The 115,343-nt window shown below is 43.7% G+C and carries 90 protein-coding genes and 7 pseudogenes (1 of these 97 running past the window's edge); 58 read left to right on the forward strand and 39 right to left on the reverse strand.

Annotated features, from left to right (window positions below; all coding sequences use genetic code 11):
- Positions 1-123: 123 nt before the first annotated feature.
- The 5 genes from F6K53_RS17710 to lepA form a co-directional block, all read right to left on the reverse strand.
- Complete coding sequence (locus F6K53_RS17710; protein ID WP_293027126.1) at positions 124-3,852, reverse strand: hypothetical protein; 3,729 nt, start codon at positions 3,850-3,852, stop codon at positions 124-126.
- A gap of 53 nt (positions 3,853-3,905) precedes the next feature.
- Positions 3,906-5,030: an RNA-guided endonuclease TnpB family protein gene (locus F6K53_RS17715; protein WP_293027131.1), complete on the reverse strand. Its 1,125-nt coding sequence runs from the start codon at positions 5,028-5,030 to the stop codon at positions 3,906-3,908.
- A gap of 1,094 nt (positions 5,031-6,124) precedes the next feature.
- The gene (locus F6K53_RS17720; protein ID WP_293027134.1) at positions 6,125-7,516 is read right to left on the reverse strand and encodes a UDP-glucose/GDP-mannose dehydrogenase family protein; all 1,392 of its coding nucleotides are present in this window, start codon (positions 7,514-7,516) and stop codon (positions 6,125-6,127) included.
- A 126-nt stretch (positions 7,517-7,642) separates the two neighbouring features.
- Positions 7,643-8,578, reverse strand: a complete 936-nt coding sequence (locus F6K53_RS17725) for a UDP-glucuronic acid decarboxylase family protein (RefSeq protein ID WP_293027137.1) — start codon at positions 8,576-8,578, stop codon at positions 7,643-7,645.
- Between the two features lie 276 nt (positions 8,579-8,854).
- Positions 8,855-10,666: a translation elongation factor 4 gene (gene lepA, locus F6K53_RS17730; protein ID WP_293027142.1), complete on the reverse strand. Its 1,812-nt coding sequence runs from the start codon at positions 10,664-10,666 to the stop codon at positions 8,855-8,857.
- Positions 10,667-10,841: 175 nt separating this feature from the next.
- Between lepA and F6K53_RS17735 the strand changes: the two genes are divergently transcribed.
- From F6K53_RS17735 to F6K53_RS17745, 3 genes are all read left to right on the forward strand, one after another.
- Positions 10,842-11,126 (forward strand): hypothetical protein, encoded by a 285-nt coding sequence (locus tag F6K53_RS17735; protein WP_293027147.1) that lies wholly within the window; start codon positions 10,842-10,844, stop codon positions 11,124-11,126.
- A 132-nt stretch (positions 11,127-11,258) separates the two neighbouring features.
- Complete coding sequence (locus F6K53_RS17740) at positions 11,259-12,980, forward strand: ATP-binding protein (protein ID WP_293027151.1); 1,722 nt, start codon at positions 11,259-11,261, stop codon at positions 12,978-12,980.
- Between the two features lie 508 nt (positions 12,981-13,488).
- Positions 13,489-14,139, forward strand: a complete 651-nt coding sequence (locus F6K53_RS17745; RefSeq protein WP_293027154.1) for a DUF3386 domain-containing protein — start codon at positions 13,489-13,491, stop codon at positions 14,137-14,139.
- A 110-nt stretch (positions 14,140-14,249) separates the two neighbouring features.
- Here F6K53_RS17745 and F6K53_RS17750 read toward each other — a convergent pair whose 3' ends face one another.
- Positions 14,250-15,041, reverse strand: a complete 792-nt coding sequence (locus tag F6K53_RS17750) for a cobalt-precorrin-6A reductase (protein ID WP_293081512.1) — start codon at positions 15,039-15,041, stop codon at positions 14,250-14,252.
- A 2-nt stretch (positions 15,042-15,043) separates the two neighbouring features.
- Positions 15,044-15,238: a hypothetical protein gene (locus tag F6K53_RS17755; RefSeq protein WP_293039745.1), complete on the reverse strand. Its 195-nt coding sequence runs from the start codon at positions 15,236-15,238 to the stop codon at positions 15,044-15,046.
- 937 nt (positions 15,239-16,175) lie between these two features.
- Between F6K53_RS17755 and F6K53_RS17760 the strand changes: the two genes are divergently transcribed.
- From F6K53_RS17760 to F6K53_RS17820, 13 genes and pseudogenes are all read left to right on the forward strand, one after another.
- Positions 16,176-18,713: a mannose-1-phosphate guanyltransferase gene (locus F6K53_RS17760; protein ID WP_293064896.1), complete on the forward strand. Its 2,538-nt coding sequence runs from the start codon at positions 16,176-16,178 to the stop codon at positions 18,711-18,713.
- Positions 18,714-19,068: 355 nt separating this feature from the next.
- Positions 19,069-19,656 carry a single-stranded DNA-binding protein gene (locus F6K53_RS17765; protein WP_293029693.1) on the forward strand — a complete coding sequence of 196 codons (588 nt, stop codon included), beginning with the start codon at positions 19,069-19,071 and terminating at the stop codon, positions 19,654-19,656.
- Positions 19,657-19,692: 36 nt separating this feature from the next.
- Positions 19,693-19,839 carry a hypothetical protein gene (locus tag F6K53_RS17770; RefSeq protein ID WP_293029688.1) on the forward strand — a complete coding sequence of 49 codons (147 nt, stop codon included), beginning with the start codon at positions 19,693-19,695 and terminating at the stop codon, positions 19,837-19,839.
- Between the two features lie 84 nt (positions 19,840-19,923).
- Positions 19,924-20,133, forward strand: a complete 210-nt coding sequence (locus F6K53_RS17775) for a hypothetical protein (RefSeq protein WP_365940530.1) — start codon at positions 19,924-19,926, stop codon at positions 20,131-20,133.
- Positions 20,134-20,362: 229 nt separating this feature from the next.
- Positions 20,363-21,307: a lipase family protein gene (locus F6K53_RS17780; protein ID WP_293081516.1), complete on the forward strand. Its 945-nt coding sequence runs from the start codon at positions 20,363-20,365 to the stop codon at positions 21,305-21,307.
- Positions 21,308-22,019: 712 nt separating this feature from the next.
- Positions 22,020-22,220 (forward strand): hypothetical protein, encoded by a 201-nt coding sequence (locus tag F6K53_RS17785; RefSeq protein ID WP_293081578.1) that lies wholly within the window; start codon positions 22,020-22,022, stop codon positions 22,218-22,220.
- Positions 22,221-22,619: 399 nt separating this feature from the next.
- Entirely contained in the window at positions 22,620-22,751 is a 132-nt protein-coding gene (locus F6K53_RS17790; RefSeq protein WP_293081519.1) for a BrnT family toxin, read from the forward strand.
- 2 nt (positions 22,752-22,753) lie between these two features.
- The gene (locus tag F6K53_RS17795) at positions 22,754-23,008 is read left to right on the forward strand and encodes a BrnA antitoxin family protein (RefSeq protein ID WP_293081522.1); all 255 of its coding nucleotides are present in this window, start codon (positions 22,754-22,756) and stop codon (positions 23,006-23,008) included.
- 525 nt (positions 23,009-23,533) lie between these two features.
- Positions 23,534-26,674, forward strand: a complete 3,141-nt coding sequence (locus tag F6K53_RS17800) for a tetratricopeptide repeat protein (protein ID WP_293081525.1) — start codon at positions 23,534-23,536, stop codon at positions 26,672-26,674.
- An 83-nt stretch (positions 26,675-26,757) separates the two neighbouring features.
- Positions 26,758-28,116: a tetratricopeptide repeat protein gene (locus F6K53_RS17805; RefSeq protein WP_293081528.1), complete on the forward strand. Its 1,359-nt coding sequence runs from the start codon at positions 26,758-26,760 to the stop codon at positions 28,114-28,116.
- Positions 28,113-29,252: a tetratricopeptide repeat protein gene (locus tag F6K53_RS17810; RefSeq protein WP_293081531.1), complete on the forward strand. Its 1,140-nt coding sequence runs from the start codon at positions 28,113-28,115 to the stop codon at positions 29,250-29,252. The genes F6K53_RS17805 and F6K53_RS17810 overlap by 4 nt, the downstream gene beginning before the upstream one ends.
- A 415-nt stretch (positions 29,253-29,667) precedes the next feature.
- A pseudogene (locus tag F6K53_RS17815) lies at positions 29,668-30,907 on the forward strand (transposase).
- A 54-nt stretch (positions 30,908-30,961) separates the two neighbouring features.
- A complete protein-coding gene (locus F6K53_RS17820) occupies positions 30,962-31,981 on the forward strand; it encodes a PDDEXK nuclease domain-containing protein (RefSeq protein WP_293028781.1) in 1,020 nt (339 codons plus the stop codon).
- Between the two features lie 2 nt (positions 31,982-31,983).
- Here F6K53_RS17820 and F6K53_RS17825 read toward each other — a convergent pair whose 3' ends face one another.
- From F6K53_RS17825 to F6K53_RS17840, 4 genes are all read right to left on the reverse strand, one after another.
- Positions 31,984-32,250 (reverse strand): hypothetical protein, encoded by a 267-nt coding sequence (locus tag F6K53_RS17825; protein ID WP_293028778.1) that lies wholly within the window; start codon positions 32,248-32,250, stop codon positions 31,984-31,986.
- A complete protein-coding gene (locus tag F6K53_RS17830; RefSeq protein WP_293081533.1) occupies positions 32,247-38,525 on the reverse strand; it encodes a non-ribosomal peptide synthetase in 6,279 nt (2,092 codons plus the stop codon). The genes F6K53_RS17825 and F6K53_RS17830 overlap by 4 nt, the downstream gene beginning before the upstream one ends.
- Positions 38,526-38,709: 184 nt before the next feature.
- Complete coding sequence (locus tag F6K53_RS17835) at positions 38,710-39,723, reverse strand: aspartate/glutamate racemase family protein (RefSeq protein ID WP_293064925.1); 1,014 nt, start codon at positions 39,721-39,723, stop codon at positions 38,710-38,712.
- Positions 39,692-40,147, reverse strand: a complete 456-nt coding sequence (locus F6K53_RS17840; protein WP_293064928.1) for a hypothetical protein — start codon at positions 40,145-40,147, stop codon at positions 39,692-39,694. The genes F6K53_RS17835 and F6K53_RS17840 overlap by 32 nt, the downstream gene beginning before the upstream one ends.
- Positions 40,148-40,243: 96 nt before the next feature.
- Between F6K53_RS17840 and F6K53_RS17845 the strand changes: the two are divergent.
- The 8 genes and pseudogenes from F6K53_RS17845 to F6K53_RS17880 all read left to right on the forward strand — a co-directional run.
- A pseudogene (locus tag F6K53_RS17845) lies at positions 40,244-41,057 on the forward strand (transposase); the annotation flags it as partial.
- 109 nt (positions 41,058-41,166) lie between these two features.
- A pseudogene (locus tag F6K53_RS17850) lies at positions 41,167-41,412 on the forward strand (IS4 family transposase); the annotation flags it as partial.
- A 158-nt stretch (positions 41,413-41,570) separates the two neighbouring features.
- On the forward strand, positions 41,571-41,642 hold the full coding sequence (locus F6K53_RS17855; protein ID WP_293065044.1) for a hypothetical protein: 72 nt from the start codon (positions 41,571-41,573) through the stop codon (positions 41,640-41,642).
- A gap of 43 nt (positions 41,643-41,685) precedes the next feature.
- Positions 41,686-41,967 (forward strand): nucleoside deaminase, encoded by a 282-nt coding sequence (locus F6K53_RS17860; protein WP_293064930.1) that lies wholly within the window; start codon positions 41,686-41,688, stop codon positions 41,965-41,967.
- Positions 41,968-42,099: 132 nt separating this feature from the next.
- Positions 42,100-42,294 (forward strand): hypothetical protein, encoded by a 195-nt coding sequence (locus F6K53_RS17865; RefSeq protein WP_293064932.1) that lies wholly within the window; start codon positions 42,100-42,102, stop codon positions 42,292-42,294.
- A gap of 378 nt (positions 42,295-42,672) precedes the next feature.
- A complete protein-coding gene (locus F6K53_RS17870; protein ID WP_293064935.1) occupies positions 42,673-43,935 on the forward strand; it encodes a ferritin-like protein in 1,263 nt (420 codons plus the stop codon).
- 61 nt (positions 43,936-43,996) lie between these two features.
- Complete coding sequence (locus tag F6K53_RS17875; RefSeq protein ID WP_293064938.1) at positions 43,997-45,937, forward strand: LodA/GoxA family CTQ-dependent oxidase; 1,941 nt, start codon at positions 43,997-43,999, stop codon at positions 45,935-45,937.
- The gene (locus F6K53_RS17880; protein ID WP_293064941.1) at positions 45,930-47,300 is read left to right on the forward strand and encodes a tryptophan 7-halogenase; all 1,371 of its coding nucleotides are present in this window, start codon (positions 45,930-45,932) and stop codon (positions 47,298-47,300) included. Before F6K53_RS17875 ends, F6K53_RS17880 begins: the two co-directional genes overlap by 8 nt.
- A 115-nt stretch (positions 47,301-47,415) precedes the next feature.
- Here the strand turns inward: F6K53_RS17880 and F6K53_RS17885 are convergent, their stop codons facing one another.
- The 6 genes and pseudogenes from F6K53_RS17885 to F6K53_RS17910 form a co-directional block, all read right to left on the reverse strand.
- Positions 47,416-47,628, reverse strand: a complete 213-nt coding sequence (locus F6K53_RS17885) for a hypothetical protein (RefSeq protein WP_293081536.1) — start codon at positions 47,626-47,628, stop codon at positions 47,416-47,418.
- Between the two features lie 65 nt (positions 47,629-47,693).
- The gene (locus tag F6K53_RS17890) at positions 47,694-48,254 is read right to left on the reverse strand and encodes a glycosyltransferase family 4 protein (protein ID WP_293081581.1); all 561 of its coding nucleotides are present in this window, start codon (positions 48,252-48,254) and stop codon (positions 47,694-47,696) included.
- 9 nt (positions 48,255-48,263) lie between these two features.
- Positions 48,264-48,962, reverse strand: a complete 699-nt coding sequence (locus F6K53_RS17895; RefSeq protein WP_293081539.1) for a hypothetical protein — start codon at positions 48,960-48,962, stop codon at positions 48,264-48,266.
- A gap of 617 nt (positions 48,963-49,579) precedes the next feature.
- Entirely contained in the window at positions 49,580-49,774 is a 195-nt protein-coding gene (locus F6K53_RS17900) for a hypothetical protein (protein WP_293081542.1), read from the reverse strand.
- A gap of 41 nt (positions 49,775-49,815) precedes the next feature.
- Positions 49,816-50,187: pseudogene (locus F6K53_RS17905) on the reverse strand (NAD(P)-binding protein); the annotation flags it as partial.
- 200 nt (positions 50,188-50,387) lie between these two features.
- Positions 50,388-51,458, reverse strand: coding sequence for a glycosyltransferase (locus F6K53_RS17910; RefSeq protein ID WP_293022201.1), 1,071 nt, complete (start codon positions 51,456-51,458; stop codon positions 50,388-50,390).
- A gap of 379 nt (positions 51,459-51,837) precedes the next feature.
- On the opposite strand from F6K53_RS17910, the pseudogene F6K53_RS17915 reads away from it, so the two are divergent.
- The 3 genes and pseudogenes from F6K53_RS17915 to F6K53_RS17925 form a co-directional block, all read left to right on the forward strand.
- Positions 51,838-52,005: pseudogene (locus F6K53_RS17915) on the forward strand (glycosyltransferase); the annotation flags it as partial.
- 211 nt (positions 52,006-52,216) lie between these two features.
- Complete coding sequence (locus tag F6K53_RS17920) at positions 52,217-53,056, forward strand: glycosyltransferase (protein ID WP_293081545.1); 840 nt, start codon at positions 52,217-52,219, stop codon at positions 53,054-53,056.
- A gap of 13 nt (positions 53,057-53,069) precedes the next feature.
- Positions 53,070-55,730 carry a glycosyltransferase gene (locus F6K53_RS17925; protein ID WP_293081548.1) on the forward strand — a complete coding sequence of 887 codons (2,661 nt, stop codon included), beginning with the start codon at positions 53,070-53,072 and terminating at the stop codon, positions 55,728-55,730.
- Here F6K53_RS17925 and F6K53_RS17930 read toward each other — a convergent pair.
- Positions 55,684-55,830: a hypothetical protein gene (locus F6K53_RS17930; protein WP_293022197.1), complete on the reverse strand. Its 147-nt coding sequence runs from the start codon at positions 55,828-55,830 to the stop codon at positions 55,684-55,686. The two genes, F6K53_RS17925 and F6K53_RS17930, sit on opposite strands and share 47 nt — an antisense overlap.
- A 306-nt stretch (positions 55,831-56,136) precedes the next feature.
- Between F6K53_RS17930 and F6K53_RS17935 the strand changes: the two genes are divergently transcribed.
- From F6K53_RS17935 to F6K53_RS17955, 5 genes are all read left to right on the forward strand, one after another.
- On the forward strand, positions 56,137-56,946 hold the full coding sequence (locus F6K53_RS17935; protein ID WP_293022195.1) for an ABC transporter permease: 810 nt from the start codon (positions 56,137-56,139) through the stop codon (positions 56,944-56,946).
- Positions 56,947-58,173 carry an ABC transporter ATP-binding protein gene (locus F6K53_RS17940; RefSeq protein WP_293022193.1) on the forward strand — a complete coding sequence of 409 codons (1,227 nt, stop codon included), beginning with the start codon at positions 56,947-56,949 and terminating at the stop codon, positions 58,171-58,173. It abuts the gene before it with no gap.
- A gap of 128 nt (positions 58,174-58,301) precedes the next feature.
- Positions 58,302-58,604: a hypothetical protein gene (locus F6K53_RS17945; protein WP_293022191.1), complete on the forward strand. Its 303-nt coding sequence runs from the start codon at positions 58,302-58,304 to the stop codon at positions 58,602-58,604.
- Positions 58,585-59,805: a serine hydrolase domain-containing protein gene (locus F6K53_RS17950; protein WP_293071912.1), complete on the forward strand. Its 1,221-nt coding sequence runs from the start codon at positions 58,585-58,587 to the stop codon at positions 59,803-59,805. The genes F6K53_RS17945 and F6K53_RS17950 overlap by 20 nt, the downstream gene beginning before the upstream one ends.
- Positions 59,806-59,964: 159 nt before the next feature.
- Positions 59,965-60,627 carry a hypothetical protein gene (locus tag F6K53_RS17955; RefSeq protein WP_293071911.1) on the forward strand — a complete coding sequence of 221 codons (663 nt, stop codon included), beginning with the start codon at positions 59,965-59,967 and terminating at the stop codon, positions 60,625-60,627.
- Positions 60,628-60,679: 52 nt separating this feature from the next.
- On the opposite strand, the gene F6K53_RS17960 is transcribed toward F6K53_RS17955, so the two are convergent.
- The 3 genes from F6K53_RS17960 to F6K53_RS17970 are packed head-to-tail and all read right to left on the reverse strand — an operon-like array spanning position 60,680 to position 67,665.
- The gene (locus F6K53_RS17960; RefSeq protein ID WP_293071910.1) at positions 60,680-64,840 is read right to left on the reverse strand and encodes a non-ribosomal peptide synthetase; all 4,161 of its coding nucleotides are present in this window, start codon (positions 64,838-64,840) and stop codon (positions 60,680-60,682) included.
- A 57-nt stretch (positions 64,841-64,897) separates the two neighbouring features.
- Positions 64,898-65,734: an isocitrate lyase/PEP mutase family protein gene (locus F6K53_RS17965; RefSeq protein WP_293071909.1), complete on the reverse strand. Its 837-nt coding sequence runs from the start codon at positions 65,732-65,734 to the stop codon at positions 64,898-64,900.
- 35 nt (positions 65,735-65,769) lie between these two features.
- Positions 65,770-67,665 (reverse strand): AMP-binding protein, encoded by a 1,896-nt coding sequence (locus F6K53_RS17970; protein ID WP_293071908.1) that lies wholly within the window; start codon positions 67,663-67,665, stop codon positions 65,770-65,772.
- A gap of 752 nt (positions 67,666-68,417) precedes the next feature.
- Between F6K53_RS17970 and F6K53_RS17975 the strand changes: the two genes are divergently transcribed.
- Together F6K53_RS17975 and F6K53_RS17980 are read left to right on the forward strand one after the other, a co-directional pair.
- Positions 68,418-68,597, forward strand: a complete 180-nt coding sequence (locus tag F6K53_RS17975; protein ID WP_293071907.1) for a hypothetical protein — start codon at positions 68,418-68,420, stop codon at positions 68,595-68,597.
- A gap of 295 nt (positions 68,598-68,892) precedes the next feature.
- A complete protein-coding gene (locus tag F6K53_RS17980; RefSeq protein WP_293071906.1) occupies positions 68,893-69,711 on the forward strand; it encodes an FkbM family methyltransferase in 819 nt (272 codons plus the stop codon).
- 277 nt (positions 69,712-69,988) lie between these two features.
- Here F6K53_RS17980 and hpnH read toward each other — a convergent pair whose 3' ends face one another.
- From hpnH to F6K53_RS17995, 3 genes are all read right to left on the reverse strand, one after another.
- Complete coding sequence (gene hpnH / locus F6K53_RS17985; RefSeq protein WP_293081553.1) at positions 69,989-71,008, reverse strand: adenosyl-hopene transferase HpnH; 1,020 nt, start codon at positions 71,006-71,008, stop codon at positions 69,989-69,991.
- Positions 71,009-71,342: 334 nt separating this feature from the next.
- Complete coding sequence (hpnA, locus tag F6K53_RS17990) at positions 71,343-72,314, reverse strand: hopanoid-associated sugar epimerase (RefSeq protein ID WP_293081556.1); 972 nt, start codon at positions 72,312-72,314, stop codon at positions 71,343-71,345.
- 94 nt (positions 72,315-72,408) lie between these two features.
- A complete protein-coding gene (locus F6K53_RS17995) occupies positions 72,409-75,381 on the reverse strand; it encodes an efflux RND transporter permease subunit (RefSeq protein WP_293081559.1) in 2,973 nt (990 codons plus the stop codon).
- Between the two features lie 157 nt (positions 75,382-75,538).
- Here F6K53_RS17995 and F6K53_RS18000 point away from each other — a divergent pair, with 157 nt between their 5' ends.
- Positions 75,539-76,114, forward strand: a complete 576-nt coding sequence (locus tag F6K53_RS18000) for a hypothetical protein (RefSeq protein WP_293081562.1) — start codon at positions 75,539-75,541, stop codon at positions 76,112-76,114.
- A gap of 537 nt (positions 76,115-76,651) precedes the next feature.
- On the opposite strand, the gene aat is transcribed toward F6K53_RS18000, so the two are convergent.
- Positions 76,652-77,236, reverse strand: a complete 585-nt coding sequence (gene aat, locus F6K53_RS18005) for a leucyl/phenylalanyl-tRNA--protein transferase (protein WP_293081565.1) — start codon at positions 77,234-77,236, stop codon at positions 76,652-76,654.
- 325 nt (positions 77,237-77,561) lie between these two features.
- Between aat and F6K53_RS18010 the strand changes: the two genes are divergently transcribed.
- Together F6K53_RS18010 and F6K53_RS18015 are read left to right on the forward strand one after the other, a co-directional pair.
- Complete coding sequence (locus tag F6K53_RS18010; RefSeq protein ID WP_293022163.1) at positions 77,562-77,990, forward strand: TerB family tellurite resistance protein; 429 nt, start codon at positions 77,562-77,564, stop codon at positions 77,988-77,990.
- Between the two features lie 371 nt (positions 77,991-78,361).
- On the forward strand, positions 78,362-79,612 hold the full coding sequence (locus F6K53_RS18015) for an S-layer homology domain-containing protein (protein ID WP_293022161.1): 1,251 nt from the start codon (positions 78,362-78,364) through the stop codon (positions 79,610-79,612).
- A 92-nt stretch (positions 79,613-79,704) separates the two neighbouring features.
- On the opposite strand, the gene F6K53_RS18020 is transcribed toward F6K53_RS18015, so the two are convergent.
- The gene (locus F6K53_RS18020) at positions 79,705-81,126 is read right to left on the reverse strand and encodes a GAF domain-containing sensor histidine kinase (RefSeq protein ID WP_293081568.1); all 1,422 of its coding nucleotides are present in this window, start codon (positions 81,124-81,126) and stop codon (positions 79,705-79,707) included.
- Between the two features lie 199 nt (positions 81,127-81,325).
- On the opposite strand from F6K53_RS18020, the gene F6K53_RS18025 reads away from it, so the two are divergent.
- The 3 genes from F6K53_RS18025 (at position 81,326) to F6K53_RS18035 (ending at position 83,406) form a co-directional block, all read left to right on the forward strand.
- Positions 81,326-81,817, forward strand: coding sequence for a transposase (locus F6K53_RS18025; protein ID WP_293069108.1), 492 nt, complete (start codon positions 81,326-81,328; stop codon positions 81,815-81,817).
- Between the two features lie 23 nt (positions 81,818-81,840).
- A complete protein-coding gene (locus F6K53_RS18030; RefSeq protein ID WP_293056381.1) occupies positions 81,841-82,599 on the forward strand; it encodes a transposase in 759 nt (252 codons plus the stop codon).
- Positions 82,600-83,088: 489 nt separating this feature from the next.
- The gene (locus tag F6K53_RS18035) at positions 83,089-83,406 is read left to right on the forward strand and encodes a DUF3155 domain-containing protein (protein WP_008178570.1); all 318 of its coding nucleotides are present in this window, start codon (positions 83,089-83,091) and stop codon (positions 83,404-83,406) included.
- Positions 83,407-83,541: 135 nt separating this feature from the next.
- On the opposite strand, the gene F6K53_RS18040 is transcribed toward F6K53_RS18035, so the two are convergent.
- Together F6K53_RS18040 and F6K53_RS18045 are read right to left on the reverse strand one after the other, a co-directional pair.
- A complete protein-coding gene (locus F6K53_RS18040) occupies positions 83,542-84,090 on the reverse strand; it encodes a cofactor assembly of complex C subunit B (RefSeq protein WP_293022150.1) in 549 nt (182 codons plus the stop codon).
- A 238-nt stretch (positions 84,091-84,328) separates the two neighbouring features.
- Complete coding sequence (locus F6K53_RS18045) at positions 84,329-84,730, reverse strand: helix-turn-helix transcriptional regulator (protein ID WP_293022147.1); 402 nt, start codon at positions 84,728-84,730, stop codon at positions 84,329-84,331.
- A gap of 878 nt (positions 84,731-85,608) precedes the next feature.
- Here F6K53_RS18045 and F6K53_RS18050 point away from each other — a divergent pair.
- The 6 genes and pseudogenes from F6K53_RS18050 to rpsN all read left to right on the forward strand — a co-directional run bounded on the left by F6K53_RS18050 (position 85,609) and on the right by rpsN (position 90,421).
- A complete protein-coding gene (locus tag F6K53_RS18050; RefSeq protein ID WP_070392824.1) occupies positions 85,609-86,178 on the forward strand; it encodes a DUF3611 family protein in 570 nt (189 codons plus the stop codon).
- 244 nt (positions 86,179-86,422) lie between these two features.
- Positions 86,423-87,706 carry a serine--tRNA ligase gene (gene serS / locus F6K53_RS18055; RefSeq protein WP_293069116.1) on the forward strand — a complete coding sequence of 428 codons (1,284 nt, stop codon included), beginning with the start codon at positions 86,423-86,425 and terminating at the stop codon, positions 87,704-87,706.
- Between the two features lie 86 nt (positions 87,707-87,792).
- On the forward strand, positions 87,793-88,884 hold the full coding sequence (rseP, locus tag F6K53_RS18060) for an RIP metalloprotease RseP (protein ID WP_293056038.1): 1,092 nt from the start codon (positions 87,793-87,795) through the stop codon (positions 88,882-88,884).
- 416 nt (positions 88,885-89,300) lie between these two features.
- Positions 89,301-89,360: pseudogene (locus tag F6K53_RS45895) on the forward strand (hypothetical protein); the annotation flags it as partial.
- Positions 89,344-90,060, forward strand: a complete 717-nt coding sequence (nth, locus tag F6K53_RS18065) for an endonuclease III (RefSeq protein WP_293081584.1) — start codon at positions 89,344-89,346, stop codon at positions 90,058-90,060. The pseudogene F6K53_RS45895 and the gene nth, both read left to right, overlap by 17 nt.
- Before the next feature lie 58 nt (positions 90,061-90,118).
- Entirely contained in the window at positions 90,119-90,421 is a 303-nt protein-coding gene (rpsN, locus tag F6K53_RS18070) for a 30S ribosomal protein S14 (protein WP_008178551.1), read from the forward strand.
- 227 nt (positions 90,422-90,648) lie between these two features.
- Here rpsN and F6K53_RS18075 read toward each other — a convergent pair whose 3' ends face one another.
- The 3 genes from F6K53_RS18075 to F6K53_RS18085 form a co-directional block, all read right to left on the reverse strand.
- The gene (locus F6K53_RS18075) at positions 90,649-90,984 is read right to left on the reverse strand and encodes a hypothetical protein (protein WP_071104310.1); all 336 of its coding nucleotides are present in this window, start codon (positions 90,982-90,984) and stop codon (positions 90,649-90,651) included.
- A gap of 235 nt (positions 90,985-91,219) precedes the next feature.
- On the reverse strand, positions 91,220-92,914 hold the full coding sequence (locus tag F6K53_RS18080) for a cyclic nucleotide-binding domain-containing protein (RefSeq protein WP_293069119.1): 1,695 nt from the start codon (positions 92,912-92,914) through the stop codon (positions 91,220-91,222).
- 284 nt (positions 92,915-93,198) lie between these two features.
- Entirely contained in the window at positions 93,199-93,651 is a 453-nt protein-coding gene (locus F6K53_RS18085; RefSeq protein ID WP_293069121.1) for a Crp/Fnr family transcriptional regulator, read from the reverse strand.
- A gap of 328 nt (positions 93,652-93,979) precedes the next feature.
- On the opposite strand from F6K53_RS18085, the pseudogene F6K53_RS18090 reads away from it, so the two are divergent.
- Positions 93,980-94,072 (forward strand): annotated as a pseudogene (locus F6K53_RS18090) (RNA-guided endonuclease TnpB family protein); the annotation flags it as partial.
- 55 nt (positions 94,073-94,127) lie between these two features.
- On the opposite strand, the gene F6K53_RS18095 reads toward F6K53_RS18090, so the two are convergent.
- The 5 genes from F6K53_RS18095 to pgl form a co-directional block, all read right to left on the reverse strand.
- Positions 94,128-94,322, reverse strand: a complete 195-nt coding sequence (locus F6K53_RS18095; protein WP_293069123.1) for a hypothetical protein — start codon at positions 94,320-94,322, stop codon at positions 94,128-94,130.
- 145 nt (positions 94,323-94,467) lie between these two features.
- Complete coding sequence (locus F6K53_RS18100; RefSeq protein WP_293081572.1) at positions 94,468-95,019, reverse strand: sterol desaturase; 552 nt, start codon at positions 95,017-95,019, stop codon at positions 94,468-94,470.
- 1,101 nt (positions 95,020-96,120) lie between these two features.
- Positions 96,121-96,582, reverse strand: coding sequence for an FHA domain-containing protein (locus F6K53_RS18105; RefSeq protein ID WP_293048291.1), 462 nt, complete (start codon positions 96,580-96,582; stop codon positions 96,121-96,123).
- 821 nt (positions 96,583-97,403) lie between these two features.
- Entirely contained in the window at positions 97,404-98,291 is an 888-nt protein-coding gene (locus F6K53_RS18110) for an FHA domain-containing protein (RefSeq protein ID WP_293028663.1), read from the reverse strand.
- A 1,085-nt stretch (positions 98,292-99,376) separates the two neighbouring features.
- Positions 99,377-100,099 carry a 6-phosphogluconolactonase gene (gene pgl, locus F6K53_RS18115; protein WP_293069128.1) on the reverse strand — a complete coding sequence of 241 codons (723 nt, stop codon included), beginning with the start codon at positions 100,097-100,099 and terminating at the stop codon, positions 99,377-99,379.
- Positions 100,100-100,511: 412 nt separating this feature from the next.
- On the opposite strand from pgl, the gene F6K53_RS18120 reads away from it, so the two are divergent.
- The 5 genes from F6K53_RS18120 (at position 100,512) to ftsY (ending at position 107,183) form a co-directional block, all read left to right on the forward strand.
- The gene (locus tag F6K53_RS18120; RefSeq protein ID WP_293069130.1) at positions 100,512-101,330 is read left to right on the forward strand and encodes an HpsJ family protein; all 819 of its coding nucleotides are present in this window, start codon (positions 100,512-100,514) and stop codon (positions 101,328-101,330) included.
- A gap of 52 nt (positions 101,331-101,382) precedes the next feature.
- The gene (locus F6K53_RS18125; protein WP_293028671.1) at positions 101,383-102,282 is read left to right on the forward strand and encodes a glycosyltransferase family 2 protein; all 900 of its coding nucleotides are present in this window, start codon (positions 101,383-101,385) and stop codon (positions 102,280-102,282) included.
- Positions 102,283-103,543: 1,261 nt separating this feature from the next.
- Positions 103,544-104,272 carry a DUF502 domain-containing protein gene (locus tag F6K53_RS18130; RefSeq protein WP_293046021.1) on the forward strand — a complete coding sequence of 243 codons (729 nt, stop codon included), beginning with the start codon at positions 103,544-103,546 and terminating at the stop codon, positions 104,270-104,272.
- A 40-nt stretch (positions 104,273-104,312) separates the two neighbouring features.
- On the forward strand, positions 104,313-104,942 hold the full coding sequence (gene nusB, locus F6K53_RS18135; protein ID WP_293028650.1) for a transcription antitermination factor NusB: 630 nt from the start codon (positions 104,313-104,315) through the stop codon (positions 104,940-104,942).
- Positions 104,943-105,290: 348 nt separating this feature from the next.
- Positions 105,291-107,183 (forward strand): signal recognition particle-docking protein FtsY, encoded by a 1,893-nt coding sequence (gene ftsY, locus F6K53_RS18140; protein ID WP_293069132.1) that lies wholly within the window; start codon positions 105,291-105,293, stop codon positions 107,181-107,183.
- A 532-nt stretch (positions 107,184-107,715) separates the two neighbouring features.
- On the opposite strand, the gene F6K53_RS18145 is transcribed toward ftsY, so the two are convergent.
- A complete protein-coding gene (locus F6K53_RS18145; protein WP_293030190.1) occupies positions 107,716-108,138 on the reverse strand; it encodes a helix-turn-helix domain-containing protein in 423 nt (140 codons plus the stop codon).
- Between F6K53_RS18145 and F6K53_RS18150 the strand changes: the two genes are divergently transcribed.
- The 4 genes from F6K53_RS18150 (at position 108,137) to F6K53_RS18165 (ending at position 112,737) form a co-directional block, all read left to right on the forward strand.
- Positions 108,137-108,343 carry a hypothetical protein gene (locus F6K53_RS18150; RefSeq protein ID WP_293069134.1) on the forward strand — a complete coding sequence of 69 codons (207 nt, stop codon included), beginning with the start codon at positions 108,137-108,139 and terminating at the stop codon, positions 108,341-108,343. The genes F6K53_RS18145 and F6K53_RS18150 overlap by 2 nt on opposite strands.
- Before the next feature lie 240 nt (positions 108,344-108,583).
- On the forward strand, positions 108,584-108,736 hold the full coding sequence (locus F6K53_RS18155) for a hypothetical protein (RefSeq protein WP_293069136.1): 153 nt from the start codon (positions 108,584-108,586) through the stop codon (positions 108,734-108,736).
- Between the two features lie 584 nt (positions 108,737-109,320).
- A complete protein-coding gene (locus F6K53_RS18160; RefSeq protein WP_293069138.1) occupies positions 109,321-110,253 on the forward strand; it encodes a hypothetical protein in 933 nt (310 codons plus the stop codon).
- Positions 110,254-110,514: 261 nt separating this feature from the next.
- Entirely contained in the window at positions 110,515-112,737 is a 2,223-nt protein-coding gene (locus F6K53_RS18165; protein WP_293069140.1) for a CHAT domain-containing protein, read from the forward strand.
- Between the two features lie 24 nt (positions 112,738-112,761).
- Here F6K53_RS18165 and F6K53_RS18170 read toward each other — a convergent pair whose 3' ends face one another.
- Positions 112,762-113,124: a hypothetical protein gene (locus F6K53_RS18170; protein ID WP_293069142.1), complete on the reverse strand. Its 363-nt coding sequence runs from the start codon at positions 113,122-113,124 to the stop codon at positions 112,762-112,764.
- A 361-nt stretch (positions 113,125-113,485) separates the two neighbouring features.
- The gene (locus F6K53_RS18175; RefSeq protein ID WP_044492023.1) at positions 113,486-113,908 is read right to left on the reverse strand and encodes a helix-turn-helix domain-containing protein; all 423 of its coding nucleotides are present in this window, start codon (positions 113,906-113,908) and stop codon (positions 113,486-113,488) included.
- 256 nt (positions 113,909-114,164) lie between these two features.
- Between F6K53_RS18175 and F6K53_RS18180 the strand changes: the two genes are divergently transcribed.
- Together F6K53_RS18180 and F6K53_RS18185 are read left to right on the forward strand one after the other, a co-directional pair.
- Positions 114,165-114,311: a hypothetical protein gene (locus tag F6K53_RS18180; protein WP_293044911.1), complete on the forward strand. Its 147-nt coding sequence runs from the start codon at positions 114,165-114,167 to the stop codon at positions 114,309-114,311.
- Positions 114,312-114,766: 455 nt separating this feature from the next.
- A protein-coding gene (locus F6K53_RS18185) for a glycerophosphodiester phosphodiesterase family protein (RefSeq protein WP_293044909.1) crosses the window boundary here: on the forward strand, positions 114,767-115,343 show its 5' portion. The gene runs 488 nt beyond the window's last position; the window shows 577 of its 1,065 coding nt (coding positions 1-577); it begins with the start codon at positions 114,767-114,769; the stop codon falls past the right edge of the window.

Genomic DNA, 115,343 nt, shown 5'->3' on the forward strand with positions numbered 1-115,343 from the left:
CCACACGGCGGCACGGATGGCAAGGTGAATCCAGTCCCTTTGCCTTTTGCCTCTGACCCGAGGATTCTCCGCTCTTTATCGGGGGTAAGCCTTTTCCCTTGTTCCTTTTGCCTTCCTCTAGAATCATGGAGTAAACCTACCTCTAGGAGTTACATCAAAATCGGTTTTCAATCGAAATCCGGCAAACGTTTCCTTGAAACTATTGCGTTGCTGAAGGCTAAAACCAAGCCGCACATTCGGTAAAAATTGGAAATCGTAGTATAGCTCTAACACATCTGGTACATCATCCCCATTTTCCTGGCGCAATTCCTCATTGGAGAGGTCCCGACCATAGGCTAATCCTACCCGGTCATTCTTAGAAAACAAATCCAAGAAGGTGATTCCGAAACTGAAGGTGTTTCCATCTTCATCCAAATCCCGGTTGCGGTAAATCCCATAGCGACCAAATATGCCCATATTCAGTTCAGGAATAAACACTTCGCCATTGACACCAAATGCTTCTTCATCATCATTCTTGTTGATGCCAAAGTCATCCCTTCCCCGTTCGATGGAGAAAATTTCCCGGAAGCCACTATTGGCACCACCATCCCTGCCTGAGGCATAGGTTCCTCGCACGATCACATTATCGTAACGCAGACCAATTTCTCCAGCCAAGCCATTGAGGTCAAATCGCTCCAGACTCTCAGCTGATGAAAACAGAGCGACTTTGCCTTCTATATTGTCTGTAACTGCCCAGTTAACCAATAAACCTGGACGAGATGCGATCGCAGTAGCACTCAAGGCTGGATTAGTTTGAAAAACTGGATTAAAGAAATGGCTTACCCCATCCTTGGCAAAACTATTCCGATCAAAGTAGGAGGTTAAATCCAACTGACCGACAGAAAAGCGCAGAGTGGGTAAGGTGCTAGCAGGAGCAGCCGTAAAGAACAACTGATTGATAGTTGCCCCTTCGTTAGGTGAGTCTACCAATTGGTCATTTTCGCTAGTCAGATCTAGGGTAGCTCCAAACAGGAATTGGGGCGTTAGCACATAGTTTCCGTCCAAGCGAGCTCTGGCTACTGAATTTTCCCCTTGAGTCACGAAACTACCCTGGAAACGCAATGATGCTGGGGTGAGAGCGGTAGTAGGCAGCAAGGGGCGACCGGTGGATTGGGCTGTTGGGGGAGAGGTTGGTCGATTCAGGTTTGAGTTAGGAGCCGGTGGCCAGGGTTGTAGTGCTGGTTGGAAGAAGGGTACTTGACCAAAGCCAGGGGTGTTGGGATTTGGCACCACTGGGATGGGAGTGACTTGCCCTGGTAGGGGTGGTTGGGGGGTGGCTGGGAAAGGAGATTGACCAAAGCCAGGGGTGTTGGGATTCGGCACCACTGGGATGGGAATGAATTGTCCTGGTACCTGACCTGGAGGGGTGGCTGGAAAAGGAGACTGGCTCAAGCCAGGGATGTTGGGATTGGGCATCATTGGTATCGCAATGACTTGCCCTGGTACCTGCCCTGGAATATTGTTCAAATACGGTAGCTGACCTAAGCCCAAGCCATAACTACTGCCCCCCATGGGAATGGGATTGATCGGGACTACTGGCCGGGGGGCTGGGGAACTTCTCAGATAGGGCAGCTGACCTAAACCCGAATTGTAAGGACTACCCCTCATGGGCATGGGATTGACTGGGGCTGGCAGAGGAGCGGGCATAGGTCTCGGGTAGGGCAACTGACCGAAGCCAGGGTTATAGGTAGTACCCCCCATCGGAATGGTATTGACTGGGGCTGGCAGGGGAGCCGGTGTAGTTCTCAAATAAGGTAGCTGACCCAAGCCAGGGTTATAGCTAGGGTTATAGCTATTTATCCCCTGGGGGGTAGACATGCCGAACCCTGCCGTTGGTATCAATATTACAGTTTGTGGTACGTAGGGCAATTGAGCAGGTAACCCATTATTCGTACCCATACTCGTTCCCAACGGCATCGTCCCAGTTACTCCTGGCATCATCGGCATCAATACTACCGTTTGTGGCACGTAAGGAAAATAGCCCCAATTCTGGTTAGGAGTATTGCTTACCAACGGCATCGAGTTAGGAAGTGCTGGCAATGGCGCTGGTGTTTTGGTTTGTGGGAAGACAGGCAGTTGTCCTACCGATTGGTTTTGGTAGTTATTCAGAAATAGGGGTGTGGCTGTTCCTTGCCCTAGCTGCTCGGGCAGGGTTGGTGGGGAAGGAGGTAGTTGCTTGAACTTGTTGGGCAGTTTACCAGCATTGGACGGAATTGGCCCTGTTGGTACTGGCAAAGGTTCGGTTTTTGCTTGGGAGGTTGTCTGCTGGTTCGAGCTAGAGTTGGGACTATTGGGAACTAACTTCGGAATTAGGGATGGCAGCAGCTGATTACAGGCTGTGTTGTTTTGACAGTTGCTCCAGTTAGCTGGAACTACTCCTTGCAAATCTAAACTCGAACTGCTGCCATAGGGCAACAGTTGGCTTAGCTTGAATTCCGTGAAAGTTAAGTCGATTTTCTCTAGGTTTAGCGTCGATGATGACACTAAAGGCTTTTGAGGTGATGGCGTTAACGCTAACTGGTCTACTTTAGTGTCAGCTTTAGTGTCAGCAGATTTCTTCTGGGTGACTAGCTTAGAGTTAGCTGCTTTGCTGTGTTTTAGTTCCGACGACTCTGGGACTGGTGAGCCTAGTTTCGAGGTAGCCTCAGGGTTAGGTCGATGAGAGACTTTAGTAGTTTTATTGAGCCGGGATGACTTTGGTAACCCATCCCTGTGTCCTGGTTTTAGCTCCAGTTTCCCTGGTTTTTGAGGCTGTTGAGATAACTCAGGGATTTCCGAACCCACCTTTTTGCTAGTGGTGAGGTTAGGTTGGCTAGTGGTGATGTTTAGGGAAGCCGACGTTTTGGCTTTTCCAAAGGGTGGCATTGCCCTAGCTCTAGACCTGGCATAGGGTGATCTGAACTTGGGTTTAGTTGATTGTCTTTGCTGGTGGTTACCTGTCGGCTGGGCTAGGGTAGTTCTGTTTTCTCTACCGTTTTCTCTACCGTTACTGCTTAGTAAAGCCGACTTTTTACCTTTGGGCCGTGCTGGAATAACTTTGGCTATCTCCTCTGGCTGGGGCTTAGCCGTCGGCTGGATTGGAGCAGCTACGGTTTTTTGGACGGTTTTTTGGGAGGCAGTCCTTGAGGTAGCTGAGCTTTGGGTTTTCAGCGGTGCAGAAACAGCTTTAGCTGTAGACTCCCGTTTGGCTAATTTTTGCTGCTGCAACCGAGATAATGGTAACTTCCTCCTGGTAGCATAAGAACTGGGCTGAGCAGATTCCTTGGTTTTCAGCAAGGTCGGGAGAGCCTCAGGGGTAGCCCTTGACTGGCGTGACCCTAACTTACGCTTAGCTACTGGTTTAGCTGATTCTTCAGTCTGGGGTAAGAAGTGTGGCGGCACAGCTGAATCCAGTTTCCTGGTGGAGTTGCTCCTTGGGGCAGAAGACCTTTGGGTCTTAATTGGCTCAGGGATTGTCTCCTGTTGACTTTCAAGCTTTCCTAGTGCTACAATACTTATTGGGGCTACTTCTTCACTTTCTTCACTAATGGATTGCTCTGAATCATTGCTCTGATTTGTCCGGAGCTGCTCTAAGAACTTAGTATGTTTAGATATAGCAGTTGCCTGGGCTGGTTCAATGGCACTGAAGGACAGCATCCAGACTACAACGAATGACCCAGTACTAAGCAGTTGCATCCATAGAAGGACATTCTTGACTATCCATCTCAGACATTGACTAGTTGTTTGATGGATTGTCTGGGTTTTTTGCCTAATCAATCCTTTCTGTAAACCCTGTCGCCGCTCTAGCAAAGGGCTTGGTTTTGGGCGACTCATACTACCTGCTCCATAAAACTTATACAAAACTTGCCTTAGCTAGTTAAAGCTGTTTACTTCCTGCTTCTTCCGGAACTGTCGGCAGCACTCCGTCCACAGGCAGACACCGTAGAGCCTACGGCGTTTCTCAAATTAATTGCTGCGTTTAAATCTCTGTCGAGACTTAACCCGCACTCAGGACAGTTATAAGTCCTGATGTTCAGTGGCATCTTTTGACGATGCCCACAGCTTGAACACAGTTGAGATGATGGGTAAAATCTGTCAACCATGACTAACTGTGAGCCATACCATTCACATTTGTATTCCAGCTGTCTCTTGAACTCGTAAAACCCTTGGTCAGCAATAGAGGCAGCTAGCCTATGATTAGCCATCATTCCAGATACATTTAAGTCTTCAATCACTACCGTGCCGTGGTTCTTAGCTAAATAAGTAGTGAGTTGGTTTAATGTATTTTTGCGGATATTAGCTACTTTTTGATGTTTCTTAGCTAGTCGATTTACTGCCTTGTACCAATTGTTTGAACCTTTAATTTTTCTAGATAGGTCACGCTGGCATCTGACTAGTTGCTTAAAAGCTTGACCATAGGGCAATGAACCTGGGAACACAATGCCAGTGCTGAGTACAGCTAATTCCTTGATTCCTAAATCCACCCCTACCACATCTTTTAATTTGGGGGTCGGTAATGCTTCGTGTTCATAATGAAAACTCACATACCAACCGTCAGCTTGCCTAGAAATAGTTATTTTCTTGGTGGTTATCTGTGGTAATGGCTCATAAGTTTTCACCCAACCTAACTTGGGTAACTTATGTCTTATGCCTGATAATTTAATCGACTTACCAGAGTTGTCAATCGTCAAACTGTCATTTCTCCCTTTCTTTTTGAATTTTGGATATCCTCCTAGCCCCTTGAAGAAACGTTTATAGGCAACGCCTAGGGAAATAAAAGCATATTGATAGACTTTAGAGGATAGTTGATTCATCCAAGGGTACTGGGGTTTGACATGGTTGGTAAAAAGCTTCCTCAGCTTACTTGCTGATGGTTTTAGACCTTCTGAGTAAGCTTGCTGCCATAAAGCCAGTCCCCAGTTATAAACCCACCTATAATAGCCAGCATGTTTAGCCATCAAAGTTTTTTGGTGATTATTCAGTTTTAGTTTGGTCTTGATAGCTTTGTGCATGTTTAATAACCCTTAGTGATGTTTTTCGTGTTTTTGTTGCCACTCCACTCTCATTGATATTTCCTGACGACCAGTTATGGTCACAATTTTATGGCACACCCATTTATAGATTATTTTGGCTCATATTTGTTTTAAAATGAACCAAAATTAGCTCATATCCCTTGGATTAACTGGACTATTAGTGATCTAAGCCAAAACTATCACCAAAATTACCATTACTAGAGTTTAGTGCTTAGCTCGATTTGTCGCCAACTACATCACTAAGGGTTACTGATTAGGTTTGCTGATAGTCAATGGTTGCTGGCATCCATAAAGCCATTAAACCATCAACACAGATATATAATCTCCCCCATAATAGTTGACAACCAAATCAGTTGCCTGACCTCCCCTTTTGGGGTAGTGCCGATTTTTTGGTAGGACTTTAACACTTGCCGATCACCTAGCCAATATTAATGGGGATTACTGGTCAGTTAACTCAATTTAGATGCTTGATGCCCCGTCACCAAGGGTGGGGGGTGCTGACTGGGGTTTTGTTCTTGTTCAACACCAACACTAGTCTTAACACAAAGTTGTTGGCAAATCCCAACAACTAGGATTTTTAGCTTTGGGGATGGGGTTTGGGTATTTAGCTAGTATTCACAAAATAACTGAGGGGTCAGACCCCTCAGTTATTCTAGTACAGGATTTCACTTATGGCAATTTACATATAAGTAAGGTAAACTTGCTATCACAAAAATTCTAAAGGTACGCTCTTACCATTAAGAATTAAATTCGCTACAGGTGCGCTTTCCGTGATGGCGAACGCGCCCCGCGTGACCTACGGTCAAGGGATTGCTCGCCATCACGGGTCGCACCTCCGGGTCGCACCTAAAAGATGCCCCTAATTCCTTGATCAAAGCGCTCCAGGAAAGTCCTCTTCCCTAGAGCAGGAAGTAACAACACAACTTGATTGTCCCCAGTCAGAGGTTTGTCGGGAAGTTTTAAACCTAAAGTTGGTTTTAAACCTAAAGTTGTCAGATAATCAGATAAAGTGAATCAGCTGCTCTGACAACTTTAGGTTGACAATCAATCCTCGTATGAGGAGGGGATAGAGTTCAACGACCAATTCCCAAATAGGAGAAACCAGCACGTTCTAGCTGGGTCCGATCTAGGCAGTTGCGACCATCAATGATCACCGGATAGTTCATCAGCTCGGCCATTTTACCATAGTCGAGCTTCTGGAACTGATCCCAATCTGTAACTAAAACTAAAGCATCACAGCTATCAGCCAACCGTTCTGGATCGGTTTCGACAATCACGTTAGATAGACCATGACGCATGCCAGTTTGGGAAATAATTGGGTCATAGGCTTTGACCTTGGCTCCGAGTCGGTTTAGTTCTTCCACCAGATTTAGAGCAGGAGCATCCCGCATATCATCAGTATTGGGCTTAAAGGTCAAACCCAACAGTCCCACTGTTTTACCTTTGAGGATTTTCAGCTCTTTCTGGAGTTTTTCAAGGGCAAGTAGACGTTGGCGTTTGTTGACACTGACAGTGGCTGTCAGCAAATCTGCTTCATAGCCGTAATCTTCAGCGGTATGGAGTAGTGCTAAGACATCTTTGGGGAAGCAAGAACCACCCCAGCCAATTCCTGCTTGTAAAAACTTGTTGCCAATCCGGGAATCTAAACCAATTCCTTGGGCAACTTGGGTAACATCAGCACCTACGCGATCGCAAATATTGGCAATTTCATTAATAAAGCTAATTTTAGTAGCCAAAAAGGCATTAGCCGCATATTTAATCATCTCAGCTGAGCTGAGGTCTGTAGCTAGTACAGGAACTGGGGGAAGGGATTTGTCTTCGGCAAACTGGCGTTCAACAATTGGTTGATACAGTTCCTTCATCATTGCGATCGCTTGTTCGCTATTGCCTCCTAGGACAATACGGTCTGGATTAAAGGTATCGTAAACTGCTGAGCCTTCTCGGAGAAACTCTGGATTACTGACCACATCAAAATCCGCCGTAATGTCTTCTGCTGGTTCAGTTTCAGCTTTACCTCCTGCAGTTACCAAAGATTTCTGGCGTTCAGCTACCCCATCTAGGACAATCATCCTCACCCAATCTCCAGAACCAATGGGTACCGTTGATTTGTTGACAATTACTTTGTAACCATCCTTGAGATGGGTTCCAATCCCTCTGGCAACAGCTTCCACATAACGAGTGTCACTTTCTCCAGTAGGTAGGGGGGGAGTTCCCACTGCAATGAATAAAATTTCCCCATGGTCTACCCCAGCCGCCAAATCTGTGGTAAACTCAATTCTACCTGCATTAGCTGACTCTTGCATTATTTCCGACAGTCCCGGTTCGTAAATGGGGGACTGTCCAGATTTCATCAGCTTAACTTTTTCTTCGTTGTTGTCTACACAGATTACATGATGACCGATATGGGCTAAGCAAGCGCCAGTTACTAAGCCCACATATCCTGTACCAATTACACAAACGCGCATGGACCTATGCCTCAATTAATATAAACTTCAATCGTTAGTAAACGTTAGGAAAGTCTCACGGTTGGAGCCAAAGATAGTATTGGCACCCTGACCTGAGGTTGATTGATTTAATTAAATCTGATTGTTTTACTCTTGAGCAGTTAAACGCTTACGGAAATCGGATACTGTCAAATCTAACCCTTCTGACAAAGGAATAGTAGGTTCCCACCCTAGTAAGGTTTTAGCTTTACTAATGTCTGGTTGGCGACGTCGGGGGTCATCCTGAGGTAGAGGCTTAAAGATAATTTCTGTATCAGGATTGACCATTTTTTGAATCGCCTGAGCGAGTTCTAAGATAGTGTATTCTCCAGGATTCCCGAGATTAATCGGTCCGGTATGGTCATTATTCATAAGTCGCATTAGTCCTTCTACTAAGTCGGAGACATAGCAGAAACTGCGGGTCTGTGAACCATCACCATAAACGGTTAAGGGTTCCCCCTTCAGAGCTTGCACCACAAAATTGCTAACGACTCGCCCATCATTTTCCAGCATTCGAGGACCGTAGGTGTTAAAAATGCGGGCTACACGAATGTCTACACCATTCTGTCGATGGTAGTCAAATGCGAGGGTTTCTGCCACTCGCTTGCCTTCATCGTAACAACTGCGAATCCCAATGGGATTGACATTACCCCGATAATCTTCTGACTGGGGATGGACATCCGGATCCCCATATACCTCAGACGTGGAGGCTAATAAGAATCTCGCCTTCACCCGTTTGGCTAACCCTAACATGTATAGGGTACCCATGACATTGGTTTTGATAGTCTTGACGGGATTGTATTGGTAGTGAACTGGGGATGCTGGACAAGCGAGGTGGTATATTTGATCAACTTCTAACCGAATTGGCTCAGTGATGTCGTGACGGAGCAACTCAAAGTAGGGGTGTGACAGCCATTTGAGGATATTCCGTTTGTGGCCAGTATAGAAGTTATCCAGACAAATAACTTCATGACCTTCTGCCATCAAACGATCAATTAGATGGGAGCCGATAAAACCAGCCCCACCAGTAACTAGGATTCTCATGCCACTGAACTTTTGTGATGTGAAATCAATCCTAAACTAACCTCTGAATTTAACAGTGTCCAGTTAGACAATTTTTACTTAATTTATGGCAAAAAGTCCGGATATATATCTCTCCATATAGTTTTTTACCTACCTTGAAAACCAATTCCGTAATTCCCGAAGGTGATCATCGAATTCTCTTGGCTGACTGGTTGAAAATTACGCTAGTTGGTAGTAAGCATTCCGAGATTAGTACTAGGCTTTCAGGTCTGGACTTTTAATCACTGAATCCCCCCTCTAACCTTGGTCAAGACGTAAGACTGCCATAAACGCTTCCTGGGGAACATCAACAGTGCCTACAGCCTTCATCCGCTTTTTACCTTTTGCCTGCTTTTGGAGAAGTTTTTTCTTCCGGGAAATGTCACCACCGTAGCATTTAGCCAATACATCTTTTCTCAAAGCCGGAATATGTTCACTAGCAATGACTCGACTACCAATAGCGGCTTGAAGAGGAATTTTAAATTGGTGCCGGGGAATGAGTTCCTTGAGTTTTTCCACTAAGGTACGACCCACATAGTAAGCTTTGTCTCGGTGAACAATTACTGCCAGGGAGTCTACAGGCTCCGCATTAATCAGTAGATCCAGCTTGACTAAGGGATTATCTCGGTAACCAATGAGCTGGTACTCCATACTGGCATAACCCCGAGAGCGAGACTTCATTTGATCAAAAAAGTCAGTAACCACTTCTGCTAGGGGTAATTCATAAATTAAAGTAGTCCGTCCTTGGGCAAGATAAGTCATATCCTTAAAATCCCCACGGCGGCTTTGACAGAGTTCCATCAGAGTCCCAACATAGGTTTCTGGAGTAATCATTTCTACCCGGACATAGGGTTCGGCAATTTTTTCCCGTTCTTGGGGGGATGGCAGAGTACTCGGATTATCAATTTCAAGGACTTCTCCCTGATTGGTAGTCACTTGATAGACCACTGAAGGGGCGGTGGTGATTAGCTCCAAATCATATTCCCTTTCCAGGCGCTCTTGAACAATTTCCATGTGCAGCAAGCCTAAGAAACCACAGCGGAAGCCAAATCCCATGGCAGAGGAAGTTTCTGGTTCGTAGTTCAGGGCAGCATCATTGAGTTTGAGCTTATCTAATGCTTCCTTTAAATCCTTGTACTGGTCAGCATCAGTGGGAAACAAGCCACAAAAAACCATCGGTTTGGCTTCAGTGTATCCCGGTAAAGGGTCAATAGCTGCTGCTTTTGCTAAAGTAATGGTGTCACCCACACGGGCATCGGCTACCGCCTTAATGGCAGCAGCTAGGTAACCAACTTCACCAGCGTGGAGTTCATCGACTTGGACTTGGTTAGGGGAAAGCACCCCTAGCTCATCAATTTCGTACTCCTTGCCAGATGCCATCAAGCGAATGCGATCGCCTTTTTTTAGAGTGCCATCGACCACTCTAAAATAAACGATTACGCCACGATAAGCATCATAGTAACTGTCAAAAATCAACGCCCTTAGGGGTTGGTCTACAGTATCGATTGGAGGTGGAATTAGATGTACAATAGATTCCAGGATTTCTTGTATGCCTATACCTTCCTTGGCTGATGCTCGAATCGCTTGGCTACAATCAAGACCAATGATATCTTCGATTTCGGTACTTACCCTTTCCGGTTCAGCTCCAGGCAAGTCTATTTTATTTAGAACTGGAATAATTTCTAGATCGTGTTCAAGGGCTAGGTAAACATTTGCTAGAGTTTGAGCCTCTACACCCTGGGATGCATCGACTACCAACAGTGCTCCTTCACAAGCCACTAGTGAGCGGGACACTTCATAGGAGAAATCCACATGACCGGGAGTGTCAATTAAATTGAGAACGTACTGGTGACCATCGCTAGCTGTATAGTTCATCCGAGCTGCTTGCAGCTTAATCGTAATTCCCCGCTCCCGTTCCAAATCCATATTGTCCAGGAACTGTTCTTTCATCTGGCGGTCGCTTACGGTACCAGTAGCTTGCAGTAGGCGATCAGCTAAGGTCGATTTCCCATGATCAATGTGGGCGATAATCGAAAAATTACGAATATGAGAGACAGGGGCATCAGTCATAAGCTATTGGTATAAACCCAGTCAATAACTGGTCTATTGAGTTCATGCTTCACTTAATGTATTTTAATGTTTTCCGTCAGAGGTAAGGGTACTATCCCTGGAATGGTTATAACTGACCCAGCGTAATTGTCAGTTATCGTAAAGTTATATTAGTAGTGTTATTAGCCCATTGATTATGAATGATCATGCCTTACATCAAGAGGGTTTGCTTGAAAACCACCTTGAGTCTACCAAAGCTACTAACGTAGCGCTATCACGTTCAGCTGACAAAGAAGAAATTTCTATTCATTTGGATACGGAACTCTTGGATCAAATCAAACACTTGACTAATGATCCGAGTAAAGTAATAGAAACGGCAATTCGTCAATGGCTCAGGGGTGAAAGGGGAACAGATCAGGAATTAGCCCGTACCTTTGACCGAAATCCGCCCCTGCCGCCCCGAGGTGAGTGGAACGATTGATAGACAAGAGGTAAAGGCATCTAGGTTGAGACGTTGCCATTGGCTCGTGCGTTAGGGTTGGGTGGTTGCATTTACTTGTTGAAACGGGAACTGAGGCTCCCGGTGTTGCTTGTAGTTTCCAGGTTTCTTTTAATGGCTGCACCTGTGAATTTTCAATGTTTTCAAACTGGATATATAAATAGGCAATCCGCTAGTGCACAAGGTGATTCTAACTTTTTGCAGGGTTTAGGGTGTGAGCTGGTGTATACTCAAGAGGCATCGGGTAAATGCCTTTCTTTTTACTGGCAAGCTGCTGAGCAATATGGTCTGAGTTTCACACAAGTGGTGGGACTTCCCCTAGAAGATGCATTCTGCCCGACTGAAGCCGAAGCCTACCAAGAGAGGCTTCAGAGAATTTTGAGCCAGCGAACCCCTGAACGTTGTCTTCAATCGTTTTGTTACCAGGACAGATCCTTTGCCTTTGAGTTGGTGATTAGTCCTATTTTGCCAGCGGATGGCGAAGCAACAACCGTTCTAGTTATGGGTCACTTGTTGCCGGAATCATCAACATTGGAATGCCGGGAATCTCCTACAAGCCTAAGTGTAGACCCCCATCAAAAATTACTCACCAAAATTTCCGGGCAGATTCGTCGTACTCTCGATCTAGATACCATTTGGCAACAAACTGCCAAAAGTCTAGGGGAGGCACTCCAGGTAAGCCGTTGCCTCGTCTGCTATTACAAACCAGACGCACGGGTAACCAAGGTGCAGGCAGAATATTGCCAACAGCCCTTGCGGTCAATGGCCAAACAACTGCTACCCTTAGATTCTGAGCCTTACCTCGAACAATCCCTCACTAGTCAGGAGCCAGTGCTGGTCGAACACATTGTTCCCGGTGAATGGGAACAGTTGTCTGTGTTGGTGGTTTCAACCTCCTATAAAGATCAACCCAATGGTTTGATTTGGCTACAGCAGTGTGACCATCGCCGTCAATGGAGTGCCGCAGAAATAAAGTTAGTGGGAGAATTGGCTGAACAAGTCGGCACAGCGATCGCTCATGGCACCCTTTACAAGGAGCTAGAAATAGCTAGTGAAAGGGCTGAAGAAGCGTCTCGCCACAAAAGTGATTTTCTGGCTAATACTTCCCATGAGTTACGCACCCCTCTCAATGGCATGATTGGGTTTCTCAAGTTGGTTCTTGATGGCATGGCAGACGATCCACAGGAGCAACGGGATTTTATCCAAGAAGCCTACAATTCTGCATTGCATCTGCTAAATATTATTAATGATATCCTCGATATTGCCAAGATTGAAGCGGGGAAAATGGAGCTAGAACTGGCTCCAGTAGAATTAGAGTCTCTGTTTAGAAAAGTTGAGGACTTTACGGCCAATCAAGCTGAGCTCAAAAACCTCAGCCTCAGAATTGAAATGCCTGATGTCTATGATGGCATTGTTATGTATGGTAACTATCAAAGGCTGCTACAGGTGATGTTAAACCTAGTGGGCAATGCCATTAAGTTTACTGATGAAGGTGGGGTGACTGTTAGTGCTGAGGTGATCCGAAAGAAGATAACTTTCAAAGGTACGGAATTCCCAGGATTGGTTAAAGTTCGAGTTGCCGATACTGGCATCGGTGTTTCCCTAGACCAGCAAGACCGGCTGTTTCAAACATTTACCCAAGTGGATGGTTCCCGCACTCGGCAATATGGCGGCACAGGTTTAGGTCTAGTCATATCCCAAAAGCTGATTGAAACCATGGGGGGTGTGGTCAATTTTTTCAGTATGGGGGAAAATTTAGGGTCAACAGTTACCTTCACTGTACCTCTTTATCAAGTTCCTGTGATGGTTTCCAATCAACCAACTGATATCGATTAACCATCCATCCTTGACGTTACCCTTACAATCACCACCCCCAGTAACTTTGGCATGATCAAGGGGTGATAGTTGGTAAGCTTAGCATTGGCTTAGGGGGTTAGCTTAAGGCTGGCAAGCTTAAGCGATATCCTCTGCTGGAGAATTAGATCAAATCTGGTTAAATAACCATACTTCCTGCTGACGAGAACAGGGAGAGCAGCTGTCAGAACTATGGAATTCAAATAAAGTCAGCTGATCCTGTTAATGGTTAATAGTTTATTATTTATAAAACCTAACGGTAATATTAGCAAACTTTTTATGGAAAATTTAAACTAAACTTACCTATACTTATTCCAACTCATGATAAATTTGGGAGTAATGGTTAAAAATGATTTTTAGCTTAAAGTTAGCTTAAACTACCTCACCCAATTTAAAGATTATATGTAAAGTAGTAATGCTATAATAACCAGCGTCAGAGATTAGTGAATGAGTAGTCTTTGGATAAACTATCGGTTGACTTAGCAAGACTATGATCGAAAACGCAACAGCTCGTGAAGTATTCCAGGCGGCTTACGAAAACCGCTACACCTGGGACGACAATTTTCCTGGTTACAAAGCTGACCTGGAAATTAAGCAAGGTGATGAAGTATACACTGGTCAAGTTCGCATTAATGGTGATCACAGTGTTGAAGTCAGTGGGTTTGATGATGAAAAGGTCAAAGAAAGTGTCTATAACCAGATGCGGGATATTGTGACCCACCGCAAGCGGTCATCTTTTGAAAAAGCCCATGGTAAAAACCAATTTAGCTTTGGTGAAAATGATTCTACTGGTGCAGTAGAAATTTTTGTCAAGGGTGATGCTATGGGCTCTAACTATAAAGTCCGAGGAAGGGAAATTTGTCATGTCAGTCGGGTTATGGGTCCGATGGCTTTTACAATTAATACCAACGATAGCCTAGATACAGGAGAAGGGTATATTTCCTCAGGCTACAATGCCATTTTTCGCAATGCCAAAACGGGTGATTTGATGGCTAAACGAGAGTTTGAGGACAGGTTCGATAAAGTTGGTGATTATTATATTATGACTCGTCAAGTGGTTTATGCCATTGAGGAAAAAGGGCGGACAGCTACTGAATTCAACTTTTCTAATATCAGGTTACTCGAACCAGCTATGGTTTAAGCTATGGTTTTAAGCATTCAGCTCATGCGCTACGCGCACGCGTGCGCGTTCAGCTGTCAGCCGTCAGCCAAAGGCTGAATGCTTACCTTTTATTTAAGGGGGAGGATAGTTCAAACATAACGATCGCAAAACTCTAATGCCACAGATACATTGCTGGTTTGCTGCGGATAATCAACAACTGGGCGAGTAATGATAACTAGGGAGATGCCTAACTCAGCAGCTAGGGCTCGTTTAATATCTTCTCCCCCAGCAACCCCAGAGGCCTTGGTGACAACCACAGAGATGTCCCAGTGATGCCAGAGTGCCTTTTCCAAATCAGCTGGTACCGGAGGACGCAGGGCAATAATTCGATCTGGGCTAAATCCAGATGCGATCGCTACATCGATGGCAGTAACACTCGGCAGAATCCTGGCGTATAGGGTTGACTGGTCTTGCCAGCTACGGAATAAGGGTAAATTTTTGTAACCGATGGTCAGCAATACCCGCTGGTGATGGAGATAGTTACCAGCAATCAGGTCTTGGAAACTATTGAGATAAATTATTGGTGAATTGTCTAGTTCAGAACTTACCTGAGAATTTAGCTGTTGCCGTTCAAAACGCAGGTAAGGTATATGCCGAGCACAAGCCGCTGAAATCGCTATTTGGGAAATTTCCACTGCATAGGGGTGAGAGGCATCTAGGATCGCTACAATACCATGCTTCTCCAAAAACTGCTCTAGCCCATTTGTATCTAAACGTCCGACTTGAACCCTTAAATTTGGGGTTTGGGGATAGAGGGATTTGGCCGCCGTTGTGGTAACTGTTACTGTACAGGGAATCCCCCTGGACGCGATCGCATTTGCCAGAGTCACACTTTCCGTGGTTCCACCAATCAGCCAAATACCGCCACTGCTATCTAGCACTCCTATCTGCCCTTAAGGGCTTTAGTAAAGTTTTTGCGATAGGACTTATTGGCAACGATTAAAGCTGGCCACAACAGTGACAATGCTATCCGATTGGTTAAGCTCCGGCTGAAGTCAGTGCGCTCAAACCCCCTCCAGAATTTCCACACGCCGTACCCATAGACTACCAGTAACCCTAAGACAATTAACTTAGCCATTCATCAAAAATCTTGCCATATTTTGAAACCCCGTCTCAAGTCAGATAGGCCTCTCGCCTGACAGGGAGGAAAAGCGAGCCCTTGGGGCAGTTTTAACTACCCTTGATCAATTTGGGTAGAACACATTTGGCTATTGTGACATGCTTTTTCACCTCCGGTGCTTTTTATAAGATAATTTTTATATTAATGATAATTTTACCTTATCAAGCCAGTGTTAGACCATGACCTCAATACCATAAGTGTGTAGGTTAATCAACCGAATTGATTCGGATTACAGCTCCTAGTAGCATTGATCCAGATCCAGTTTCTCTAGTCTTCATTTGTGGTGTCACCCTTAGGAGTTACAGACTAGCCAAACTCAGTAGTGATCATTACCTGAATGAAGAAGCAGCGGGTTAACGCGCGATCTTTCTTCTGAGGTCGGAGGAAACTTGGCGACACCAGTGTCGTTAGTTATAGTTCCGCCAGTCTTTGTCGAAAGCACTCTTTTATGAATCACTATCGACGCTAGCATGCCAAAATCACGGTTTTGAGATCAAGTCACTGTTTGTGGAGGTGAGTAAACAGCTAGAAAAAATGTCCCATAGTCTACCAAAAACTCTGATTATTTGTGAGAGTTAAATTATGGTAACACCGACACGGATGATTATGTAACTTAAATTAAAGCCGAAAACCAAGGTAAAAATAGTTGCGCTTAAATCCCGGTGGAACGAACTTTTTTGACATTTTTATGGCGCTCGCGGGATATTCCGTCAGAGAAGCGCGGAGATACCCCCTGGATGCTATTGCATCTTGCATTGGCGGGCTAAAGTCTACGAGGGTAGATTTTGGTAGCTAAAAAGTATCGGAAAGTACTTCACTAAAAAAAGCCCATAACAAGACAAATGAACGTAGACAAGATGATCAAACCCCTTAACGGGTTAAAAGAGGAGGAATTATGCGAGCAGTGCTGATGGCTGGTGGTTCAGGAACACGGCTGAGACCGTTGACCTGTGATCTGCCCAAGCCCATGGTGCCAATCCTGAATCGACCCATTGCTGAACATATCGTTAATCTACTCAAACGGCACAATATCAATGAGGTCATTGCCACTCTGTACTATCTCCCAGATGTCATGCGGGACTACTTCCAAGACGGCAGTGACTTTGGGGTAAAGATGACCTATGCGGTAGAAGAAGAACAGCCTCTGGGGACTGCAGGTTGTGTTAAAAATATTTCCGAATTACTCAATGAAACCTTTTTAGTCATTAGTGGCGATAGCATCACCGACTTTGATTTGACTGCTGCGATTGAATTTCATAAAGCTAAGAAATCAAAGGCGACATTAATCCTAACTCGCGTTCCTAATCCCGTTGAGTTCGGGGTGGTGATCACCGATAAGGAAATGCGCATCCGCCGATTTTTGGAAAAACCTTCGACCTCAGAAATTTTTTCCGATACTGTTAATACTGGCACTTACATTCTCGAACCATCGGTTCTAGAGTACCTGCCATCAAATGAGGAATGTGACTTTTCCAAAGACCTGTTTCCGAAACTCCTCGCGAAAGATGAGCCAATGTATGGCTATGTGGCTGAGGGATATTGGTGTGATGTCGGTCACCTGGAGGCTTACCGAGAAGCCCAGTATGACGGCTTAATGAATAAGGTCACACTAGACTTTGCTTACCCAGAACAATCCTCAGGACTGTGGGTGGGACAAAATACCTATATCGACCCTACTGCCAAGATTGAAACCCCAGTACTAATTGGTAGCAACTGCCGGATTGGTCCAAACGCCCACATCGAAGCAGGAACAGTAATTGGCGATAATGTTACCATCTCTGCCTACGCTAACCTGAAACGACCGATTATTTGGAATGGAGCGTTGATTGGTGAAGAGGTTAATCTGAGTGCCTGCACCATTTCCAGGGGAACCAGGATAGACCGTCGTGCTCAGGTTTTCGAAGGTGCCGTTGTCGGTTCCCTGTCTAAAGTGGGAGAAGAAGCTCAAATTAGTCCCACTGTAAGGGTTTGGCCAAGTAAAACTATAGAATCAGGTGCAACATTGAATATCAATTTAATTTGGGGCAACACTGCCCAACGGAATCTTTTTGGTCAGCGGGGTGTCCAAGGCTTAGCCAACATCGATATTACTCCGGAATTTGCCGTTAAGTTGGGAGCGGCTTATGGGTCTACCTTAAAACTAGGCTCCCAAGTATCACTCTCCCGTGACCAGCGTAGTATCTGTCGCATGGTGACCCGGTCTTTGATTGGGGGATTGATGTCTGTGGGTGTCGATGTCCAGAACCTAGATGCAACTGCAATTCCTGTGGCTCGAACCGTGATACCAACCCTAGGGGTTGAGGGGGGTATCCATGTGCGAGTGCATCCTGACCGACCAGATCATATCCTGATCGAAGTTATTGATGCCAAGGGAATTAATGTCAGCAAGGGTAAAGAGAAAAAAATTGAGGGGGCTTACTTTAAAGAAGACCTAAGACGAGTCCAGATTAATGATATCGGTAATGTTAACTACCCGATCCAGTTAATCGATATCTACGGTACTGCTTTTGAGAAGCATCTCAATGTAGAGGCAATTCGCAACAGTGGTTCTAAGGTAGTTATTGACTATGCTTATGCCGTGTCTGGTGCGGTGTTACCCCGACTGTTAGCAAAATTTGGCGCTGATGCAGTAGTCCTCAATGCCAGTTTGAAACAAACAGCTATCTCGGCAGAAGAACGAGAGAGTTTGCTCAATCAGCTGGGTCAGGTGGTCGAAGCCCTAAAAGCCAATTTTGGCGTCCAGGTCTCTGCTAATGGGGAACAGCTGATTTTGGTGGATGAATCGGGAATCTCGATTCGAGGTGAGATATTGACTGCACTGATGGTCAATATTATGTTAACATCTAATCCCAGGGGAACTGTGGTGGTACCAGTCCAGGCATCAAGTGCGGTGGAACAAATTGCCCGACGCCATGATGGCAAGGTGATCCGCACCAAATCTAACCCCACAGCACTGATGGAAGCTTCTCAAAGCAACCCCAATGTAGTATTGGGAGGTAGTTGGGACATGGGCTTTATTTTCCCCCAACTACATCCAGGCTTTGATGCCATGTTTGGAATCGCCAAGTTGATCGAGATGCTGACAGTCCAAGAGCGATCGCTTGCTGATATTCGCGCTGAGCTCCCCCGGGTATGGTACAAAACCGTTACCCTGCGTTGTCCTTGGACAGTTAAGGGTAGCCTGATGCGTCATCTGGTCGAAACCCATCCCAGTGAGCAGCTCGAACTTGTTGATGGCGTTAAAATTATCAACGCGCAAAATGATAACTGGGTGTTGATTTTACCCGATGCTGGCGAACCCTTAGTTCATATTTTTGCCAACAGCGATGACCGGGATTGGGCCGAGGAAAACCTCAAGCATTATCGCAACCATGTTCAGGAATTCGTTGAACAAGAACAAGGTGTAGAAGCGCAACCTTCAGCCGTGTCATAAATCGGATTGATCGGCTGTTAACAGGTAAGCTATCAGCTATCAGCTATCAGCTATCAGCTATCAGCCAAAGGCCTGTGGTCACGCTACGGGAACAGTTTATGCCCATAGCGCAAGCTACACCGAACAGCTTTTGAATAAAATAAGCTGACGGCTGATAGCTGACGGCTGAATGCTTACGTTAATAGGCATAGCGGTGGCTTTCCTCAGAGTGTTTGTAGAGCTCAGAGGAAAGCCGCTACGCTATTGTTGTTAGTTAATTGTTGGTAGGTTAAGTTCACTCAAAGAAAAGCCTAGAGTATTGGTACGCTTGTTCTATAATGAAGAGTCAACACTGAAAGGACAAGGGAGATACGAGATGAACAGCTGCATTTTAATGGCACAAATTATTCAAGATCCAGAACTGCGTTACACCTCAGAGAATCAGACACCCCTGACTCAGATGCTAGTACAATTCTCCGGTCTCAAGGCTGAGGAATCCCCATCAACCTTAAAAGTGGTAGGTTGGGGGGAATATTTGGCTAATGAAATTAAAACAAACTATTCCACAGGCGATCGCGTGGTGATTGAAGGTAGCTTAAGGATGAATGTGATTGAGCGACCAGAAGGGTTCAAGGAAAAACGGGCAGAATTGAATGTTTCCCGGATTCACAAATTGGGAACAGATGATCACTTCGAGCCACAAGTCATGGCCTCGGACAGAACTTTCAACCATACCCCAGAACCATCCCGTCCCCAAACCCATGATAAGGTTGTATCCATGGAGCAACATCGGATGTCGTCATCTGTTTCTTTTCCTAGCAATACCGAACAAGATTTTGCTTATACCAGCACTGAACAAAATACTGAGCAAAGTTTTGACTCTTCTTTTGGGTCTTCATCTCCTCAAAACCCAACGTCTGGTAGCCCTAGTCATCAACAAGATTTAGATGATATTCCCTTTTAGTTATTAGGAGCAAAGATTATAGCGTTTATCATAGCTATGAGGTACACAAAATTTTTACCTCTTCCCTCTTTTCCCCTCCTGGGAGGGGTTAGGGGTGGGTTCCTGCTCCCTGCTCCCTGCTCCCTGCTCCCTGCTCCCTGTTCCCAGATCCGCTGTTCCCGACTTCTGCAAGAAGTCTATTAAATTGTGTTTCAACTCCTTTACGTACTGATCTATGCCCTCCAGCCTTATCTAAACCTGATTTGTTTTTGTTTGGCTTGGGGGCTAATGATGATTCTAGCTTGGACGGTTTTGTCAGCAGTTCGAGAAAGTTTTGCTGTTGCCAAACGACTGCATCAAATTCCCTGTTCTAACTGTCAGTTTTTTACTGGTGATTATCGTCTTAAGTGTACCGTGCATCCTTCTGTTGCTAATTCTGAAGCAGCAATTAATTGTATGGACTTTTGTGCAAAAAATAATTACATTACTAGGGTTTAAAAGACTCGAGAGTAATGCCATTGGCTTCATCCTTGCTAGTGGGGAGGAAGCGTATATAGCAATCCTAAATTATGTAATGTATTTGTAAAATCACTGGAATTGTTAAAAAGTGGTGCCTTCTCCCTTACGTTCTGCCATCTGCCGTCTGCTTCCTGCCTTAAAGCAGACCATTTCTTTCACACATCAGATAGGATGGCTATATATAGCCATCCTAATGAAAGCATGCGTGATGGATAACACAATTACTTACCTCACAACTGCTGACCTTGATTCCACCAGGGCCATCCTTTTAGCGCAAGCAAGCGGTCGAACTTATGATGCTTTTGATAAGCAAAACCCTGCTGAGTGTCTTGAGGTGTCTCCACCGGATGGTTATGATTTTGTAGACTACTGGACTGGTGTTGATGCGATTTTTAATAAATACAAAACTGTTGAGTGTTATGGTCTAGTGTTTCGATCTCAGCAGTCTCCTTACACTTATATATTTGCCTTTAGAGGTACTTCTTCGACAGAGGATCTAATAGATAATTTGGGTGTTAATCATACAACATTTGTACCTTATCAGGAAGATGTTGTAGTGCCATCTAAGCTTAGGGTTGAATCAGGTTTCTACCATATCTATTCCAATAGTGATGGGAACACACCCTCGATGCAGAATCAAGTGTTTGCCCTAGTTGATAAATATCAAGCATCTGAAAAACCGATCGATACTCTGTATATTACTGGCCATAGTTTAGGCTCTACACTGAGCACTTTCTTCACACTTGATATGGCGTTGTCTAGACCAGATATCAAGTCTGTAAGCTACAACTATGCTTCCCCTCGTGTAGGCAACCAAGCATTTGTAGAATTTTATCAACAACAGGCACCTCAACAAAACCCGGAGACACGAACTATTCGTATCCAAAATGTTTATGATAAAGTTCCTTGTGTCCCATATAAACCTGAAAGATACCAGCATTTGCCCTATGCCTATCTAGTTTCATTTTCTCGAGACAACTTAATGGGTAAATTTGAGATTATCGACAATCATCATCGCAAAAATTATAAAACCGTTTTGAATTGTGCGTTGGAAAGTGAAAGTGGCTTTTGTGAGGGAAGCTTTGACTACGATCAGGGCAAAACGATGAAGTCGGTGAAACCAGATCCTAGTACAGTCTGTACATATTGGTAGCTCTTGGTCTGGGGTTATATAGCGTTTTTCAATTTGGTGAGGTACAGAGTTTCTGGTTTTAGGGAGCAGGGAGCAGGGAGCAGGGAATAGGGAAGTGGGAACAGGGAACAGGGAAGTGGGAAAACAATCCTGTGTATTTGGCTGATAGGTTACTTTATTATAGCAAATCAGTAATTTGTATTTTATCGTTACAATCTCCGCGCTGATTAAACCTTGTCTATTTTAGAAGCTACTGCTCCCAGCGCTATTGTTAAAATTACTAGTTATAGCTATTCTCTCTGCCATGAGGTAAAAAATGATCCCCCTAAATCCCCCTTAAAAAGGGGGACTTTGAGGTTGATAAGCGTACCTCATAAATGCAATAAACGCTATCACAAAATACTAGTAAAAAAAAGCAATTTTCTGAAAGAGACGCTACGCGAGTCACGTAAACCTTCTGCGCTTATGCGATTGACCTGCATGTCACCCTACGCGAGTCACGCGAACCTTCCGCGTTTATGCGATCGCTAATTTTATAAAAGCGATTATTTGAACGATACACTACGCGATTGACCTGCATGTCACGCTACGCGATGAAGCAAAGCTTCCGCTAAAAGCGAACGCTTATTTTTTATTAATCCTAAAACTTCCAAAAAAAACTTTTTAAAACCCTTGACAATTAAAAATATAATCATTACAATAATCAATATAAACCGAAATGAGATTTTTTATGATGTCACAAAAATTCAGCCAAAACTTCAAGAAACAACCTGCTCAACACACTCTCAAAGGTTCTCGTCAATCAGTACTTTATAGTATGCAAATGCTTTATGCCCTAGGCTATGCAGAGATTGCGGAATGGACCCCTCTGGAAGCGACTGATGTTCCAGGGGAAGTGATCACTACAATCACCAAGTATTGGTTATTGCCATAACACCTTAATTTTCTGGGGGGGTTTCCCCCCTGGCCAAGGTTTTGGTCTGGTTTTGTAGCGCGGCCTTTGGCCAATCAGATCAGAGCAGGTTAGGTTTGCTAATTTTGTGACATAATAAATTGAAATAGTCGTGGATAGTATTTCTACGGCTATTTTTTTTTAGACTGATATAAAAAGGGAATCGGGAATCGGGAATCGGGAATCGGGAATCGGGAATCGGGAATCGGGAATCGGGAATCGGGAATCGGGAACAGGTAACAGGGAACAGGGAAAAAATTCTGTGTACCTTATAGTTATGAAAAACGCTGTGAATTGGATATTATTCAGTTAGAAAACAAACTGTAAAACTATCTCCCCTACTCCCTACTCCCTACTCCCTACTCCCTACTCCCGTTTAAATTGAATATTATTCAGGTAGATGCTTTGGGGCGAGTTTTGGTTGTGGTCTATACCTGGCGAGGTAATCAAATTCGTTTGATTTCAGCTCGCAAAGCCACTCGTACTGAACGTAAACAATATCTGGAGGGATGAAGATGGAAGCTGAGTATGATTTTAGTCAAGGTAAGCGTGGCGCGATTGACCCGATGCCATCTGGTAAGACTCGGATCACCATTTGTTTAGATAACGATGTTATCGACTGGTTTCGTGAGCAGGTACATCTATCTGGTGGAGGCAATTATCAAACCTTGATTAATCAGGTGTTGCGTCAGCACATTCAGCATCAACCAATAGAATTAGAAGGAGATCAGGAAACTATTCCCATCACAGAAATTATTCAAAGTCAATAAGCTTGGAAGTAAGAATTCAGCCGTCAGCCGTCAGCTTATTTGATTTAAAAGCACCGATTAAGCTACCCGCACGCTGCGCGAACAGTAGCCTCGCTTATGGCCAATAGCTGATAGCTGATAGCGATAGCTGATAGCTTACGGAATAATTATCGCTCCGGTAACAATCAAGGAATTTCATCTAACGATTGAAAGGGTAAGTTATTAGGATCAAACATTGATTGACTATAGTTTTATAAGACAATTCGTGATCGTGGAAATGTTTATACTCACATCTTGCACCATTGGGATTAATCGTCGGTGAGTAGTACCTACCTACGCGCTTTGCAAGCTGATCTGATCTGTCTCAAGCACTGCCCACCCTACTTGCTAAAAGAGATAAATTGAAGGTTTGTTAACTACTCGGCCATTAGAAGAGTCCAGAGCTATAAAATTTTACTAAGAGGATAATTACTGGGTGGCACACTACTGTATCACCCCCACTTCCTCTCGTGAGGTTCATTGGGTATCTCAAACGGTGTTCAGGAAATGAATCAAAACCTATCTGTTAAGCGAGCAGCTATCTTAGCCACCGTTGTCGGTGTGATGGCAATGGGAGTGGCTTTCCCTAGGTCTAGCTGGGGGCAAAGTATAATTGCTCAACAACCCACTTTACCAGGGAGTGAAGGGAAGCAATCGACCATCAATGGTGTTTTGGATCTGGAAAGTTATACTGCTGACAACGGGAGGTATTTTCAGATTCACACTTTTTCTGGTAAAGCCGGGGAAGCGATTACCATTGAGCTAACCAGCAGTGAGTTTGATGCTTACTTAATTTTGGTAGACCCCCAACAGGAGAAGATAGCAGAAGATGATGATGGGGGAGAAGGAAACAATGCCAGAGTGAGTGTGATTGTACCCAGCACAGGTACCTACACAGTAATTGTCACAACTGACAAACCAGAAGAGAGAGGACGCTACAGACTCAGTGGGCGAGAAGCTTCAGCGGAAGAGTTATCCCTAACAGAAGCCTCTCAACTCAATCAGCAAGTAGAAGAGCTTTATCAGCAAGGAAAGTACTCAGAAGCGATTCCCCTAGCTGAGAAAGCATTAGAGATTCGGCAAGAAATCTGGGGAGAGGATCATCTCGATGTGGCAACCAGCCTCAATAATCTGGCATTACTCTACCAAAGCCAGGGCAGATATCCTGAAGCCGAACCCCTCTATCGACAAGCCTTAGCACTGACCAAAAAACTCTTTGGTCAAGACCATCCCGATGTGGCAACCAGCCTCAATAATCTGGCTGCACTCTCCGAAAGCCAGGGCAGATATCCTGAAGCCGAACCCCTCTTTCGACAAGCCTTAGCACTGACGAAAAAACTTCTTGGTCAAGACCATCCCGATGTGGCAATCAGCCTCAATAATCTGGCTGCACTCTACGAAAGCCAGGGCAGATATCCTGAAGCCGAACCCCTCTATCGACAAGCCTTAGCACTGAGGAAAAAACTCCTTGGTCAAGACCATCCCGATGTGGCAATCAGCCTCAATAATCTGGCTGCACTCTACGAAAGGCAGGGCAGATATCCTGAAGCCGAACCCCTCTTTCGACAAGCCTTAGCACTGAGGAAAAAACGCCTCGGTGAAGACCATCACCATGTGGCAATCAGCCTCAATAATCTGGCAATACTATACTATATGCAGGGCAGATATGGTGAAGCCGAACCCCTCTATCGACAAGCCTTAGCACTGAGGAAAAAACGCCTCGGTCAGGACCATCCCGATGTGGCAATCAGCCTCAATAATCTGGCTGCACTCTACTGGGCACAGGGGAGATATGCTCAAGCCGAACCCCTCTTACAACAAGCCTTAGCACTGAGAAAAAAACTCCTTGGTCAGGACCATCCCGATCTGGCAATCAGCCTCAATAATCTGGCTGCACTCTACTGGGCACAGGGAGACCCTACTTCTGCTCTCAACCTCTTTAGTCAAGGGTTAGACCTGGAAGAAAAAAACCTCGACTACAATCTGGTAGTTGGCTCTGAGTCTCAAAAACAAGACTATCTCAACACGCTCTCTGGTGCAATAGACTTAGCTATTTCCCTCCATCTCCAACAGGATTCTCAAAATCAAAAGGCAGCCCGTTTAGCACTAACCACAATCCTGCGTCGCAAAGGTCGGATTCTTGATACTACCACCAATAGCTGGCAACGCTTACGCCAAAACCTTACCCCTGAAGACCAGAAACCCTTCGACCAACTCAACGACACTCGCGCTCAACTGGCAAAACTCTACCATCAAGGTTCCGACAATCAGTCTCTTGATGACTATAAAATCCAACTCGAAAAACTGACGAAAACAAAGCAAACTCAAGAGAAGGCTCTTCTGGAAAAGAGTGCTGAATTCCAACGTACCACTCAAGTCGCTACCCTCAAAGCTGTGCAAGCTCAACTGCCCCCTGATGCAGTTCTGATTGAATTCTTCCAATACCGACCTTTTGACCCCAAAACTCCTCCAAATCAGCGATGCGGCAGGCCTTGCTCCCGCTATGTAGTTTATACTTTAGACTCCGATGGTCGTTTTCAAGGCATTGACTTGGGACTAGCAGAGGAAATAGACCCACTAATTGCTAATTTTACCATTGCTATCCGCAATCCTAGAATACGTATTTCCCAAGTTAAAGACGCTGCTCGTGAATTAGAGAAAGCGATACTCGCTCCGATCCGAGCACAAATCGGTAATAGCAATCACTTAATCATTTCACCGGATGGGGCTCTCAACTTGATTCCCTTTGAAGCCCTGGTGGATAAAAATAACCAATTCCTGATTGAAAACGTTACCGTTACCTATCTTACCTCCGGGCGAGACGTGCTGCGTTTCCCTGTTCAAGCCCCACCTCAGCAGCCGCCAGTGCTGATTGCTGACCCCATTTTCGGAAAACCTGGTGAAACGGTTCAATTAGCTCAAAACCCTACCCGTTCCGGGAATTGGCCCCAGCGTAAGCTTCTGCCTCTACCAGGAACCAGAGATGAAGCTGAAGCCATTGCTGAAATTTTACCCCAAGCTCAACTCCGGCTTGGGCGACAGGCAACTGAAGCAGTGATTAAGCAAGTCAATCGTCCCAGTATTCTGCACATTGCCACTCATGGCTTTTTTGAGGGCAATCAACGGGTTGACTCTCTGGTGGCAGGAAAACCCTTATTGCAGTCTAGGCTGAGTCTGTTGAACTCTGGACTAGTGCTGGCTGGGGTTCAGAATTATCAAAGTGGCAACCTTGCCAATGTAGTCCAGGATGGGGTGCTGACAGCTTTGGAGGCATCGGGGCTGAATCTCTACGGTAGTGAGTTGGTGGTACTTTCTGCCTGTGAAACGGGACTAGGTGAACTCTCTCAAGGAGAAGGGGTCTATGGTTTGCGGCGAGCCTTGGTGCTGGCTGGTTCCCAAAGCCAGGTGATCAGCCTCTGGCAGGTGGACGATCAGTCTACTAAGGAGCTGATGGTTTCTTACTATCAGAAGTTAAAACAGGGTCTGGGACGTAGCGAGGCCATGAGACAGGCTCAACTAGAGATGCAGCAAAATCAAAAATACCAGCACCCCTATTTCTGGGCAGCTTTCATCAATTCCGGTAACTGGAAACCATTCAGAAGTCAGAAGTCAGAAGTCAGAAGTCAGAAGGCAGAAGTCAGAAGTTAGAAGGCAGAAGTCAGAAGTTAGAAGGCAGAAGTCAGAAGTTAGAAGTCAGATTAAGTCAAATGTAGTCAGTCAAACCCAATAGCATGCCCTATCATACATTGGTGCTAAGTCAATATCGAGCTGCCCTACAGTCCCTAGCCACAGATTCTACCTTGAGTCATCAACAAGCTCTAGAGATTCTGTGTGCGAGAGATGCACTCCACAATGCCCTCAAACAGGAACCCTTCATACCTGCAGAGCTTCTAGAGTGCATCCATGAGCTAGATGCCCAACTCCAACAACACAAACAACGGATTGACCAAGCTCTGGCACTTTCTACCTATCGCCACAGTCTACCAGCAAAGCCTAACGGCTGGTGGTGGTATCTGGATCAACAGCGTCCTCCTCATCGGCTAGATCGTTACGACTGGGTGTTTAAGGGTCTGACCTTTGGAGGTTGGAGTGTCAGTCTGGCTCTGCTAGTCAACATTGCCAGTCGTTTCTTAAGTGGTGGTCCCGGTGTGGCTGGCACTTCCGCGATCATTGTACCAACTCTGATCACTCTGCTAAAAGCCAAAAGTGACCTTACTGAAGAAGAGCAAAAAGATAACGATTTCTCAGAAGCATTGAAAAAAGGTTTTGAGGAATTGTTAACTGGTTTGAAGGTGCCTAAGTTTCTTCATGCTGAAACTAAGTTTCTCTCCACCATGGCTCTACTGTTGGGATTGCTAGGGTTTTGGTTTAGCCTACCTAGAATTTCAGATAGTTACGGTGAACGTGGCTTAGAGCACTATCGAGCCGGTGAGCTTAGTAGTGCTGAAGCCGACTACCAAAGAGCAATTGCCCTTGATCCTGATAATGCTAAGGCCCATTACAACCTGGCCGTAGTCTATGAAGACTGGTTACAGCTCAAGAAATCAAAGCAAGAGTACCAGCTGGCGGTAAGTGCCAAAATTCCTAGGGCATACAACAACTTGGCCAGACTCTACATTCTAGAAGGGGACTATCCTAAAGCGGCAAACCTTTTAGTTGAAGGTCTAAAAATGACCACAGAGCAATCAGTTTATCCAGAGGATAAATACAATCTCTATAAAAATCTCGGGTGGGTAAGATTCAAACAAAACCGGGATGATGAAGCTAAGATTGCCCTGGAAAAAGCCCTCAACATTGCCAAGAATCCAAAGGTAGCAAACTATCTGCCCAATCGTGCCTCTGCCTCCTGTATTTTAGCTCAGGTCCTTGAACGCAAGGAAAAACCTGAAGCTGCCAAAGAATCTCTCAAGGAATGGGAACATTGTCGCAATTTAATCATTGGAAATACCAGGATTTCAAAAGCAAACAAATGGCTAGATTTAGCTAATAAATTAGGAATAGGAAATCGTTTAATTCCAGAAGAAGACACCTGGTTACATCTAGCTAATGAACGTATTCAGAAAGCTCAACAACAGAAACAAAGGCCATGATTTGGAAACGTCTATTCTCCATCTCCCTACTTTCCACGGTTCTAATCGCGATCGCGGCTCCAGCAACTACTGCGGCTGAGGGTATTTACGAGATCGCAGCTGTCACAGGAGATGTTCAAGTGAAACGTCGCCTGTGGTTTGGTTATCGTCGGGCTTACCAAGGAGATCGCCTCAAACTCACAGACCAGATCTGGGTCAAAAACCCTCAGTCCTCTGCTACAGTTTCCTGCAATAATCTCAGTAATTGGGAAGTTCCTGTAGGAACAGCTTTTAAGGTGTCTGAAGGTTGCTCAAATTCAGGAATATTGTTCGAACCGGGAGATGATCTTGCACCTGGACGTGGCATCGGGAACGAAAACCTTCCCGACCTGATCAGTCCGAGGAATACAGCACTACGTCCTAATCAACCCCTGACCCTGCGCTGGCATGGGGTGAAAGAAGCCAGCCACTATGATGTTATTATAAAGGACTTGGCAACACCAGTGTGGAAAAAACGGGTATCTGAACCCATAGTTGATTACCCCGATAGCTCCCAACTCCGACGGGATCGGGATTATTCTATTGTGGTGACTGCTAGTACCGGTGTGTCTTCACCTGAAAATCCCAATCAAGATCCAGCTCCCACCATTACCCTGCTGACAGATGACCAGGAGCAGGAGCTAAAGAAGAACCTAGCTCAGATTGAGACACAAAATCTGGATGCAGATGCCAAAGCTCAAAAAAAAGCTCATCTTTATCACAGCACTTGCCAAGATCGAAATTACCCTAACACTTGTCTCAATCAGGATGCCATTGACCTTTTAGAAACAAGAATCAAAGCTGGTACAGACAATGCTGCCATTTATCAGCTCCAAGCTGAGATGTATCAGCGCATTGGACTAAAGCGACAGGCTCAGCAGCGTTACCGCACAGCCCTGGCACTGGCCAAAAAAGCTAATAATTTGCCATTGCAGGCGGAAATTCAAGAACAGCTTGGTGAGATTGCCCACAACCTAGAAGAGTTTGCTGAAGCAGTTGAATGGCTAGAGGCTGCTGAGGGAATTTACCAAAAGCTTTTTAATTTGGAAGATCCAGAGGCACAAGGGAAGCTAGAGGAGCTAAGGAATGATATTGAGGATTCTCGACAGAGGATTTGAGGGAAAATTGGGGGTTGCTGAATTGAAGTATCAATGCAGGATCTTTTGGTTTTGGGCAAGCCCCCTAAATCCCCCAACTTTGGGGGACTTTAAGAGTTTTGTTCCCCCCAAAATTGGGGGGCTAGGGGGGCTCAATCATACCCAGAATCAGCAACACCGAAAATTGAATGGGTAACTAAGTAGTCAGGGGTCAGCTATCAGCTATCAGCCAAAGGCCAATGACTGACCGCTGACCGCTGACCGCTGACTGCTTTAGGTTTGTTATAAAAATCGAAACGCTGAAAACCCCGTGTCTTTAGACCGGGGATGAAAGCGAATAGCGGCTTTAGCCGCCTGTGAAAAATATTCTTTAAAAATCCGGAATCTTAGTCTAGGTGTTGTAGAATAAAAATGGATACAGTTGAGGTCGAAGCTGATGATCATACTAGAGTTTAAAGCGAAAGGAAATAAACATCAATATTTCGCTATTGATGAGGCTATTCGGACTGTTAAATTCATTCGCAATAGTTGTCTCAGATATTGGATGGACAATAAAGGGGTTAATAAATTTGACCTTAACAAATACAGTGCAGTTCTAGCCAATAATTTCCCTTTTGCTAATGAGTTGAACTCTACAGCTCGTCAGTCTAGTGCCGAAAGAGCATGGTCATCAATCATTCGGTTCTTTGATAACTGTAAGAAAAAGGTACCCGGCAAAAAAGGCTTTCCTAAATTCCAGAAAAACTGCCGTTCAGTGGAGTATAAACAGTCTGGCTGGAAGTTGTCCCCTGACAAGAAGTCAATTACATTTAGTGACAAGAAGGGGATTGGAAAACTCAAAATTAAAGGTACATGGGACTTATGGCGTTTCGATAAAAAACAGATTAAGCGGGTTCGGATAGTCCGTCGAGCTGATGGCTACTATGTCCAGTTTTGTATTTCAGTTGACATCAAAGAAGAATTAGAACCAACTGGAACGGCTGTCGGCCTGGATGTTGGACTAAAAGAGTTCTATACTGATTCCACTGGTAACACTGAACCTAACCCCCGTTTTTACAGGACGGGAGAAAAACGCCTTAAGTTCTATCAGCGCAGAGTTTCTAGAAAAAAGAAAGGCTCATCTAACCGTAAAAAGGCCATTAATAGACTAGGCAGACATCACCTTAAAATAAGTAGGCAGCGTGAAGAACATGCCAAGAGAATGGCGCGTTGCGTAGTCCGATCTAACGATCTGGTTGCCTATGAAGATTTAAGGGTAAAAAATCTGGCTAAAAACCATTGTCTTGCTAAGTCTATTAATGACGCAGGTTGGTATCAATTCAGGAAATGGATGGAGCATTTTGGCACAAAATTTGGAAAGGTAACGGTTGCAGTAAATCCCGCCTATACCAGCCAAAATTGTTCCAACTGCGGTGAGGTTGTTAAAAAGTCTCTATCAACTAGGACTCACACCTGTAAATGTGGATGTGAACTTGATAGAGATGTTCCTTCGGAACCGCTTCGCGAACACAATGCCGCCATAAATATCCTAAAAAGAGCCTTGAGTACGGTGGGGCACACCGGAACTTGGGTTGTCAAAAACCTAAACGCTTCAGGAGATCCGACCTCTACTCTTCCTGGTTCCGGCCAGCTATACGCAAGTTAGATCGTTGAGTGAAGAATCCCCGCGTCTTTAGACCGGGGAGTGTCAAGATCACCTTTTGGACAAATGTTGTTGAATCGGAAACCAGATGAGTGACTTGGATTCAGGGAAGTATCGGCAACTACTAGTAGAAGTCAAGGAGCGCATTCGCCAGGCCCAGTACCAATCCCTCAAAGCAGTCAACAAGGAATTAATTACTCTTTATTGGGATATTGGACGGTTAATTGTGACCCGTCAACAGGGAGAAACCTGGGGTAAGTCAGTCGTAGAACAACTAGCAAAAGACTTACAAGCGAAGTTTCCAGGTATCAGTGGCTTTTCGGTTCGTAATATCTGGAATATGCGCAATTTATATCTCACCTACTCTCAAAATGAAAAACTGCAACCAATGGTTGCAGAAATTGCTTGGAGTCATAATTTGGTGATTATGCAAAAGTGTAAAAATGACTTACAGCGAGAGTTTTATATCCGGATGACGCGGAAATTTGGCTGGACAAAAAATGTTTTGATTCACCAAATAGAGAATCAAACCTACGAGAAAACGTTGCTGAATCAAACTAATTTTGAACAGACAGTTTCCGAGGATATTCGTAAGCAAGCTAAGTTAGCCGTTAAAGATGAGTACATCTTTGATTTTTTGGAGCTAGCCGATCAGTACAGTGAGCGTCAGTTAGAGCAAGCAATTCTAGCCAAGGTCGAACCATTTTTACGGGAAATGGGAGGGATGTTTGCTTTCATTGGCAGTCAGTATCGCTTAGAAATTAGCAACAAAGAGTATTTTATTGATTTGCTGTTATTTCATCGCCATCTAAAATGTTTGGTAGCCATCGATTTAAAAATAGGGGAGTTTTTGCCAGAATATATAGGCAAGATGCAGTTTTATTTGGCAGCGTTAGATGACAAAGTGAGGCTAGAAGAGGAGAATTCTGCCATAGGAATTATTCTTTGTAAGTCTAAGGATAAGACGATTGTGGAATATGCGTTGAAGGAGTCAAACAAACCGATTGGTGTTGCTACTTATCGAATAGTTTCAACGTTACCACAACAGTTGCAGAATCAACTTCCTGCACCTGAACAAGTGGCTCTGTTATTGGAGGGGGTGGAGTAAGCTCATAAGGGTAGGTTTTTTACTTTGACCTCAGGTGTGGGGTGTAGGGGGTGGGGTGTGGGGTGTGGGGCATAAGAAAGCGATGCATCGCTTTGCGTCAATTCTTGTCCACTGTTCCCTGTTCCCGTCTTGATGCAGTCGCTCATGGGGGAAACCACGGCAATAGCGAGTGGGGGGAACCCCCAAGACCGCGCTGCCTTCCCAAGACCGCGCTGCATCGCTGTTCCCTGTTCCCGACAACTGCCGCGAAGTCTAGTAAAAAGGTTCAATCCTCCAAAAATCCACTTTCTCTAAAGTAGCAGAGGTAAGTTTTAAATAAATCCTGATTAACCTCCGGTAACTGGATACCACTTTCCCTTAAACCATCAACCACATTGCGACAATCGTACTCAATTAAGTTTGTTATGTTCGACGGTGATTCCGGGAAGTTAGGTAAGTAAGGGTAGAGAGGATTTTCCATATCCTCTATCAACTTAGAACGCCAATCAGTATAGTCAATTTCTTGTAAGCTATAGCCCAGGGAGCGCACCCAGTCAAAAATCTCCCTCAGATGCACCGATTTGGGATTAATTAAATGGAATGCCTTCCCAAATAAACGGTTTTGTTGAGACAGACAAACAATCGCTCGGCTGACATAATCTACTGGGACAAGGTTTTCTGCTAAACCACTCCAGCTAGGAAAACATTTGAGTCGAATACATCCTTTCACCCGTCGCGAGAGTAAGTCATCGAAACTAGAGACACCGGTTTGACTGTGACCACTAATCCTCGACGGTCGATAGATAGTTATGGGCAAACCGCGCTTGGCAGCTTCCCAAACTAACTGCTCTGCTACCCACTTGGTCTGAACATAGCCTACTTTTGGTAAATCATAATAATTGGCAGTGGCTGACTCGAGAATGGGTTGATCAGTTTGGGATGTTGATAACACGCTGATGGTAGAAACGTAATGAACCGGTTTGAGCTTCCCTAGACTGGCCAGTCTCAACACGTCTTGGGTTCCCAAAACATTCGCATCTTTTAAAATAGGGTAAGACCACACATGATTAACATAGGCTCCAGCGTGATAAACCACATCAATATATTGGCATAAATTATTATACTCAGTTGCTGAGAGTCCAAAACGACTGGTTCCTAAATCTCCGATGATGGGAATAATTCGAGATGTAAAATTATCACGCCATAATCCAGTTGCTTCTAACTTGCTCAATAGTCTTTCTTTGCCAGCATCTATATGCTCGGCGCGAACCAAACAATAGACAGTAGCATCCGTTGTGGTCAAGAGTTCAGAAAGTAAATGAATTCCCAAGAAACCTGTGGCACCGGTTAGGAAAATTCGTTCCATTGGACTGACGATTGGCGCGATCGCAGTTAATGGCTGAATATCTGGATCTAAAGCAGCTTCTGCTTCTAAATCCCAAGTCTGGGATTGATAGTCTCCAGTTACTAAAGCGTGGTCGATTGCACTAGCCAAATCAGAAACAGAGGGATAATCAAACAATGCCCTTAGCGATAAATTAATCTCGAAGGCTTCACGAATCCGAAACATCAGTTGAGTGGCCAATAGGGAATGACCACCTAACTCAAAGAAACTATCATCAAGGCTAATGCTCTGAGGGTGCAGGGAGAGAATTTCGGCAAAAAGACTAGCGATCCGAATTTGACTCTCTGTCTTCGGTGCAACGAAGTCACTACTTTGGCTGAAGGCAGCAGAGGGGGCAGGTAATGCTTTGCGGTTTATTTTACCACTGGGAGACAGGGGTAATGACGTCAGGGGCACCACTACACTGGGAACCATGTAGTCTGGTAATTTCTGTTTGATATACTCTTTCAGGGCGCTGATGTCAAGATCATCATCCCCAACTACATAGGCTACCAGGCGCTTGTTTCCTGGGGTATCTTCCCGGCAGATAACGACGCATTCCTGCACCTGCTGGTAGTCACTGAGCACCGATTCAATTTCCCCCAGTTCGATACGGAAGCCTCTGATTTTGACTTGATGGTCAATGCGACCGAGGAATTCAATAGTGCCATCTGGTAAATACCGAGCTAAGTCCCCAGTTTTGTAGAGTCGAGCCGATGGATTATCACTAAATGGATGCTGAATAAATCGCTCTGCCGTTAGCTCAGGGCGATTAAAATAACCCCGAGCAAGCCCCACCCCGCCAATGTATAGCTCACCGGCAACCCCAATCGGAACTGGCTGGAAAGCTTGGTTTAGCAAATAGATTTGACAATTAGAGATGGGTTTTCCAATCGGGGGCAGGGCTGGCCATTGAGCAACGTCTTCTGGCAGGGTAAAGGCTGTCACCACATGACTCTCAGAAGGCCCATAGTGGTTATGGAGGGTACATCCGGGCAAGCGACCCATCAAATCGCGAATGGCATTAGAGATTTGTAACTGTTCTCCTGCGGTAATGATGTCTTGCAAGTGGATGGGCAGTGATGGTGATGTTTTCGCTACAGTTGCTAACTGTTGTAACCCAACAAAGGGTAAGAATAAACGAGCAATGTTTTCCTGGTTGAGTTTGGACAACAGTGCCATGGGGTCAGTGCGTATGTCCTCTGAGATTAAAACTAAGGTTCCTCCAGCACACAAGGTCGAGAAGATTTCCTGGAAGGAAACATCAAAGCTAATCGGGGCAAATTGGAGGGTGCGACCAGTGTTAGATGCTAAGGTCTGCTCAAGTTGCCAAACAATCAGATTCACTAAAGCTTGGTGGGGCATGGCAACCCCTTTCGGTTGCCCAGTTGAGCCAGAAGTATAGATAATATAAGCCAGCTGATCTGGTGTAGTCTGGGCATTGAGGTTGGTGGGTAGATGTTGGGCAATGGTTGGCCAATCCTTATCTAAACAAAGGGTATGCTCTGCCATTAGCTGCACCTGGGATATTAAACACTCTTGGGTGAGTAGAATGGAAACTTGAGCAGTTTTCATCATGTAGGCCAGCCGTTTCTGGGGATAGCCAGGGTCTAGGGGCACATAAGCTCCCCCGGCTTTGAGAATTGCTAGCAGCGCGATCACCATAGAGAACGAGCGCTCCAGACAAATTCCCACCGGAACATCTCGGCCAACACCCAAAGAAAGCAAGTAATGGGCGAGTTGGTTAGCCTTTTGATTCAACTGGTGATAGGTCAGAGCTTGTTCGGCAAAACGTAATGCTACTGCATCTGGTGTCTTTTGGACAATAGCTTCAAATAACTGGTGAACGCAGGCATTACGAGGATAATCGGTTTGGGTCTGATTCCACTCCACTAATAATTGCTGTTGTTCAGCAGCACTCAAAATCGGCAATTGAGCAATGGTTTGTTCTGGAAATACAGTGATCCCCTCTACAAAAATTTGGAAATTTCTTGCCATCCGCTCAATCGTTGCGGGATCAAACAGGTTGGCATTGTATTCAAAAGCGCCAATCAGTTCTGTATCGCTTTGAGTCAGGGATAAGGTTAAATCAAAGGTAGCCCCAGCAGTGGGTTTATCTAAAGACTTAGCACTGACAGTCAGCCCCGACAACTCTAGGGTTTCCTTCGGGAGATTTTGCAAGGTAAACATCACCTGAAAGAGGGGACTAACCCCTGGCAGCCGTTCCGGTTTCAGTTGCTCTACCAGCAGGTCAAAGGGGATATCGCCATGAGCATAAGCATCTAAGGCCACTTGACGAACTTGGGAAAGCAACTCAATGAAGGTATGCTGTTGCTTCGGTCGAGTGCGTAAGACTAAGGTATTAACGAAGAAGCCAATCAAAGCCTCTGTTATGGCTGGGTTTCGGTTGGCGATGGGAGTCCCCACCACAATATCGTCTTGATGGCAATAGCGAGACAGAAAACCGGAAAAGGCCGCAAAAAGGGTAATGAATAGGGTTGTTCCCTTACCCTGGCTTAAGACATTGAGTTGATCAGTTAGGTCAGCATTGAGGCCAAATGGCACCCGGCCAGATTTGAAGGGTTGAGTTGTGCGGGGGCGATCCAGGGGGAGGTTAAGCACTGGGGGAGCATCCGCTAATTGCTCTTGCCAGTATTTAATTTGGCTATCTCTAAACTCCCCGGTGAATCGGCGGCGTTGCCAAGTCGCATAATCAACATACTGAATGGGCAGAGGGGGTAATGATGGCGATGTTTGAGTTAAACCAGCCGTATAAAGCCATGAGAGTTCTCTGAGCAAAACTTGTATTGACCAGTCATCACTAATGATGTGGTGCATGGTCAGTAGTAAAATTTGCTTTTCCTGTGAATTGCAAATTAGCGTAAATCGCAGCAGAGGGCCAACAGTTACATCGAAGGGGCGATTTTGTTCTTGGAAAATCACTTCCTCAATCCCATCCAACCCCTCAGTGGTCAAGTCTACCATAGATAGGGGTAACCGAATCTGGGATGAAATCCTTTGGTTTGGTATGCCCTCGCCAGCTGAAAAGGTGGTTCGTAGGATTTCGTGGCGGTCTATGAGGGTTGCGATTCGGCAAAGCCGACGCTTCGCGAACGCATTTTCTAAACTCGTTGTGTCTAATCGCCCGGTAATCACAAACGCTCTGACCAAGTTATAGGCAGCACGATTGTCTTCCAGTTGAGCCAGAAACCAGAGACCTTGTTGGGTTAAGGATAGAGGAATTTCTGCCTCTCTTGCCGTGGGGGTGGGGACTAATGGATAGTCACCAGTGCTACAAGTGCTAGTGTTTACGGATTCTAGGTATTCTGAGAGCAGGCTAATTGTTGGTGCTTCAAAAATCTGCTTCAATGGTACTTCAATGCCTAGTCTCTGGGAAATACGAGCCACAACTTGGCTGGCATGAAGGGAGTGTCCCCCTAATTCAAAGAAATTATTCTCAATGCCAATCGGCTCAATTTTTAGGACTTCCGACCAAATTTTGACTAAGGTTTCTTCTATTTCCGTACGGGGGGCAATAACGTTTAATTCTAATTGTGATGTTGATAGAATTGATTCCGGTTTTGGTAAAGCCCGTCGGTCAATTTTACCAGTTACAGTTAAAGGTAATGACTCTAGCCAAATAAAACAAGCGGGAACCATGTAACTGGGTAATTTGTCTCCCAACGCAGCTTTTAATTCGTTGGCTGTCGGTTTGTTTTGGGAATTTACCGGAGTCAGATAAGCCACTAGCTGTTGATCCCCAACTGCTCCCCCTGCTTCTGTCTGGGCGACTACAACCGCCTCTTGAACAGCGTCTAAGTTCAACAAACTGGCTTCCACTTCACTGGTTTCAACCCGATAACCTCGGATCTTGACCTGAAAATCTTTACGACCCAGGTGCAGCAAACAACCATCCGGTAATAACTTACCTAAATCACCGGTTTTGAAATATCGATGCTCCCCATCTGTGATAAACACTTGCTCGGTTCGCTCAGGCTGTTGCCAGTAGCCATTAGCCACTTGGCGAGAACGAACCACAATTTCACCAACCTCTCCCGGAGGCACCTCCTGCCCCGATTCATCCCAAAGGAAAACCTCGGTGCCCTCAACACCATAGCCCGCAGGCACGGTGGCACCAGTGAGCACGGTTTTTTTGGTAATGGGAAATTGTCGGACTGGACTAATCTCTGTACCTCCAAGATTCACCATTAAGGTGCATTGGTCGGAAAAGTTTTCCTGGAAAAGTTCCGCATCCTGTCGGTAAACCGTTTCACTGCCAATTTGGATCAGTCGTAACTTAGGAAAATTTCCAAGCCCATCTAATTTTGAAACAAAGTGACGAAACAATGTCGCCACCGCAAACATAATGGTGATTTCGTTATCTCGCAACCATCGGCCTAACTGATGTAACCCAATTTGCTTGACATCCAAGGGGAATAGGGCTGCTCCATTCAACAGGGCACAGTAAATATCTCGCACTGCACCACCAAAAGCGGCTGAGTACAACAGTGAAAAGCGATCGCAAAAGCTAATCTTACTGCTGTTAGTATAGTTCCGGCATAGATTCAGGACATACCGATGGTTTTGGATCACACCCTTGGGGCGTCCTGTAGAACCAGAAGTGTAAAGAATATAGGCTTTATCGTCAGGATGATACTGAATTTCTAAGTTCTCGTCTGAAATCCCTGGTTCTAGGCTGTCAATCCTTAAAATATCTTGGCTCAAAACATCTTGGCTCAAAATCCTCTGCTCAAACCCTGAAGCATCGAGATGGTAGCGATCGCTTAAAATTAACCTAGCCTTTGAGTCCTTAAGAATCAGGCTAAGGCGAGACTCTGGCAACGATATATCTATCGGAACATAAAATTTCCCAGCCTTGAGTACCCCCAACATCCCTGCAATCATGCTTGGTCCGGTCTCAAATAACAGAGCAACCGGTTCAGCCCCAGCCCCAAGCTTGGTTAAGATTGCTCGTGCAATCCGGTTAGCCCATTGGTTTAAGGCGTTGTAGGTTAGCTCTTGTCCAGGAAAACCGATGGCAAGACGATTCCCATGACGTGAAACCTGTTGTTCAAATTGCTCTACAATTGACCGTTCAACATTTTCTAAGGGGAAAGGCTTAAAGGTCTGGTTGGGACTATCGTTGTCGTTCAGGGTCAGGGGTTTTACAGAGGGATTCATCGTTTGAGCTTTGGTGTTTGAGCTTTGGTGTTTGAGCTTTGGTGGTTTGGGCTGACATCAATGGGATATAGCAGTAGGTACTAAGGTTAGGACAACTCTTACTTCTAAAACCTTTTTAGAGTCAACTTCTGCCTTCTGCCCTCAGCATAGCTGCCTTGCGCGTAGCGCTATAAAACCTGTCTCGTCACAGGTTCAGTTCCATGGCTGCCATCGGCTGAAGGGTTTCAGCGGCATGGTTCAAAGCCAGTTGAACCGGATTAATCACCTCGATCGCCGACAAAAACTGCCCGACAGCACCGGTACTTCTTCCTTGCAGCAACTCCAGCAAACAGGGAATTTCACTACAGCCTGCGATGATACAGTCCAGGTCAGGTTGGGTTTTGAGCAGCTCAACAAAGAAGCGTTCCCCTAAGAAGCAGGTGAGATCCTGATTAGAGGCTTTTACCCCCTGATAAATGCAGTCCATCAGGGTTAACTGCAAAGCATCGTTTGGTTCGATCAGGTCAATTCCATTGGCTTGAAGGGGATGGGCGTAGACCTTTCCCCATCGCGTGGCACTGGTGCATAGGAGTAACGGTCGCTGCCAATGCCCATCTCTGAGATGCTTCACCACAGATTCAATTAATGAAATCCACTGGAGTTTAATCGCCATTTGGGGATGATTGTTCAAGAGCCGTTGCCAGGCAAAAGGAAGGAAGTAATGGGCAGCATTACACAGGACAATCACTTGGATCGGAGTATGGCGTGTATAACATTGTGCAACTCCCACTCGAATTGCCATCTCTAGCATCGCCACTAACTCCTCTTCGGCCAAGGTTTTCCTCAAGGTTTTGCTGCCAGCTTGCCTTTTCTCGGTCATAACTGTTGTTCGATTCGGCACTGCACAGGCCTGTAACAACACAATTTCCCGAGTGTTTTGAAACATTTCACAGGCTTGCTCAAATCCCGATACTCCCGGTATTGGACCCATCCCTCCAATTAAGAGTAAGGGGGGAGCTTTTGTGTGCCGAGGCCGGAGTACCATCACCTCTGTGGGATAGTCTTGATCGGTAATCACGTCTCCCAAGTCCAAGTGAACTTTAGCAATGTCAGCTAATCTTCGTCGATAGGCTGGCAGCGCCGATTTGACCTGTTGAGCTGTTTCAAAACAGTACTGATGCTGGGGGTTAAGAGGCGCAGATAAGGGATTCGTTTGCATGATTTTCTTGACTCATCATATTAGTTAAGTCTACCATTACACCACCTAAACGAGTCAAATATTCTACAAATAAGTTCTGAGCCTGTTGGTAATCAATGGATGTGTTTGTCCCTTGACAATAGGCATTCAAGGCTTTGACCACTACCAAAAAGTGATCCACTTCCGTCTCATCAGCCACATGAGCGTGGATATAGGTCAAAGCTTGCTCTTTTTCTGCAGCAGAAAAGGAGTAATGACGATCAATGAGATCACTAAAAGCCTTTAGGGCAATGCTATACTCACCGTGGTTATAGATCTCAGAAAACATATTGGTGAACAATCCCTTGGGGATATCATTCACTACCATGTTATGATAAATCCATTGTTTAAACTCTCTGGCTTTCGGTAAGCAATACTGGTCTAATTGCCAGGAATCGTTATCCAAAAACCCAGAAATGTTGAATGATAGTTAAAAAACTAGACAAATAGCCTATAATTTGATAAATTATAGGCTAAACAAAAATATAATAATGTTGCTTAAATGATATCAAATTTTCCACAAATAATCAAAAAATACCTAGGAAAACTACCTACTGATGATTATCCAGTCCTCAATACTTTCCTATTTGTATCAACCTGGTTATAATTTGTCTTAGATTGGCCTTTGGGCCACGCTACGCGAACAAAGTCAAACTAGTATGAGGAGTTTATTTAAGCGTTTGAATGTACGCGGCATAGAGGTAGACATATCGACTTTCTCTAAGGCGAGCAAAGTTAGAAATCCATTCGCGTAGCGTGCGCCAATGCGCAAGGTGTTTTATAATTTGTTCGTTCAATTAAGAAAAACTCTACATAAAAAAAAAAAAATAGGGAAGAATAAATTAGCATTATTTCCGATTGATTCGACTATAGTAACATTAACAATAAAGCTGTTATGGAGCCAAGGATTTAATCAAGTAAAATTATTCAGTGGCTTAAATTTATTAACAGCAGAGCCAGGAGTAATAATGATTCATTTTGGTCAAGGTCATGATAGTAAATATGGGGATAAGACAATAGAATCAACTCCAGAAAACGGAGTTGGTGTAATGGATAGAGGATTTGCGAGCTTGGAGAGAATAAAAAATATTAAGACAAAATATAATCGTTATTTTGTTTTGAGAATTAATAACAATTTAAAGCTATAAATGTTGGAGGATGACCAGTACATAATTGGAACAGGTAAAGATCAAGTAAAAGTGAGATTAGTCAACTTTTGTGACCTTGAAACTAAAACTGAATTTAGACTAGTGACTAACCTACCAGAAACAGGTGAAGCAGGAAGAAGTAATGAAGATATTGCGGATTTTTATCGTTTATTTGAAGTTACCGTAAGAGAGTGGAGCCTTTATAGGGACAGGTTATGGGTAATAGTTTTAAGTTATATGAATAAGGCTCCACTCTCTAAGGTTTCGTCTCCTTGGATGGCAAATAGAGTTGTTCTGGAAGTTTTTGAAAATGAATCTTAAACTCGAAAAATTAATAACAAAAAATATTAATGGTATTGAAATAAAAATATATAGCTTTCTGATCGCTTAATTGTTATTACAATTGGTTAATATTCCTCATAAATTTGGAAATAACTTATTAGATAACCTTCGATATTTACAAGCTTTTATGTGTGAAAATATTAGCTATGTACATTGGTTTCATAAGATGGTGTTCTCGTGAAGCTATCTGGTGTGTTATAGGTGTAGTGTATCTAATTTTAGGTACATAACTCTCGGGATTCAACATTTATGGGTGTGGAGTGATAGTAACCATTAGCTGTTCGCATAGCGCATAAGCTGAATCGCTTAGAAATTAGCAACAAAGAGTATTTTATTGATTTGCTGTTATTTCATCGCCATCTCAAATGTTTGGTAGCCATCGATTTAAAAATCGGGGATTTTTTGTCGTAATATATAGGCAATATGGAGTAGCTCAGAGTGATGAGGTGGAATTTTGAATCAGTTTATGCTAGCAGCATTTAAAGAAGCTCAGATAGGTTTCCAAGAGGGAGGAATACCGATCGGTTCAGTTGTGGTTAAGGGTGGTGAGATTGTCGGGCGTGGACACAACAGGAGAGTTCAAAAAGGTAGTGCAATCCTTCATGGTGAGATGGATGCTCTTGAGGATGTTGGCTCTCAACCTGCTTCTTTTTATCAAGATGTCGTTTTGTACACTACATTCCATGTAGTATGTGTACTGGCGCGATTTTGTTGTACAAGATCCCTCATGTTGTGATTGGGGAAAACAAAACTTTTTTAGGTGAGGAAGAATTACTCCGTTCTAGAGGTGTTATTGTTGACGTTTTAAACGACGATAGTTGCTATCAATTAATGCAAGACTTTATTCTGAACAACTCTAAACTTTGGAATGAGGATATTGGTATTGTCTAAGCAGTCAGCAGTCAGCAGTCAGCGGTCAGCTTTGTGGCACAGGCTTTGGCCTTGGCCAAAAGGCCACGCTACGCGTTTGGCCACGCTGTGCGAACGACGCTGGGAGGTAACTCAGATTAAAAGAATGCTTACCTGTTTGATTCAGAAGCTGTTCGGTGTAGCGTGCCCATAAGCTGATAGCTGATACGCGACACGCTGATAGCTGATAGCTTACCTATGATAATCGCTATAAACTTAGTAAATTCAGGGATTGAACGCCGTCTTAGGGAATTTAACAGCAAGTTAATAAATTATTTTATACAGTACTGCATCGGTTTTTCCATCGATTCCAGTTTCAAATATCAACTGAAAAACATCAAATATAGCACTTGTAAAACCTGCGCTACCATACCCTGTCGTAAATTCATCCAAACCCTCGGGCTGTAAAGCTCTCTAATGATAGATCGTGGAATTATTAAAAAAAATTAAGTTATCGTATCTATTGATACATGCTAAAATATCAGAGGCGATCTAGGTTCTTTTATCTATCAGGGCAACAGGAGCGATAAGAATGAAAGTTGATGTACAACCTCAACAACTGATCTATAAACCAATTACTACGAAGGCTGAGCTGAGGGCATCTCTTCAGGCAGCATTGTATCTAGAGTTTGCGACCATTCCTCCCTATTTGACAGCTGTTTATTCCATGAAAGATAAATCAGCTGAAGCCTATCAAATCATCAGAAGTGTGGCTTTGGAGGAAATGTTGCATATTAATTTAGTATGCAATTTGCTACTGGCTATCGGTTATAGTCCTCTATTTGTAAAACCAGCTAGTGATCCGTTTGAGGATAAGGTTCCTTACATTTCTGAACTCAAGTATCCTAACTATATATTGCCGAAGTTCTACGACGGTCCCTATGTGCAAATTCTGGCAGCATCCCCAGAATTAATCAAACAGACATTCATGGCGATTGAGGAACCGATGCAGTTTAATCAGCCCCTGCCAGCAGCAGGAGAGAGATTTACCAGCATTGGGCAAATCTATCAAGCCATTAAAGAAGGGTTTAAAACTCTAGCTCCAGATGTTTTTACTGGAACTCCTGACCATCAGAAAACTAACTACTACTTTGGCAGCGGTGGTGGAAAAGCGATCAAAGTAACCAATCTCGACACTGCTGAGCAAGCAATTGAGCAAATCGTACAACAGGGAGAAGGAGCAACTCCTCCGACCACACAGTATCGGCCTAAGCAACCCTATGGAACCTATAACCGATATGGTCATCGTAACGATGGTACCTACGGTCCAATTCTAGGCACTCCATTCGAGTTATCTCATTACTTTAAGTTCAGGGCTATCGCAGACGGTAAAATCCCCCTGCCATCAACTTATCCGATGTTACCCAATCCCTCAATAGAGAAGTTTAGTGAGGAATATGCTAAAAAATTGGCTAGTCAATTCCAAGACAACTATAGTCTGATGATCCAAGCGTTGGAACAAGCCTTTGCAGACAATGCAGACACTACAGCCTACTTCACAACTGTTGTGGAGCTGATGCAGAGTGTATTTCCACCAGTGATCACTCAGTTAATGAAAACGCCAATTTCGGCAGATACCAACTCAACTCTTGGTCCTACGGCTGGTCCTTGCTTTGAATATAAAGCAGGAGCAAGCTGTATGAGTATGATCACTAAGGTGAGTGAATTCAAACAGAAATGTCTTCAACAGGATGAAGTCTCACGCTCCATGGTAGATACTTGGCAGAAAGTTGAGGAAGCTCTTCAAAAAATAAGCAAAAAAATCGAGGGAACTCCCCTAGAGAAGCACTTGTAGAGAAGTGTTTAGAGAAGCGCTTGTCAAGCCTTTGATAAAACCCCAAGTAGAGCAAGTTTAAATGCTGAAACTATTGCTGATAGTGCTAGTGCTGGTAGTGCTGCTATCTCTGGGATGGCTCGTATTGCCGAAAAAATGGAGGATAATCCTGACAGGAGGAAAAATGGTAGTTAAGTATAAAATTCAACCCGCAATCGGTATTGCTCGTGTTGGTAATAGCGAAGAGTATTATCTAGAACCAGAAACACGAGGAGGACTTCCCATAAAAACGGATCGAAGTCCCTTTGAAAAAACTGACTTCCGAGATGGCAAAGGCAAACTGCGTCGCCAAGCAGCCCGTTTTCGCCTTTATCAATACACCTACTCAAAACCTGATGGTAAATTGATAGAAGTAATAGAAGTTACTCAGTCAAATATGGAGTCTCTGGGTATAAGTAGTATTGATTGGACTGTTCATTTAGCTAATAAAAAAGCTAGTTGGTACGAGTTCCAGACTATGAACGGTGAAAATGGATACGCTTCTAATCATCCTTTACGTAACAAAGATTATCCAGGCGATCGGACAAATCTGTTCATTGATTTCGGTCCAAGAAGCTTATCGTTAAATTCATTAACTTATTTGCCATCACAGGCGCAGGAATTTGACGAGAATTCTAAACCTGCGGGTTATCCTAGTCGCTATCCTTCGCAGGACCTATATGACGGTTCTAGCACAACCGTGACCATTAGTTCCTTAGGAAAGGTACTAATAGACTCTGAAAGTAGACTAATTGTAGTAGGAGGATACGGTAAAGCGGGTTCGAGCAACCAAAATCCAGAGATTACCGATTATGCTAACAATGACGATTGGTGGGATGATACCTCTGACGGACCAGTTTCTGCAACAATAACCTTTACGGAGACGGGAAAGGCTCCAGAAGAAGCATCCCCGGCTTGGGTATTGGTGGGGCCACCTGCTTATGCCCCGCAGATTGTCAATATGATCGCCCTGTACGATACCATCTTTGATGTGGCGGTGCGGGAGATGGAATACCGCCCAGATATTTACGAGGATAGTTTGTGGAAAAAGGGTTCTACAGGATACAAAGCGGACTTCCAGGCGGACATCAAACCCATTCTCGACCATGCTTCCATGATGCCCTGGGTAGTTGCCATACCGCGCAAACCCCACACCTTTGACACTCAGTTATTAGGAAATCCCAGTCCAGAGTACAACGGTCTGCGGGCATACTTTTTTGACCAAATCCGGGCACCAGACCAGAAAAATACCCTGAAATCTCCGAAAACTGGCTATCCGATGATGCCCTATTTGGCAGGAGACGATGCCACTGGTTCCAGCCAGAAGTCAAAGAAGTATCTGACCTTAACAGACACCCAATATTTCATGCTTCAGCAGTGGGTAGAGGGATACTTTGAAAACACTACACCACCAACTCCTCAGGTAGCAGATCCTGGTGAAGAGCTTACCCGTGCTAGCTTGGAAAACTGCGTGGGAGGGGCTTTTTCTCCTGGAATCGAAATGACCTGGATTTCACGGAATCCCAAGATTTACTCGGAACCTTTCCGGATTAAGAAGAAAGCCATCGACTACAGTGAAAATAAGCCCCTTAGCTTGGGTATGAACTTGGACGAAGGTGTTGAGCCAGGGGATATTACCAAGTTTATGGCTTTGCCTTGGCAGGCAGATTTCAATGAGTGTTCTATTCAACCTCTTGACCGTATTGTTTGGTGGTGGCCTGCACAGCGCCCATACTTTGTCTATCCGGATCTGAGGGATGGTCAAGTTCCTATCGAGGAGCTCAAGGATAATCAGATGCCTTGGGTAGGCACTGACTACGACCAAAATGCTAGCGATTACGTTATGTTTCCCAATGACATAGAGATGGTTCAGAAGTGGCATGAACTGGGATTTGTGTTAGAAGTTTCAGCATATGATGATTGGGATAGTAATTGGCCTACACCCTATTACGCTGAAGTAGCCAGAAATTTAGCTCGTGACTAATCGCCTCCTTTCGGAGATTGATATTGCCATTATCGGTGGTGGTCCGGCAGGGGCTGCCACTGCCCTTGCTCTCCAGAAACAGGGAGCAAGACCGATTGCCATCTTTGAAAAATCTCAGCAGGATGATTTTCGAGTTGGTGAAACTATCTCCCCCAACACCCAATCGATTTTAAAGGAATTGGGGGTACTGGACTCTTTTCTAAAAGATGGTCATCTGCCATCGTTAGGTAGTAGTTCGGCTTGGGGCAGTGCCCAACTTGGATTTAATGATTTCTTCCTCTATCCTGGTAGACAGGGTTGGCATTTAAAGCGATCGCGTTTTGATGCTTCTCTGGCGGAGTCGGCAGCAGATGGGGGTGCCTTCCTCATGCGCCAGACTAAGGTAATCCGATGGGAGCAATTAAGGGATGGCAAATGGCTTCTGACCCTACGTAGTAAAGACCGTGGAGAATTTCAGGTCAAGGCGTCTTTTGTGGTTGATGCCAGCGGACGCCGTAGCCTATTTGCCATTAGGCAAGGAGCAAAGCCAGTCCGGATCGATCAGCTGATTGGTGTTGCCTGTGTCTTCACTTTTGAAACAGATGCTCCCCAAAATTACTACACTTTAGTAGAGGCAACGGAATTGGGTTGGTGGTATGCTGCTCGTCTACCCAATCAGCGGGTGATTGTTAGCTTAATGAGCGATCGCAAATTGCTGCAGCAATACGGACTGCTGCAATTGCCCAATTGGACAGCATATCTCCAGAAAACTCAGTACGTGCAGGAGTTAAGTGCTAACGCTTCTTCTCAATCCAGGCTTTTGATTCAGCCAGCCTATTCTCAGTATTTAGATCAGATCACTGGTGATGGCTGGCTAGCTGTTGGGGATGCAGCTTGTACCCTAGATCCCCTATCGTCGGCTGGTATTCACAAGGCGTTGCAGTCGGGAATTAAAGCAGCTGATGCGATCGCAGATTATTTTAAAGGTAATTCTCAAGCTTTGAGCACCTACGAATCTCAAGCCCTTCACCAGTTTGAATTGTATTTAGAAGACCGGCGTAAATACTATGCTATGGAAACTCGTTGGTCTAATTCCCCTTTCTGGAAAAGTAGAAGAGGTGGTATTACTCTTGCCCCCTCACAACCCCTTCTTTTTCAAGAATCACCTCAAATTACCAAAACCTTAACGGGATTGACCATGTACCTACCGGCTAAGGATTTACGCTTGCTCTGTAATTTCTGTACCTCTGGCAACATCGCAAGTGATGTCGTTTCCAAATTCCTCACCCAAACACATCACCAAGTTTCTGCCTACCGAGTTATTGAAGCACTTCAATATCTATTAGAACAAGAGGTAATATCAGCTTTGCCCTTGAAGAGATAGTTATATCATGTCCGGTTGAATACTTACACGAGGCGCGAATCAAAGGCAGAGGGCAGAAGGTAGAAGGCAGAAGTAAAGGAGTAAGGTTTCAAGGGAGAAGGTTTTTTATCACTAATTATCCGGACATGATATTAGTCGGTAGAAGTGTTGCATAGGGAATATATAGCAATCCTAAATCATTGTCTTGATGCAGTCGCTCATGGGGGAAACCCCCAAGACCGCTTAGGTGCGCTTTCCGTAGGCGAATTAAATTCGCCACGGGTCGCACCTCTGCATCGCTTGTAAAATCACTGGACTTCTTAAAAACTAGCTCTAACTCCGGTATCATCTGCCTTCTGCCTTCTGCCTCCTGCCTTAAAGCAGACCATTTATTTCACGAATCAGATAGGATTGCTATAGGTGTTCAGCAATCACCTTGTGATAGATCTTGATCATCTGATCTACCTTAACTTCCCAATCAAAATGTTGCATAACTTTCTTTTGGCCCATTCTTCCCATATCAAGGCGTTTTTGGGGTGAGTGGGCCAGCGTCAGCATTGCATTGGCAAGACTATCAATAAACTCCTCTCTAGAGGAGGGTTCTACAAGAATTCCACAAGAAGTATCGAGATAATCTGCTGGGCCTCCCCAATTAGTGGCAATCACTGGAAGTCCCTTTGCCATTGCCTCAAGCACCACTGCCCCACCACACTCTAAAAGACTCGGTAAAACAAACACATCAGACTGCTGTAATTGCTCTGAACACTTTTCCTGAGAAAGCCAACCAGCAAAAAATACTTTACCAGTATTGTGGATAGTTGTGGATAAAATATTGAGTTCTTGTGCTTGTTTCTCTAATTGATCCCGCTCTGTACCATCACCAATAATAGTTAAGCTAATCGGAAAGTTTAGGGATGCTTTTTTAAATGAAAGCAGCAATAAATCAACGCCTTTCCAGTCCACAAGCCTACCGATAAAAACATTTTATGTTTTTATCGGTAGGCTTGTGGACGCAGATTTCAGAGGTTTAAAGATAGATAAATTTACACCGTTTTCTACTATTTCAATGACTTGTTTACATGCGACTTTAGGTAGTGCTTTTCGGGTTCGCTCATTTGCCACTATTAGTAATGCTGCCTGTTTCTTTCCAGGTATCAATTGGTTCATAATATTCGAAAACTTCCGTCCCAAAAATATGGTAAAGTTGACAGTTTTATTTGGGAGTTTATGAAAACCTGGAGGATAGTCCATACCACCATTCATAGGACCAATAATTATCGGTACACCCATTCCAAACAGCATAGATGGTTCTTTGGGGGATACTGGAATCGGTTGATGAATAATATTGATCTGCTCCTGCTTAACAATACGGCGAATGATTTGCCGCTGGGTCAGCTGGGTCAAAAGACGCATAACCAGCCCTAGCGTAAAGTAGGATAAACGGGTAGGCAGTAGACGACCTAACTGCCACAACATACGATGCCAAATGGTGTCAGGAACATAAGCAATATGTTGATCTTGGGGAAATAATGCCTCTAATTCTGCACGAGTGCGTTCGTGTACGACTAACCAGGTAGGAATTCCTCGTTGGCGCAAAATTCGATAGTAATGTAATGGAAGAGCTGCTTCACCACCAAACTTTGCAGATGCATGTTCCGCTGCAATCAATACTCGAAGGTTCATCTTATATACCCTATATTCTGTGCTCTGTTTATGCACTAGCACCCGGGATTGACCTTTGGTCACGCTACGCGATGCGACCTAGGAGCCGCTAAAAGCGATCGACTACGCTTACTTTGTCACTCTAATTACCTATACAGGGTAAATCTATATTGTCAATAAACTACTAATATTTCTTAATAAACCCGGCATTATTGTGCTTGTTGACAATGGATTTTCCACATATAGTGTTTATTTAATTACAAAAAAACTAAGCTGTTGCAGATTTAAATTGGATATTATTCAGTTATCAAAAAAAACCGTCAAACCCTCTCCCGTGCTCCCATTCCCCCCTTACTAAGCAGGGCGGTTTTTTGCGTCCTGCTAAAATTTAATTGGTGGGGAAGTGGGCAGATAGGGAGATCGGGAGATAGCGGTGCGCGTTCACGCGCACCGTGGGGAATTTTTATTAATAAAAAGGTATTGCATAACCTGAAAAAAACCCTCTCCCCATTACCTATTACCTATTACCTATTACCTATTACCTATTACCTATCTCCAAAGTAAAAAACCTACCCCTGTGAGCTACTCCCTACTCCCTACTCCCTACTCCCTACTCCCTACTCCCTACTCCCTACTCCCTACTCCCTTTTCCCTTTCCTAAAACCACCTTTAATACCACGGTTTGGATCGCGAAGTTGGATATTATCTTCTAGTTCAAATGCACAAGGTAGTTTGGCAGACCAGCATAGCTCATACTCTTCTGGAGAGATATCTTGTGGAGAAAAATAATTAATACCATTGACTTGTTTTTTGACTAAATATGACGTCATCATATGGGTAGTTATAATCAGTCTAAAGGTCGCCATTTTGCCTTGATTTTTGCCTTGAAGTAGCTGAGCAAAATAACCAGACTGTTAATGATGCCTAGATTCGATAGGGTGTTAAAGATTGAGAGGGGATAGTCGTAGAATTTACCCTGGTAATAAATGCGTGACATGCGGGTAACTTTGATAAAATCTTCCCCTAAAACCTCTTGCCAACGTTGATGCGCTGCTTCTACTTTGGTATAGAAGCGATGACCACCAATATCGAAGCGATAGCCTTTGTAGACTTCGGTGCGAGCAATACCACCGACTTTATTTGATTTTTCTAAAACGATAGGTTTAATGCCTTGTTTAACCAGGTCATAGGCAGCAGTAAGACCAGCCGGTCCTGCCCCTGTAATCACTACGGGATAATGTTCCATTGATTAAAAATAGTGCGTCAGTGGTGAGTGTTGAGTGCTTAGTAGGAGAATATCGATTTTTATTCCATAGCGATCGCAATTCTAGGTTAACCCTAAAATTAAACCTTATAGTTAACGTTAAAATAACGTTAACTTAACAGTTATTATTAAATGTTATTGTTCAGTTTTTTTAGATTAATGATTCAGCAATATATCAGGCTTCAATAATGATTTAAGCCTGATATATTAGGCAAGTCGATCAGAGTTTTTATGTACTTTTTAAACCAATAACGAACTATACCAATGGCAAACGCAAGTCCGCTGTAAAAGTAATACAGCCAGTGCCATGGAACGGTTCGTATAGTGAATAGTAGACCACGCTTTTGATAAAAGAATTGGTAGACAGGTCTGTTGAGTACTAGCAGGGCGAGACTAAACACACAGGTAGCCATAGCAATCAGAGTACTAGACCACCAATAAGCTGTAACTAAAACACCTAGTAGAGCATAGACCAACACCACACTAATACGACTAGACAGTTTTAGGTTCAAGTCACTGATAAACTCACGACAGTTTTCCGGACTTGCGTCGTGAACCTTGAGAATTACGGCAGTCCAGGGCAAGGCGCGGTAGAAAAAGTCAGCTCTAAGCAGAGAAATTATGCCCCAGCGCTTGAGATGTTTCACCCGTAGAGTCTTACACAGCTTAATCCTGTAACCTTTTTCCTTGAGTCGATAGCCTAACTCAATATCTTCAATACAGGGTTGACGATAATTTTCCTCAAAGCCACCCATGGCAATAAAGATGTCACGACGGATTGCGCCACAGGCACCCCAGAAGGTCGATGCTTGTTCAGATGCGGTTTGGTGAGTGTAGTGGTGGAGTAAATTTTTGTACTGGGAAAGGAAATTAGCAGCACCGGGAGCATCGTCATAGGAACCAATTAAAGCGGTTAAATTAGGTTCATTGTTAAAGATTTTCAGCACTTGAGCAATAGTATCCCGATAGATTGCTACATCAGCATCTATAAAGAACAGGATATCGCTCTGTGCTACTTTCGCTCCCAGGTTTCGGGCTTTAGCGGGACCCCCTGCTGTGGGCAATCGAATTACTGTGGCTCCAAAGTCTTGGGCTAGACGCCATGAGCCATCAGTATCGCCGTCAGCTACTACAATCACTTGATCGGGAGGGGATGCAGCTTGAGATAGTCTGGCAAGACATTGGTGAAAGTCTTCCCCTCCGTTGTATACGGGGATAATGACGGAGATAGTTAGTCTAGCAGAGTCAACCATTCTTTAGAGAATTTACCTTCAATTACTGATTGATATTTTGAGATTAAATCGTTACTCTGCATCTCAATAATACCCTCCACTAGTTTAACATTAGTTTAGTTAAAATTATCAGTTGATAATAAATTAAACTAACTCGTTGATTGGCTTTAACAAAACTACCGAATAATCCCTAGTAGGGATTTTTTTTTCAAAAAGTCCTGAATTGACTGAGTAACTCTGTACTTGTAATAGAGGTTGTGTCTACAGGTTGAGCAGTCAGCAATCCGGTATCAGCAGTCAGCGGATAGTCAGCCCATTTGATATAGCTAAACGCTGATAGCTAAATTAAAAACTCAGTTTATCTCTGTGAAAAGTATAGATATAAAATTTAAATCACCAAATGTCGGTTGTTAAAACAGTTGATAGCTTACCACTGGTTTCAGTGATTATCCCTGCCTATAATACAGAGCAGTTTATTGAAATCACATTACAGTCTGTTCTTTCTCAGACCTATAAAAACCTGGAAGTGATAGTGGTAGATGACGGTTCTCAAGACCGCACAGCTGAGAGGTTGTCTGAGAAGTCCCATTTGCTACATCCAAGCCCCCGTTGGTCCCCCAATTTTGGGGGACTTTTAGAAGCAAATGGACTCTTCCCCCAAAGTTGGGGGGCTAGGGGGGCAAAATTCAGTATCAAAAAACTTTTCAGATATCCTCTGAGATTGTTCAATCTATTGCTGAGGACGATCAGCGTGTTTACTACAACAACCAAATTTAGGGGTGGCTGCTGCTCGTAATTTAGGGATTAAAAACGCGAAGGGAGATTATATTGCTCCCCTGGATGCTGATGATATTTGGTATCCGCAAAATTTAGAAAAGCAAGTTAAACGCTTCTTGGCAACAAAGCCATCGGTAGGGTTGGTTTATGCTTGGTCGGTGGATATTAATGAAGAAAATTCACTGACTGGAGATTTCCGTGCTTCAACTATAGAGGGAAAGGTTTATAAAACTCTGGTATGTCATAACTTTTTAGGCAATGCTAGTGCATCTGTGATTCGCGCCTGTTGTTTTGAGACCGTGGGTGGCTACAACTGTCAATTGAACGCACAACAGGCTCAGGGGTGTGAGGATTGGGAGCTCTATCTGGGCATTGCAGAACATTATAAATTTGCTGTTGTGCCGGAATTTATGATTGGCTATCGCAAGATTGTTAGTAGTATGTCTCGCGACTACAGCCAAATGGCTAAGTCTCATGGTTTGATGCTAGGTGACGTTCAACAAAGGCATCCGGAGATTCCAGCAGCACTTTATCGATTGTCTAAGAGTAGTTTTTATATGTATTTGGCACGACAAAGTAGTCAGTGTAGTAGCGATCGCAGTACATTATTTTGGCTATCTCAAGCTTTGAAAGCGGATTTTATAACGCCTATTTTTCGCTATGGGTTGTATATCTTGTTCATTAAAAGCATATTTAGAATGATCACTAAGCTGAAATCTGATAATTATGTTAATAAACCGGGTTTATCAGTCAGTTATGCGGATTTAACGAAACGCCGAGGTAGTCTATATTTCAAGCTCTTGCTTGGAAATTTATTACACCGTTCACTGCTGATGATATAAGGAATTTTCGGTTATGCTTTATCCAATCAAAGTAGTGGACATTGAGTTGAGCCGCCCCCTGACTACTCTTGATGGTTTAGATGGCTATATGGGAGTGCAAGGACTGCTTCGCTTCCATGGTGCGCCAATTGGATATGTTAAAGCACCAATTACTAATGGTCACTGCACAGCTCAAACCTTAAGTAAACGTATTCTGGAAGACCATAGCGAGACGATTATCAATCGTCTTTTGTACAATGGATTATCCTTACCTCTCGGACGGGAAAGCTTGTGTCTTGAGGATTTGTTTGATGTGCAACCACCGGAGTATAAGGGCAAGTTGCCGTTAGTAACGGTTGCGGTTTGTACTCGCGATCGCACTCCTAATCTTTCTCTATGTTTAGATGCTATCAATCAACTCGATTATCCTTACTTAGATATTATAGTTGTTGATAATGCCCCTACCAATGATAGCACAAAAAAACTAGTAGAAACTTATGCTAATATTCGTTATATCTGTGAACCTCGTCCGGGTTTAGATTGGGCGAGGAACAGAGCTGTTCTTGAAGCTAAAGGAGACATTATTGCCTATACTGATGATGATGTAGTAGTTGATTCAGCATGGGTAAAAGCATTAGCGCTAGTGTTTATTAAACATCCTGACGTTATGGCAGTGACTGGGTTAGTTGTGCCTTATGAATTGGAAACCGAAACACAAGTGCTATTTGAAATGTATGGTGGCTTCGGGCGAGGCATGAGCCGTAAATGGTATCAGGTTAATCGAGGCAACAAAATCCATTGGAGACTCCTAGGTACTGGCGAATTCGGTACAGGGGCAAACATGGCTTATCGCCGCTCAGTCTTTGATGATATTGGTTTCTTTGACCCTGCCTTGGATGTGGGTACTGTGACTAATGGTGGTGGTGATTTAGAAATGTTTTTCCGGGTGGTGAAGGAAGGACATACCCTGGTCTATGAGCCTAGTGCCATAGTGCGCCATCGACATCGACGGGATTATGCTAAGTTGCGCACGCAAATTACTAATAACAGTATTGGTCTGTTTTCTTACTGTATCCGTAGCCTCTTTGCCTATCCAGATGAGTGTCTTTCTTTCTTGTGGATTTTGCTCTGGTGGATAGTGTATTGGAATTTAAGACGTCTGTGGCTTGGTTTCAAAAATCCCACTCGCTTCCCACAGGATTTAATTCTGGCTGAATTCAAAGGCTGCTTCACTGGTTTAACTCGCTATCACAAAGCTCGCCACACTGCTGCTGAGATTACTCAATCTTTCGGTAACCAAGAACGAAAAACAGAAGTTGATATAAATAGTGTTCCCTACCCGATTTTTTCTGACCATATATTTCCTGCTCTGACTAAGGAAGAAATCCCAAGGATTAAAACCAATCCAGGTATAGCAGTGCGGACTGTCGATCTACGGGAACCTTTACAGGCATTAACTGATGTCAAAGAGTACTCATCAGTACGAGTCTTTGTAAAATGGCATGATCACCTTTTAGGTAGCGTTGATATTGCTAACCCTGATCGAGGGATTAGCAAGAATCGCTTAATTGAAGTTATTGTCAATCAGTTTGGTCATAAGCTGCTCGAATTAGACCTTAACTTCAGTAGGGATTACTGCCAGACTCAAGCACTATCTATCTTAACTAATCACTATAAATTCACGGATAAAGAGACTGATTTACTAACCTGTTTACCTGATACTATACCAGTTTCTATTATCATCGCTACCTATGACAGACCCCAAGATTTGCGGAGGTGTTTGTGCAGCCTAGTTGCCCAAAAGTCTACTCGACAATTGGAAATTATTGTAGTTGATAATCATCCCGCTTCTGGTTGGACTCCACCAGTGGTTGCTGAGTTTCCTGATGTTGTCCTAGTTAGTGAATCCCGTCAGGGACTAGCTTATGCTCGCAATGCTGGCTTTGTTGCTAGTACCGGGGATATTGTGATTGCGACGGATGATGATGTTACTGTGCCACCAGATTGGTTAGAAAAGCTAATCGCTCCTTTTGCTAGACCGGATGTGATGATTGTCACAGGTAATGTTTTGCCCCTACAGTTGGAAACCTTAGCCCAGCAGTGTTTTGAAAATTATGGCGGCTTGGGACGGGGCTTTGAGCGGTTGGAGGTTAACGGAGATTGGTTTGAATCCTTTTCGCACCAGCCTGCACCAACTTGGGAGTTAGGAGCAACGGCTAATGCTGCTTTTCGTGCCAGTATATTTAGCCATCCTAAGATTGGCTTAATGAACGAAGCCCTCGGTCCCGGTATGCCTTCAGGAGTTGGTGAAGATACTTACTTATTCTATAAAGTACTTAAAGCTGGCTACACCCTGGTCTATGAGCCAAGCGCTTATGTCTGGCATAAGCATCGCACTGAGATGGCAGAGCTACATCGTCAGCTTTACAACTATAGTAAAGGTCATGTTGCTTACAATCTGACCACATGGCTACAAGATGGGGATTGGCGAGGATTGGTACAAATAGTGCTGGGATTGCCACTTGCTCATTTATCTCGCATCTATCAACGGCTAAGAGGTTGGAGCGATTATCCAATCTCCCTAATCTGGTTGGAAATGACAGGTAATTTGGCTGGAGTTTGGTCTTTGTGGCAGTCCCATATGCGGGTTAAACGTGAAGGTCGTATAGCAAAGGTAACAGGGAGTAGGGAGTAGGGAGTAGGCAAGAGGCAAGAGGCAAGAGGCAAGAGGAATCCCCCCTAACCCCCCTTAGTAAGGGGGGCGGGCAAGAGTGAAAAAATCTTGTGTACCTCATAGTTATGAAAAACACTGTAATCTCAGCCAAAGACTGAAACTTTTATTTCATCAATGTTTTAATATTTTTTTTTAATAACTAAAACTTGAAAGCACAATCGGTTAAATAAAGCCCTGTCAAGCTTTTATTGACTGCTTAATTACAGTAAACAAAACTATAAATATAGCATTTAAAATATATAAACCAGGCTTTATTATCTACTCTTACCTGCTCCCTGCTCCCTGCTCCCTGCTCCCTGCTCCCTAAAACCCAGGACTAAAGTACATAAACCAATTGAAAACTGCTTTAAAATGCTATATTACTCCAATGTCTTCAATAAAAAATCGAAAATCCAACATCAAAACGTTGTCTAAGTGGCGGTTTTATTATCTTTATGATTTGCTACGAGAGCTAGTTAATCGGGAGATGAAGCTACTCTACAAACGGTCAGTTTTAGGAGTAGCTTGGATGCTGCTTAATCCACTACTCCAGCTAGCTGTATTTTCCTTTGTTTTCCGTTTTGTATTGTCGGTTGATATTCCTCAATATACCTCCTTTGCATTTTCGGGTTTGTTGGTATGGACATGGTTTAGTAATTCTCTTTTCCAAGCCACTGGGGTGATTATTAGTAATCGCCCCCTGATCCGACAACCGGGTTTTCCCAACGCTATCTTACCGGTGGTTACCGTAACAACAGGTCTGATTCACTTTATTCTAGCCCTGCCAATATTAGTTATCTTTCTGTTAATCGATGGTGTTCAGCTACAGCCAGTAATTATACTGTTACCAATCCTACAAGCTCTCCAGTTTTCCGTTACCATTAGTTTAGCCTATATACTAGCTGGGCTTAATGTAATATTTCGCGACACCCAGCATACTATCGGTGTACTTCTACAGCTGTTTTTTTATCTCACACCTATTTTTTATGAAATTACTAATGTGCCCAAAAATTACCAGTTTTTCTATTACATTAACCCGATGGTGCATCTGGTTACCGCCTATCGCGCTGTACTAATTAAAGGAACACCACCGGATTGGCTAGCTCTGCTAGTTATGGCTTTGGTCACGGCAGTGTTTTTACCTATAGGTCTTCAAATTTTCCGGTGGCAGAGCGATCGCTTTGTGGAGGAATTATAGATGGTTGATGCAATTATTGTTCAAGGACTCGGTAAACGCTTTAACTACTATCATCCTGAGCGACCGCTTACCATTATGGAGGCGGCGCTGTCGGGTTTTCGGCATATTATGGCAGCGGAAGGGTTTTGGGCGTTGCGGAATATTACTTTCACGGTTTCCCCAGGCCAGATGCTAGGCATTCTCGGTCACAATGGGGCAGGTAAATCAACCCTGTTGCGCTTGATTGGTGGGGTTGGAAAACCCGATAAAGGGAAGGTTACGGTTAATGGCTCCATTGGAGCGCTGCTGGATTTGGGCGCTGGTTTCCATCCAGATTTGACTGGGCGAGAAAACGCTTTTGTTAGTGGTGTGGTAGCAGGTCTTACTCGTGAAGAGGTGGGGCGGCGTTTCGATGAAATCGTGACGTTTGCTGAACTTGAGCAGTTTATCGATAACCCAGTGCGCACTTATAGTACAGGGATGCAGATGCGGCTGGCGTTTTCGGTGGCTGTCCACACAGACCCAGATGTGATGCTAGTTGATGAGTTTCTGTCAGTTGGGGATTTGAGATTTCAGGCTAAGTGCTTGGAACGAATTGCTCAGTTGAAAGAGTCTGGCTGTGCTATTGTCCTAATTTCTCACAGTAGCGAGCAAATTGAGCAACTTTGCGATCGCGCTTTGTGGCTACAACAAGGACAAATCATGGCTTACGGTGAGCCAAAAGTGGTAGCAGGACAGTATGTCAATCAAATGCGATCGCAAACCCAGCAACCTACTCCCAACAGACCTGCCCAACTGACTAGGTCTGGTGTGGAACTGCGCATGAATGAAAACCGCTTTGGCTCTCTAGAAGTAGAAATTACCGATGTGTTGCTGTTACCTAGCTTAGAGATTAATAGTGGTGATTCCTTAGCCATTGACATTGAGTACTTTTCACCTCAAGCAATTGATGGACTAATTTTTAGTGTCCTCATTAGTACTGAAGATGGTCAAATCTGTCTTGAGACTAACACAACTACCATGGGAGAATCATTACCAGTTATTAAAGGTAAAGGAAAAATAAAACTCCATCTATCTCGCTTAGATTTAAACAGTGGTAAGTATTTTGTTGATGTTGGGGTTTATGAACCAAATCGGGCTTATACCTATGACTACCATTTGCGTGTTTATAACTTTTTAGTCCGTTCAAATAAAAGCGAAAAAGGTATTATTAGCCCACCGCTTCGTTGGGATATTGTTGAAGGTTGAAGATTGGTTGAAGGTTGAAGGTTGGTTGAAGGTTGAATGTTGACTGTTGAAGGTTGAAGGTTGAAGGTTGAATGTTGCTTGAAAGTTGAATGTTGGTTGAAAGTTGAATTTTGAAGGTTGGGTGACTGTTGAAAGTTGAATGTTGGGTGACTGTTGTTCGCCTTTGGCGTTCCCGTAGGGTAGGTTGGTTGACTGTTGAAGGGACAGGTAATAGGCAAGAGGTAACAGATTTAGCTTTACTATTCCCGATTCCCGATTCCCGATTCCCGATTCCCGATTACCGATTACCGATTACCGATTCCCGATTCCCGATTCCCGATTCCCGATTCCCGATTCCCGATTCCCGATTCCCGATTCCCGATTCCCGATTCCCGATTCCCTTTTATCAAAAATTTATCAAATCTAAAACTAGTGAAAAAAACATTAGATAGATTATTAAAGCTGATTCAATCAATAAGTTTAGCTATCTTGATTGTTAGTGTTTCTGTACTGCCCGTATTTGCTCAGGATGTATCTAACCGGGATTTGCCTATGGTATCTACAGCCGATGATTCCCAGTTAGAACTAACTAAATTCCATGATATAGAAGAATTTAGTGACAATTTTTTTGTAAATCAAATTACAGAAAATAATCTTACTGGTGCGGTATTTACCTTAGTAAAAGATGACAAAATTATCTTCTCAAAAGGCTACGGCTACGCTAACCTTGAGGATAAGATACCGGTTATTCCTAACAAAACTCTGTTTCGTGTAGGCTCTGTCTCTAAACTAGTTACCTCTACAGCAGTAATGCAACTAGTCGAGCAAGGCAAGCTTAAGCTACATGAAGATATTAACCAGTATCTTAAGGAATTTCAAATCAAGACTAATAAATTTAAGCCAATTACAGTTGATCATCTCTTAACTCATACTGATGGATTCGATGTAGCTTGGGTGATTGGCGGAGCCACTCGTTGCCAGTCTCAGCTGCTATCCTTAGAAAAATTTCTCACAGAAAATCTACCAGAGCGAGTGCGACCACCAGGTCAATTATATGTTTATGGTGATGTAGGATTAGCATTGGCAGGTTACTTAGTCGAAGTGGTTGCTGGAATTCCTTTCAGTGAATATATTGACCAAAGTATCCTACAACCTTTGGATATGAGTCAAAGTAGTTTTCAGCAACCATTACCGTCTGAGCTGGCAGCTAACTTAGCTGTGGGATATCAGTACAAAAATGGCAATTATATAAAGCAACCCTTTACCTGTAATAAAAGTGTTCCTACTACAGCTTTAACTACTACTGCTGAAGACATGGCTCACTTTATGATTGCTCATTTACAGGGAGGTCGTTATGGTACAGAGCGTATCCTGAATGACACTACAGTAAAGGAGATGCACCGACAACACTATACTAATTTTCCGAACATTCCTCAAGCCGCAGGATCTACTTATGGTTTTTTTGAGCGCTTTGTGAATAATCAACGGATAATTGAACATGGCGGTAGCATGTCAGGGTATACTAATTTGGTGTTTTTAATTCCAGAACAAAAGTTAGGTTTCTATATTGCTTACAATCGTAACAGTCTTAATGAAAATTTGCGATACGAGTTGGTTGAACAGTTTTTAGATCGTTATTATCCTGTACAGTAAACCATTGCATCACCTACCGAAATTATTACTAAAGCTATCCCTGAAGCTATCCCTCAAGCTAATATTAACCAGCAATATAAACAGCAATATAAACAAATTAATTGCGGCTATCGCTTTATTCGAGATCCTCGAAACTCCCTGGTTAAGTTAGCAATTGTTTTGCTTGAATCTGGACGATTATTTACTATTAAAACTAATCAAGACCACACATTAACTATATTTCCAGGAAGAAGTAAATGGGAGGAAGTAGAGCCACTCCTATTTCGCGCTACTGATAGCAATATGTATATAAATTTTCGGCCAGATAGTCAGGGTAAAATTACTGGTATGTCTATGAGTAGTCATGTCCATTTAACCTATGAAAAGTTACCATGGTACGAAGCTGCTGTTTTACAGTTTGGACTGGCAGGATTTTCTGTAATAATCTTCCTATGGGGATGTTTAGTTTTGCTAATTAGACCATTAATGAGCCGCAAAAATAAAACTTTAACTCTAGTTTCACGACATACTCGTCTAGTGGAGTTGATCATTGGTCTGATTAGTGTTTTAAATTTATGCTTTTTGATGGGAATGGGGATAGCTATTAGTACAATAGATTTCTGGGAATTTTTCTTCGGAATGCCCCCTGTGATGATTGCGTTACTTTATCTACCCATTGTGACCACAGGCTTGAGTACTATAGTATCGATTATTGGTTTACTGGCTTGGAGAGACAAAAACTGGTCTTGGATCAGACGAGGGTATTATTGTTTGAGTATGCTAGCGGCATGGCTATTTATCTGGCTCCTAAATTCTTGGAATTTATTAGGATTTAAATTTTAGGTGAACTGTAAGGTCTACCTTACCACTGTAACTGCTGCTTGTCAACTAAAGATTACTCACGATCAGCTTCAGCAGCCAAAGCCTGATCAATGCACATTTTTAATTTCTCTGCTAACACCCGCACATGAGGTTCGGTTCGCATACTCAAATGGTCCCCAGGAACTCTGATTAGATCGACAACGTGTTCCTCCCAAGCCCTTAACGGAAACAGCCAACGCCGAATTTTAATGTGGTGACGGTGATCACGAGCAACCCGAGTCAGGAAGAGTGTAATTTTACCCGAGTAGCCTTGGATCAGATACTCTCCTTGATTCGCTCCCACAGCAGACATAGACTTTTGTATGGTTAAATTGTCTTTTACTTCCCAGAGCAACGAGCCTAACTGCCAAGCACAAGACACTAACGAACCACGTAATAATTCCTTTTTCATTGCCACCAGAGCCGGCTCTATTCTTTGCAGATAGTAGCGATACATCTGTCCCGAACCCCAAGTATCTAATATAGCTAGAAAAGCCACTTTCTTTCCGCGCTCTTGTAGTTGCTTGGCAACTTCATAAGCTACATTTTTACCAAAAGAATATCCTGTTAACAGTATTGGCCCAGTTGGATATACCTCCAGGATATCGCGAACGTGACTAGCGGCTATTGCTTTAACATTAGCTTCTGTCTTTTGGCCTTTTTTACCGATAACCACGTAACCAGATTCTAGGAAATAAACTGGTTGCTCCTCACCTAAATAGCGGGCAAGAGTAGATATTTCCCCGACACCATTAGCGCAATAAAACAGCGGTGGCTTCACCCCTGTGGGACGGATAGTAACCATTAGAGAATCCGGTCTGGGTCGTGCTCCTTCTCGACCAGCTACAATAGTTAACAAGGCGCGAAGGTCATCTGTATCCAGTGGCAGCAACTCGGGAGATAGGTTCGGGTTGGCATTATCTGCTACTTCTCGTTCTTTGAGAAGACTGGCAATTTCCTCAATGGTTGTAAATTGAAATAGGGCAGCCAACGGCAGTTTGGTCTGAGTGACTTTTTCTATTTCTGCAACTAAGCGCACTGCCAGCAAGGAGTGACCGCCCAACTCAAAGAAGTTATCTGTTACTCCTATGGGTTGGATGCCGAGAACTTGTGACCAGATTTGGGCTAGTTGGAGTTCAGTTGAGTCTCTGGGTGCAACAAAGGTTTCGGCTCCCAACTGCCTGGAAGTATCCGGTGCCGGTAGGCCACGCCGATCTACTTTGCCGTTGGGTGTTAGAGGCAAAGCATCTAATACTACAAAGGCATTGGGTATCATGTATTGGGGTAATTTTTGTTTGAGAAAGCCCCGCAGCTTGGTGGTGAGAATGTCGATGTTTTCCCCAGGAGAAACAACGTAGGCTACTAGGCGTTTGTCACCAGGTAAAACCTCCCTTACTATGACTACGGCTTCTTGGATTTCAGGGTGTTGAATTAGAGTTGCTTCAATTTCTGATAGTTCGATGCGGAAACCTCGAATTTTGACTTGGTTGTCGATGCGACCGAGGAATTCGATGTTGCCATCGGGGAGATAGCGAGCTAAGTCACCTGTTTTGTATAATTTTGAATTACCAAAGGGATTAGTAATAAATCTTTCTGAAGTTAATTCAGGACGGTTGAGATAACCTCTTGCAACACCAGCACCACCGATATACAATTCACCTATAACTCCAATAGTTACTGGTTGTAAATATTTATCTAAAATATATAATTTGGTGTTATAAATTGGACGACCAATGGGAATATTTTTTCGATGATATAATGTGTTTTTTTTTACTTCATAAATACAACATCCCACCACCGTTTCGGTGGGGCCATATTCGTTAATTAATCTAATAGTAGGCGCGTATTGTTGCCAAAATAAAGTATGTTTTTCTGATAAGGCTTCTCCACCGAGAATAAATGCTTGGGTTTTAATTTCTACTTGTTCTTGAGCGAGTAAATTACTGAGTATTTCTAAATGTGATGGAGTTATTTTAACCAAGCTAAATTTAGTATCGGAACACAAAGCTTTTTTAAGTGCTTCTATTTCTTCTTGTTCTGGTAATAATACTACTTTTGCTCCTACAAATAGAGGAGAAAACAAACTGGTAATAGTCGCATCAAACCCAATAGAAGAATTGACAGGACAACCTTCAAATTCAGCAACATTATAAGCTTTTGTACACCAATTTAAATAATTTACCATACCACTGTGGACAATCATTGTTCCTTTGGGTTTTCCTGTGGAACCGGAGGTATAAATGATGTAAGCTAAGTTTTCAGATGTAACTTCACTGTAGGGATTATCTTGAGATTGTTCTGCAAATTGTTGCAAATTTTTATCTAAATAAATTGTTTGTGCTTTGTGCACTGGAAGTTGTTTAATTAAGTGTTGTTGAGTAAGTAATATTTTTAAGTTGGAATCTGATAACATATAAGCCAGACGTTGTTGAGGATAATTGGGATCAAGAGGTACATATGCACCACCAGCCTTGAGTATTCCCAAAAGTCCCGCCAACATCTCAACAGAACGCTCTACACAAATCCCCACCAAAACTTCGGGGCCTACTCCTTTTGAACGTAAATAATGGGCTAGTTGATTTGCCCGATTATTTAACTGGCGATAGGTCAATTGCTTATCTTCAAACACCACTGCTACTGCATCGGGAGTGAGTTCTACTTGTTCTTCAAATAACTGATGAATACACTTATCTTGGGGATAATCTGTGGCGGTATTGTTCCATTCAACTAATAATTGATGGCGTTCTGCTTCACTCAGTAGAGGTAATTGTGATATGCGCTGCTCTTGATTTGCCACAATCCCTGACAACAAGGTCTGGAAATGACCAGCCATCCGCTCAATAGTTGACCCATCAAACAAATCCCGATTGTATTCAAATACACAACATAGCCCTTCGGTTCTATCAACAATATCCAGGGTTAAATCAAACTGTGTAATACCTCTATCAAACTGGAAGTCTTGAAATTTTAGACCTTGTACTTCTACTACCTCACTTGGTAAATTTCTCAGTTGGAATAACACCTGAAATATGGGAGTATGACTTAAGTCTCGCTCTGGTTGCAATTCTTCCACCAACTTCTCGAAGGGAATATCCTGGTGAGCATATGCTCCTAAAGCTACCTCGCGCACCTGAGCCAACAATTCTGAAAAAGTGAAGTTGCCATTTAGTTGAGTACGTAAGACTAAGGTGTTTATAAACACACCAATTAGTTGTTCTATTTCTATGCGATCGCGACCTGCTATCGGAGTTCCAACTATAATATCTTCCTCACCCGTATAGCGATAAAGTAATATTTGGAAAGCCGCTAACAAGGTCATAAACAGCGTCACCCCTGCCCTCAGACTCAGTTCCTTGAGAGAGTTACTCAGGTTTTGGGGTAACAATAAATTTTGCTTAGCTCCCTGGAAAGTTTGCACCGGCCTTCGCGGTCGATCTGTGGGTAACTCCAGCACTGGCAAGCTGCCGCCTAATTGTTTTTTCCAATAGGCAAGCTGAGACTCTAACTTTTCCCCTTGCAGTCGCTGTCGCTGCCAAATGGCAAAGTCGGCATATTGAATCGGTAGTGGTGGGAGAGGTGATGACTTTCCAGTAGCAAAAGCTTCATAATTTACTGCAAGTTCTTTGAGCAAAACTCCCGCTGACCAACCATCAAAAATAATGTGGTGTATCGTCAGGAGCAAGATATTTTCTTCCTCACTCAGTCGCAGTAACTTGGCTTGAATTAGGGGTAATTTAGATAAGTCGAATCTCTGTTGTGTTTCCTCAACGGCGATGCGTTCGACTTCTATTTCTCGTTCGTTGCTCGGTAAATGACTCAATTCTATGATCAGCAACTTTACAGTCAAACTGGAAGCGATCGCCTGTATTGGTTGGCCATCTACTGCGATAAAACTGGTGCGAAACACTTCATGGCGACCCACGATTTCGTTAATCGCTCTTTCTAATGCCTCTACATTCAGGGAACCTGTGAGACGAATATTTGTAGGACGATTGTAAGCGGGATTTCCCGGTTCTAACCGATCTAATATCCACATCCGTTCCTCAGAAAAGGACAGAGGTATCGACTGTGGATTTTCTCTCGGAGTAATTGTCGGTTGGTAGTTAGTATTTTTGAGGTTTTGCTTGAGTTGATGCTCTAGTAATTTCCGTTTAGCTGGTGAAAGTTTAGCAATTCGTTGATTAATGTCACTCATCAGGATTAGGAAAAATATTTTTACTAAAACTATGAGATACACCCTGAAAAGTAGTTGTTAGCGTTTATTTCTCAAAGCCAGATTTTCCTGCAAAAGAGCAGTACATTCAGGCACACCCACTTGTTGTTTTAGTAATAATCCATCTTTTTCTTTCAGGGATTGCATGTACCGTTCAATTCCCTCTTGCGCCGTAAACAAACAAGGAGTACTGTAGTTCACCAGAGAAACCCCTGCATCCTTCAGTTCTGTCAGACTGCAAGCTGGAGATTTTCCTCCAGCTATTTGATTAAATACTAATGGTTTATCTACTTTAGTCTTTAAAGTTCTGATTACCTCTAAATCCTTGATACCATCAGCCAATATCGCATCAGCACCCACTTCCGCAAATGCCTGAGCTCTTCTGATAATTTCATCGAGTTCGCTGGCATCGGTTCGCGCCACTACAAATAACTCTTTTCGAGTTGCCAAAACTTTTTTTAGTTTATCGATAAACTCCTCTAAATCCATCAAGAGTTTACCCTCAAAATGACCGCATCTTCTCGGTCTTTTTTGGTCTTCAATAATTACCCCAGCTGCCCCGATGGACTCCAACATAGTAACGACATGACAAGCCACTTCAGTATCGACATAGCCATCATCAATATCGACGAGAATATAGGCATGGGGAAGGACAGTTTTTATCCTTTGAACAAAAGCAATAATATCAGACCAGGCAATAAATCCAATATCTGGTAACCCATAAAAACTGGCCGCAAAACTAAAACCGCTGATAAATATACCGTCGTAATATTTGGCGGCGATTGAGGCGGAAAAAACATCGTAAACTCCTATAAAGGGAAAGATGTCTCTTTGTTTCAATTGTTCTTGTAAGCTTTGGCCGTTATTGGTTCCCATTTTTATATATAAAAAAGCTAATTTTTTATTTTTTTTTAAAGCAGATCTTCGGCTTCTGAATCCGACAGAGATTCTAGTTGGTATAACATGGCATATATCTCGGTATCCTCAACTATTTCTGCCTGCTGTTCAGTAATTAAATCTGCCATTATCGCCAGAGTAGGTTCCTGAAAAAAGAAGAGAAACGATAATTCAACCTTAGTGACTTTTCTGACCTGATTTACGATTCTTGTCGCCAAAATAGAATCTCCTCCTAATTGGAAGAAGTGGTCATAAATGCCAACCCGATCTACTCCTAAAATCTCCGACCAAATTTGCACCAACTCTTTTTGTATTGGTGTCTTTGGTGGGGCATAGTCTGCCCTTGGCATTGTCGGGTCGGAAGCAGTTAAGCATAATTTTTGGGCTAAACCTATCCGTTGCCGTTTGCCAGTGGGACCTTTGGGAATTTCATCGATAAAAACCACCACACGCGGAACTTTAAAATCAGCCAATCGAGTAGCAGCAAACTCTTTAATTTCTTGCTCTGTTACTGATGCTCCTTCCTGCAAAACCACCGCAACAGCCACATCTTCCCCTAATAAAGTATGGGGTGTGGCAAAAGTGACAACCTGCGCGATCGCTGGATGGTCTAAAAGCACTTCATCTACTTCTCGCGGGGAAATTTTCTCGCCCCCACGATTGATAATTTCTTTAATCCGACCTTTGAGGAAAAGATAGTTGTCCCTATCTAAATAACCCAGGTCTCCCGTGCGAAACCAGCCGTTGGTAAAAGCACTTTGGTTGGCATCAGGATTGTTGTGATAGCCAGAAGTGACATTCTCACCCCGGATCACGACTTCTCCTACCTCACCAACTGGTAGTAAGTTGCCCTGTTCATCCATAATCGCGACTTCCGGTCCTGCAGCGACTCCCACCGAACCGGGTTTGCGAGTTTTAGGCGGCAGGGGATTACTTGCCATCTGATGGGAAGCTTCAGTCATGCCATAGGATTCGATCACCGGGGCGTTGAATTCTGCTTCTAACGAAGCCATGACCTGGGGTGGCAAGGGAGCAGATGAAGAGCGAATCAAGCGAATTGGGCATTGGGAAATGATCTGGCGATTTTCTGTGACTCTGGCTAGAATCCCTTGGTGCATGGTGGGTACGGCTGAATACCAGGTGGGATGAAATTCTACTAACCAGTCAAAGAATTTGGGCCCGTCAAAACCGGGAGTACAAACCACACTCGCTCCTGCACTTAGGGATGAAAGTAAGGCCCCGATCAGTCCGTGAATATGGAATAGGGGCATCACGTTCAGACAGCGATCGCTCTCGACTAAATTCAAAGCCACGCCAATATTTTGGGCTGAGGTGCAGAGGTTTTTGCCTGTGAGCGGCACCATTTTAGGGCGGGAGGTAGTCCCAGAAGTATGCAGCACTAAAGCCACATCTTCGGGTTGAGCGATGCCAGCCATGGCTGGACTTTTCCCATCCCCACCTGTAAGGTTGAAAATACCTGCTGCTTCTGGGATGGGGGTAAGTTCGACCAGGGGGATACCTCTTTTTTGAGCCACCTCTAGGGCAGGTTCGGCAACTCCTGACTGAAAAATCAGGGCTTTAGCATCGAGATCCGATAGATAAAAATCGTATTCCGATTGGCGATAACCAGGATTTAGAGGGGCACAGGTGGCAAAACAGGCGATGGCCAAAAAAGCTACAGCCATTTCTGGGCCGTTGGGTAATGCGATCGCCACTCGGTCGTTACGACCTACACCCATTGCATTTAATTTGCTTCCCACATCGGTGACAGCATCAAACAAACGACTGTAGGTGAGGGCAGACCGACCGGCAGCAACAATGGCTATGTCTTGGGGATTTTTCTTTGCCCTGGCCTCAAGTAGATTGTATATACTTGAATTGAGTCCAGAGCCGGTTTTGGCAATCGTCATCTTTTGTTAACTATAGGACAGTAAATAACTGGTAATTTCTCGGAAAAACTTTAACTATATCCAAATTTTTGGTTATGTATTCTGAGCTTTCGTCCTGGTCATATGTATAGACTGACTACTCAAGAAGTATAGCTCTGCTCAGAGGTTGCACCTAAGCGTAAAAACCTAGACAAAGTAAAAATAGCTGCTACCCTAACTAATTTTAAAAACCAATAGGAACTATAATCAGCTTTGTCCTTCGACCTGTTGGTTTTATCTTCAGAGTAAAATCAAGAGTTAACGATTTAATTATACCGTCAAATTCAACCAGATCCGGAGATTTGATTTTTCCTTTTTTAATTAATATTGAACAGTTAGGGGTAAAGCCGAAATAAGTGCCAAATAGGACACCATTTTCAGTAATTTAAAAATTGCTTTACAATTGATGAGTTATGTGTAGGAACTTGAGAGGGATTAGCCCGAAGGGCTAGGGCCTTCAAGGGTACCCAAAAAAGACAATCCATTGAGGATATCAAGCCCACAGGTGATGGGAGCAAGACCGTGAAGTTTTGGTAAGAGGGCTTGACAAATTGCTGTCTTTGCTATAAACATCACAAATATACAACACTCTGGATAAGAATTAATTAATCAAAATCCTCTTGGAATAAGAAAAGTATATCGTCAGCTGTCAGCCGTCAGCTTAAAATAAACCTGTTTGGCCTATGGCCACGCTACGGGAACGGGAGAATTTAATATTGATAGATGAATGAGAATTGAAAGTCAACAGAAAAATCCTTGGCCATTCACGTAGCTTGGCCACGCTACGGGAACAGCTTTGTGGCACAGGCTTTGGCCTTGGCCTAAAGGCCACGCGGGGCGCGTTTGGCCACGCTGTGCGAACGACGCTGGGACTTAACGTAGCCCATAAACTGATAGCTGAATGCTTACACTAGATTAATTATAATTTGGTTTTTTCCAGATAGTTTGGTTTGTAGATATAGCATTTACAAATAAATAAAATTCTAATTTATGAGGTTATAATTTTTACGATCAGCTAAAATAACTATTCTGTATAGATGTATTTTTTTTAGAATTTGTTTCTTACTCGTCTAGGATATCTAAATACCCAAAATCCTTGGCCAGCATTAGATTTAGGTTTGGTCTGTGCTCAATTAGCATCATTTTGTCCGGAAGACCCAAAGTTAGACTGTATAGTAGTAGGTAAGGTCTAAAGCCAACTACCTTGTAATGAAGCAACTAATTCTGGGTACTTTCCTTGGGAAACTGGCAATGGCAACCCGTGATACAATAGATAGGGTAAAAGGGGCAGTCACTAAATCGGAAAGTTTAGGAACTATAATTAACGATCAGATCGCTACACGTTTGGTCACTCAATTATGTGATCACAACAAGACTTTTATTGATGTTGGGGCACATATTGGTTCAATTATAGCTTTAGTATCTGATTACGATGCAAGTATAAAAGTTATTGCTGTGGAGGCGATACCCGATAAAGCCAGGAAACTTCGTAGTAAGTTTCCTGACGTAGAAGTACATAACTATGCGGTTGGCAACACAGAAGGAGAAGTATCTTTCTATATAAATACCAGAGAATCTGGCTATAGCTCCCTAAGGCAACCTAGCGAAGATAAAAAATCAATTTCAGTTGAAATAAAAGTTCCAATCGTACGTTTAGACAGCCTGGTATCATCAGATGACATTGACGTGATCAAGATTGATGTGGAAGGTGCTGAATTAGACGTTATTCGCGGAAGTGAGACTATCATTACCAAAAATAGTCCAGTGATAATGTTTGAAAGTGCCCCATCCCAAGAGGATGATTGGAAATCTACAAAAGCAGATATAGTGTCCTGGTTAAATGATTATGGTTATGAATTGTTCGTACCTAATAGAGTTGCACACAATGGGCCTGGATTAAGTAAAGAATGCTTCATTGAGTCCCATTATTATCCTAGACGAACAACTAACTACTTTGCCATACCAATTCAGCGCAGAACTGAGATAAGAGATCGAGCACGGACTATACTTGATCTTTCTATTGCCTAATTCTCAAGGTTTGCCTTTCACATTAAATAGCAAAGGGAACAGGGAGCAGGGAACAGGGAGCAGGGAACAGGGAACAAAAATTATCACAATTCATTTGAAATAATGACCTTGAGCTTGATGTCAAGGTCATTTTAATCAAGAATCAGAAAGCTCAGATTAATGCGATCGCATTTAGGTTGCTCAAGTTGACCTTGCCGATCCTGCCAGGCTTTCCAATCCATCACCACTTAGACCTAGGAACTAGCGCCAGCTTTATGGTCTCGGAAATTGGTCAGGTTCACACTCCTCCTAACACACTACCCATAGCACGAACCATATTCTGGGGCTGAAACGCATCCACAGCCGCCGTCGGCTCATACCCACAATGGACCATACAATCGGCACACTTAGGATTACCACTAGCGCGACCATACTGATCCCAATTCGTTTCCTCCAGCAATTCCTTAAAAGTGGCATAATGCCCTTCATTTAACAAATAGCAAGGCTTTTGCCACCCCAAAACACTGTAACTAGGACTTCCCCAAGGGGTACACTCGTAATCTTTCTCCCCGATCAGGAAATCCAAAAATAAAGGATTATGGTTAAAATTCCAGGTTTTCTTCCCGGCCTTGAAAGGCGCTAAAATTTCCCGGAACATCGCCTTAGTCTGTTCCCGCTTCAGGAAATGCTCCTGATCCGGTGCCCATTCATAACTATATCCAGGAGAAACCATCATGCCGTCAATACCCAACATGGCCAGGAAATCAAAGAACTCCTGGATTTCCTTAGGATCAGTTCCCTCAAACACCGTCGTGTTAGTAGTCACACGAAATCCCCTAGCTTTAGCCGCCCGAATTGCCTGCACCACCTTATCAAATACCCCTTGACGGTCCACACACTGATCATGCCGTTCCCGTAAGCCATCCAAGTGAACGCTGAAAGTCAGGTAAGGGGAAGGTTGGAACTTATCCAGACACTTCTCTAACAACAACCCATTGGTACAGAGATAGACATACTTTCGCCATGCCACCAACCCCTTGACAATTTCGTCAATTTGTGGATGAAGCAAAGGTTCTCCCCCCGGAATAGAAACCACAGGAACACCACACTCTTTCACCGCAGCAAAGCACTCTTCAGGAGTCAGCTGGCTCTTGAGTATTTCCGTAGGATGCTGGATTTTGCCACAACCGGAACAAGCTAGATTACAGCGGAACAGAGGTTCCAACATCAGCACCAGGGGAAAGCGTTTACGACCCAAAAGACGCTGGGTCACAATATACTTTCCGACATCAAGAGCTTGTTGTAATTGAATTGCCATAATTGTCCTCACACCATATAATTAACGCTAATCATTGAGGGTAATCATGATTACCCCAAAGCTTTAACTATGATCAGCCTCGCCAATAAATTTATAATACTGTTGGTGAATTGCTTAAAATCCTAGACTTCGCGACAGTTGTCAGTTTCCCTATTTCCTGGAGCCAGCGGTAAGTACCTAGAGATAAATAAACGGAAGTGTATTAACTTTTTTAAAGCTGCCAAAAGTCTTTCTGTTCCCTGTTCCGGTGATCCGCTGTTCCCTTCCCCCCTTACTAAGGGGGGTTAGGGGGGATCCGCTGCTCCCTGTTCCCTGTTCCCTGTTCCCTGTTCCCTTAGCTAAACCAATCAACAGCATCCTTGAGGGCTTTCCTAATGGAAGATTGGGGTAACCCTAACTCTCTAACCGCTTTCGAGGCATCGTAATACATTGGGTGTTGTGCCATCCGCACCCCATTGAGCGGAATAGAAGGGGTTTTCCCAAAAGCAGTCAACACGCACTCATCAATCCATGCCATACTCAGCGGTAGCCAGACCGGAACAGTTTTTTGAGGCGCACTCAATCCAGTAATTTCTGCAAGTTGCTCCAATAAGGATTTGAAGGATAGATTTTGGTTACCTAAAATATAGCGATCGCCTTTTTTCCCCCGGTCCAACGCCAACAGGTGACCCTGAGCCACATCCCGCACATCAATAAAATTTAATCCAGTATCCAAATAAAATGGCATTTTCTGCTGTAGGAAGCGCACAATAATTTCTCCCGTAGGAGTTGGCTTAATATCCATCGGACCAATGGGAGCGCTAGGATTAACAATCACCACATCAAGACCAGATTTAGCTGCCTTGATCGCTTCAGCTTCAGCAAAAAACTTAGATTTTTTATAGTCACCCACCAATTTCTCGACAGGACTCTGATGGGTTTCATCCACAATTTCCCCAGGTTTACCCACACCAATAGCCGCTACTGAACTGGTGTAAACAGTGCGTTCAATCCCAGCTTTACCAGCACTTTGTAGCACATTACGGCTTCCCTCGACATTGTTACGATAGAGTAAATCTCGATCCGCTTGCCACAGGGAATAATGGGCAGCGACATGAAATAATACCTGACATCCCTGCATCAGTTGGCACAAGCCTGGATCGTTCAAGTCACCGATAACGACTTCTATATCTAGACCCTGGAGGTTATCGAGTTGGCTAGTAGGGCGCACCAGAGCTCGCACGGAGTATCCTGCTTCAAGTAGCGATCGCACAACATGAGCACCGATAAATCCTGTTCCTCCAGTGACGAAAGCTTTGATTGCCATTGACGCACGCTCCTCTGTTTCCCAATTTCTTATTGCTTATAGCACTACCAATTAAGGTGTTTGACATTCCTAAACTCCGAAACTTAGTCATAGCTTACTTCTGACTTCTGACTTCTGACTTCTGACTTGCGCGTAGCGCTATACCAGACAATAATCCTAGCCAGCAATCTTCCAGCAGAGTATACAATACTGGTACAACAATCAAACTCAACAACGTAGACGTAAGCAATCCACCAATAATTGCCACAGCCATCGGTTGTCGCAATTCTGCTCCTGCGCCAAAGCCCAATGCCAAGGGCAACATTCCCAAAATAGTCGAAGCAGTAGTCATTATAATCGGTCGCAAACGCACCACTCCCGTTTCCAGAATTGCCTCAGTGCGACTTAAACCAGCTCGACGAAGTTGGTTAACATAATCCATCAGCAAAAGCGCATTTTTGTCAAGTAGTCCCAGCAAAAAAATTAGACCAATCAGGGAAATCATGCCAAAATCACTCTGGGTGATCAGAAGTGCTAGCATTGCTCCCACAATAGATAAGGGCAACGACAAGCCCACCACCATTGGTTCTAACAATCGACCAAAAGGCAAAATCAGCACTAGCAGCATACAGGTAACAGACAAGGTCAAGGTGCCAGCAAAACTCCCCAGCACATGACTACTCAGAGCCGAATCCCCCCACAGTTCTAACCTCACACCATCCGGTAAAACCATTTTGGCAACCTTTACCACCTCCTCAGTCGCATCTCCCAACCTTTGACCCTGGTTAAGGCTAGCACGAACATAAACCCCTCGCTGACCATTAACATGCTCAATCTCAGTAATCCTATTCCCTCGATTATTTTGACCAGTTGCCTCTACATCCACTAATCCTGGTAATGTCTCAATCCGAGTTTTGAGATCCGCAGCAGTATTGCCTAACACCTCTAAATCATCACCCAATAAAGCAACTTGAACCGGTTTTTGAGTAGGTAGTTCAATAAACTGAATATCTTCAACACTAGTAGTTACACCAGAGATCTTCGGCAAAGCAGCCCGCATTTTTTCCTGAAGCTGAGCAGTAGTATATTGGCGATTACGTTTAAGTTTGACCTGAAGGTTACCTTTGTTTGGCTCACCCTGTACCCCCACAACTGTATAGACCGATTCCACTTCAGGGAAAGCCAGCACCGCCTCTTCTAACTGCTTAGCCACCTGCTCAGATTGCTTGAGTAGCAATTGCATCCCACTTTGAATCGGAAATAGACCATTAAACCCTGACTTTGATAGTTTTGGTTTTGATAGTTGTGGTTTTAGCTGCTCCCTAAGGTCTGAATTAGTATCTGAATTAGTATCTGAATTAGTATCTGAATTACTTAATGGCTTTGACTTCTCACTATTAGTATCAAACCCTCCTAAATTCAGAATATTATTAATTAAATCACCAAATTGAGAGGCACTAGGTATCTGAGGCAACGGTGCCCTATAGGTAATCATAAATTCCCCTCGGTCTAGGGTAGGAATAAACCCCTGAGGAATTAGGGGAATCAGAGAAATCCCAGCCACAAAGCTCAATACCGCTAATCCCACTACAAATTTCCGATGCCCCAGGGACCAGCGCAGCAAATCAGGATACTTAAGATTAGATCTCAAGCAAAAGTCGAAAACTACTGTCGATAATTTTCCCCTGTTCCCTGTTCCCTGTTCCCTATTCCCTATTCCCTTTTCCCTTTTCCCCTGCCTAGGTTTAAGCCAATAAACCGCAAGCACTGGGCACAAGGTTCGAGCAACCAACAAAGAGGTAAGAACTGCTGCCGAAACCGTCAGACCAAAAGGTTTAAAGAACTGTCCTAAGTTACCACCCATTAAACCAACCGGTAGAAATACCGCCACAATGGTCAAAGTAGAAGCAGAAACCGTCAGACCAATTTCATTAGTAGCAGAAAGAGCAGCTTGTCGAGGAGACTCCCCAGCCTCCAGGTGCCGAGAAATGTTCTCGACTTCTACAATCGCATCATCAATGATAATCCCAATTACCAGAGCCAAAGCTAACAGAGTAATGGTTTCGAGATTGAACCCATAGATAGCCATTACGATAGCCGTTCCGAGCAGGGAAATTGGAATTGCCAAGGCAGTAATTAGGGTAGCACGCCAGTTACGCAAGAAAGTAAAAATTACCAACACTGCCAGAACAATTGCCAGTAATAAACCATCAATAGTAGATTGAGTCGCTTCCCGGATATAGTTAGCTTGAGTCACTGCTAAGACTAACTCTACCCCTGGCAAACTACCTTGTAGTCTTTGCACCGCTTCCTCTACTCGACTAACCACATCTAAAGTGTTAGCATCACCCCCTTTGATTACCTGAAAAGCCAAAGCTTCCTGTCCATTGAAGCGAATCCGAGTCGGGGTAATGGGTATGGGAGATTCGGGACTATCTCGCTGCTGTTCCTCCTTAATAATTTCTGGTGCTTGTTTGGTCAACTCTGAGCCAGAATTGAGAGCCGTAAACGTAGTTTCCCCCCCTCCCAACAAATTGACTTTCAGAACTCCTGGAAGTTGAGCAATCTCTGGTAAAATACTAGTCTTAGCAATTTCAGCTAATTCCTTCAGGTCTTTAGTATCACTCTTGATGGTGTAGCTAACCGCAGAGGATTCGTTCAAATTGAAGGGAATAACCTGAAACGTTGCACCTTCAGGAAGAGCAATTTGCCAGAGTGTCTTTTCAACCTCCCTTGAAGAGGAATTGAGATCGGTTCCGACATGGAAATAGAGGGTAACTACTGTTCGACCAGGGTAGGTTGAGGAAACCATCTGATCGAGTCCTGCCAAAGGCAAAAGCCTTTCCTCAATCGGTTGAGTCAGTTTCTGTTCCGTTTCCACCGCAGTCTCCAATGGCACTTGAGCATTGACCACCACCACCGGAAAAGTAATATCGGGGAATAGGGCATACTTAAGGGAACTGAACGCCAAAAGCCCAGCCACAACCATTGCGATCCAAAAACCGATGGTTACTCGGGAATACTTAATGGCTAACCGAGAAATATTGAACCGCTCTCTTAAGACCTTGAGGAATCTCAACTTGACCATTGAAGAGAATTATGTTAATTCACTGCTTCCTTAGGATATACTAGGAGCGATTGGCTATTAAGAAAGGCCGTAGGCCACGCTACGCGATCGAATTAGATTATCAAGACATGGGAGTGTCAAGCAGTAGCGCCACACTTGGCGAACGCATTTGTTAGCAATGGATACAGCTCTAGACCAAGCGATTGAGTTTTTAACAAGCCCATCGGTGACACGCCCGACCTCATCAGCTGTAGTCGAGGCACTACTTCAGGCAGAGAAAACAGCTAAACGAACCAAAGTCAGCCATGGCTATTCACAACTGATCGGAAATTGGCGACTAGGGTTTATTACAGGCACAAAGCGATCGCGCCAACGAGCAGGGGTGATCTTGGGTAGCGGACGATTTCTGCCAAAGTGGATCAAAATTTACCTATCCTACTCCCCATCAGAGTCTTCTCAAGACCAAGGCACGGTTCAAAATGCTGTTCAATTTGGACCGATTCAGATAGTACTAACCGGTCCCACGAAGTTTTATCCTAAGACCAATATCTTAGCTTTCGACTTTAGTCAAATCAGGATATCGTTATCTGGTCTAACACTTTATCAAGGTTACATTAAAGGTGGACAAGACCGGGAAAGTAGGTTCTATGAGCAACCCTTGAAAGAACAAGCATTCTTCACCTACTTTTTAGTGGAAAACCGTTGCATTGCTGCTAGAGGTCGGGGAGGAGGTTTGGCTATTTGGAGCAATTGACACTCCCCGGCCTGTTCGCGTAGCGTCGGGCAAAGCCCGAAAGGCGCGGGGATTCCTAGATCAACGAGTCACCTTAAACCGTTGTGTTCCAATCTTTGACGCCGCCAAAAATCAGACAATATCTAAACCAAAAACCCGTCAAGACCAAGTTTCTAGTCAGTTCACAACAGACCCAGCGGGCGATTCTCGCGATTACGTTTGACTACTTACCTGGAAGTGCCTTAAAAAGTCCGTTTCCTTCCTTTCATCTGGTTCCGGTGTGCCCCACCGTACCGTATTATCTCAAAGCATGATTTTTGCTGGGTTCACACACCAACGGTTGATTGATGATTGGGTTTTTAAGGAGGACTTTCCCTACCCTCCGAGCATTACTTCTTCTAGGTCGATAAGTTACGGGTCTCTCTCCCGGCTCAGCCTACGGTTTTTCAGCCTGTACTCATGTTTTGATTATACCCTGGCGCTATAAAAGTGTCAACTAAAAGCCGTCCTAGAAGGACGGGGCTTTAAACCCAAAATTTTTGGTAAGCCCTAGCTCAGTTAGATCGGTTCATCAAAGGAACAGGTTTGTGCTATTGCTTGCTGTAACAGCAAACTATACTCTTGTTCATTTACCGTACAGGCACCAAACCGTTCTAGGTGAGAATTCATCATCTGAGCATCAAACAGCAAAAAGTTGCTATGGCGCAACCGTTCTACCAACTTAACCATCGCCACCTTCGAGCCCTCCGGAATCCGATAAAACATCGATTCACCAATAAACGCTCCACCAATTACAATGCCCAGAATTCCTCCTGCCAGCTGATTTCCCTGCCAAGTTTCAAAGCTGTAGGCCCATCCAGCCTTATAAAATTGCCAATAAATCTCCTTTAGTTCTGGAGAAATCCAAGTAGTTTCACGGTCAGCACAACCAGTCATTACTCCTAAAAAGTCTCGGTTAATGCTGACACTAAATCGTTCCTGATTTAAGACACGACGCAGAGATTTAGGATAGCGAAACCGCTCATCCAGAGGAATTATAGCACGTTTGCGGCTTGAGTACCAGCCTAAATTACCAGTATCATCTGCCATCAGGAAATAGCCTTGAGCATACCCTTGAATTAAGTAATCAATATCGATTTCCATTAACAGAAAGAAGTGTGTAAGGAAGAACTAAACTAGTTAAGTAAAATTAAACTTAACATACTAGCGGTTAACACTTCTGTACAAAAAAATTGGCTTTAAAGAAATCAGGTTTATTACCTAGATTAAGGGGTATAACTAAGTTAGTTTTAACAAACCCGGTTTTTTGACAAAGTTCTCCCCCGTCTGCCCAATCTGCCCACTATACACCCCTCTTCCCTTTCCACTTTCCCTTTTCCCCTAATCGTGGCAAGCTGTTGATGATTCAAGGTTGATTGGCAACAAGTGCTGTATTGGTTCGGTTCCCCCCTACTGGAGAGATAAAGTCATGGTTACAAATTCTAGTGTCAAACAGTTGCTCAAAATTTTAATCGGTGCCGCCTGGATAGACGGTAAAGTTCAGGCAGAGGAACGGGAATATCTGTATAAAGTCGCCAAGGAATATGGAGTTGCTGACGACCCAGAGATTAAACCGTTACTGTATGAACTCAAAGCTGTGTCAGCAGATGAATGCTACAGTTGGGTGGAACAGTATTTAGGCGATCGCCCTAGTCCAGAAGACTATCAGCGCTTGATTGAAGCCCTCAGTGCCTTAATTTATAGCGATGGGCTGGTAGACACAGAAGAAGCCAAACTTCTGAATCGCTTGCAGTTACTCGACCCCAGCAGTCCATCTAAGCAGTCGAGTAGTCAAAAAGTACTCAAAGCAATTCAAAAAATTTACCGCCGGTGGATTGATAAGCAGTTTAGTGAATGATTACTGCATCAGTACGTCAGTGGGTCAGTGTTGAGTAATCAGTCCTGAAAAGTTCAGGACTTACCCAGCAACTCTAGCTGTAGGGTATCGCTTGGGACCGGTCTACTACAGGCCACACCCGGTCAACCGGTCACCCGACACCCTTGGGCTGATGTGACAATTTTTGATCTGGCAAGTGGTTGGCAACTCATCCAATGTTACTAGCGTCAAATTACTCAGATTGTGCCGAACTTATTGCTATTAAACAGGCGCAATCTGGTTTTTTTATGCTTATTTTGAGCAAAAAAAACAATTTTATTGAACCTAGGAACATCTAGCACGTTATTGGTTCTATTTACTTAAGAACACATTAATTTAATAGAATGCCTTCCATGCTTAACCTAAATCATTTTCAATCAGGAACTGCTGCTGTTTTAGCCCTTGGACTCACCGCCACCACCATGGCTCCCCTAGTCGCACCTGCTCCGTCTTTTGCCCAAAGCACTAACTTTATCGATGTTTCATCCAACTACTGGGCAAGTGACTTTATTGGAGAATTATCCCAGCGCGGTATTATTGCCGGATTTCCTGATGGCTCCTTCAGACCAAATGCACCAGTGACCCGCGCTCAGTTTGCGGCAATGCTACGTAAAGCAAATCAAGATTTCAATAAACCCGCCATTCGCGGTGGCAACAGTTTCGTGGATGTTGCTTCCAACTACTGGGCAAATCCTGCCATTCAGGAAGCCTACCAAACCGGATTTCTGAGTGGTTACCCTGGTAATATCTTTAGACCTGAACAAAATATTCCCCGCGAACAAGTTTTAGTAGCCCTTTCTAATGGACTGAATTTCTCTTCCAGCGGTTCTACCTCAGAACTGGTCAGTTTCTACCGGGACGGCAGCCAAATTTCTAACTTTGCCCGTGCTCCCATCGCTGCTGCTACAGAAAATCGTTTGGTGGTTAATTATCCTAACGTTGCCTTTCTCAATCCGACTCGGAATGCAACTCGTGCAGAAGTTGCAGCTTTTATGTACCAAGCGCTGGTGGCAACAGAACAAGCCCCAGTGATTAGCTCCCAATACATTATCGATCCCAATCCAGCACCTGTAGCCTTCACAATTCCTGCAGGTACTTCTATTCCGGTTAAGTACAAAAAAGATAAAATTCTGCTCGCCCAAGAGGAAACTATACCCCTAACCCTGACAGTGGATTTAAACATTACCACTGCTGATGAGGGCAAGTTGCTGATTCCTGCTGGTAGTGAAGTGGTTGGCGAACTCCGTGCTACAAAAGAGGGAGCTCAGTTTGTAGCTCAGCAGCTGTTGATCAATGGTGAAACCCTATCCTTTAATGCCACCTCTGAGGAAATTACCACCACTGAAACTATTCGCAAGGGTAGCAATCCAGGGAGTATCCTAAAAGATGCAGCAGTTGGTACCGCTGCCGCCGCTGCTATCTCTGCCGTTACCGGTGACCGTGCGATCGCTACAGAAGAAATCTTGATCGGAGTTAGTTCTGGCATCGCTTTAAATATCGGCAAACGTTTATTCGGTAGCAGCAGCGTTGACCTATTTATGGTTGAACCAGAAACCGACTTACAGCTTACCATCGACTCTGACCTGGTGATTACCAGTCAGTAACTAGATATGTGGACAGTTAACTGTTGAGAGGATGATAGATTAACCAATCAGAGCCAACCTCTCAACGGTCAACAACAACTATGTACTGAGGGCTACTGAGCGTAAGTCAACCAAACGATAAAGGTTGTTCCCATGCTTGAGTTATCTTGAGCATGACTAATGGATAATTCCCCATTTTCCTCAGTCGATAGTAGTTTGGCAGGACTCAAAACTTCAATATCACCCTGCATGTATGCCATGAGTTCTTTTGCGATCGCTAATCCTAAACCAGTGCCAGGGATAGGACCATTAGCTTGAACTCCCCGATAATGTCGCTCAAACAGATGGTCTAAGTCTTCTGGAGCAATACCTGGACCAGTATCACTAATTGCGATCGCTATAGCATCACCATGATCAAGCCATTGTCCAACACCAACTTGGATATCAATTTTTCCCCCAGCTGGGGTGTACTTCAAAGCATTGTCAATCAAATTACTCAACACTTCCCGTAAAGCCTTAGGATTCCCTTTCACCAAAGGTAAGTCGGGGGCAATAGAGCAATGCAACTCCAAATTAGCCTCTTGAGTAATAGCGTCAGCAGATATAAGCAAGGGTTCTAAGACATCCTTGACCGCAAACAGTTCCAAAGGAAGAGTTTTGTCCGTGAGTAGGGGAAATTCCCCTGGGGTGGAGTGTGGTTCGGAGTGACTAGTTGGGTAAATCTCCCCAAGATCATCTGATTCTGGGGATGAGGAAGCCTCAGCCGTAGCTACAGGTAACGTTAGGGATGCTGTATCGGTTTGGTTCATGTCCAGGCAAGCATTAAACTGTTGCAGCAACTCCTGTAAGCGATCGCTTTCTCGTATAATCGAGGAAGCCACTGGATAGTTTTTATCTCCTGGTACCAGTCGCTTGAGCAGTAGCTTACCAAAGGTTCGTAACGCCATCAGGGGATTACGAAATTGATGCAGCAGATCGTCAAGCATATCCCGTTGTTTTGCCTGTAGACGTCTGTGCTGAGTCAACTGCTGCTCAAACCAACCTTGACGCTGTTCTATGACATATGCGATCGCTAAGGTTCTAGCAATGCGTTCCACACTTGCCTGTTCTGTGTGATTCCAAGGTCTATCATCACGAACACTCACCAATAATCCCATCACTATCCCTTCATGGATTAGAGGTAAAACGATTTGGTGCTGCTGCTGTAGGGAATTTTCTGTCCAGTCAAAAGAGGTTGAACCCACATCTTGCTCTTGGTTATTTCCCTGAGGGAGTAGCCGAGGTAAGCTGCTGGATAATCGAGGAATCTGATCAATCTCACCTATTTTCTGTGGCAAAACCCAGTCAGGATCACTCATATCCCACACGGTACTTGTTTCCGGATAAACTACCACAGGAATTAGCTTTGCCTGATTGCCCTCAACGAATTCTTCCGTTAAATATACAGCACCACTAGCTGCTCCCAGTCCTTGGGTTAATAAAGCCACTTGGTTTCGACACAGGGAGACAAATTCTGAACTGACGCGAGTGAACATGAGCTATAGATGAGTCTCTGGGTTAATGCTACTGGAAGTTAAGCCACTATCAGCTTTCCTTCTATAATGTCGAACCCCTTAACTAGCGAGGGGGTCTGGGGGATACATGGACTCCCCCAGGCTGAGCGGGTGGGTTCGATGCCCACCCTATAAGCATTTACCATTGTCACCTCAGTGTGGTAGAATAGGGGCTATGTTGATGATGAACTACACATACAGGATTTATCCCAGTCAGGATCAACAACAGATCCTCAAAGACTGGCTTGAGACTTGTAGACGAGTCTATAACTACTCATTGAGGGAGTTGAAAGACTGGATTGCTAGTCGTAAATGTCCTGTGGATAGGTGTTCCATTGACTTAGAATACATCATTCCTGCCGATACACCGTTTCCTAGTTATCACCGTCAACAAAACAATCTACCCAAGGCCAAGAAAACCAACCCATTTCTAGCTTTGGTGCATTCCCAAGTTTTGCAAACAACCGTTAGGCGGTTACATGACTCATGGGAAGCAATGCAGTCTAGAGGGTTTGGGTTTCCTAGATTCAAGAAACGCGGGCAATACAAATCATTTGTGTTTCCTCAATTCAAATCTAATCCAGTCAGTAATGCACATATCAAACTTCCAACGAGGTGCGCTTTCCGTTGGCGAATTAAATTCGCCACGGGTCGCACCTCAAGATTGGCTTAGTTCCGATTCGGCTCCATCGGGAAATCCCCGAAGGATTCCAGGTCAAACAGGTTAGAGTCTTGGCTAAAGCTAGACAGACACAATGGTATGTTGTTATATCGATGGCACTGGATGTCGATATTCCTGATCACCCTGCTGTAGGCAGGGCAATCGGAATCGACCTTGGGTTAGAGAAATTCCTGACAACTTCAGACGGTTTCACAGTTGAACGGCCTAAGTTTTTCAAGTCACTGCAAGGCAAGCTGGAATTGCTGCAACGCAGAGCAGCTAGAAAGCAAAAGCGTTCTAATAACTGGGAAAAGGCACAACTGAAGGTGGCCAGACTACATCAAAAAATAGCGAATACTCGCAAAGACTTTCATCTGAAAACAGCCCATTTACTCTGTGACCAAGCTCAGACAATCTTTGCAGAAGACCTCAACACAGTAGGACTCAATCGAGGGATGTTGAGGTTTGACTGTATTGATGCTTCATTCGGTCAATTCTTAGATCTTCTCAAGTGGGTAGCCTGGAAACGGGGATGCTACTTTAAACGAGTAGACCCCCGTGGAACCAGTCAGACTTGCCCTGAGTGTCAGGCAACGGTCAAGAAAGACTTGAGGGTCTCAGAACATTTTTGTCCTGAATGCGGCTACACAACTCACAGAGATCATGCCGCCGCTCAGATGATTAGATGGCGAGGATTGGAATTAGTACCCGTGGACAATTCGGGGAACGGAAACCGCTTGTCAAGTCGATCTGTCGGGGGAGAAATCCTAGATAAGTGGCGCAAAGGTGTTTAATCATCTGGGGCAGGAATACCCGTTTGTGAGGATGGGAAGCCTACACTATACCGAAGGTTAGTGTAGGAGGATGTCACACAATTGACTATTATGCCTTAGTGAGCTTTAGTGATCACTCATCAGTCATCAGTCATCAGTCATCAGTCATCAGTCATTAGTGATTAGACCTCTTACAAATATCCGTTACATCCATTGCCCGATCATCTGATCACCCCATCACCCCATCACCTGATCAGTGTAATTGTGAGATGAGTTTAAGGCTATTTTTTCTAATTATATTTAAGTTTTATTAAAACTATTAAATTTTTGTATTAATTTTCCGGAGGTAATGAGGAAACGGAAAATCCCCTAAAGTATTGCTGTCAAAGGTTTCAGCCGGGTTGTTTAGTTCTATGACAAGAGCTTGATCTTTTTAGAAAGAGTCGATATAATTTCGACGGCTTTTGTAACTATCTTTACAATTGCCAGCAAAAAGAGGAGGTAAAAAGGTTGGCAAGAAGACGTAAGCGTAAGAGTCGCCGCCGCCAAGAAGGGCGCAAGATACTTGAGCATGTACCTCAGTACAATCTAGAAAGTGGCGAGTATAAACCGGTTACAGCAGCACGGGCATACATTCGATCACAAGGGATAGTTCCACCTGCCCTACTACTGGTCAAACGTAACGAGCATACCACAGACCGTTATTTCTGGGCAGAAAAAGGGCTCTTCGGTGCCCAATATGTGGAAGAAAATCATTTTCTGTTTCCCAGTTTGCGATTAATCAACTCTCCCTTAAAAAAGGTAGGGGTTGCCGCTCGTAGCCGCTGAAACCTTACTGGTAATATTTATTGAAAGTGCTTTTACTTAGCCCTCCTCAAACTCTAAGGCTTGAGGAGGGCTAAGTATCTTGGGTTTATTTACCTATTCTGCTTATAGTGGGGGAAGATGTCAAACCCTGCTTGCTTACAACAAGGGTTTTAGTTTGAGGGACTGTTGAAGTTGTATTAGTTCATCGCGATGGCCAGTGACTATAACCAAACATTGCTCCGCAGCAGCTTGATCCCCAGGGGCTTGGGTAGACGCTGATTCTAATTTCAGAGATACCTGTTCGAGTCGCTCAGCTTTTTTCCAATAAAAAAGGCCCGCTGCGGGAGCTAGTGCCACTAGCCCCAAAAACACCTTAGTCAAAGTCGGAAACAAAATAGAGAGCACTAGAGATAAGCAGACTATACCACAGGCAGCTAGGACGGTTAAAAAGATAGCCAGAAACCAACTCGGTCGGACTATCCCCTGGAACGTGACTTGATTGGTGGCAGCATCCACCGCCGCCACCTGGTAGGCTCTTTGATCAAAATATTGCTTCAACTGGTTTAGAAGCGATTCTTCTGTTTCTGGGGAAGCTAGCTTCACTTGTTGTATTCGGTCTTTCACAGAGGCTCGAATAAAGAAAAACAAACCTACTGCCAATAAAAGGGTTAGCAAAAGTGTAGAAGCAAGAATAGTTGTATTCACTGAATATTAACTATAAAAATACACATCCTTTGCTACTACTTTACAATGTATGAGACACTAATGGTCAGTTTAGCTCGTCGGTACCCACTAGCTAGAGGCTGTAAGATGCTGGTGTGGGTAGATGGCTAGCAGGTAGCACGCCCTGAATTCACATCTGGGCAAAACAATGCATAACCTGACTTCTGGGATGCCACCAGGGTTTTCACGCGACAGCACCCTGGAATAAATTGCTACTTCCCTACCTAACTGACTCAACAACAGACTGGTGGCAGGGAGTCCTTGGCTGAAATTTCCCCACTGTTTCCTCAGCCATATAGTTATGCCAAAAACTGGCAAGTTCTATAGCTTTCTCCTGCCACTCTGGGCAGATTTGATACATCCTGCGTGGGCGTCCTCTTCCTTCTACTTTTTGCCAGTACGCTGAAATTGCCTGTTTTTCTTCAAGAAACTTCAGTGCACTGTAGAGGACAGTATCTGAGAGTCGATAGGTGGGGTATTCTTGTTCCAGTTGTTGGATCAGTTGTGTTCCATAAGACTCTCCTTGCAACAACACCGATAGCACATAGCATACCGCTAATTCTTTATTGAGATAGTTGGGCGGAGGATCTTGGAAAAAGCTATAGATATCTTCGAATTTCATCTGCATATGTAGTTGGAATTCCCAGTTATTCTAGATGGGATTAGAGGGTTTTCTGGCAAATAGTCATGGTTGGAGGCACCCTGGGAAATTCACGCGCGTTTTGCAGTGAGTTTTCTTGAAACGACTAACCTGGGTAGGTACATCGCTATCACAATTTATAACTTAAAAATCTCTGGCGTAGGGTTTAAATACCTCCCTAATTTGATGAAAGTTTAATGAATTTTGGACTTAACACACCTAAAAAGTAAAGATCAACTTTAATAATTGCTCGAAACCGTTATCCAAAACTACCGACTATCAAGGGTAACATCGGGAAGGAAGACAAGACAGACGAGTAACACCAATTTCATTGATGCGAGCTAGAGAGGATGATCTCGGATGGAAGGATGGGGGCATGGAGGGATGAATATCTAAGCTAATATCCATTTAAATTTCAGATCTTGCCACTTGTGCACAAGCCAGTCTACCATCTCCCCATCTCCCCATCTCCCCATCCCCCCATAAACCGCCATTCACAATTTAAATCCGTTAAAGCTTAATAATTTTTGTGGGGGTTGGTGTAAGTGGCGGTTGGTGTAAGTGGGAGTTAGTGTAACACAAAAGTGAACCATTAATGTGGCTCATCTCACATAGGACCCATTCAGGCAGGTTTTTTAGCAAATTAACGGTTCCCACATTACCTCAGGGCTTTATCTGCGATTTAGCTGGGGATGAATTGCGAGTGTGATCAATCCTTGTCACAATAAAGTTGGTTGCTGACCCCCCCGACCGACAACAAGGGTGTTTAGCTTCCACCCCAAGATTAGCCCTACGTCTTTTCGCGTTGCGGAGCGCGTGGTAGGCGCTTCAAAAGTGATTACTCAAGGGACACAGCCCCCATGCGAGAGATACCTGACAGTTCCATCCCACCAGCTCGTCAAAAAATTGCCCTAACGCTGCGCAGATTCGGTTGGATTTCCTTCTGGACTCAGTTAATCCTAGGGGTGATTTCTACCCTGATTTTAGTGTTTGCAGGGTTTACCCTTGCCAGCCCTCAACCTGACAATCAAGCGGGTCAAGGAATCGGCTTCGGTCTTTTTTTCGTAGTTTGTGGACTAGTGGCTTTAGGTATAGGCATTTATTTTGCCTACCGTTACACTGGAATCGCTAGTCGGCTGCTAGCTGCCAATGGGTCAGACATACCAAGCAAAGCTCAAACCCTTCAAACGATTAGGCTGGGCTTGATTGTGAGTTTAGTAGGAATGTTATTGACCATCATTGGCTCATTTGCAGTCATAGGCAGCCTTGTAGCCCTAGCTCTAGCTGAGCAACAAAATTCAGTTGGGTTGGCTTGTAATGATGTTCCACCGATAGACCTGTTTGTTGTGCAGGCAAACATCAACACTATTTTTGCTAATTTTGTTGGCATAGCGATTTCACTGTGGCTATTTAATCGAGTCAGTCGCTAGCCAACATACCTCACACCAGCTCACCAGCTCACCAGCTCACCAGCTCACCAGCCGACTCCCTACTCCCTACTCCCTACTCCCTACTCCCTACTCCCCTACTCCCGACTCCCGACTCCCGACTCCCGACTCCCAGCAGAAGTTAATTGCCGTTGGCAAGAAAACTGTGGCACATTGGTGAAGTTAGATCCATGTTGCTCAGATGAGTACCGATCATGCGATCGCGCCATTTTAGTAGAGAAAACTCGTGCTTGACCTAAAGCAAATTCGGGAAAATCCACAAAAGGTTCAAGAACTACTAGACCGACGTAGTGTCAATCAATATGACCTACAACCTATTCTGGAACTGAATCAGCGTCAGCGGGAGCTAGAAACATCCCGCACCCAGTTGCAGGCTCGTAGTAATGAAATTGGTAAGCTGATTGGTCAAAAAATCAAATCGGGTAGTCCTCCACAAAGCCCAGAAATTCAGTCGCTCAAGGAAGAGGGTAACCAAATCAAAACTAAGTTGAGCGAACTGGAACCCGAAGAAAAAGACCTAAAAGACCAGCTGAACACCCTCTTGCTATCCCTGCCCAACTTGCCCTGGGAATCCACACCGATTGGCAAGAGTGAAGCAGAAAATGTAGAAGTCCATCGCTGGGGTGATGAGTACATTCCCAAGGATTTCCAAATTCTCCCCCATTGGGAAATTGGCGAAAAACTCGGCATTCTTAACTTTGAGCGAGGGGTGAAAATCGCTCAGAGTCGATTTGTGACATTGATCGGGGCTGGTGCTGCTTTGGAACGAGCACTGATTAACTTCATGCTTGACCAGCAAATTGCTGCTGGCTATACCGAAGTGATGCCACCGGTACTGATCAACAGTGAATCCCTAACCGCTACCGGTCAGTTGCCTAAGTTTGCTGAGGACAGCTTCAAGTGCTCTGATGATGATTTGTGGTTAGCACCCACAGCAGAAGTGCCATTGGTGAATCTCTACCGAGATGAAATCCTCGAAGCATCCCAACTTCCCATTAATCTCTGTGCCTTCACCCCGTGTTTTCGCCGGGAAGCGGGTAGCTATGGGCGGGATACCCGGGGTCTAATTCGACTACACCAGTTTAATAAAGTTGAGCTAGTGAAAATTGTTGATCCGAGTACTTCCTCCGAAGAGCATCAGAAACTGCTTAAGAATGCTGAGGCGATCTTGGAAACCTTGAAATTACCCTACCGGACTGTAGAACTGTGTACAGGGGATATAGGTTTCTCAGCTGCTACAACCTATGACCTAGAAGTTTGGCTGCCTTCGCAAAGGACATATCGGGAGATTTCCAGTTGTTCCAATTGCTTTGATTTCCAGGCACGGCGGGGTAGGATTCGCTTCAAAGAGTCCGGCAAAAAAGGCACTAACTTTGTTCATACTCTCAATGGCTCAGGATTGGCAGTGGGGCGTACTATGTCAGCCATTCTGGAAAATTATCAGCAACCGGATGGAACGGTTAAGATCCCAGAGGCTTTACAGCCTTATATGGGGCGAGACGTGTTGTAATACCATGAGCCTAGAGCCTAGAGCCTAATTGCAATGCCTATACAATAGAAAAATGAAGTTAACATTACATTAAATTATTCACTTCTATGTCAATTTTGGCGGCGATTGCAGTTTTGGCAGTCTTGATTCTTGTTCACGAGTTGGGTCATTTTATGGCAGCTCGTCTGCAAGGAATCTATGCCAATCGCTTTTCTCTTGGCTTTGGTCCAATTCTATGGAAATATCAGGGTCCAGAAACTGAGTATGCAGTGCGAGCGATTCCCCTAGGGGGGTTTGTGGGTTTTCCTGATGATGACCCCGATAGCGATATTCCTCCCAATGATCCCAATTTGCTCCGCAACCGACCGATTCTAGACCGGGCAATTGTGATTAGTGCTGGTGTCATTGCTAACTTGGTCTTTGCTTACTTCCTGCTTGTGGCTCAGGTAGGAATGGTTGGCATCTCGCAATTCAACTACCAACCGGGTGTGGTAGTGCCTAAACTTGCCCCAGAAAGCAGTTTAGTGGCTACAGAAGCAGGCATCAAACCAAGAGACATCATTCTCGCCGTAGATGGTCAGGAGTTGGAAGCAAACCGGGAAGGGATTACTTTCCTGATGAAAGCGATTCAAAATCATCCCAACCAGCCCCTGGAAATGCGGATTCAGCGTCAAAAACAAACGCTACTGTTAAAGGTGATTCCGGAACCAGGGATAGATGGGAAAGGAAAAATTGGTGTACAACTGTCTCCCAATGGAGAAGAAGTGCGTCAACGTGCTGGTAGTTTGCTGGAGGTATTCAGTCGTGGTGCCGAAGAATATCAACGCATTACAGTCTTAACCCTGGAAGGCTTTGGTCAGCTACTGAGTAATTTTGGCGAAACGGCGGAACAAGTGTCTGGTCCAGTGGCAATTGTGGCGATTGGAGCCGATATTGCTCGTTCCAACGCTGTCAATCTTTTACAGTTTGCAGCTCTGATTAGTATCAATCTAGCGATTATTAATATCTTGCCCCTACCAGCCCTTGATGGTGGTCAGTTGGCTTTCTTACTGATTGAAGGACTTCGAGGTAAGCCCTTGCCCATGGAAGTACAGCAGAATATTATGCAAACTGGACTAGTGCTGCTTCTGGGTTTAGGTGTTTTCTTGATTATTCGGGATACAGCTAACCTGGGTTGGGTACAAAACTTATTCCAGTAACCCGTGTTTGGTTGTTATAGGTTACAGGTTGCAGGTTAGAGGTTACAGGTTGTAGGTTGCAGGTTACAGGTTAGAGGTTAGAGGTTACAGGTTAGAGGTTACAGGTTGCAGGTTACAGGTTACAGGTTAGAGGTTGCAGGTTAGAGGTTACAGGTTAGAGGTTACAGGTTGTAGGTTACAGGTTACAGGTTAGAGGTTGCAGGTTAGAGGTTCAAAGATTTATTGACCTAGGTTAGTTGATCCTGTGGGTTTTACTGGTATAGCTTCAGAAGAGATTTACCCTCGATCTTCTCAACATTGGCCTTGCGGCCACGCGTGCGCGTTCAACCTTCCAACCTTCTAACCTTTAACTGGCGCTTATCTAGCCAACGTTCAACCTTCCAACCTTCCAACCTTTCAACCTTCCAACCTTCCAACCTTCCAACCTTCCAACCTTCCAACCTTCCAACCTTCCAACCCATGAGTATTACCCGTAAATGGTCTGCCAAGCAGCAAAGATCCCTAGAGATTCTAATTCGCCTTAAGCGACTCTATCCGGACGCCACCTGCACACTGAATTACGAAACGCCAGTACAGTTAATGGTGGCAACCATTCTTTCAGCTCAATGCACCGATGAACGTGTGAATCAGGTAACACCAGGGTTGTTTCGCCAGTTTCCTGATGCTGTTGCGATCGCTAGTGCTGATATAGAAGTCTTGGAAACTTTAGTGCGCTCTACTGGCTTTTATCGTAATAAGGCGAAAAATATTCAAGGTGCCTGCCGCATGATTGTTAAGGAATACGGTGGTCAGGTACCGAAACAAATGGACAAACTCCTCAAGTTGCCTGGAGTTGCTCGTAAAACCGCCAATGTAGTACTTGCCCATGCCTATGGTATTAACCAGGGAGTCACGGTAGACACTCACGTCAAGCGCCTGAGTCAGCGTTTAGGATTGACAGAACACACCGATCCGATCAGGATTGAGCGAGATTTAATGGGGCTTTTGCCCCAGGAGGATTGGGAAAACTGGTCGATTCGGCTGATTTATCATGGTAGAGCAATTTGTAAAGCCCGAAAACCTGATTGTGATGCTTGTGTTTTGGCGGACTTATGTACCAGTGCCGATCTGGCTGAGGCAACGACTACTACAACAGATAGCTGGAAAACTAACGCTACTGTAACAGCCTCTGATTAAGCTCATCGGATAAGATAAAAAGACAGTGTCTTGTTTTTAGATAGAATTTCAAGAATTAATGGCTAAAAAATCAATGATTGAGCGCGAAAAAAAGCGCAAAAAAATGGTAGAAAAGTACGCAGCTAAGCGGGAGGCGCTCAAGGAAGAGTTTAAAAATGCTGCGACTCAACGAGAAAGGTTAGAGATCCACCGGAAAATACAACAGCTCCCCCGCAACAGCGCCCCCTGCCGTGTGCGGAACCGTTGTTGGGTTACAGGGCGTCCTCGAGGTTACTACCGAGACTTTGGACTATCTCGCCATGTCTTGCGGGAATGGGCACACCAAGGTCTATTGCCAGGTGTGGTTAAATCAAGCTGGTAGGTTAATTGTTTGCAGGTTAACTGGTTGCAGGTTAACTGGTTGCAGGTTAACTGGTTGAAGGTTTTAGGTTGTCTGACATACCCGAGTCTACCCTTAGGGTTTTCCTACTGAAGAGGAGCATAGCCACTCTGCCTTGAGCTTCAACGGGCCCTTGCATGACGCTCTGGGAACTTTCAACCTTAAAACCTTGGCCAATAGGCCACGCGTTCGCGTTCAACCTGAAACATCTACTGCCCACAACAGCGGTCAATGCCAAGACTTTGTAAGAGTAGGTCACTGACAGCGTTAGCGATCGCAAATTCGCCGTAAAAACTTTCTCGAAAGTCAAACGACTGCATTTCTGTAACAATAGCAATCACAAGTGAACCCAAATCATTTTCTCCTTCCATCCGTTGACGGACGAAAATCTGGGCTGCTCGTTGTGCAATCGTTTGATTAATTGCTTCTGGGAGAAACTCTTGATCTAGCCATTGCGCAAGAGTTTCTCGTAACCATTCACCTTCCTGCTCAGGATTTGCAGCTGGTGGCAGAGTAATCGCTGGAATTGGTTTCGGTTTAGCCATAAATAAGGTTTGGTGACGGCTAAGCTAAATAGTTTTCTGTTGACATTTGATTCCATCATACTGTCAACACTCAACACTCAACACTCAACACTCAATACTCAACACTCAACACTCAACAAACTGATCCTGCTAAGCTGATGCGCATTTAAATTGGTTTTTCCCTGTTCCCAGATCCGCTGATCCGAAGTTCCCTTTGAGCAATTTAGGTATCCCAATCTAAATGCTGAACAGCTTATTAAAGACTAAAAAGCCTCTTGAGTCGCTTGCGAACCCAAGCTACAAGATTTCTGTCATCTTCTGCTGCATCCAACAACCCCATTTTCCGCATCTGTTTTTGTCGCTCAGCTAATTCTTCCTGATGCTTGCCTAATTCCTGGACAATGATCTCAGATAGATCTGGATAGTCCTGCAATAGTTGTTTAAAACCTTTATTGCTAATTACAAATAATAGTGACTCTTCTAACGCTCTAACTGATGCTGTTCTTGGTACGCCTAACATTAACGAAAGTTCCCCAAAAAATTGACCTGCCTGAAGACTATTAAGAGTTTTGTTAATCCTCTCTACAAAGACTTCGACAGAACCAGCTAGGATAATATAAAACGCATCTCCAGGGTCCCCTTCATGAAATAAAATCTCTGAGGCACGTAAGCGCTTTCGGTATCCAATTTCAATTAATTGTCTTAGTTCTAATTCAGTAAAATTTTTAAAATAATCGACCTGTCGTAGTAAGTCACGTAAAGCTAAAGGTCTAGGTGTTTTAACTTTGAATGGCTGCTGAGTTGATTGTTCAATAGTTTCTTCAATAGTTTCAAGATTTTGGCGGTGAATCTCTCTCCCCATCAGGGCTTCAGGGTTGCGCAGCCAGAAATCCCTTTGAGGGAAAGGAATTGAGAGTCCCTGCTGACGTAAATTATATTCAATAATAAAATTCAAAGAACTTCTTATAAAAGGTTCTTGATCAATTCGATTGACCCATACCCGAAGTTCAAAGTTTAAAGCACTATCACCAAACCCTTTAAAAAGAACTCTTGGTGTCGGCTCAGATAAGACGGATGGTTCTAAATAAGCAGATTTTAACAGGACTTCTGTCACTAATACTGGATCACTATCGTAAGCGACTCCTACAGGTATGTGTATACGGGCTTTATAGCTGTCAAAAGTCCAGTTAAGCATTCGGTTTTCCACCAGATGAGAGTTAGGAACTACTACATCTCCCCCCTCCCTTGTGCGGATGATTGTAGACCGCATGGAGACTTCTTTAACATATCCGGATAACCCATCAAATTCAATGAAATCACCAACTCTTATTGTTCGTTCTAATAGTAATGTCACACCACTGATAAAGTTTTTAGTTATATCCTGTAGTCCAAAACCAATTCCAACCCCTAAGCCACCAGCAATAACGGCTAATGACCCCAATTCAAAGTTATTATTCAGAACAATTACAATGCCTAATATCCCAAATGCGTAGCTGATGATTGTAGCGATGACTGCTCGATTAGCTTCGTCAATCCCCATTTGGGGAAGTAGCTGTTGTTTGAGAAAGTTTTTTAGGCTACTAGCAAGAAAAATTACTATCATTAAAGATAGTACTAATTTGATTAGTGATTTAATAGATAATTCAGTACTACCTACTTTAAAAATGGTGAATTCAATGAGTTCTAAACCACCTTGTTCATCAATAATATATACCAGTATAAGTAAAATAATATAACTAATTAATTTAGAAATAAACTCTCTTTTTTTTGGATCATTAACTAGCTTATTAAGGAGTTTATAATTCAGGATTTTTTTGAAATCTTGAATTATAAATTTAGCCGTTAAAAATAAAAATATTAATTGAAGTATGGTGAGAATAGATACAGACTCTCCTCCCAGTTGGAAGAGGGGGTTTCTTAAGAATTCTAAAACTAATTTATCAAGAGGCATAAATAACTGCTTTTCAGCTATGAATCTATATTTATACCACTTAATTTTAGTATTATTTTACTATTCCGATCTCAGAGTTGCTATTTACCACTTTTCCCGCTTGCAACTCCCAGACCAGTGAAATTCATTGCACGACCGAGCATGAAGCGCTTTGAGCAACACAAGTACTTTTGAGTCAGGCACAAGCAACAAACCTGACAACAAAGCCTAAAAACCCCTTGCCACACTGACAAAATCAGTAATCAGCACACTAATCAGCACTCAGTACTAGCTTCAAGTTAGCTTCAGAAATTATTACATATTATACCATGTTTGACAATGATGTGACGGTCTCTGTCAAATGTAATCACACCACGGTTATGGAGTTCTCCTAGAGTTTTAGTCACTGTGACCCGAGAGGTGCCGATGGCATTAGCTAGATTCTGATGGGTCATGGGCACACTCAAGCGAGTTCCCGAGGGAACTGGCTCCCCCATTTCCTGTTTCAACAAGAATAATAACTGCTGCAAGCGGTCTTCCACTCGGCGCAGTCCAGCGATCGCTAAAAGTGCTTCTGTCTGTTGTATCCTGTGACCTAGCTGATTGAATAGGGTATGAGATAGATGAGGGGACGCTTCCAATTCAATCATCGAAAACCATTTAAGATGCACTTCGGATAAAGCTTGAGCCTGATAGGTGTCTAGAGCAGCCAACCCAATCCGGAAGGAGGTATCGGGCAATGCCCAACCTAGTAGCACTTCCTCTCCATCAAGGTTAATTTTACCAAAAAAATGGGTCTAAAGCCCCGTCCTTCGTTCGACGGCAATTCTAAGAGACAATGGGATTGAAAGTTGGCACCTTGTGTGCTACACTAAAAGTATAATCAATAGACTGTAGTAGCTAGATACTGTCTAAACATAAGTAGGCAACGTAAAAAATATGTAGAGCGTACATATTTCGTAATTGGGTCTAACGACTTAAATGTTTATGAAAGATTTAGATAAAAAAGTATCTAGTTAAATAGATTTTGAAAAGGTACGGTGGGGCACACCGAAACCCAAGTCGGAAGACTAAATACGCTTGTGGATTTAAAGTTACCGTAAGAATAGTGGAGCCTTTATAGTCGGTCGGTTATGCAGCATAGGGGAAAGGTTTTGTAGTAAGGCTCCACTATTCTAAGGTTTCGTCTCCAAGGAGACCTCTATTTTTCCTGGCTCCGGCAAGGGATAACAAGTCACCCCGTGGAAGCAAGAATCCCCGTCCTTCCAGGGCGGGGAGTGTCAATCAGTTGAACAATACCTTGACAGACTTGCCAGATCCCAGGTGCAACCAAAGGAATGATTTCCCCCTTTGAATACCAACGCAGCCGCTGTCGCTGTTTTTGTCCGTCTTGGGATATTCCGTGAAAGGCCTTTTGGGTTAGAGGCATTGTTTATAAGTTCTGTAGCTTCTCAAGCTCTATTAAACGCTCTTTGTAATGGGTAGGCAAAATAGTTTTGGTTTACCGTTGACTGTTGACCGTCCAGGGTTGACTGTACCATGTACTTAAAAGTAAACAGTCAACAGCCAGCATCCTAACTTGATTTCTCCCTACTTAGCTTATATTTCTTCTTAACTGACATCAAAAACCTATACCAGGCTTGGGCTGGTTGGTCGTAAAATGTGAAGATATCCCCATAAGCAACTGTGGCATCCTGATGATGAAGCCAATGCTTTTCTGGAGTAGTAATGCACAAGAAGTTGCAAAAGCGCTCTAGGGTCTCCGGAGTTTTCCACTCCATCACAGAAACATGCCTCCAGATCACATGAAGCTCACCCAAGACTAGTCCCAAGATAGTTCCTAGAGGAGAAATTTGCCAGAACCAAGGCACAAACATCAAATAAGGAAAGGCACCTGCGAAACCATCAAGGATTACCAGGGGGTTCTTAGTTAATACAGCATAGTGAATGAAGCTACGATTCTTACTATGGTGTACTATGGCATGGAATTTACCAAAAATGTGCTCAGGGACATGGTACACAAAAGTAGAAAGGAAATCCCCAAGTAGTAGCTGCACTAAAGCAACCAATAAAATCTTAATGATGAACACATCTAACTCCTCTTCGTCTGCGCTGATCTTAGTCAACAAAAGTTAAGGTTTGTCAAAGAATAGGTTAAACTTAAATTTATTATTTCTTGAAGGTATGCTACTATAGCAATTCTCAATCATTCTTGTACAATAATCGCTTTCTTATCTAAGATTTGAAATTAAGCCAATGTTTTCAACTTATCACTTATGACTCCTGACTTCTAATTTTTATACTTCATCTAAGTTGTACCACTCCGGCACGACGCGCTATATAATTTGAATTACTGAATTAATTGATATCCCTTTGCGGTTAATAGTTAATAGTTAATTGTCCCTTAACAATTAACCAACAAGCTTCAATGATCAGTAGTCAACTGGACAGCATATCAATCTGTCTATAGATGAGCTATAATTGACACCAATATCAAGCAGGTTTTTTATTTAAAAACATACTCAATTTAAATATTTTAAAACTAGCAATAATTTCAAGCGAAATCAAGTCTATAGTGACTTATAGTTTTCCAAATTACAGCGTTTTTCACAACTATGAGGTACACAAAATTTTTTCCCTGTTCCCTATTCCCTGTTCCCTGCTCCCTGCTCCCTAAAACCCAGAGATTTGTACCTGACCGAATTTAAAACCGATGTACATTATATCCCGCAACTATCACAGTTTTTTTTACAGGACTGACGCAGTAAGCTGATGTGCATTTAAATTGGTTATTCCCAGATCCGCTGTTCCCTTTGAGGAATTTAGGTATCCCAATCTAAATGCTGAACAACTTAACCTTACTTGTAGTGGCGTGGCCAGCTTAAAATTGTCTAATATAGAGTAATATCATGTAGGGATAATTACCCTTAATAAAAATCTCCCCATCTCCCCATATTCCCCTCCTGGGAGGGGTTAGGGGTGGGTATCACCCTCCCTCTAATTATGGGTATTAAACCTGACTTGATATAAGACGAAACCTGACTTGATATAAGACGAAAAAGGTTAAATGGTAAGAAGAGGAGGATAATTCTAATGCATCAAATTAATCTGGCTACCCCAGTAGGAAGCCACGGCGTCGGTTCCTACTAAATAAGCGCGTTTAGCCCCCAGTTTTGGGTAAGTCCTATTTTAATGACGAATTACCAATTACCAATTACCATAAAAGTTCAATCTTCCATTTCAGTTGACTCAGTTTGATCGGATTGGGTGCTTTCGGCATTTATCAACGTATTATTCGATGAATTTATGTTCCGCTTTCCTTCAGAGGCACGCTTATCCAAAATTGTCTTCAGCCTTGCTGAAGGCATTTCTCTATTAATATGAATCTGAATTTTCGGACCGGAACTAGCTAGACGAATAATCATCCCATGGATAACCGGCATTTGGGTAATCCGCTTGCCATCCATGTAGGTGCCATTGGCACCTAAACTGATAATTTCCCAACCATTAGGATTTCGCCGTAGTTCTACATGGTGACGGGAAACTACAGCGCTATAGAGAATAACATGATTATCGGTTGACCGGCCAATCCGAATCACTGATTCTGTTTCAAAGGGCCAACTTTGAACAGGCACAGACTGGAGAGGATGCAGTAGGGTTAGGGTAATCGCCGGTGTCACATCTTTCAAGGATTTTGTCCTCACGGCCTGATACTGTTAACTATCCCCCACCGACATGACGTGGGATTTCCTTGCTTATACAGCCAAAACGGCTGCCAGAGTTAGTCATATCTGCTTAGATTTACAAGGACTTACATGCACCCCAATTAAGGCACACCTATATTAATATAGAATCTACTTTGACACTCCCCGTCCTAAAAGAACGGGGATTCTTGGCTCTACGACTCGTCGTGGCTCTTTCAAACCGGAGTCAGAAAAAGTAGAGGACTTTTCTCCCCAAGCGTTTAGATCATAGATCTAGGTTTCGGTGTGCCCCACCGTACCTTTTTTATAGGAATAGACAGGGTGCGACCCGTAGCGAATTTAATTCGCCGACGGAAAACGCACCTTTATACTTTTTTATCTAAGTTTTTCATAGACGTTGTAGTCGTTAGACCAAATTACGCAATACGTATCTCATACATATTTTTTACGTTGTCTACTTATGATTAGATAATACCTATCTGAGAAAAAGTTTATTGCTTATGCTTTTATTCTATCACATCCGACGGAAAAGCCGTCCTAGAAGTACGGGGCGCGATTACCCAAACTTTTTGGTAAACACTATGACTATAGACGACCTTAGTAGAAGGGGCAATCTAGGAGAGTGCCACCATTGTGAATTATTAATCTCAGGCTATCACTTAAAAGGAAGGTCTGCAATTGGCTATAAGCCCTCTCTTGAAACATCCTTTAGTAAACTGCCCCGACCTAGCTAGCGCTTTAGGTCGGGGCTTTGTCCCAGATCAATTTTGCACAACCAGCTGTCACACGCACCTAGCACCGGCAACTCAAGAACTTTGGAACAAAAATGTCACTTTATCACCTTTCCCCAAGCTAATGCGATCGCCTGTTCTTAGCCGATGCCGATTGCCTGGTGCTAGAGAGGTGTGGTTGACATAAGTGCCATTGGAGCTGCCTACATCTTCAATATAGTAGGTATCCCCCTCAACTCTGATATCCGCGTGAATGCGAGAGACAATGTCTGAGTCAGGAAAACCAGAGACATCAATATCCGGTGGAATTTTATCATTGGGCTTACCCATATGAATCACTGATATATGCTGCGGTAACTCAATTGTTGTATTGGTTTGCATATGCAACAGTTGAGCTGAGATTACCTGCAACTGAGTTTGGGCACTACCTCTATCGGGTACAGGGGGCGGTGGTGGGTTCTCTAAGTCAGTTTCTGGTATTGATGGTGAGGGTGAGTTTTGGCTAGATTCTTCCTGAGAAAACCCTAAATTGCCAACGGTAGGCAGGGGCAATGGCAGGGTTTCTAAGTCAGGATTCTGCGGTTGAAATGCTTCTGAGTTGAGGGCTCGATTAACGACCGTAGCTGGCATAGCGGTGGTAGATTCAGCATCATCAGAACTGATAGGATTGGATGCTGGATCGGGGACTTGAGTATTCATAGCCATCGGTATAGGTTCAACAAGTGGGTCTGGGGATACCAAGTCGGGTATCTCTGGGGTAGAGTTTGACCCTGATTTCTCCCCTTTCTCCATATTGGCACCCACATTCAAGTGAAATCCACACTGACCACAGAAGCTGGCATCAGTCTGAACTGTTGCACCACAGTTAGGACAGCTGGTAGTGGAAGGTAAGGGAGTGTAGCAGGCTTCACATTGGGTAGCCCCTTCCGGATTTTGGTGATTGCAGTTAGGGCAAACAATCATAGAACTTTAATTTATTATTTTTAACAGCTATTATCTAGTTTCAGATAATGTGACGATCATACACTTCCCGATCGGGCAAGTGTAGGCTTAATGCACCTCTTAAGGCTACCAGAGCTTCTTTCTCCTTTGGAGACTCTGCGCGAACGAGGTACTATGATTTATAGAATTATCAATAACTGGATTTACTCATGGCGCGTTTTATTGTCAGGAACACTTCCTGCTCCGCTTGTAATAGACTTGATTGAAGTTACTGTTCGGTTCTTTTTGCTGGTATCTAATCGAGCAACCTTCTCGCTGATTAGACTACACTAGACTTGGACTATGATCCCGTGAAAATTAGACGTAATTCCTGTGCCCCATTCAACTACTGCTCGCCTATTGTAGAAGACCTGGAATTGGTGCGGGTTGAAGCTACAGTGGGAGCATATAAGGCAAAAGGCTTCCACACAAAAGGCTTCCAGGCAAGTCACCCTAATTAAGTATCAAAATCCCTAAAAATATAACATACTCCCGTGACAGCTCCCACACTGAACTCAAAGAGTCAGTGTGGGAAACAAGCGCCAATCCAGCTATTGCTTTGGAGGCGCTGGGCTTTTTGAACGGACTGCCCTCTATTGATGCAAAGCGCGAGTGGTTTGAAGTTACCGTAAGATAGGGTCGCCTTATTAAAAAACATTTAACCCTTTTCTGCATAACCTGCTAACTATAAAGGCTCCACTATCTAAGGTTTCGTCTCCGGGGGAAACCACGCCAATTGCTCATGGGGGGAACCCCCTAGACAGCACTGGCTACCCAAGACCGCGCTGCATCGCTGCCGCTCTGTTTTATTGGTCTTTTTTCTTAAGACTGTTGTGCTGACAAACCAGCATTTAAGGCCGTAGGCTACGCTACGGGAACGGCTTTGTTTATCAGTAAATATATTATAGCAATTCCATGCATACCCTGTGCAAAATTCATCCCACATCTCAATGCTACGCCATGAGTGTGGGATGAATTTTGCCGGAAGCTAAAACTATAATAGTTTCTCAGTAACTGGATAGAACTGTTTCCCACTTCATCGTTCACACTTGACACTTCCGCGCTTGTCAATGTTTCAAATCTTCACCTGCTGATTGATCTAGAAGCCACCAAAGTTCTCCTTGGGGCTGGATCAACCGAGCTGGATAGGTTTGTGGATCAGCTTCGGGGGCAAATATTTGAGCTAGGGCTGCTCTTTTGCCAGCACCAGCAACCAGAAACATAACGCAGTTGGCATGGTTAATCAAGCTCGACGTAAAGGTGATTCGTGGTTGACCATCTTTGTTGCCAACTGTAACGAGTCGGTCTTTTACTTGCAGAGCCTCTGTATGGGGGAATAGGGAAGCAGTATGACCATCATCACCAATGCCTAACAAAATTACATCAAAGCCAGGAAACTCTCCTACTGGTATGCCAAAAAACTCATACAGTTGAGCTTGATGTTTTTCCGCATCAGCAGCGGGGCTAGAGCCGTCGGTGGGCATGGGGTGAATGTTAGCCTCTGGTATATCGACTTTGTCTAACCAGGCAAGACGAGCCATCCTTTGATTACTATCGGGGTGCTCGGGACTAACATAGCGTTCATCACCCCAAAACACATGAATGTTATTCCAGGCAAGGTCAAAGGTAGCGATCGCTTCATATAAAGGCTTGGGGGTGCTACCGCCAGCAAGGGCAATCGTACACCGACCGTTAGCCTGGATTGCTCCTTGGATTTTAGTGAGGACAACATCAACAGCTCGCCTAATCAAAGCTTCTTTATCCGGTACAACTTCAACCACTTTGTTCATAAAACCTGTCTGCCGAGGAACACTACATCCACAAGACTACCTTTAATCAGCTAGTGCGATCGCTTTACCTGATTCAGGAAGAATACCAGAAATTATCCTAACACCTTGATTAGTGGTTAATGGTTAATGGTTAATGGTTAATGGTTAATGGCTAAGGCTCGTGACGCTCACCTAAAAGGTAGAGCGCGGGACTTCCCGTCTAAAACTTAACACCAGCAAAGGATGTTGGAGTTAGGATTCTCGATTGCCATAGGTTAATATGGGCAAAGCGCCAGGGTTGGCCTTCGTGCTCTTATATTGATCACTTATTGAGTACTACAAAAACTAGTAAGCCAGTAAGTTGAGGAGGGATTACTCAGTCAAGTCCCCAAGTTGATGATTAAGTTAATCTACTAATCGCGCTTCATAGCCCATGAATACTAATTCTGTTTATTCCTCGTTTACTGCTCTGACTCTTAAGGTTGTCGGGCTGATAATGATCGTTTCCTCTCTTTTGGATTACATAATTTTGGCAATTCCCCCACAGGGAGCTAGCCTGTTAAAGCCAGAGTGGCAGTTGAACTTTGCTACCCAAGTTGTTGACCGAGGCATTATCCCTATGGTCGGTATTGGGTTTTTATTTGCTGGATATTGGATTGCTCAAAGTGCTGCTACCGCTACCACAGAGCCAAAATCTTCGGTTCAAGATATCAGATTTTGGGTGCTGTGTCTGTCTAGTTTTCTAGGGTTGGTCTTTCTGCTAATGGTACCCCTACATCTCAATAACCTTCGTTTGCAAAGTTCCCAGGCTCTAGAACAAATTAACCAAAGAGCCAAGACCGCCGAAGTTCAACTGGAAAACCGCACTCAGCAAGTCACTGAACTTCTCAAAAGTCCTCAGGGTATAGCCCAGGTAGAAAAGAAACTCGCCGATTTAGACGCAGCCATTAAAAGTGGTAGGATTCCAGCACAACAGCTTGAGCAAGCCAAAGCTCAAGCTAACAGAGTTAGACAACAATTGCAGGCAATTAAGGAAAACCCTGATGTGCTCAATCAAGAAGTAGAGCAGAATATTAACCAAATCCGTAGTCAGAAACTTCAACTAGAGAAACGAGCCACCACTGAAGCTTTAAAACTGGGCATTAAAACTGGTCTGAGTAGCTTACTCCTAGCAATTGGCTATATTGCCATTGGCTGGACCGGATTGCGAGGGTTGGGAAGTACACCAGTAACCCGTCGTGGCCAAGCTTAGTAGGGTAGAGACTTTTAACCCTGACCAGATTTTTGATGATGATCCCCTTGACATGTTCTCGATCTATATCCTGACCTACAACGAAGAACTAGATATTGCTGCTTGTATCGAGTCAGCCAATCTCTCGGACGATGTGATTATCGTAGATTCAATCAGTAGCGATCGCACTGTAGAAATTGCTAGTCAGTATCCGGTGCGAGTTGTGCAGCACGCCTTTGAAAGTCACGGACGTCAGCGCACCTGGATGCTCAAGGAAGTCCCCACCAAGTACGAATGGGTCTATATCCTAGAAGCTGATGAACGCATGACCCCTGAGTTATTTGCCGAATGCCAGGGAGCAATACAACGACAGGAGCATGTGGCTTATTACGTTGCAGAGCGGGTCATGTTCATGAATCGGTGGATTCGCTACTCTACTCAGTATCCCCGTTACCAACTACGGCTGTTTCGTAAGGAAAAGGTTTGGTTTGATGATTATGGTCATACGGAACGGGAAGTATGTGATGGACCGACTGGTTTCATCAAAGAAACATATCCTCACTACACCAACAGTAAGGGATTTACCCGTTGGATTGATAAACACAATCGCTACTCTACCGACGAAGCTATCGAAACCTTGCGCCAGTTGGAGCAAGGAACTGTTGAGTGGGCAGACCTATTTTTTGGGCGTTCGGAAGTAGAAAGACGCCGTGCCCTCAAAAACTTGTCCTTACGCTTGCCCTGGCGACCTGTATGGCGTTTTATATACATGTATTTCCTACTGGGAGGCTTCCTGGATGGTCAAGCCGGGTTTACCTGGTGTACCTTACAAGCATTTTATGAGTATCTGATATTGGTCAAACTTTGGGAACTCAAGCATCCCATGCACCCTCCCTGTAGCCGTGTCATGCCCTCAACTTCCCAAGGCTCAAAAGACTCTGATGCTACCCAGGTCACTTCATCCTCATCCTAGTAGTCTTGATGTCAGATTAGGGTAGAATCAAAGAGATTACTATACCATTGGCTAACTAACTGAATTTGCTAACTAACTGATAAATCTAACATTTCATAGTAAAACTGGGTAGCAGCAATCCCCGCGTCTAATCACCGAGGAGTGTCAATTCCGATTCTCTATCTTTGTTAATCTATCTCTGGTAATATGTAAACAATAATACCGATTAGTCTGGTCAAAGGGAAAAAGCTGGTCTGATGTTAGTTCATGCCAGTAATAACCCTATAGCTAGTGCTGGTTAAAATCTAGTCATGGGTATAACGCCCTAATGTCATCATCTTCTTCATCTTGTCAAGCATTAACTAGCGCCAGACTTTGGAAGTGGTCTTCTAGATTGATGCAAACGGGCTACCGTTTTGTGGCAGTATCTAGAAACAAGATTTGGAGTAGCTAAAGCCAGCTCCAAACTCTAGAACGGCAAGGGAAAACAGGTGTAATTCCACTGTTAAAACTTACCTTTAAAGTATTTATTCTCCAAAACCAAAAAAGATCAGGAGGGAGAATGTTAGCCATGGGTCGCCATGCCTAGGGTTAACTATTGAGAACAGTTAATGGGTGCAGCTTAGGTTTTCCCTATGATATAGCTTACCATGGGTGAAAGCAACCTCGCTTTACTCCTACTCCACCTACTTTAAAATTAGTGTCTGTAGCGTGCGCCTATGCGCAATATAACCAACTATCCGACCATTGAGGAGTCTAAAGTCAGGATATTCGAGTCAGATTAATTGATTGTCAAGGAATTTTTCCCTTGAAATCCTCGAAAGAATCTAATAATCGTTCTGTATAGTCCCACTAACATAGCTGAATTATTATGATGAAAACTGAATTCTATATCCTGTCTCATTCTCATAGGCGAGTAAATTGATTAGAACGAACTGAGGTATACTAGTCTATAACGGCTATATCCACCTTGGCATTTTTTCACCCACTCCAAAAAAAGTGGCTATAACAAGGTAAGCTATCAGCTATCAGCGTGTCGCGTATCAGCTATTAGCGTGTCGCGTATCAGCCAAAAGGCCTGTAGCAACGCTACCGGAACAGTTTATGCCCATAGCGCACTCTACACCGAACAGCTTTTGAATAAAATACGCTGACGGCTGATGAATAAAATACGCTGACGGCATTAGGCTGAATGCTTACATAAAAAGTTGGAAGAGTAGTAGGGAATTGAGGTGGCTAGTCAAAAATTTTATTCAGTTATAAAAAGGAGAATCTGTGCTCTGTGTTCGAGGGCTTGAAGCAGGATCTAAAAAATGACCTAATTGCGGGGATTCTAGTGGTAATTCCCCTGGCTACCACAATCTGGTTGACGATTACAATCGCCAACTGGGTGATAAATTTTTTAACTAGAATTCCCAAACAAATTAACCCTTTTGATAATCTCCACCCCATCTTAGTAAATCTGCTAAATTTAGCAGTGGGACTGACAGTACCACTACTATTTATTATGCTGATTGGCTTAATGGCACGCAACATTGTTGGACGGTGGTTGCTAGATTTGGGTGAGAAAATATTGCAGGCGATTCCCTTAGCTGGCTCAGTATACAAAACCCTTAAACAGATTTTGGAAACCCTTTTACAGGATTCTAAAACTAAGTTTAGTCGGGTGATTTTGGTAGAGTATCCTCGCCAAGGAGTCTGGGCGATCGCTTTCGTCACAGGTGTTGTCAGTGCACAACTCCAATCCCACATGAATCGCCCGATGTTGAGCGTTTTCATACCTACTACTCCTAATCCCACCAGTGGCTGGTATGCTATGGTTCCTGAACAGGACGTCATTAATCTTTCGATGTCCATCGAAGATGCCTTTAAAGTATTGCTCTCAGGTGGAATTGTTAGCCCAGATAACCCGGGAATCCCAATTAACCTACAGCAGCCTCCTGAAAAGCAACCATTGGAAGAACCATTGCCTGAGATGATACAGCAGGTTTTGCCAACAGAAGAAACCTAATCTTTTTGGGTAAAAGGACAAAATTAGCTAAGGACAAAAAATGCAACCTCGCAGAATTGCCCGTGAACTGGCTCTTTTGAGCATCTCTCAGATGCCCAACTCACCAGAGCGGTTGGATACACAACAACTGAATAATCTGGTGCTGGCGGCTATTCGTACCCTGACTGGAGAAATTCAAGAGGCTTTAGAAACGGCGGCGGCTGAATTGAAACGGGGTAGCGATCGCATTCTCGAAAGTGAAACTCGCGCTACTGATGTACGTAGTGCTAGAGCAATGGTAACGGATGCAATTGAGTTAACTGAGAAAGCGATCAATCACTTGGGAAGTGCGGTAGAGATTCCCGAAATTGTCCAGTTGTCTAATACGGTTGAAGTCCGTAGCTATACCCTAGAAATTCTCAAAGCTGTCAGTCGTAGACAGCTTGAGATTGATCAGATGTTGAACCAAGCCCTTAAAGATTGGCAACTGAAGCGCTTACCTCGTATTGACCGGGATATTCTGCGCATGGCTGTGGCGGAAATTTCGTTTTTAGGTATCCCAGACCGAGTCGCAATTAATGAAGCAGTGGAACTGGCTAAACGCTACAGTGATGAAGAGGGACACCGTTTTATTAATGGTGTTTTGCGTCGTGCCAATGAGTTGATTAAAACTCAAGCTCTAACACAATAGCGGAGGGAGTAGGGAGTAGGGAGTAGGGAGTAGGGAGTAGGTAGTAGGGAGTAGGGAGTAGGGAGTAGAGAGGGTAGTGGTAAAGATGTAGTGATTTGGCTAGGGTCTGGTCAAGGTAACGGGAGCTAAAATCACTACTTGTGTAGCACTACCGTAGAGATGAGGAGTATCGGGAATAGAATAAAATTCGGCTAATAGGCAAGACTATATTAGAAAATTAATAATATTAACTCAAATATCGATAAAATTAAGACAAACGCTTGGGGATTAGCCTAGGGCTAAGCACTCAAAACCTAAATCAAATATTGAATATATATAGTTAATTGACGCCATAGTCAAGTAAGGGTAATGGTCTTTAATTGGTTCCACCGAAAGTCTGATGCTAGCGCAGGGTCTGCTGAGAAAAAGGACTCTGATACATCTCAAGTAGAATCGGAACAAAAGGCAACAGAGCAACAACCAATAGACCAAGCTGATTCTAAATCTGTCCAAGAGTCATCCTCAGCAGCAGCTGAGGATTACCTGAGTTGGGCAAAAGCTGCCTACAAAAATGTTCAAAAGCAACAAGTAGATCAATCTCCAGAGACAGACACTACTGAAAGTAAGCCAGTAGATGATACAACGGCTCAGCCAGCAGCAACGGCTACGGCGGCAAAACCTCAAGAATCACAAGAGATTGAATCTCCAGCGGCTGAAACATCGGAAGGGTCTGAGGAAACTGACACGACAGTTGCGGCTGAGATAGCTCAGATAACTGTTGAAGAAGAATCAAAAGCACAATTACAAGCACAATCACAAGCACAATCACAAGCAGAATCTGAATTAGAAGAGTCTACGGTTAGTGAAGCTTCGGTAGATACTTCTGAAACGGTGGAACCAGTAACCGAGCAATTCTCTGATCAGATAGTAGAGGAGGCAGTATCAACACCATCGGATTCAGTGGATTCAGTTAAGTCTAATCATGACTCATCTATAGGTATGACCTTGGTTGAGAATAAACCAATCCCTGAGTCAGATGCCTTGACAACTGATATAGCTCCATCAGCTGAGACAACAGAGGAAGAAACGCCCGCTTCTGGTCCGAGTTGGGCCCGTCGAGCAAGCACTAACCGACTAGCACGACTGGAACGTCTTAAGGAAACAGCTATTGAGACCCCTGAACCGGAACCCGAAGTGGCAACTGTGATCGAGGATGGAGGGGAAGCAGAGATAGATCAAAATGTGCTTGGTCTGGACTTTGATGATGGGTTCTTGTGGTCAGCAGAAGTGTTGGCATCTCAAGGAAGAAGTCCTGAGGATATCTCGATCGAGGAAATTAGCTGGCTCAAGCAACTGCGTCAGGGATTGGGCAAAACTCGTCGTGGCTTGATTAACCAAATAAAGGCGATTGTGGGTCAAGGCCCGTTGAATCAAGACGCGGTAATGGAGATTGAGGCACTGCTGTTACAAGCAGATGTAGGAGTTGAGGCCACTGACTATATTATTGATACTCTACAAGCTAGGTTGCGGGAGGAGTCTCTACCAGCAGAAAAAGCGATCGCATATCTCAAACAAATCATCAGAGATTTGCTAGAGCAACCTTACAGTAACAATTACAGCCGGATCTTTGCTCCAGAAAACGATACCTTGAATATCTGGCTGATGACTGGAGTCAATGGTGCTGGTAAAACTACTACTATTGGTAAACTGGCTAACTTAGGTCAGAAGTCAGGCTACCGTTGTTTAATTGCAGCAGCAGATACCTTTCGAGCTGCTGCAGTCGAACAAGTTAAGATTTGGGGAGAGCGCAGTGGTACTGAAGTGATTGCTAATCCTGGTAAGAATACTGATCCAGCTGCTGTTGTGTTTGATGGCATTAGTGCTGCCCAATCTAGAAATACCGAATTACTGTTGGTGGATACAGCAGGACGATTACAAAATAAGAAAAATCTAATGGAGGAATTGGCGAAAATTCGGCGAATTGTCGCTAAAAAAGCCCCAGATGCCAAAGTTGAATCCTTGCTAGTGCTGGATGCTACTTTGGGTCAAAATGGTTTACGTCAAGCACAAGTCTTCTCAGAGGCAGCAAAACTGAGTGGGGTGGTATTGACAAAATTGGATGGAAGTGCTAAAGGTGGTGTCGCTTTAGCAGTAGTGCGGGAACTAGGCTTACCGATTCGGTTTATTGGTGCAGGGGAAGGGATTGAAGATTTGCGGCCTTTCTCTAGTTATGAATTTGTGGAAGCTTTGCTAAGTGGCTAAGCTGGTTATGACAGCAAGGGAGTAGGGAGTAGGGAGTAGGGAGTAGGGAGTAGGGAACAGGGAGCAGAGGGATAGGGTTTGACGGTTTTGCTTCGTTTTGCTTCTCACTGAATAATATCCAATATAAATGGACAACAGTTTAGTAATGTAATGACTAAGTTGTCCATACTTCTTGTGGAACCAAAAAAATACAATTGCTAAAAAACGCGATCGCTAAAATCTCGGTCATCTAAAAAACGCGATCGCTAAAATCTCGGTCATCTAAAAAACGCGATCGCTAAAGTCTCGGTCATCTAAAAAACGCGATCGCTACTGTCTCGCTCATCTAAAAAACGCGATCGCTAAAATCTCGGTCATCTAAAAAACGCGATCGCTAAAGTCTCGCTCATCTAAAAAACGCGATCGCTACTGTCTCGGTCATCTAAAAAACGCGATCGCTAAAGTTTCGCTCATCAATGATAAGGCAGCTTGTAGTTGATTCGATTTTAATGGAATTGGCGGTAGGCCAAGCTACGCCAAGGCAAATTCCCCATCAAGCTGAAATCACTTCAAAATCAGAAATCGTCTCAATCCACACCCTTGCTCCACAATCTAGTGGATTGTCCGGACGATACATCACCCGACAGGGGCCATTGACCTCTACCGTATGACCATAAACATTTTTAGAGCCTCGCTTGACGGTAATCACAGGATTACGCTCCCCGGTCTTGAGATTTTGGCGAATGACTTTCTGATTAACGTGGATCACAGCCTTAGTGTAATTTGTACGCTTTGACCAGTTCCGTTTTGGTCCGCGAGTGCCAGGGGTGACCACCGGCATACCATCAAACAACGGAATCACCCAAGTTCTGCCCACCTTATAAGCGCCTTTAACTCTGCCTTTGCCCAGAAGGTAACGGACGCGAGTGGCAGAAACACCGAGTAATTCAGCGGCTTGTGCAGTGGAAATCATCATGGGGAGTAAACCATTGCTTTTACGATATTATTATATTAACACACTTGTTTTGAAAAGGCAAGGGCATGGCAAAACTATTGCATCATCGCAATTTAAAGGAAAAAATGGGGCTAGTGGGTGTAGTAAGTTAAAAATTATAAAAGGGTGGTTAACAACTATTGCATTGTCGCAATTTCTCATCTGGTGGGATGTATGGAGTTTATAGGGTAAATAATATTAATACTATAAAAAGGTGGTAAAAACTATTGCATTGTCGCAATTTATAGCAGTCGCCAGGGCAGGCGCGGACATGACAAAAGTCTCAAACCTAAGTAAGCGCAAGAGTTTGACTTCTGACTTCTGACTTCTGACTTCTGACTTCTGACTTCTGCTATATCATCTGGTGGGATATATGGAGTGTATAGGTATTGTGGGGGTCTTAAGTTAAGAGGGTTATCAAAAACTATTGCATTGTCGAAATACTAACTCTTGCCTCTTCACTGCTCCCTGCTCCCTGCTCCCTGCTCCCTGCTCCCTAAAAACCCAGGACTTTGTACCTAACCGAATAGAAAACCGCTTTATGCACACTTTGGCTTTTTTGTCAATTCATAACTCTTAAAATTTATCGATTGTTTCGGGGAAATTAGGGTTTTCAAATGAGATGTAAACAGAGGATTGCTCTAACAGGGAACAGAAAACAGCTAAAAGAGAATAGTAGGAAAGGGCTCCAGGATTTTTTGATGTGATCAGAAATCAGCCTTAGCGTTCATGACCTATTTGGAAAGGGGTTATTTTATCTAATGAAAGAATAAAAGATTAGACGAAAATTGTCTTTATCTTGGTTCCTCTTGTTCAGGATTGTGGTATACTATTATCAAATAAACTATGCTCAAAGTACATAATCATAAAAATATAGCTAGTTGTTATGGCTTGGCTAGACAAGTTGTTGTTACCTCAATTACAACCCTGATAGCTGATAATACTAGATAGTAATATAATACTAATTTTTATAATTTATAAGTCTGGGAAAATTACGGATTTAATTGAAAAGGCGGGTTGTCAACTTCTCTAACTTCCCTCTTATCCATGGAAGCTGTAGATGCAGCTTGCCAGTAACCTGATCAATAATTATGTGATTGTGGCTCGTGCTATACGTCGCTGCCAAGTGTAGTAACTTTGTCAATCTAAATAGAGCTGAAGTCAATGATCGATGAAAACATTCCGCTACCCAATCCCCAAGAAGCTGAGACTTTATTGGCTGACCTGTTTGAGCAAGTAAACAAATGGGAAAGTCCCCTGCATGAAAGTACAAAGCTTGGTATAGGTGCAACCGCTGTTAAAAGCTTGCTGGAAAGTAAAGTTAGCTTTGGCAATCCTAGGGATAAGTTGATATTACTTACCGAAGACCTATTTGAAGAAACTGAAGAGGGATTGACCAACATTTATCGGCAGCAAATGCGTGATGCATTTGATTTCTATTACATGACTGTTACTGTCGATTTACGTCCTAAACCAGGGGTTAGATTTTGGCGATTATGCTGTGAGCTTGACTTCAGTCCCAAAGGAGAAAAAGAGCCGATCGTTCAGTCTATTTTCCCCAAAAGCCAATGGCGACCTGTAATGAACTTTGGGGTGGGCATGAATTTAGCTATCAATAGCAATCTTGATTGGAGTATCGGGATTGATGGGACTGAAGTAGCCGAACTTACCACTCTTCCTGGGGAGCTCAAAGCTAATGTAGCAAAGAAGAACGAACTGAAGGCATTCATTGTCATTCCTGAGTATGCTTACGAAGCTGGTCACTTTGAAATGATTTCCCAAGGTGAAGGTAACTCAAGGTGTTACTGGCGCATTGAAGAGCCGGAAATCCAAAAAATACCGACAGTCCAATTTGCTATTGTCTTTAAAGTGCCCAAGGAAATAAAGTCTATTAATTTGCGAGGTATGGTTTGGGTTGAACCAAATATGAACTGGTTAACTGCTGATATCCGTGATGTTTTCAGTGATCTGGCAGATAGATTCCAAACCTTAATACGAAATAAGAATCAGGCGGCAATTAAATTCAGTCGTAGTGATGTCAAGGAATGGATATTGAAGCTACCGAAAGCTAATCTTACACAGGATTTAGCTACTTAAATCGGGTGCATCTTTTTATTGTAAATCTATGGTAAGCATTCAGTTATCAGCTATCAGCTATCAGTTATCAGTTATCAGTTATCAGTGGTCAGCTATCAACTATCAGCTTATGGGTTAGGTCACAGGCTAGAAGCCTGTGCCACTCTACTCAACTTTTGAATAAAATAACCTGACGGCTGACCACTGACGGCTGACTACTGATGGCTGACCACTGACCGCTGAATGCTTAGCAATTAATCAGCTTTATCTGATCGGACAGTTATGACTAGAGCCAAATACACCTATCGCATCTACCTGATAAATCCTCGTAGAGTGCGGGTTGAAAAGGAAGAACCTGGAAAGCCCGATAATATAATCCCTGGAGTATTTCGCTATCAGGATAAGATCACCCCAGAAGTCAGGGAGTTAATCGAAGAAGTTCGTAAAAATGGAATCAATGATGCTAACCAGTCGAGGTTTCTGGGAGAAGCGTTGTTTGATACCTTGTTTGATGATGTCCTTTGTTATGACTTTATAAGATTTTATAACGAAGTTGTTGGCACTAAACAGCAACTGCTACGGGTAGAGCTAGATATTGACGAGCAAAATATCCCTGAAGTGGCAGCGTTCCCCTGGGAATTTATGTGTTTGCCTCAAAGGAAGAAGTTAGGAACAATGTGGTTGGCTACTGCACCTGGCTTGGTCTTCTCGCGCCTGCCCTCACAGCCGATTCCAGCATCACCGATTCAGTTAGGCGCAAATGAAAAAATGCGGATTGCCTTAGTTGTCTCTGCACCCACAGATTTAAATCCGGTTGCCTACGAAGAAGTGCAGGCGGCGATAGAAACACTAGCCCAGGAACAACCAGAGCAGGTGGAATTGTTACCAGTAGTGAATCCAGCTAGCCGCAAAGCTATTAATGATATTCTAATTGAAAAGCCTCACATTTTTCATTTCATCGGTCATGGTCGTTTTCATAATGAAAATGGCGAAATTGCCTTGGTTGATGAATTCGATCAGGCACGCTGGATTAGCGCCAATGACTTTAGTGAGCTATTGAATCGCCATCGACCTGGAATTATTGTGTTGCAGGCATGTCAGGGAGCAATGGAGTCTACATCGAAACCATCTGTAGGGCTAGCTTCCAAGGTTGTACAGCAAATTATTCCTGTAGTCGTGGCCATGCAGTATCCAGTGTCTAATAGCACAGCTAGCCGATTTGCCTGCCACTTTTATAAACAATTAGCTCAAGGCAAGTCAGCGGATATAGCAGTACAGGAAGGACGACGAGAAATTAGTCTCCATGACTCAACAGGGTATGGGAAACGAGATTTTGCCACACCTGTGATTTTCATGCAAGTGCAAGATGCTCCAGTAGTTCAATCTCGAAATGAGTCAGTATTGCAACTTCTGAATCAGCCAGTTGTGCGAGACAAGCCAAGCCATAAACAGCTCCATGTAAAGGATGCTCGCCAATCACAAGGGGTAAAACGAGCGCTGTTGATTGGAGTCAGTGAATATGGAGAGGGGTTAGAGCCACTACCTGGCGCAACCAAAGATTTAGAGGAAATCAAACGAATACTGGGTTCCCCACAACTGGGTAATTTTGTTGATGTCAAAGCTCTCAGCAATCCTGATCGACAGGAAATGGCGGAGGCTATTGAAGAGTTATTCACCAGTTCTACAAAAGATGATTTGGTGTTACTGTTCTTTTCAGGTCACGGTGTTAAAGATAGCAGCAATCAACTGTACTTAGCAAATCGTATTACTCGTAAGAATCCACAGGGAGAACTAGTTAGGACAACCGCAGTTTCCGCTAAGGCTATCCATGACATTATGAAAGGTAGCCGCTCCAAGCGACAAGTGGTTATCCTCGACTGTTGCTTTAGTGCAGCTTTCCGTAAGGGTCTACTAGTTAAAGATGATGGCTCTGTCGATCTTCAAAATCAATTAGGAGGGGAAGGGCGTGCTATTCTCGCTTCTTCAACTGACTATTCCTTTAGTCAATTGGACAAACAGCTCTCAATTTACACTCAGTATTTGGTAGAAGGCATTGAAACGGGAAAAGCTGATTTGAATCGGGATAGAGTGATTTCTCTGGATGAGTTACATAAGTACATCAAAAATAAGATTCGAGAAACCCTTCCTGCCATGAATCCTAAAATCTATACTGATCAGGAAGGTTCTAAAATCCACATTGCTAATGCACCAAGGGATGATCGCCATTTAGGTAAGCCTTTAGTTACCGAAGAGGGGATACAGGCAAGTTCACAAGCAGATAGTTTGATAATACTTACCTTACTTAAGAAACTTCTATCAAAACCTGTTATAGTTATTACTGTTTTGGCTTCGGTCTTGATCGGTGTGGCTTATTTAGCGAAAGAATACTTGGATTGTAAGGATATATATATAAACGATTTTTACAAAGGTAAGAATCCTGAAAATGTAGTTAATAACCCTGATTTTCAAAGGCGATGTCAGCTATTTAAGCATTTCTTTTGGTAGATAAAAACTTGATTTTTTTTTATTCTAATTTACGATTGTACAAATTTTTCCATCTGGTTCATTTTTGCAGTCGTATAATAATTCTTTAAGAATCCAAAATTCATTATTATAATCCAGTTTTATTTTGACAAAATCGACATTATTATTACTGAATTCTTCTATAGAATTTACCTTAATACCTGATTGAAGGTAACCTACAATTGGAGTCTGATTCTTATTTTGGAATTTTCTCTTGTAATGTAGGGGTGCATAACATTTTGAAGTGATCCAATGACACATTAAGATGTGATGAGACTGAGCAAAAGCTTTTGTGAATATACCGAGCAAGAAAACAATGCTTACTCCAATAACAAAAATAACAAGAGATTTGATAATTTTGTTTTTCATGGCCAAGAGCAGAGTCGCAGAGTAATAGTTGGCTGATCAAATCTTCGCTACTCTTCAATGGAATCAGGATATTTTACTAAGAAAGCCAGAAATATCTCCAAAAATTAATGAAATGGCGGTAAACTCGCACAAAACAGTGTTTTACACTACTCAATTTTTCTGCTAAGTTAATTCTTTGTTTGAAGAAAAAGGTAAAAGGCAAAAGGCAAAAGGCAAAAGGCAAAAGGCAAAAGGGGACTTAAGCCACATTGACTGGTTTGATGGGATTGACCATAGGTCACGCTAAGGGATTGACAGTAGGTCACGCTATGCGATGAAGCGAAGCTTCCGCTAAAAGCGATCGCATTCACATCCCATCCCATCAAGCCGATATTACTTCAAAATCAGAAATCGTCTCAATCCACACCCGTGCTCCACACTTGAGGGGATCATCTGGGCGATACATCACCCGACAAGGGCCATTGACCTCTACCGTATGACCGTAAACATTTTTAGAGCCTCGCTTCACCGTAATCACAGGATTACGCTCCCCGGTCTTGAGATTTTGGCGAATGACTTTCTGGTTAACATGAATCACAGCCTTAGTGTACTCTGTACGCTTTGACCAGTTCCGTTTTGGTCCGCGAGTGCCAGGAGTGACCACCGGCATACCATCAAACAACGGAATCACCCAAGTTCTACCCACCTTATAAGCGCCTTTAACTCTGCCTTTGCCCAGAAGGTAACGGACGCGAGTGGCAGAAACACCCAGTAATTCAGCGGCTTGTGCGGTGGAAATCATCATGGGGAGTAAACCATTGCTTTAACGATATTATTATATTAACACTATTTTCCCAAAAATGCAAAGATTTGGAAAAACTATTGCACTGTCGCTATTTCAGGGCTTGTGGTAGGTGTGGTAAGTGTGGTAAATGTGGGTAGTGTTGTAAGTGTGGGTAGTGTGGGAGGTGTGGGAGTGCTAAAAAACTATTGCATTTTCACAATCTCAAGCAGTAGGGGCAACTGGGATTAGTGGGATTAGTGAGAGGAGTGAGATAAAAGTGTTATCAAAAACTATTGCATTTTCACAATTTAATGCTAATACCAAGTTGCGTGGCCAACGGCTGAATACTTACTTAAAAAAAATCAAAAATAATTATTTCCAGATCCGCTGTTCCCTATTTCCTACTCCCTTTGCTAAAAACTAATTGTTAAAATCCTTGATAACAAAATTCTTGGCCGACACCTTACTTAGTCAGGGATTATATAAAAAATCTCTAGCCTCAAGGTTAATAAAAAACTAAAAAAATTAAGTTAAAATTACATCTAGGTTAACTTTACAAAATCTTTATACCCTACTCAGATAAAATTACACTAAAAATTGACAGCGACTTCAAAAACAAGCTTTAACCAAACCTTATAATTATGTTTATATAATTACAATCAAAATTTAACCTGGAAATGAAACCATTACTAAGGGAGGTCAGCCAGTTTCAATCATCACGTAAACCTAGGCCAAGGCGATTTAATGTTGGCAACAATTACGTACTAGGTGATAGCTGAAAGCTGAAATGCTGACACAATTTAGCTAGTTTCTGTGCTTCTTCTCTAGATATAAAAACCCTAAATTCGAGAGTTTTAGTCTCGTTGATTCCAGGATTTTATGAAATTAAAAGGATTTGCATCTTTACCAGCTGATACCTTTGCAGAAGGACCCCAGTCTGGTGCAGACAATGGCAGGGGTGAACCGATTTCTGCCAATGGTCGCACGGGTCCGTTTGATGGACAACCTGTTCAAGGCTTTAGTGGTGTTCAGTTTGCTCCTAGTGGGGGTGGCTCTTTTTGGTTCCTATCAGATAACGGTTTTGGAGCCCAACAGAATAGTGCTGATTATTTGCTCAGACTCTATCAAGTTAACCCTGATTTCAAGGGTGCAGAGGATGGAGATGGTAGTGTTGAGATTGAAGGCTTTGTTCAACTGTCTGACCCTGATGGCAAGATTCCTTTCAAGATTGTCAACGAAGACAGTAGCGATCGCTTTCTGACCGGGGCTAATTTTGATATCGAGTCTTTTGTGATTGATGCTAAAGGCGATATCTGGATTGGTGAGGAATTCGGTCCGTTTATACTTCACTTCGATAGCACTGGTAAACTGCTCGAAGCCCCTATTTCCACTCCCAATATCCCCGGCAATACCACAGGGGAATTTGTGCGATCGCCTCAAAACCCAGATTTAAAGT

The sequence above is a fragment of the Moorena sp. SIO4A1 genome, from assembly GCF_010672065.1.
GTDB lineage: Bacteria > Cyanobacteriota > Cyanobacteriia > Cyanobacteriales > Coleofasciculaceae > Moorena.

What these genes read in the sequence shown, in the direction of transcription:
- F6K53_RS17995 (WP_293081559.1), bottom strand. Translation starts at nt 75,381, where the DNA reads ATGGTCAAGTTGAGATTCCTCAAGGTCTTAAGAGAGCGGTTCAATATT.
- F6K53_RS17895 (WP_293081539.1), bottom strand. Translation starts at nt 48,962, where the DNA reads ATGAACCTTCGAGTATTGATTGCAGCGGAACATGCATCTGCAAAGTTT.
- F6K53_RS17900 (WP_293081542.1), bottom strand. Translation starts at nt 49,774, where the DNA reads ATGATGACGTCATATTTAGTCAAAAAACAAGTCAATGGTATTAATTAT.
- F6K53_RS17930 (WP_293022197.1), bottom strand. Translation starts at nt 55,830, where the DNA reads ATGAGGTACACAAGATTTTTTCACTCTTGCCCGCCCCCCTTACTAAGG.
- F6K53_RS17755 (WP_293039745.1), bottom strand. Translation starts at nt 15,238, where the DNA reads ATGGCTAAGTTAATTGTCTTAGGGTTACTGGTAGTCTATGGGTACGGC.
- F6K53_RS17935 (WP_293022195.1), top strand. Translation starts at nt 56,137, where the DNA reads ATGTCTTCAATAAAAAATCGAAAATCCAACATCAAAACGTTGTCTAAG.
- F6K53_RS18025 (WP_293069108.1), top strand. Translation starts at nt 81,326, where the DNA reads ATGATGAACTACACATACAGGATTTATCCCAGTCAGGATCAACAACAG.
- F6K53_RS17980 (WP_293071906.1), top strand. Translation starts at nt 68,893, where the DNA reads ATGAAGCAACTAATTCTGGGTACTTTCCTTGGGAAACTGGCAATGGCA.
- F6K53_RS17940 (WP_293022193.1), top strand. Translation starts at nt 56,947, where the DNA reads ATGGTTGATGCAATTATTGTTCAAGGACTCGGTAAACGCTTTAACTAC.
- aat (WP_293081565.1), bottom strand. Translation starts at nt 77,236, where the DNA reads ATGGAAATCGATATTGATTACTTAATTCAAGGGTATGCTCAAGGCTAT.
- F6K53_RS17785 (WP_293081578.1), top strand. Translation starts at nt 22,020, where the DNA reads ATGTCACAAAAATTCAGCCAAAACTTCAAGAAACAACCTGCTCAACAC.
- F6K53_RS17780 (WP_293081516.1), top strand. Translation starts at nt 20,363, where the DNA reads ATGGATAACACAATTACTTACCTCACAACTGCTGACCTTGATTCCACC.
- F6K53_RS17970 (WP_293071908.1), bottom strand. Translation starts at nt 67,665, where the DNA reads ATGACGATTGCCAAAACCGGCTCTGGACTCAATTCAAGTATATACAAT.
- F6K53_RS17960 (WP_293071910.1), bottom strand. Translation starts at nt 64,840, where the DNA reads ATGAGTGACATTAATCAACGAATTGCTAAACTTTCACCAGCTAAACGG.
- F6K53_RS18110 (WP_293028663.1), bottom strand. Translation starts at nt 98,291, where the DNA reads ATGATTGTTTGCCCTAACTGCAATCACCAAAATCCGGAAGGGGCTACC.
- F6K53_RS17910 (WP_293022201.1), bottom strand. Translation starts at nt 51,458, where the DNA reads ATGGTTGACTCTGCTAGACTAACTATCTCCGTCATTATCCCCGTATAC.
- F6K53_RS17720 (WP_293027134.1), bottom strand. Translation starts at nt 7,516, where the DNA reads ATGCGCGTTTGTGTAATTGGTACAGGATATGTGGGCTTAGTAACTGGC.
- F6K53_RS17735 (WP_293027147.1), top strand. Translation starts at nt 10,842, where the DNA reads ATGAATGATCATGCCTTACATCAAGAGGGTTTGCTTGAAAACCACCTT.
- F6K53_RS17795 (WP_293081522.1), top strand. Translation starts at nt 22,754, where the DNA reads ATGGAAGCTGAGTATGATTTTAGTCAAGGTAAGCGTGGCGCGATTGAC.
- F6K53_RS17820 (WP_293028781.1), top strand. Translation starts at nt 30,962, where the DNA reads ATGAGTGACTTGGATTCAGGGAAGTATCGGCAACTACTAGTAGAAGTC.
- nth (WP_293081584.1), top strand. Translation starts at nt 89,344, where the DNA reads ATGAGTATTACCCGTAAATGGTCTGCCAAGCAGCAAAGATCCCTAGAG.
- rpsN (WP_008178551.1), top strand. Translation starts at nt 90,119, where the DNA reads ATGGCTAAAAAATCAATGATTGAGCGCGAAAAAAAGCGCAAAAAAATG.
- F6K53_RS18075 (WP_071104310.1), bottom strand. Translation starts at nt 90,984, where the DNA reads ATGGCTAAACCGAAACCAATTCCAGCGATTACTCTGCCACCAGCTGCA.
- F6K53_RS17760 (WP_293064896.1), top strand. Translation starts at nt 16,176, where the DNA reads ATGCGAGCAGTGCTGATGGCTGGTGGTTCAGGAACACGGCTGAGACCG.
- pgl (WP_293069128.1), bottom strand. Translation starts at nt 100,099, where the DNA reads ATGAACAAAGTGGTTGAAGTTGTACCGGATAAAGAAGCTTTGATTAGG.
- F6K53_RS17745 (WP_293027154.1), top strand. Translation starts at nt 13,489, where the DNA reads ATGATCGAAAACGCAACAGCTCGTGAAGTATTCCAGGCGGCTTACGAA.
- F6K53_RS18045 (WP_293022147.1), bottom strand. Translation starts at nt 84,730, where the DNA reads ATGAAATTCGAAGATATCTATAGCTTTTTCCAAGATCCTCCGCCCAAC.
- hpnA (WP_293081556.1), bottom strand. Translation starts at nt 72,314, where the DNA reads ATGGCAATCAAAGCTTTCGTCACTGGAGGAACAGGATTTATCGGTGCT.
- F6K53_RS18170 (WP_293069142.1), bottom strand. Translation starts at nt 113,124, where the DNA reads ATGAAAAACAAAATTATCAAATCTCTTGTTATTTTTGTTATTGGAGTA.
- F6K53_RS18095 (WP_293069123.1), bottom strand. Translation starts at nt 94,322, where the DNA reads ATGCCTCTAACCCAAAAGGCCTTTCACGGAATATCCCAAGACGGACAA.
- F6K53_RS17775 (WP_365940530.1), top strand. Translation starts at nt 19,924, where the DNA reads ATGATGATTCTAGCTTGGACGGTTTTGTCAGCAGTTCGAGAAAGTTTT.
- F6K53_RS17810 (WP_293081531.1), top strand. Translation starts at nt 28,113, where the DNA reads ATGATTTGGAAACGTCTATTCTCCATCTCCCTACTTTCCACGGTTCTA.
- F6K53_RS17805 (WP_293081528.1), top strand. Translation starts at nt 26,758, where the DNA reads ATGCCCTATCATACATTGGTGCTAAGTCAATATCGAGCTGCCCTACAG.
- F6K53_RS17925 (WP_293081548.1), top strand. Translation starts at nt 53,070, where the DNA reads ATGCTTTATCCAATCAAAGTAGTGGACATTGAGTTGAGCCGCCCCCTG.
- F6K53_RS17710 (WP_293027126.1), bottom strand. Translation starts at nt 3,852, where the DNA reads ATGAGTCGCCCAAAACCAAGCCCTTTGCTAGAGCGGCGACAGGGTTTA.
- F6K53_RS18010 (WP_293022163.1), top strand. Translation starts at nt 77,562, where the DNA reads ATGGTTACAAATTCTAGTGTCAAACAGTTGCTCAAAATTTTAATCGGT.
- lepA (WP_293027142.1), bottom strand. Translation starts at nt 10,666, where the DNA reads ATGACTGATGCCCCTGTCTCTCATATTCGTAATTTTTCGATTATCGCC.
- rseP (WP_293056038.1), top strand. Translation starts at nt 87,793, where the DNA reads ATGTCAATTTTGGCGGCGATTGCAGTTTTGGCAGTCTTGATTCTTGTT.
- F6K53_RS18165 (WP_293069140.1), top strand. Translation starts at nt 110,515, where the DNA reads ATGACTAGAGCCAAATACACCTATCGCATCTACCTGATAAATCCTCGT.
- F6K53_RS17800 (WP_293081525.1), top strand. Translation starts at nt 23,534, where the DNA reads ATGAATCAAAACCTATCTGTTAAGCGAGCAGCTATCTTAGCCACCGTT.
- F6K53_RS18020 (WP_293081568.1), bottom strand. Translation starts at nt 81,126, where the DNA reads ATGTTCACTCGCGTCAGTTCAGAATTTGTCTCCCTGTGTCGAAACCAA.
- F6K53_RS17830 (WP_293081533.1), bottom strand. Translation starts at nt 38,525, where the DNA reads ATGAATCCCTCTGTAAAACCCCTGACCCTGAACGACAACGATAGTCCC.
- F6K53_RS18050 (WP_070392824.1), top strand. Translation starts at nt 85,609, where the DNA reads ATGCGAGAGATACCTGACAGTTCCATCCCACCAGCTCGTCAAAAAATT.
- F6K53_RS18015 (WP_293022161.1), top strand. Translation starts at nt 78,362, where the DNA reads ATGCTTAACCTAAATCATTTTCAATCAGGAACTGCTGCTGTTTTAGCC.
- F6K53_RS18000 (WP_293081562.1), top strand. Translation starts at nt 75,539, where the DNA reads ATGGATACAGCTCTAGACCAAGCGATTGAGTTTTTAACAAGCCCATCG.
- F6K53_RS18160 (WP_293069138.1), top strand. Translation starts at nt 109,321, where the DNA reads ATGATCGATGAAAACATTCCGCTACCCAATCCCCAAGAAGCTGAGACT.
- F6K53_RS17875 (WP_293064938.1), top strand. Translation starts at nt 43,997, where the DNA reads ATGCTGAAACTATTGCTGATAGTGCTAGTGCTGGTAGTGCTGCTATCT.
- F6K53_RS17725 (WP_293027137.1), bottom strand. Translation starts at nt 8,578, where the DNA reads ATGAGAATCCTAGTTACTGGTGGGGCTGGTTTTATCGGCTCCCATCTA.
- F6K53_RS17865 (WP_293064932.1), top strand. Translation starts at nt 42,100, where the DNA reads ATGAGGATATTGGTATTGTCTAAGCAGTCAGCAGTCAGCAGTCAGCGG.
- F6K53_RS17965 (WP_293071909.1), bottom strand. Translation starts at nt 65,734, where the DNA reads ATGGGAACCAATAACGGCCAAAGCTTACAAGAACAATTGAAACAAAGA.
- F6K53_RS18080 (WP_293069119.1), bottom strand. Translation starts at nt 92,914, where the DNA reads ATGCCTCTTGATAAATTAGTTTTAGAATTCTTAAGAAACCCCCTCTTC.
- F6K53_RS18120 (WP_293069130.1), top strand. Translation starts at nt 100,512, where the DNA reads ATGAATACTAATTCTGTTTATTCCTCGTTTACTGCTCTGACTCTTAAG.
- F6K53_RS17885 (WP_293081536.1), bottom strand. Translation starts at nt 47,628, where the DNA reads ATGATACCGGAGTTAGAGCTAGTTTTTAAGAAGTCCAGTGATTTTACA.
- F6K53_RS18125 (WP_293028671.1), top strand. Translation starts at nt 101,383, where the DNA reads ATGTTCTCGATCTATATCCTGACCTACAACGAAGAACTAGATATTGCT.
- hpnH (WP_293081553.1), bottom strand. Translation starts at nt 71,008, where the DNA reads ATGGCAATTCAATTACAACAAGCTCTTGATGTCGGAAAGTATATTGTG.
- nusB (WP_293028650.1), top strand. Translation starts at nt 104,313, where the DNA reads ATGCAACCTCGCAGAATTGCCCGTGAACTGGCTCTTTTGAGCATCTCT.
- F6K53_RS17765 (WP_293029693.1), top strand. Translation starts at nt 19,069, where the DNA reads ATGAACAGCTGCATTTTAATGGCACAAATTATTCAAGATCCAGAACTG.
- F6K53_RS18150 (WP_293069134.1), top strand. Translation starts at nt 108,137, where the DNA reads ATGGGGAGTAAACCATTGCTTTTACGATATTATTATATTAACACACTT.
- F6K53_RS17740 (WP_293027151.1), top strand. Translation starts at nt 11,259, where the DNA reads ATGGCTGCACCTGTGAATTTTCAATGTTTTCAAACTGGATATATAAAT.
- ftsY (WP_293069132.1), top strand. Translation starts at nt 105,291, where the DNA reads ATGGTCTTTAATTGGTTCCACCGAAAGTCTGATGCTAGCGCAGGGTCT.
- F6K53_RS17870 (WP_293064935.1), top strand. Translation starts at nt 42,673, where the DNA reads ATGAAAGTTGATGTACAACCTCAACAACTGATCTATAAACCAATTACT.
- F6K53_RS18175 (WP_044492023.1), bottom strand. Translation starts at nt 113,908, where the DNA reads ATGATGATTTCCACCGCACAAGCCGCTGAATTACTGGGTGTTTCTGCC.
- F6K53_RS17715 (WP_293027131.1), bottom strand. Translation starts at nt 5,030, where the DNA reads ATGCACAAAGCTATCAAGACCAAACTAAAACTGAATAATCACCAAAAA.
- F6K53_RS17770 (WP_293029688.1), top strand. Translation starts at nt 19,693, where the DNA reads ATGAGGTACACAAAATTTTTACCTCTTCCCTCTTTTCCCCTCCTGGGA.
- F6K53_RS18145 (WP_293030190.1), bottom strand. Translation starts at nt 108,138, where the DNA reads ATGATGATTTCCACTGCACAAGCCGCTGAATTACTCGGTGTTTCTGCC.
- F6K53_RS17835 (WP_293064925.1), bottom strand. Translation starts at nt 39,723, where the DNA reads ATGCAAACGAATCCCTTATCTGCGCCTCTTAACCCCCAGCATCAGTAC.